The sequence below is a fragment of the Flavobacterium sp. N2038 genome, assembly GCF_025947185.1.
In the GTDB taxonomy this organism is placed as follows: Bacteria; Bacteroidota; Bacteroidia; order Flavobacteriales; family Flavobacteriaceae; genus Flavobacterium.
Window position 1 is genome coordinate 2,710,554 of record NZ_CP110001.1, and the last position, 115,343, is coordinate 2,825,896.

The following is a 115,343-nucleotide window of genomic DNA, read 5'->3' on the forward strand; positions in this document are numbered from 1 at the left end:
TTCTGATTTTTGGGTCTTTAGATTTCGTTTGTAAATATCAATTGCTGTAGTTGATGCCAATGCATTTAGCCCTGAAGCAGTTGATGACATTGCTGCAGAAATAATAACGGCAAGTAATAAACCTATTAAACCTTTTGGCAAATAATGCAGAATAAAATGAAAGAATACATAATCTTTATCATTGGTTTCGCTATTGCTGTCGGCTTTAGAAATAATTTCTTTTGCTTTGTCACGCAGATCTTTTTCTTTGTTTGATAGAGCCACCAATTCTTTGCGTAGAATTGGATTATCAAAATCCTGATTCAGCTGATCGATGTACAATAAATTGATTACTTTTTTATCTTCTGAAAGCTTTTCTAATTTATGTTCCAAAACATGATATTCTTCTTTAAAGACCGATTTTTCAACAATCGTTTTATTATTCGGATTAAAATTTAACGGAACTGGATTGAACTGAAAAAAAACAAAAACCATAACTCCTGTCAATAAAATAAAGAATTGCATCGGAACTTTTAAAAGTCCATTCATGATCAGTCCCATTTGGCTTTCTTTTACTGATTTCCCCGATAAATATCGTCCAACCTGAGATTGATCAGTACCAAAGTACGCTAGTGCAAGGAAAAAACCTCCTGTTATTCCACTCCAGATCGTATACTTTTCTTCAGGATTAAAGGAGAAATCTACAATATTCATTTTATCGTTTGCTCCTGCAATATGCATAGCGCTTGTAAAAGTCATATCATTAGGCAGATAATGCAGAATCAGGAAAAAGGTGATAAACATCCCCGACATAATCACAAACATTTGTTGTTTTTGTGTTACGTTTACTGCTTTTGTTCCTCCCGAGAAAGTATAGATAATTACCAAAACACCAATAATGATGTTCATTAATGTTAGATTCCAGCCTAGAAGCGCAGATAAAATAATGGCCGGAGCATAAATGGTAAGCCCGGTTCCCAAACCTCTTTGAACCAAAAAAAGAATTGCTGCAAGAGAACGGGTTCTTACATCAAAACGTTTTTCAAGAAATTCGTAAGCAGTGTAAACCTTGTTTTTATGATATAAAGGAATAAAAGTCATACAGATGACAATCATTGCAATTGGCAATCCAAAATAGAATTGTATAAAGCCCATTCCGTCATGATAGGCTTGTCCGGGAGTCGACAAAAAAGTAATGGCACTTGCCTGAGTTGCCATTACAGAAAGTCCAACGGTATACCAAGGGGTTTCGTTGTTTCCTAAAATAAAATCTTCAACATTTTTACTTCCTTTTGTTTTCCAGGAACCATATCCAACAATGAATAAAAGTGTAACAATCAGTACGATCCAGTCAAATAGTTGCATAGGTTATGAGTATAGTTGCATGATTAAGAAGAAAATAAGGATATAAATAGCATTTGCCACCAAAACATAGGTGTAGCTTTTTTTCCATTTTTTTGTTTTTTTAGCTTCCATTTTATGAATATTTATTGCTTTAATTCTTGTTTAGGAGCTTCTATAGGCTGTTTTAGCGAAATGATATTCGACAGTAACCGATAAGCACCTGCAACACCTTCCGGGAGTTCTCTGAAAAAGCTTAAACCGGTGTAAATATAGTATCCTTTTCCGTATGGTGCCACTAGTAAAGCACCATCTTTTGCAGATTCGCCTTTATCATGTGATGAGATAATAGGAGTGAAGGCAGGATCATATTGATCAGGATAGTACAATCCTTGTTCCTGAGTCCAGCCCTGAAAATCTTTTTCACTGATTTTATTCGGAGTATTTAAAACCGGATGATTTGGTGCTAAAAAAGTAACTTTTGCATTTTCTTCAGTTACACGATCATAAGAAATTTTTAAAGGATATGGCGCAATCTGATCGGTTACCAGTTTTCCAAAAGTATTGTATTGCACGATCATATTTTTACCGCTTTTTACAAAATCAAAGAGTATTTTTTGTTTGTTGGCCAAAGCATTTACTGTGTTATACGCACGGATTCCGGTAATAACAGTACTAAAAGAATCTAGTTTTTGGGGTGTAATTTCTTCGGGTTTAATAATCGTAACTTTATATCCCATTTGGGTTAAACTTTCCGGAACTTCGTCACCAGCGCCCATAATATAACCAATTGCATCGCCAGATGTTTTCAGGTCAATTCGGATACATTTTGATTCCGCAGGTTTTAAAACCATTTGCTTGGTAATATGTGAGTAATCTATAATGGTTTCATCTTTGTCAAAACGTTTGTTATCGGTGATTGCGACCGCTTTTATAACTGCTTCTTCTGGATTTACAGGAGGAGTAACCTCAAAATAAAAGGTTTGTTCAGTTCCTTTTTTATCTAAAGTAAATGGAATTTGTTTCGGTGAAGCTACCCAGCTTTGAGGTAATTCTAATTGTAAATTTCCTTTTACAGCATCTTTACCGGCACGTACTTTTACCGGAATCATTTTGCTTTTGGTATCTTTAAATATCAATACTCTCTCTAAAATTGATGTTGTTACTTCAGGAACGATATCAAGAAAATTGTACATTTCGCCTTTTACACCATCATTGTACTTGTAAACTACAGTACGTTCAAACGGAATTTCAACTCCGTTTATTTTTATATTGAAAACAACCTTAACTTCTCTAATGATATCAGGAATCCCAATATTTTCCTGATTAGAAACGGTATACATTCCAACAGTTGCCTTTTCTTTTAACCAATATGGCTGTGTATATTCAATAGTGTTTGGAAGTTGGATTGAAATACTAATACTTTGGTCGTTATTGTTGCTTAAAATCCTGTTTTGAACTAAAGTTGTGTTTTGAGGTAGTGTTACCACACTTGCCAGTTGCATTTCAACTGCACATCTGTTAATGGCTTCAAGACTAACTTTAATAGTACTTCCGGGCGTTGCTTCCTGTTCGCTTGCCACTGCTTCAAGATATAAACCGGAACAAGACGCGATAATATTTCTAATAGCAGCTGCTTTTAATGGTTTCCAATGATCGTCGTCTAAAACTTGAATCATAGTATAGGCTTTTACTAAATCCGGAATACTTGCAGATGGATTGCTGAAATCGTATTTTGAAACGATTTTGGAGATTAATTCTCCAATTGGTTTTCCGTTTTTAATGCGATTCCAGGACGTGTCGATTCCATCAAAGAGATTGTCTCTTTCTATGGCACGTTCTCCATTAATAAGTTCAAGATATTCGGTTTCTGTGCCACGTGTTCCTGTACTTCCAAAACCTTGTGACTGGTGACGACTGCGGCTTAAAGCGGCTATTTCCTGATTTGATTTTCCAATTCCGGTATAATAAACTCCGGTTTCTAATCTTGCAAATTTGGATTTATCTGCAGCGTCAAATTTTTCCTGACTTCCATAAAACCACCATGATGGATTAAAAAACTGACGTTTTACCTGCCATGGTGTTACATATTTTAACTGTTCAGGATATATTTTTGAATCATTTGTAAGTTTAAAACTTTCTACACTCAACATGGCTGATGATGTATGATGTCCATGTGTAGTACCCGGAGAACGATGGTCAAATCGATTTATAATTACATCTGGCTGAAATTTTCTTATCGTCCATACTACATCAGCAAGTACTTTATCTTTGTCCCAGATTTTTAAAGTTTCATCTGGGTTTTTAGAAAAACCAAAATCATTTGCACGCGAGAAAAACTGTTCACCTCCATCGATTTTTCTTGCCTCAATTAATTCCTGTGTTCTAATAACACCTAGTAATTCGCGCAATTGCGGACCAATTAAGTTTTGTCCTCCATCACCTCGGGTTAATGACAAATAACCTGTTCTGGCATTCATTTCGTTTGCCATATAAGAAATCAAACGTGTATTTTCATCATCGGGGTGTGCCGCAATATAAAGAACCGAACCCAAAAAGTTTAATTTTTTGATTTGGTTATAAATTTCGACAGAGTTTAGTTTTTGTGGTTGTTGTGCAAAAGAATCTGAAATCCCTGTTAAAAAAAATAAAAGTATTAGTAACTGAATTTTTCGCATGATTATAGTTAAATGTTTTGAAAGTGCTTCAAAAATACTAATTATATTGTGGAACATTATTTAAATGAAATGTTAATGTTTGGTTATTGATTTCCTACTTTCACAAATTTCGATCTAAAAAAAAAAGCTGTTAGATTTTTCTAACAGCTTTTTTTTAAAGAATTGATTTAATAATTTAAATCAGGTGGTATTTCTTAGGATTACAGAAAGTTATTTCAATTTGTTTTCTGTTTGGTTGTAAAGTTCCTGTAATAGGCACAATACTATCTTTTTATAATATATTTTATTTGAATCAGAGCGCAAATATAAGGTATAATTATAATACAATAAGGTAAAATATTGAAAATAGTTGTATCTGTGTATTTTTAGTATATACTATTTAATTTAAGATATTTATAATACGCCAAACGCAAAAAAAAGAGTATCGTGATCTGATACTCTTTTCTAATAATTATTTAAACTATTATTATCTTCTGTGGTGGTGATCATCGTGATCATCATCATGTCTGTCATGCTTATCATGTTTGCCATTATGTTTTTTATCATAATGTTTGTAATCTCTGTGATCATGACGGTCATTGTAGCCGTAAACAGGTCTTGCTCTGTAAGGTCTTTGTGGCTCACCATGATATCCTTTATAATATCTTACTCTATGACGATCAAAGTAAGTGTAAGGAGTTCTACCATGATAATCGGTTAAAACTACTTTGTAACCACCGTATAAGTCATAGTTTCTGTATTGTCTTGGTAAGTAAGTTGTTCTAACCCATCTTCCTCCTCCAAAATAAATAAATTGTGAAGCACGAACATCATAATACGCTTCGATATCCGGAAGATAGTAATATTCCATTTCTGAATATCCTGCTGGTCCCCAAGCTGGTGGATTTCCAATATTAACATTAATCGATACCTGAGCTTGTGTGGCATTTGCAATCAAAAGAAATAATCCGGCGATTGCTATTTTTATTGTTTTCATTTTTTTAGTTTTTTTTAATGTTACTCTTGCTAAGTAATATTCATATACTGTGCCAAAAATAAAAACAGGATGCATTTCGTCGGATAAAATATGCATTTCAACGAGTTGTTTTTGTGTAGTGTAATTGTAAAATGTTGGTTATGAGTTTGTTTTGTTGGTTTTAGCGAATAGAAAAAATATTCATTTTTTTTTTACACTATTTATAATCTACAATTCTTGGTTTTGCCAATTCAAAACTTTGAAGCCCATAGTCAGTTGTTTCAAATGTATTAGTTTTGAATACGTTATCGCCCTGATAAGGAATAGTTGGATAATATGACAATGACAGCTGAAATGAACTGAAAACCAAATAGTCATTGCTAATTAATAATCCTAAAGTAAATTTTGAATATGGCTTGCTTCTTAACATGGCATTATCAGGACTTCCTAAAACGGCTATCGAATAATTAAAGAACGGATTTAAACGAAAACCTAAAACAGAATGTGGCGAATAGGTTTGGGTTTGCAGTGATAAAACCATTTTGCTGGTCCCGTAAAGTGCACTATTAAATCCGGCAAGACCGTTTTCTTCATTTATATTAAGCTTGTCACCAATAATATCAACACGATTGGAACCAATAACCAATCTTGGATTAACAAATTGTCTTAATCTCCAGTTTCCAATACTAAATAGTTTGGTAAAATAATTAGGTTCCATTAAAAAAGCGGACTCAAACGTTTTTGACTTATCAAAGAAAGTTCCTATTTCAAGATTTATACTGAAGAAACCCAGTTTGAAATAATTTCCAAACGAAAATTGCGCACCCGCATAGGGGCGCCATAGTGTATTTTTGTACTGATATCCCAAGGTGATACCGTAAATTCGCCCAATAGGTACATCTTCGGTCTGGCCGTTTCTAAAAATATAACTGTCTTTTATAAACTTTCTTCGGTTTAGTCCAATTCCGGTTAAGATTAACTTTTCATCAGAATAAAAATGTGCAGGGTCATATATTTCGGTTGGAGTTTCGGTATAATCCTTATTCAGGAAACGTGCAGTGGTAACTAAATTGGTAATACCATTTTCATCCTCAAATACTTTTGTTGCTTTTCCGGCCCAAAAATCCTGAAAGTTATACTTAAATGGCTGATAGGCATAAGTCATATCTGGTGCCTGCAAAGTATCTTTTCTAAAGGTCTGGCCCACATACATTCCGCCTGCCCATTGCGTTAAGGGAGAATAAAACAAACGTTCAACATTAATACTTTTCGAGTAATTATTGTCCAGATCCATTTTATAATATAATGTCGTCCCTATATAAGTATTTTTGATGTTTGGAACCGTATAGGTTACTTCATTACCATTTCGGCCATCGTCAAATCGGTTTGTAAAACGGTATTCCAATTGCTGTCCGCTTCCAAAGAAATCTTTCTCTTTAAAACCAACAGAAACCTGATTACTTGAAATTGAAAATTTAGGTATTGTACTCCAGGAATCCAATACGCGAATGGTAACATCTACAGAATCTGATGCGGGCCCCACCAATTGGTTTGTTATTCGTACTGCGGTAACATATTTCTGAGAACGAATTAAACGCTCAGATTCCTGTACTTTATAGCTGTCATAAGTTGAGTTTCTTTTAAAAAGAAGTAAATTCTTTATGGCAATTTTCTTTGTTTTTAAGTGAAGCCTGTTACCAGTTCGTTCTCCCCAATTTCGAGGCATTTGTGTGGTATCTGATACAGAATGTCCAAAAGGATCTAAAGTTACAATATTGATTTTACGAATGATTTTCCCATTGTAATTCATCGTATCAGTTTGTACAAGTAGTTCTTCTTTCTTTTTTTGTTTTTTTGCCTTAAACAGAAGTTTGTGTAAAGTTTGGGTGAACTTATTTTTTTTAGAATAATTTCGAAGACGGTTATAAACTTCGGTACTGTCTTTCTTAGGAGAATTATTAGTTTTTGATGGAACTATTTGAGCCTGAATGCATTGAAAACAAAAGCATAACAAAATAAAAAATAGTATTTTTTTGTTTACAAACATTCAGATATTTTTTGACTTATTTTTTATTGATTATAATATGAATATAGGGTAAAAAACGCGAATATGTGCTAAAATGACGGATTATTTTAATTCTCAACTTTAGCTTTTCGAATTCTCCAGATAAATCTTTTAGGCATGTGATTGCCCATAACATAGCCCCAGGCTTCCAGTGATTCTATTCGTTCAAAAATGATTTTTAGAATGGCGAGAAGCGGAATAGCCAGGAACATACCGGAAATTCCTGCTGCAGAACCACCAATAATAATTCCTATAATGGAAACAAAAGCATTGATTTCGACTTTTGAATTGATGATTAAAGGAACAAGTAGATTATTATCAATTAGCTGCACTATGACATTTACAATCAAAATTCCTAAAATAATAGAGGTTTCGGCAGATCCGGTTAATGAGGCTAAAACCGTAATAATTCCGGCAATCAATATTCCTATGTACGGTATAAGATTTAAAATCCCTGTAATCAATCCTAGTAATATAAAATACTTTACGCCAATTATCCAAAGACCTAAACTTGTTAAAACAGAAACTACAATCATTTCGAGAATAAGACTTATGATATAATTGTTTATAGAAACTTTTATTCGTGACAGGATATCTTTTAAGGTGGCGTGATTCTCTTTACTAATCAATTTTGCCAGAAAAAGAATAAAATGATCTTTATAAAGCAAGAACAAAAAGGTATAAATAGGAATGATAGTACAATCTAAAAGAAGATCGGTGATTGATATTATGGCAGAGCCCAGAGTAGCATTTCCATTCTTTACAGAATCTTTAGTAACCGTGTCAAGATATTTTTTCTGTTCACCAATACTTACATGAAAATTTTCTCTGATAAATTTATGAATTTCTATCAGGAATGAGTTAGCATTCTTTTTAATGGTTTCAAAATCATTTGCCATATTGGTCACCTGATAAGAAATAAAAACTAAGATTCCGATAATGAATATTAGGAAAAGGAAAACACAGATGGCTGCAGCCAGATGTCTGGGAAACTTAAGTTTTACATTAAAAAAAGTAAAGACAGGTACTAATAAAACAGAAAATAAAAATGCCATAAGGACTGGCGTAATAATATCTTTTGCGATACAAAAAATATAGGCAAACGAAATTAAACTTATTAATATGCAAGCAAGTTTTGCATAAAACGGCAATTTTATTGTTTGAATCATTTTGGTGAAGTTTTATAGAAAGAATCAAATTGGTCCAACAAATATTATAATTTATTTCAATTATAACGTTGCAGGTTTTTCTATAGACTTTACAAAATTTCCATTCAGCTTTTAGTCAAAAAACTCTTTGTCTTCGTATTGTACAGGCATAATTGAGATGCCTTTTTGCAGTAACAAATTATTAGGAAAAATGATTTTTTCTCCCTCTTTTGTTTTTAGATTCACATGAAAAGCACTAATGTCTTCGATTTCGGCTTCAATTGGAAAATCTTTATCGTGAATTTTTATAGTATCGCCAATTCTAAATGGGAATGAGAAAAACAAAATCATTCCCGAAGTAACATTGCTTAAAATAGACCATTGTGCAAACATAGCTACACCAATTACTGTTGCAATTGAAGAAACGGTGATGAAAATATCCTGGGTCTCAACTCCCCAAATTACAATCAGGCTGATGGTTACCAATATATTCATCAATATGTGAATATACTTGATTACCAGATTGGTTCTATGTTCTAATAACTGACTGCTGCTTGCATAACGCCTGATTAATTTGGCGATTATTATTCTTAGCGCAACCAATGCTAAAAGTAGCACTATGGTCGTAATTATTTCCTGACTATACTCTTTAAAAGAAAACATAAGATAATTTTTATACTAATGTACTCAAATATTCGTAAACTTTGGCAGTCGGAAGCCCCATAACATTGGTATAAGAACCCTCGACTTTTGCTACAGCCATAAAACCGAACCATTCCTGAATGCCGTAAGCGCCGGCTTTATCATAAGGTTTGTAGTTTTCGATGTAATATAAGATAGCTTCGTCTGAAAGATTGTTAAAAGTCACTTTTGTGATATCATGCAATAGGGTAGAAGTGCTATTGGTTTTAAAACAAACCGAAGTGATCACTTCATGCGTAGTGTCTGACATTGATTTGATCATCTCAAATGCTTCTTCAGCAGTTTTAGGCTTTCCAAGAGCTTTATTCTGATGCCAGACAATGGTGTCGCTGGTAACTAGTATTTCATTTTCTTTTAATTCTCCTTCAAAAGCACTTGCCTTTAATTCGGCTAAAAAATCGGTTATTTCGACCGCTTTCAGTTCAGGAGGATAAATCTCTTCGATATCTTTTAGTCTGATTTCAAAATCAAGATCTAAATCTTTAAAAAACTGTTGTCTTCTTGGAGATCCCGAAGCCAGAATTATGCTGTATTTTTTAAGTTTTTCTTTAAGCATTGTACTTAATATTAAGAGTAATTACCAGGATGGATAAAATTCCGAAAAGTAAAATCAGTTTTAAAACGGTACTTAAATGGTGAAATTCTTTTGGAGATTTTGCTGTAAATACTTTTACGATGAAATATAATAATGGAGCCAAAACAAAAGCAAACGAATATAAAGTCGCCACATAAAGTTTATTTTCCATGAAATAAGCATTAATATAAAGCAAAGACAATATAAAAGGAATAATCGCAAAACCTGAAGCTATTTTTGCCGCTCTGCTAATTCCAATTGCAATTGGTAAAGTATTCATTCCCTGATTGTAATCGCCATTTACATCTTCTATGTCTTTAACTATTTCCCTGATGAAATTAATCATAAAAGCAAACAAGGCATAATCGATCAGAATAGAAAAAAAGCTTGCCATTTGCGCCTGATTTTCGGCAACTGTAGCTGGAAACAAATCAAAAACACCAATTATAATTACGCTAAAAGCCAGTAATAATGCAATAATAAAATTACCCAGAATCATGATTTGCTTTAGGCTTGTAGAATAAAAATAAAGCAAAGAAGCAATCAAAATAAAAATGGAAGCAAAACTTGGTTTTAGAATTACATTCGATAAATAAAAACCAATTGCAACGCCAGTAATATTAAGTCCAAAATAAATATTGTAAGCTCTCGTTTCTGAGATTCCTTTGCCAATAATCACCTTGTTTGGTCTATTAATAGAATCTGTTGCCACATCAAAAATATCATTTACGACATATCCGGCAGCAGCTAATAAAACGGTACTCAAAACTAATAATCCGTATTGCCAGTCTGCTAAAGCTAAAGGAATATTTTGCTGTTTTAAAAAGGCATAACGAAATAGAAGCTGCATAAAAGCAAGCATAAGGAGGTTTTGGTAGCGAACGAGTTTTAGATATTTCATTTGTTTTGAGGTTCTGAGTGGCTAAGTTTTATAATTAATCGTGTTTTCCGTTAAAATATTCCATCCATCTTCCTTGTACTTTCATTACCTGTTCGATTACATCACGTGCAGCGCCTCGTCCGCCTTTTACGTGCGAAATATAACGACAGATGTTTTTGATTTCCGGACTTGCATCTTGTGGGCTGGTAGGTAATCCAACTAATTTCATAACATGAAAATCCGGAATATCATCACCCATATATAACACTTGTTCGGGTTTTATATTGTAAGTATCAGTATACTCTTTAAACGTTTTTACTTTGTCAGGAGTCCCTAAATGAATGTCTTTAATTCCTAGATTTTGTAGTCGGATACGAACACCTTCATTGCTTCCTCCAGAAATAATGCAGACATTATAGCCACTTTCAATAGCCGCTTTCATTGCATAACCGTCACGAATATTCATGGTACGAAGCATTTCTCCTTCATTGGTTACGAATACTGAGCTATCTGTAAGTACGCCATCAACATCAAAAACAAATGTTGTGATGTCATTCATTATTTCTTTATAACTTTTTGCCATTATTTTGTATAGATTGTGTTAGAATTTTATAAATGTTTTTTTGATTTTCATTGGTTAAGTAATCCAGATGTGCTTCAATAGTATTTGAATCATTGCGTTTTGCCGGACCAGTTTGTGCATCAACCGGATCTAAGGTTTTGATTTTTTCTGCAGTTTCCTGAATTAAAGGTTTTAATACTTCAAAAGGAACCCGATGTTCATCACAAATTTCCTGTCCAATCTGATATAAGTGATTGGTGAAATTATTCACAAAAACAGCTGCCACATGTAGTGCTTTTCGCTGTTCTGAATTAATTGAAAAAACGGCATTTGAAATATTTTTTGCGACTTTTTCAAGAAAATCAAAATCAACGGGATTTTCTGCTTCTAAACACATTGGAATCACCGAAAAATCGATTGCTTTGTTTTTAGAAAAAGTCTGAAGCGGATAAAAAACGCTTCGTCTGTTTTTTGCATCTAAAGTATCTATGGAAGCTGTACCGGAAGTATGTGCTACAAGACAGTTTTGAAAGGGTATCTTACTGGAAACTTCTGAAATAGCATTGTCTGAAACGGCAATGATAAACAGATCAGCCTCCTTTAAACCCTTAAAATCAGTGACAATTTTATCAGAATCAATAAGTGGGAGTAGCGCTTCTTTTTTTCTGGAAAATACCTGAACAATTTCGATAGCTTCACTTTTTATGAAAACTTTTATCAAATGCTGTGCAACATTTCCGGAACCAATTAGCGTTATTCGAATCATAGCACAAAATTACTATTATTTTTTTTAAAAGCCGACTGCTTTTGTATCGTTTGTATATACTTTAAATACAGTCATTGTATGATCTGTCTACTTTTTGGAATAAAATTAAGAACCCGCTTTTGATAACTAATTTACATAATTATCAAAAGCGGGTTTAGAGTATTGATTTATACAAGTTTAAAATTTCACAGCTCCTTTTGGAACATTTTCTCCAATAGAGGTCTTTTTAGCAAAATCAGAGGTCGGAGTAGAAACAAACTGGATATTCTGACTCACTTCTCCGTTAATGGAAATTGCTTTTTCTGAAGTCGATTCAAATTCAACATCCTTAAAAGACATATTTTTACCATTATAAATCTCAAAAACGGTTGGTTTCTTAATATCTAATTTTATATTACTTATTTTAATTCCGTTAGCATCAATAATAGAAAAACCATTTTCTGCTTTTGCTGTTAAGTTTGAAATTTCAATATTTTCAAGATTCATTTCCGGTAAACCTTGTAAAAATACAGCCTGATAAGCTCCTGCAATTGTAACGTTTCTGATTGAAATATTCTTGAATTGTGGTGTTTCGTCATTAACGGCCATCATTTTATTCTTAACTGGAGTTCCGCCTTCGGCCAATGTTTCGGCAATAGATTTCCCTCCATAGTATAAATCAAAAGAAATTGCCTGAGAAGGAATATCGGTCATAAAAATATCCGAAATAAAGATGTTTTCTACAATACCGCCACGTCCACGTGTACTTTTAAAACGAAGCCCAACGTCAGTTCCCATAAAAGTACAATTAGAAACATGAAGATTTTTTACCCCTCCGGACATTTCGCTTCCTACTGTTACGCCGCCATGTCCGTGGTAGACGATATTGTTTCTTACGATTATATTTTCGCAGGCAATTCCGCGATCTCGACCGTCTTTATCTTTACCTGATTTAATACAAATTGCATCATCACCAACATCAAAACTTGAATTTTCTATTAAAACATTTTTACAAGATTCTACGTCCAGACCATCGCCGTTCTGTGAATACCACGGATTACGAACAGTAACATTTCTAACAATTAGATCTTCAATCATAAGTGGGTGAAGGTTCCATGATGGTGAATTTTGAAAAACAGGACCATCAAAAAGGACTCTTTTGCTATTCTGAATGCTTACCATTGCCGGACGAAGAAAATCATGTATTTCCTCAAATTGCTCTTTTGTTTTTAAATCTAAACGGACGTTTTGATCGGCACCTTTTGAACCTTTTAAGTATTGTTCTGATGGATACCAGCTGTCTTTTTTATCATTTAAAACACCACCGGAAGCCACAAATTTCTTCCATTGGTCATCAGTAAGTTTGCTTTTCTTTACTTGTCGCCAGGCTTCGCCCGAACCATCCCAAACACCGTTTCCTGTAAAAGCGACATTTTCCAGATTTTTACCATAAATAGGAGAGATGCATCTCCAGGTGTTTAAACCTTCAAAACTAGTTTCTATAATTGGGTATAAACTTTTATCAGTCGAAAACTTGATTAATGCTCCCGTTTCTGCATGCAACTCAATATTGCTTTTTAAGATAATTGGACCTGTCAGCCAGATTCCCGGAGGAATAATTACCTTTCCGCCACCTTTCTTTGCAACAGCATCTATTGCATCGGCAAAAGCTTTAGTATTTAGTACATAACCTCCGTTTACGGCTCCAAAATCTTTAATGTTTACGCTGTTTTTTGGAATTACCGGTTCCTGAACTTTTGACATTTTAAATTCAAGATTAGGATAAAAGGATGTTGCTTTTGCTTTTTGAGCTTTTACATTAAACGACCAAAACGATAGTAATAGGGTTAAGGCAATCAGCAGGTTGGTTGATTTGATTTTCATTCTTAATTATTTGTAAAAGAGATAGTTAGTAGATAAAATTCTTATTTTAGAACTATATGGGGTTGCAAAATAGAAATTTCTAGTTGATAAAAATACAAAATCAAAATGTAATCGATTACATTTTATTGAAAAATATTTTGCTTTTTAGTGAATTTCTCCAAACTCATAACAATGTAGTAAAAACCTTATTTTTAAAACAGAAAGCATCTAAAAATTGAACCTTTTTTTGGTTTTAATTAACAAATGACAAATATTGGAACTCAACATTTTTAAGTACTTTTGTGGCACTTTTATACAATGTAATTCCTCAAAAATGGATAAAAAAATATTCTCTTTTTTGTTTTCTACACGATTAATGGCCGTTCTTTTTTTAACATTTGCAATCGCAATGGGTGTTGGAACTTTTATCGAAAGTAAATACAACACAGACACAGCCAGAATTTTAATATACAATACTTGGTGGTTTGAGGCTATAATGGCCGTTTTTATGCTTAATTTCTTTGGTAACATCAAACGTTATCAATTGCTTAAAAAGGAAAAATGGGCGACTTTACTGCTTCATATTGCCTTTGTTTTTATCCTTTTAGGAGCTTTTATAACACGTTATATCAGTTATGAGGGAATGATGCCAATTCGCGAAGGGGCTGCCGAAAACCAGATTTATTCTGATAAAACATTTATTACCGTTTTTGCTGATGGTGAATATAAAGGTGAAATGAAACGAAGAGTTTTTGATAAAAGCCTTTTATTGTCGCCAGTTACCAATAATGATTTTACACTTTCTGGAAAGTTTGACGAAACTCCTTTTGAGGTAAGTTATGTAAACTACATCATGGGAGCAAAAGAAATGATAAAACCGGATCCAAAAGGAACGCTTTATTTAAAGCTGGTTGAAGCAGGAGCGGGCGGACGTGAAGAGCATTTCTTAAAAGAAGGTGAAGTTCAAAATATACATAATGTATTATTTGCTTTAAATAAACAGACTGATGGTGCAATAAACATTAATACTAAAGGAGATAAATATACGATTCAGACACCTTTTGAAGGGGAGTTTATGCGAATGGCTGATAAATTAAAAGGTACAGTAACAAAAGACAACGTACAACCTTTAATGATGCGTTCTCTTTACAGTATTGGAGATATTAGAATTGTATTTCCAGATCCTGCAATCAAAGGAGTGGTAGATTATGAATCAAGTAACGATTTTAAAGCAAAATCTCATACAGATGCTTTATTTATAAAAATAAAAGCAGACGGACAAGAAAAAACCGTTCGTCTTTTAGGTTCTAAAGGAGTTGTAGGTGAGCCTCAGACAGTTAAAATTGGTAAAGTTGAATACAGTTTGTTTTTCGGAAGTAAAGCTTATGTTTTGCCATTTAAAATACAATTAAATGATTTTATTGCTGATAAATATCCCGGAACAGAAAAAAGTTATTCGTCATATAAGAGTAAAGTAACCGTTTTGGACTCGACAGAAACGTTTAATGCGGATATTTTTATGAATAATGTTTTAGATTATAAAGGGTTTCGCTTTTTTCAGTCTTCATTTGATCCAGATGAAAAAGGAACAGTATTATCTGTAAACCATGATTTCTGGGGAACTAATATTACGTATTTTGGATATTTTATGCTTTACATTGGTTTGATGGCTATTATGTTTACCAAGCATTCTCGTTTTGGAGATTTAAAACGTAAACTTGAGAGCGTTAAAAAGAAGAAAGAAAAGTTAATTACTATTTTGGTTTTAATGTTGAGTCTAAATTCTTTTGCTCAGGCTCCGCATGTACATACTCCGGACATACACATGAACACAATCACTCTGCAGATCCAAATGATCATGCCAATCATGTAACAGCCGCGCCAAGTCAGAAACAATTAGATTCATTATTGACTATTTACAAAGCACCGGAAGCACATGCAGCAAAATTTGGACGTTTGATTATTCAGGATGCCGGAGGAAGAATGAAACCTATTAATACGTTTTCTTCTGAATTACTTCGTAAAGTAAGCCACGATGATAAATATAACGGAATGAATTCTGATCAGGTATTCTTGTCTATGACGCAATATGCTCAGGTTTGGATTCAGGTACCGATTATTTATATCAATACAAAAAACGACAGTATTCGTAAGATTATTGGGATTGATTCAAAAGACAAATATGCACCGTTTGTAAAATTCTTTGATGAGCAGGGAAATTATAAACTTTCACCTTATTTAGATGCTGCTTATAAAGCTGCAAATCCTAATAGTTTTGAGAAAGATTTTATCGACACGGATAAAAAAGTAAACTTAATGGAATCTGCTTTAAGTGGTAGTATTTTAAGAATTTTCCCAGTACCAAATGATCCAAACAATAAATGGGTTTCTTATTTGGAGCGTGATCATAAAGGTTTTAAAGGGATGGATTCTACTTATGTAAATCAAATTCTGCCTTTGTATTTTAGTGCTTTGAATACGGGTTCTATTGAGAAAAACTTTAGCACCGCTGATAATTTAGTAGAAAGTATCAATGGTTTCCAAAAGAAATTCGGAGCTAAAGTAAGACCAAGCGAGCAAAAAATTGATGCTGAGATTGCTTACAACAAATACGATGTTTTTCAAAAACTACCGTATTGGTATATGACGGCAGCCATATTTATGTTTATTTTTACGATTGTCAATATTTTTCTTGAGAAAAAATGGCTTCGTATTGTAATAAATGCTTTCCATGTTATTGTAGGATTGTTATTTGCGATTCATACAGTAGGATTAATAGCACGCTGGTATATTTCCGGACATGCACCTTGGAGTAACGCTTATGAGTCAATAATATATGTAGCCTGGTCAACAATGTTTTTTGGATTGGCTTTTGACAGAAAATCAAAATTAACCGTTGCTTCATCAGCTTTTGTTACCGCAATGATTTTAATGGCTGCATACCTAAACTGGATTGATCCGGAAATTGCAAACTTACAGCCAGTTCTTAACTCGTATTGGTTAATGATTCACGTTGCAGTTATTGTGGGTAGTTATGGACCTACTGCACTTGGAATGATTTTAGGTTTTGTCGCGTTAGTCTTGATTTTCTTTACCAATGAGAAAAATAAAGCCAAAATGGAACTTAATTTAAAAGAAATCACTTATATCAACGAAATGGCCTTAACTATTGGTTTGATCATGCTGACTATTGGAAACTTCTTAGGCGGACAATGGGCAAACGAAAGTTGGGGACGTTACTGGGGATGGGATCCGAAAGAAACCTGGGCTTTAATCTCGATTATGATTTATGCTTTCGTAATTCACGCTCGTTTTGTTCCGGCATTAAGAGGAAAATGGTTCTTTAACTTAATGAGTATGTTTGCTTTTGTTTCGATCTTGTTTACTTATTATGGCGTAAACTTCCATTTAGTTGGTTTACATTCGTATGCAAGCGGAGAAGCACATTCTTTAAACTGGATTTATTATTCATTGGTAACTATTGCGATAATTGGAGCTGTAACGTATCCGAAATACCATAAATATTATAAAAGCAAAAAAGTAAAAAAGAAATAATTATTTGAGATAATTATTAATTCATAAAAAAAGGTTCAGTCTAAAATAGACTGAACCTTTTTAATTTATAGTCACAGATAAAATATTTTATAGGATCTTACATTTTTCCTGTTAATTTAAGTACTAAAAAAGTAATTATGAAAAAACAGATGAGAAATATAATATGACTGAGTATACTTAAGAAAAAAGCTTTTGTTTTAGATATTTTATTGAAAAACTGAATATTAGTCCAAAGAATAAGTGCAATTCCAATGAGATAAGTAATTGTCGCAAATTTTTGAATATTAGGTGTGTCATTCAAATATAGTAGTATAGGAAAGGTCAGAATCTGGACAAAAAGTCTTTGAGAAGCCTTAAAAGTATTTAGGACAAATAATTCCACAAAATTATATCCCTGATTTCTAAAAACGATATAAGTTCCAATGGTATAGACGGGAATTGTTGCAACTGTTAGCCATGAAAAATGTGTTGCTGTCCATTCATTGAACTCAATATAATCTAAGTTAGAATCACTAGCATCTGGAAAAAAATTAATATGGAAATAATGGTACAACAGCCCATAAACTGTGGCAAGAACAACCACCAAAGACAACGGTTTGAAATGTTTAACCCGTTTACCTTCAATAAATTCGCGTACAGAATGACCTGGTCTTGTAAATAATTGTTTTAGGGAATACAAAACTCCTTTGTCAAAATGCAGTAGACCATGTTGCAAATCATGCCATAAAAAATGAGCATTAATTTTATGTGTGTCAGCGGGCTGTCCACAATTATTACAATAGTGCCCCTTAAAAACCTGGTGACAATTTTTGCAGATTATTTCCATTTTAATCGTTATTGTTTATTATAATTAGTTATTGGATTGTGTGTTTTGAAACCGTTTGGAAACATGATTGCCAATAGAACGACAATTAATAAGAAATTATATTCAACACCATTTCTTCCGCCGCCTACAACAAACCAGCCTTCTTTAAAATGAACCAGAATTATTCCCATTATTAAAACAAAAATGGTAACAAAACCGGCAAGTTTGATATATTTATTCATCAACAAAAGAATTGCTGCAAAAACGTGAGATAATTTGATTGACCAGGCAAGAAAAACACCAAAAGGAGCAAAGCCAATCTGATTCAGGAATAAATTTCCAAAATCATTGATACCGTTATTAAACATTCCGAAAACAGAATGGGTGAGAAGAATGAGAGCAACTGCAATTCTTAGAAGTAATGTTCCGTTCATGATGTGGTATTTGGTTGTTAGATAAAATAAAAATAATAAAAAAGCGCATATTAAAACTAATATGCGCTTTCTGTTTTTATGAAAGATTCAATTTTAAACTTTTCCTAATGTATAAAGTTGAGTCATAGTTGGAGTTAAACTTCCTCCCGCAGGTTCCAGAGTAATTCCAAAAGCTTCTGCTTCGTTTGTACGATCAACAGCAAATATTTTTTGAGAGTTTCCTTCAAAGTTGCTCAATAAACCAATGCTTGTTGGTGTAAGTACCGGACTAAGTTTTAATGCCCAAACCTGATATACCATTCCTTTTGGAGGTTTTGGCAGACCTGCAGCATCAATATAGGTCGTTTTGGTGTCTTTGTTCCAATAGACTTTTGCAAAAGAAGTTGGAGAAACCGCCTGACCACCAAGCGTTACACCCGTATTTTTGATGTCTCTTACAATGGTTAAACTTTTTTCAATTTCTTTATTCTGTTGTCCTAAATAAGCATAATCTCTTTCAATTTTGCTTTTCTCAGTTCCCACAGTCACAATAGCTTCTTTTGTTTTTGTCAGTTCAAGAGTTTGATATCCTAAACCAAGTAACAAAAGTACGGCAGCTGCCCAGCCTACATATTGAGACCAGTTTGAAGCCGGTTTCATGTCGACTACTTTACCATGTTTAAGCTCCAGTCTTGCTTTAATTTTTTCAAAATTAGCTACTGAATGGAAAGGAGAGAAGCTCGATGATAAAGCCACGATAGCTTTTTCAATAGAAATAATTTCCTTATCTACTTCTGGATATTTTTTAGCTGCTTCGGCTATTTCCAAATTTTCTGTTTCAGTTAATAATCCGTAAACGTAAAGTTCCAGAATTCCTGATTCTATATATTCTTGTGCTTCCATTAGATTTTTAAATAATTACGTAAATCGTTAATACAGTTTCTGTTTTGTGTTTTGATAGTTCCCAGTGGCATTGCCAATTCTTCTGAAGCTTCTTGTTGGGTATATCCTTTGAAAAATAACAAATCAAGAATTTCAATACATTTTGGTTTTAGTTTTTTTACAAATTCCTGAATACCTATTGTATCAATTTTGTTGATCAGTTTATTACTGTCATCTAACAGATTTACGAAATTATCGGATGGAAGGTTTTTTTGATTGTTATTAAAATTTTTTGAGCGTAATGTATCGATCGAAGTATTTCTGGCAATATTAAGAATCCAGGTATAAAATCGGCCTTTGCTTTCGTTGTATGAATCAATGTTTTTCCAGATTTTGACAAAAACTTCCTGTAAAACATCTTCGGCCTCTTCGCGATTTTTGATTAGTACATTAATAACCGAAAACAAACTTTTCGAGTACATGTCGTACAAATGGGTAAAAGCTCGTTCGTCTTTTTTGTAAATTAAAACTAATAATTCTTCTTGACTCATAGATTGGGATTTTAAGTTTAAACAAAAATTTCTTAATCAATATTTCATTACTGTTATAAAGATAAATTATTTTTTTGTGAAAATTATATTTTTTTTAACAGTCTTAAACCTAGGAAAATAGGGGTTTTGAAAAAAAAATGATTTTTTTTTCATTTTTTTAAAACCAAAAGCAATCCAATTACGTAAATGCTATTATAACCGAAAATAAATAGTTTGCTTAAAATAGCAGAATATGAAATTAAGTTTTAAAATGTTGATAATATAGGATTTAGAATAAATGAAAAAGTTTGAGAATCTTAAATAATCAAAATAATAAGTAGTAGATAAAATCTTACTAATTACAATTTAAAGTTATGACAAAAGCAAAAACGTTAAAAATTTTAATAGTTGGTTTGACAAGTGTTTTATCACTTTCGAGTTTTAGCAAAACAGATTTTAAAAAAGATATTTTGGGTGAAATTGCTTTGAACCTAAAACGATAATTTAATAGTTGGTGTCCCCTGGACTTCCAAACGAATTTTCATGGATTAAACAGCAGTTTCCAAATAATAACGAATAAAAATTTCCTTTATAAACGCCATTGAAATGAATAATTGGGAATGCGAATTAGGGTTTACAGGTAAAATTCACCATAACCGGGAGGCATCAACTACTTAAAAATAATAGTAAACGGGTTCAAAAAAAATGAAATCGTTTTTATATAAAAGATTCTTACTTAATAAAGTAAAAGATATTGAAAATTAATTCATGGTTTGATTTGTTTGTATGGGGGGAAGCCTAACGTCTGATTAACGTTAGGCTTCATTTTTTTAACGAAAGTTTATGGGAAAATAGAGGCAGGAATCACTTTGTCAAAAAGATTTTTAGCTAATTTTATAAAAAATTAAAACAATGAAAAAAATAGTATATCTAGCTTGTGGTGCATTTTTATTAATGACAGCACAATTTCAGGCTCAAACTAGTAAAACCAAGTCTAAAACAGATAAAGTCATGGCAAAAGAAAACATTTACCAATTTAAGGTTGAAGATTTATCAGGAAACACTTTTGATTTTGCTTCTCTAAAAGGAAAAAAAGTAATGATTGTAAACACCGCGTCAAAATGCGGTTTAACACCACAATACAAAGATCTTGAAGCAGTTTACAAAGAATATAAAGATAAAGGTTTTGTAATAGTAGGCTTTCCTGCTAATAATTTTGCAGAACAGGAGCCTGGAACAAATAAAGAAATTCAAACTTTCTGTCAGCAAAACTATGGTGTAACTTTCCCTATGATGGATAAAGTTTCTGTAAAAGGAGACGATATGTGTGCCGTTTATAAATTCCTGACTCAAAAATCTAAAAATGGTTTACAGGATTCTGAGGTAGAATGGAATTTTCAAAAATACTTAATCAATGAAAAAGGAGAATTGGTTAAAGTAATTAAACCAAAAACTTTGGTTACAGAACCGGAAGTTATTAATTGGATTAAAGGTTAATTAAACTTTTCTAAAAAATAAAAATCCACAAATTTGAATTTTTCAAGTTTGTGGATTTTTTTATTCCATTTTGCAAAGGATTTTTTTGTATTTATAATATCTATGAAAATAAAACAAACTATAGTTTTTACAAATAAAAAACAACTTTAACAGATTTGATCTAACTGATTTTTAAAAAATAATCATATTATGGAATGTTTTTTGGAAAATAATTCCTTAAATCAGCTTATTTTAGTTTAATTGATCCTTTGTTTAATTTTTCGATCTTTTTAGGATGAAATTTAAAAAACGAAAACGGAAGAATAAAATTTTACTTTTTTACAGCTTCAACCAATTCTAATTCATCTAAACTAACTTTAGAAGTAAAGATTCCGTAATTTACTGTTGCTTTATTCTTTTCTATCGAATCAATACTTCCAACAGATCTTCCGTCAAGCATTCGTACTCTGTCACCAACTTTTAGAATTGGCCTTGGTTTCTCAACAACCGGTTTAAGCTTTTTCTCTTTTTTCTCTTTTCGAATTTCTTCAACATGTACAGTAACTTCTGCAATAACTTCTTTTTTCTTTTCTATTATCGCTTTAGTTTCTTTAGGAGTTGCTTTTTTACGTTTTGAATTTTCAATTTCAACAATTTTTAAAAATTCGCCTATAAGTTCTTTTTTATTTTTGTTGTTGAAGTATTTCTCAGAGATATCTTCTATTTTTTGTCCAATGTAAATTGTTTTCTGGTTACTATCGTATAATTCCTGATAGCTTTCCAGTTTTTGCTTAATTTTTACATTGATGTTTTCCATTTTTTTGCTTTCCTCACGTGCTCTAGTTTCTTCTTCTTTTAAGTTTAAAGAAGTTTTTTCAAGCTTAGACCTTTCTTTTTGGAGTGTTGCAATAGTTTTATCAAAACGAACTTTTCCAACTTCGATTTTCTTTTTTGCACGATTTATTAATCCGAATGGAATACCGTTCTTTTGTGCCACCTCAAATGTAAACGAACTTCCTGCTTGTCCTAAAGCCAGCTTATACATTGGTTCAAGCGATTTTTCATCAAACATCATATTCGCATTTGTAGCATAAGGTAACTCGTTTGCGAGAATCTTTAAATTAGAATAGTGCGTTGTGATGATTCCGAAAGCTTCACGATGATAGAATTCTTCCAGGAAGATTTCTGCCAAAGCTCCCCCCAGTTCCGGATCAGAACCTGTACCAAACTCATCAATTAAAAACATGGTTTTCTTATTGCATTTCTTTAAGAAATAATTCATGTTTTTTAATCGATAACTATAAGTACTCAGATGATTTTCAATAGATTGATTGTCTCCGATATCAGTTAAAATACGGTCAAATAAGAACGTTTCACTTCGTTCATGAACAGGAATCAGCATTCCCGATTGAAGCATTAATTGCAATAAACCAACAGTTTTAAGTGAAATCGTTTTTCCACCTGCATTTGGTCCGGAGATTACAATAATTCTATTATCTTGTTTTAATTCAATAGTTTGCGGATGCGTAACTTCGTTTTTTTGCTTATTGTTTAAGTATAAAATAGGATGATAAGCCTCTCTAAAAAACAATCTTCTTTCTTCTGTAATTGTTGGTAATATTCCGTTGATTCGATTAGCGTATTTTGCTTTTCCGGCAACAACATCAATATCACTTAAGAAGTCCTGATATTCGATTAATAAAGGCAAATACGGACGAATAGAATTTGATAAGTTTTTTAAGATTCTCGTGATTTCCTCTTTTTCTTCATACTCAAGATTAGCTAATTCACGAGAATATTTTAAAGTTGCTTCCGGCTCGATATAAGCAATACTTCCGGTTTTGGAACTTCCTAGAATAGAGCCTTTAACTTTACGTCGGTACATTGCTAAAACAGCGAGAACACGACGGTTTTGTACAAAACTTTCTTTAATATCATCTAGGTATCCAAGTCCGTTATATTGTGTTAAAGCAACTCCAAAACTTTGGTTTACTTTTCCGCGTACTAGATTCATATTCTGACGAATACTTAATAGTGCAGGAGAAGCATTGTCCTTAATTTCTCCGTATTTATCAACGATTGCATCAATATAAGTGATGATATCTTTAGTTAATTCTACACGAGATGCACGGGCATTTAAGTTTGGATAATAGTCATCAAATTTTTTAAGGAAATTCAGCAAGAAATTTGTAGTTGCAGAAAGATTTGCAATTTTTCTAAAGCTTCCAACTTCAAGAAAACTGTCTTCTATGGCTAAAAACTTAATTTCATGTGTTATAGCGTCAAATCCGTGATTCGGAATGGCGTTGTTGTTTTCAAAAGAAGAAACATATTCAGATGTTTGCATTAAAGCCTGCATCAAAGTTTCTTTATCTCTAAATGGTGTTATTTGTAAAGCTTTTTCTTTTCCAATGTCTGTATTACAGCCAGCCGAAATCGTTTCGAGCACTGTTGGAAATTGTAAATCTTGTAATGTTTTTTCTGTAATAGATATCATTATATATCGTAAGTTGTAAAGATTTCAAAGTTACAAAGTTTTAAAACTAAAATGCATTATTAATTGGCAGTTTGAAAAAAACTTTGCGTTATTTGTACTAAAATTTTTAAAATGAAAATTAATTTATCTCCTGAATGGCAAGCGGTCTTAAAAGACGAAATTCAAAAACCTTATTTTTCTACCTTAATGGAAGCTTTGGATATTGAATATAAAACGCATACTTGTTATCCTCCGGCTGAATTGATTTTTTCCGCTTTTAATAACTGCAGTTTTCAGGATTTAAAAGTTGTAATTATTGGACAAGATCCTTACCATGGAGAAGGAGAAGCCAATGGTTTAAGCTTTTCTGTAAATGATAATGTCAAGATTCCGCCTTCGCTTCGTAATATTTTCAGAGAAATAAATACCGATTTAGATTCGATTTTTATGCCGACTTCAGGTAATCTTGAAAAATGGGCTCAACAAGGGATTCTGCTTTTAAATGCTTCGCTGACGGTTCGTAAAGATAGTCCAAATAGCCATAAACACTTAAAATGGAATCTTTTTACAGATGCAGTGATTCAGGCTATTTCTGATCAAAAAGAGAATGTCGTTTTCCTGCTATGGGGAAGCTTTGCGCAAAAAAAAGGATCAAAAATTGATCGTTCAAAACACCATATTTTAGAATCGGGACATCCTTCACCAATGAGTGCTAATCAGGGAAAATGGTTTGGGAATAAGCATTTCAGCCAAACAAATGCTTTTCTAAAATCTAAAGGAATTAATGAAATTGAGTGGTTTTAATATTGAAGTTTAGAAAAAGAACTATTTTTCAGTTTCTTTTTTTATGATTTCCTCTAAAACAGCTTTCTTTTCGTAGTTAACTACTTTTAAAACAATTTCTTGATTTTTAGCAGTTTTTCCCTCAATTACATAAAGTTTTCCTTTTTTGAACGGAACATTACTTTGATCAAAATCAACATCTCCAAAAGTTAAAGTGCTTTTAATATCTGCGGTGTCAATCCATTTTTCGTTTAAAGTCTGAATTGCTTTATCTGAATACTGAAAAGGTTTAGTTCTTAAATCATTTAAAACTCTGGCATTTGGAAAATAGTTACAACGTGTATCTTTTCCACTAAATACAAGGGCTACAAAAAAGCATCCCATAACTAAGCCAATCAAATAATATGCAAAACGGTGTACGAACTTCATGAAATAAAATTTTTGCAAAGGTACATTAAAGTTCCTTTAAAATACAAGTAAATTAATATCGTTGTCCGGTAAATCAAACCAGTCACCAATCGCTTTATTTGTTAAGATTCCGTGATATAAGTAGATTCCGTTTTTAAGACCTTTATCGCATCGAATAGCATTCTCTAAGCCACCGTCTTCAGCTATCTGGTGAAGATAAGGTGTTAGCATATTGCTTATGGATAATGATGCTGTTTTAGAGTAACGAGAAGGTATATTAGGCACACAATAGTGCAAAACATTATTTTTTATAAAAGTTGGTTTTTCATGTGTTGTTACTTCCGAACTTTCAAAACAACCACCAGTATCAATGCTTACATCTACAATTACGGCTCCTTTTTTCATGTGCTCGACCATAGTTTCGGTAACTACAATTGGACAGCGTTCTTTTCCGCGCATAGCACCAATAGCAACATCACAACGTCTTAACGCTTTTAAAAGTGCTTTTTGCTGAATCGTAGAAGTAAATATTCTTTGATTTAAATTGTTTTGTAAACGACGTAATTTTGTAATAGAATTATCAAACACTTTTACGCTTGCGCCAAGTCCGATGGCGGTTTTTGCTGCGAATTCTCCAACCGTTCCGGCTCCTAATATAACAACTTCAGTAGGAGGGACGCCGGTAATATTACCAAATAAAAGCCCTTTTCCAAATTCATCAGTAATCATTAATTCAGCTGCAATAAGAATAGAAGCTGTTCCTGCAATTTCGCTTAATGATTTTACAGCAGGATAGGAGCCGTCTTCATCTTTAATATATTCAAAAGCTAATGCGGTAATTTTTTTTTGCGCCAAAGCCTCAAAGTAAGCTTTTTTCTTTGTTTTTAACTGAATAGCTGAAATGATAGTAGTTTCCGGATTTATCATTTCAATTTCAGCCAAAGTTGGTGGTTCGACCTTTAATAATAAAGGACACCCGAAAACTCTTTTGGTATCTTTTGTGATTTCTGCACCTGCATCAGAATATTCCTTATCTGTGTAACTGGAACTTTCTCCTGCTCCGGATTCAATCATGACGCGATGTCCCTCGTAGGTAAGAGAATTTACTGCATCGGGAGTTAGACAGATACGACGTTCCTGGTAGCTTGTTTCTTTAGGTATTCCTATGAAAAGTTCTCTTTTAAAACGACCAACCTCAAGTTTTTCTTCTTGTGGCAGCAATTGTTGTTTTGTAAATGGAGTTAATGTGATTGACATGGGTTGTGCAAAAAATTAAAGGTACAAATTACGTAAAAAGTTTTAAAATGAATGCAAAAATTCTGCTAATACTACAACGCAAATGTTAAGATATCTTTTTCTCCATTTTTATGTCTGCTCTTTCGTAAACGCCTGCTTCTAAAGGAATTTCGACGAAACCAAATTTTCGATACAGATGAATTGCCGGAAGTAAAATTGTATTTGAATATAAAAACAGTGTTTTGATGCCTTTTTCTTCAGCAATATTCACACAATAGTCAAGAAGTTTATTGCCAACTCCAAGTCCTTGTGCCTTATCTGAAACAGCCATTTTACTTAATTCAAAAGTTGAATCATCAGTTTTTAATAATGAAACGGTTCCGATAATTTCGTTATTATATCTGGCATAGAAAATCAATCCGCCTTTATCAATAATTTCCTCCTGTGGATTCGAAAGTGTAATTTTATCTTTCTCTTCAACTTTAAAATACTTTTCAAGCCAGGCAATATTTAATACTTTAATATGCTCTTTTAGATCTTGAGAAAAGGGGATTATTTCAACGGTATTATTCATTTATTCTTTTTGAAGTTGTTCTGTTTGATACTTTATGTATCTCTATTGGAAAAGTTTTAGCAAAGATTTGTCGTAGTTTTATACTAATTCCAACTCTCTTTTTCCATCAACCAATAAGTTGATATTTATTGTTGAATAATCATCAGGAAGTAAATTGGCAATTTTTTCAGACCATTCAATAAAACACCAGTTTCCTGAATACAAATAATCATCAACTCCCATATCAAGCGCTTCGGTTTCTTTATTTAATCGATAAAAATCAAAATGGTAAACTATTTTATTATCAGAAGTATAGTATTCATTAACTAAAGAAAAGGTTGGACTACTTGTTGCATCCTGAACACCCAGACTTTTGCATAATTGTTTGATTAGAGTAGTCTTTCCAACTCCCATTTCCCCATTAAAAAGAATAATTTTTTTAGGATTTGAAGCTAGAATTTGTTGAGCAACTTCCTGAATTTGATCTAAAGAAAAAACGATATTCATTGTTATAATTATTTTGCCACGAATTTCACAAATTTTCACGAATTAAAGCATACTTTTTTTGTCACAGATTAAAAAGATTTTATTGATTTTTTTAATCTGTGAAAATCTTTGAAATCTGTGGCATAAATATTTTTTACTTCGGGTTAAATACCAAAAACGGAATAATCATTTCTTCTAAAGAAATTCCTCCGTGCTGGTAGGTGTTTTTATAATAACTTACATAATGGTTGTAGTTGTTTACATAAGCCAGAAAAAAATCATTTTTTGCAAAAATAAATGAGCTACTCATATTTATTGCAGGTAAGCCAATTGTTTTTGGTTCTTTTACGACATAAACATCTTTTTGCTCATAAGTTAAACTACGTCCGGTTTTGTAACGCAAATTCAGACTTGTATTTTTATCCCCAACGACTTTAGACGGGTTTTTTACATTAATTGTTCCATGATCAGTAGTCAGGATCAGTTTAAAGCCTAATAATTGTGCTTGTTGAATAATTTCTATTAAAGGTGAGTTTTTAAACCAGCTTAAGGTTAACGATCGATATGCCTTGTCATCAGAAGCTAGTTCTTTTACTACTTCCATTTCAGTTTTGGCATGCGAAAGCATATCAACAAAATTGTAAACGACTGTTACTAAATCATTGCCTTTTAAAGCTTTGAAGTTTTCTGCCAGTTTTTTACCTCCTGCGTAATTGGTTATTTTAAAATAGTCTTCCTTTATATTTAATCCCAAACGTTTTAATTGTGCCGAAAGGAATTCTGCTTCATAAAGATTTTTTCCGCCATCTTCGACATCATTTTTCCAATACTGAGGAAATTGTTTTTCCATTTCTATTGGCAATAATCCTGAAAAAATAGCATTTCGCGCGTACTGTGTAGCAGTTGGAAGAATAGAGAAATAAGGAACTTCTTTTTCTAATTTATAGTAATTTGAAATTACGGTTTCAAAAGATTTCCATTGATCATATCTAAGATTGTCTATTACAACAAACAAAATAGGTTTGTCTTTTTTCTTAATTTCAGGAACGACCAGTTCTTTAAAAAGATTATGAGACTGAATTGGTTTATCTGCTTTTGGAGCAAACCAGTCTTCATAATTTCTTTCGATATATTTTCCGAATTGAGAGTTTGCTTCCACTTTTTGCGATTCCAGGATTTCAATCATTCCCTGATCGTTAATGTTTTCCAGTTTTAATTCCCAGAAAAGCAATTTTTTATACAATTCTACCCAGTCTTCATAAGAATTAACCATGGCCAATTCCATTGAGATTTTACGAAATTCCTTTTGATAATCTAAAGTCGTTTTTTCTGAAATCAATCTCGAATCATCCAGATTTTTCTTCAAACTCAGTAAAATTTGATTTGGGTTTACTGGTTTTATCAGGTAATCGGCAATTTTAGAACCAATTGCTTCTTCCATTATATATTCTTCCTCACTTTTTGTAATCATAATCATCGGAATGGCTGATTTTTTCTCTTTCATTTCAGAAAGCGTTTCCAAACCGCTCATTCCGGGCATATTTTCATCAAGAAAAACAATATCAAAGTTGTCTTCTTCAAACAGCGCAATTGCATCCAGACCGTTGTTGCAAGTCGTTACTTCGTAATTCTTTTTTTCGAGAAATAATATATGAGGCTTTAAAAGGTCAATTTCATCATCAACCCAAAGTATTTTAATCTTATCCATAATAAAAATTATTTTAATGCAATTTAGAAGTATAGAACTTAAAAAGTATTAAAAATAGTATAAATTTCAGAATTTCTATTGGAGATTTAATGATATATTTTTTGATTGTTTTAGGTATTAGTTTGGAAATCAATAGTATTTGGAATTATTATTTAAGAAAAAAACTCAAACTGATTTGTAGTTAATTAGTTATATTTGTTGACCTAAAAAATAACCAGATAGTGACTCATATCAATAAGTTAAAAATATTCAATGATCCCATTTACGGGTTTATTACGATCCCGAACGAACTTATCTACGACTTAATTCAGCACCCTTATTTTCAGCGTTTACGTCGTATATCGCAAATGGGATTGTCGTATTTGGTTTATCCGGGTGCAAATCACACCCGTTTTCATCATGCGCTTGGTTGTATGCATTTAATGCAAAAAGTAGTAGATACACTTCGCTTTAAAGGCGTTGTAATTTCGCCAGAAGAGGAAAATGCTTTATACATAGCTATTTTATTGCATGATATAGGTCATGGTCCGTTTTCTCATGCTATGGAGAAAAGTATTGTCGAAGATGTTAATCATGAAGCTATTTCTCTTTTGTTCATGAATCAGCTGAATGACGAATTTGAAGGAAGGTTAAGTTTGGCTATTCAGGTTTTTAAAGGAGAATACCACAGGAAATTCATGTTGCAATTGATCTCGAGTCAATTAGATATGGATCGAATGGATTATTTGAAACGTGATAGTTTTTATACTGGAGTAGCAGAAGGAAATGTTAATTCTGAGCGTCTCATTCAGATGATGAATGTGGTTGACGGTGTTTTGGTTATTGAGGAGAAAGGGATTTATTCGGTTGAAAAATTCCTTCTTTCGAGACGATTAATGTATTGGCAGGCATATTTGCATAAAACGAGTTTGGTTGCCGAATTAATTTTGATGAAAGTATTAAAAAGAGCAAAAGAACTAACATTAAAAGGAGTGAAGTTGCCTTGCAGTGAGCCCCTTTTATACTTTATGCAAAATAAAATTACGCTTGAAAATTTTGATGCCGAAAAGTTAGATTTATTTTCTCAATTGGATGATTTTGATATTATAAGCGCTTTAAAAGCATGGCAAAGACAGGATGATTTTATACTTTCTACTTTAAGTAAAATGATTATTAACAGAGATTTGCTTAAAATAAAGTTAAGTGCAGAGAAAATTCCGGCAGAAGAATCTCAGGTTATGAAAGAAGAGTTTGCAGAAGAACATCATATATCGCAATCGGAGGCAGGATATTTTATATTTAGTGGCAAAATAAAAAATCAGGCGTATAGTAAAGAAGCAGAACCGATACGAATTTTGAAAAAAGACAAAACAATTGAGGATGTTGTAGAAGCTTCTGATCAGTTGAATTTGAAATCTTTATCTAAATTGGTAACAAAATATTACATCTGTTTTCCAAAACAACTTATCTAAAATTAACATTTAAAATCTATTTTTTATATTTTTGTCGCGATGAAATTTACAGCAGAACAAATAGCAGGAATTTTAGAAGGAGAAGTTGTTGGGAATCCCAATGCAGAAGTTTCTCGACTATCTAAGATCGAAGAAGGCGAGGAAGGATCACTTACTTTTTTGGCTAATCCCAAATATATCAACTACATATATTCGACAAAAGCAACAGTAACTATAGTTAACGACAGCTTTGTGCCAGAACAGGAAATTACTACAACATTGATAAAAGTTGAAGACGCTTATGCGTCTTTTTCAAAACTTTTACATTTTTATAATCAGGTAAAATTGAACAAAACGGGGATAGAGGCTAATTCTTTTATTTCTGAAGGGACCAAATATGGAGAAAATCTTTATTTAGGAAGTTTTAGTTACGTTGGACAAAATGTAGTATTAGGTAACAATGTAAAAATCTATCCAAACAGTTTTATCGGAGATAATGTTGTAATTGGCGATAATGTGTATATTTTTGCAGGCGCTAAAATTTATTCTGAAACTATAATTGGAAACAATTGTACCATTCATTCAGGAACTATTATTGGTGCAGACGGTTTTGGTTTTGTGCCAAATGAAGAAGGTGTTTACAGCAAAGTTCCTCAAATTGGGAATGTTGTGATAGAAGATAATGTTGATATTGGTGCAAATACAACAATAGACAGAGCAACTCTGGGATCTACTATTATTAGAAACGGAGTTAAATTAGACAATCAGATTCAGATTGCTCACAATGTAGAAATAGGCAGAAATACCGTTATTGCAGCCCAATCTGGTGTTGCTGGTTCTACTAAAATTGGAGAAAACTGTATGATTGGCGGGCAAGTTGGTATCGCAGGCCACTTAATTATAGGAAACAATGTAAGGCTTCAGGCACAGTCAGGAGTAGCAAGAAACATTAAGGATGGTGAGATTCTGCAAGGAACTCCATCACTTGGATATAGCGATTTTAATAAATCGTATGTTCATTTTAAAAATCTTCCTAAAATTGTTGCCGAAGTAGAGGAAATAAAGAAACAAATAATAAACCCAAAAAATGGAAATAATGGTTAAACAGAAGACCATCAGAAATGAAATTTCACTAACAGGAGTTGGATTACATACTGGAAAAGAAGTTACAATGACTTTTAAACCTGCTCCAATTAATAATGGTTTCACTTTTGTAAGAGTAGATTTGCAAGGTCAACCAGTCATTGAGGCTGATGCTAACTATGTTGTTAATACCCAAAGAGGTACCAATTTAGAAAAATTAGGTGTAAAAATTCAGACTCCAGAGCACGTTTTGGCTGCATTAGTTGGCTGTGATCTGGATAATGTTATCATAGAATTGAATGCTTCAGAACTTCCAATTATGGATGGTTCATCAAAATATTTTGTTGAAGCGATTGAAAAAGCCGGAATTGAAGAACAAGAGGCAAGCCGTAATGTTTATGTGGTAAAAGAAGTTATTTCGTTTACTGATGAAGCAACCGGAAGCGAGATTCTTGTAATGCCAAGCGACGACTATCAGGTTACTACAATGGTAGATTTTGGAACTAAAGTATTAGGTACTCAAAATGCTACATTAAAAAGTATTTCAGATTTTAAAACTGAAATTGCAAGCTCAAGAACTTTTAGCTTCTTACATGAATTAGAATCTTTATTAGAACATGGTCTAATTAAAGGTGGAGATTTAAATAATGCAATTGTTTATGTAGATAAAGAAATCTCTGACTCTACAATGGCGAATTTAAAGAAAGCTTTTGGTAAAGATGAAATTTCTGTAAAACCAAACGGAGTTCTGGACAATCTTACTTTGCATTATCCTAACGAAGCAGCAAGACACAAATTGCTTGACGTAATTGGAGATTTATCTCTTATTGGAGTTAGAATTCAAGGAAAGATTATTGCTAATAAACCAGGGCATTATGTAAACACTCAGTTTGCTAAAAAACTGGCAAAAATTATCAAAATTGAACAAAGAAATCATGTTCCTGTTTACGATTTGAACCAGGAACCATTGATGGATATTCATAAAATTATGGCTGTTTTGCCACACAGACCTCCATTTTTATTAATCGACAGAATTATAGAAATGTCTGACAGTCATGTTGTGGGAATGAAAAATGTAACAATGAACGAGAATTTCTTCGTTGGACATTTTCCTGAAGCACCAGTTATGCCGGGAGTTTTAATTGTTGAAGCAATGGCACAAACAGGAGGAATTTTAGTTTTAAGTACAGTTCCGGATCCTGAAAACTATTTAACGTATTTCATGAAAATTGATAATGTTAAATTCAAACACAAAGTATTGCCGGGTGATACTTTAATTTTCAAATGCGAATTGATTTCTCCTATCAGAAGAGGAATCTGCCACATGCAGGCAAATGCATACGCAAACGGAAAATTAGTGACTGAGGCAGAATTAATGGCACAAATTGCAAGAAAGCAATAAATAGTCAAATTTATTGTTTAGGTTTGTTGCCCTCAAATTAGATTATTTTAATTTAAAATATAAAACATACAGATGAATCAACCATTAGCATATGTTCATCCTGGCGCTAAAATCGCTAAAAACGTTGTAATTGAGCCCTTTACAACAATTCACAATAATGTTATTATTGGTGATGGTACTTGGATTGGTTCAAATGTGACCATCATGGAAGGCGCGCGTATTGGTAAAAATTGCAATATTTTTCCAGGTGCGGTAATTTCTGCGGTGCCACAAGATTTAAAATTTGGCGGAGAAGATTCTCTTGCTATTATTGGAGATAACTGTACAATTAGAGAATGTGTAACGATTAATAGAGGTACAGTAGCATCTGGACAAACTATTCTTGGAAACAATTGTTTAGTTATGGCGTATGCTCACATTGCACACGATTGCGAAATTGGAAACAATGCAATTATTGTAAATGGTGTTGCTTTAGCAGGACATGTTGTGGTAGGAAATCATGCCGTAATTGGTGGTTTGGCTGCTATTCACCAGTTTATTCATATTGGAGATCATGCCATGATTTCTGGTGGGTCTTTGGTAAGAAAAGATGTACCGCCATATACTAAGGCAGCAAAAGAGCCTTTGTCTTATGTTGGTATTAATTCAGTTGGATTAAGAAGAAGAGGATTTACAACTGAGAAAATCAGAGAAATTCAGGAGATCTATAGAATCTTATATCAAAAAAATTACAATACAACACAAGCTTTAAGTATTATTGAAGCGGAAATGGAAGCTACTCCTGAGAGAGATGAAATTCTGGATTTTATCAGAAATTCATCAAGAGGAATCATGAAAGGTTATTCAGGAAATTATTAAAAATAAAATCTTAACCGTTTATTTGTTTAATCGTTCAATCGAAACAAATAAACGGTTAAATGATTAAACAATATATCAAATAAAACAAAAACAAATGGCATCTACATCAGATATTAGAAACGGATTGTGTATTAAATTTAATCACGATATCTATAAAATTGTCGAATTTCTTCACGTAAAACCTGGAAAAGGTCCAGCTTTCGTAAGAACGAAATTAAGAAGTTTAACTACAGGAAGAATATTAGACAATACATTTTCTGCAGGACATAAAATTGAAGACGTGCGTGTAGAGACGCATAATTACCAGTTTTTATATGCTGAAGGAGATGAATTTCATTTTATGAATACAGAATCTTTTGAGCAAATTTCTTTGAATAAAAATATCCTGGATGCTCCGGGATTATTAAAAGAAGGAACAAGCGTTATGGTTCAGGTTAATACAGAGACAGATTTGCCATTATCAGTAGATATGCCGTCTTCTGTAATTCTTGAAGTTACTTACGCTGAGCCGGGAGTAAAAGGAAATACAGCAACAAACGCAACAAAATCTGCTACAGTTGAGACGGGAGCAACTATAAACGTTCCATTGTTTATCAACGAAGGTGATAAAGTTAAAATCGATACAGCTTCAGGTTCATACATGGAGCGTGTAAAAGAGTAGTTTATCTATTAAGATAAATTTGTTAATGAGTCAATTAGAAAAGTAATTTTATAATATAATTTTAATAATTTTATTTTCTAATTGGCTCATTTTCGAATTGATACATTTTCTAATCAAAAAATATGAAATTTCCGAAGATTTATTCTTTACAAGAAATTGCAAGTTTGCTTAATTGCGAATTTATTGGAGATAAAGACTTTCCGGTTTCGGGCATGAATGAAATTCATGTTGTAGAGCCAGGTGATATAGTTTTTGTTGACCATCCAAAATACTACGATAAAGCTTTACAATCAGCCGCTACTATTGTTTTAATTAATAAAAAAGTAGATTGTCCGGAAGGTAAAGCACTTTTAATTTCTGATGATCCATTTAGAGATTTTAACGTTTTAACCAGACACTTTAAGCCATTTCAATTTGCAAATGTTGCTATTTCAACTTCTGCAGTAATAGGCGAAGGTACTTTAATACAGCCCAATAGTTTTATTGGTAATCATGTCAAAATTGGAAAAAACTGCCTGATACATTCTAATGTTTCTATTTACGATCATACCGTAATTGGTGATAATGTAATCATTCATGCGGGAACTATTTTGGGTGCTGATGCGTTTTATTACAAAAAACGTCCAGAGGGCTTTGATCAGCTAATCTCTGGAGGTAGAGTTGTTATTGAAGATAATGTTGGAATTGGTGCGCTTTGTACTATTGATAAAGGCGTTACCGGTGACACTACAATTGGCGAAGGAACCAAACTAGACAATCAGGTCCATGTTGGACATGATACTATCATTGGAAAAAAATGTTTAATTGCCTCACAAACTGGTATTGCGGGTTGTGTTGTAATTGAAGATGAAGTTACTATCTGGGGACAAGTAGGTACAACCAGCGGAATCACAATAGGAGCAAAGGCTGTTATTATGGGGCAAACTGGTGTGACCAAATCGGTTGAAGGCGGAAAATCTTATTTTGGAACTCCAATCGAAGAATCAAGAGAAAAGTTGAAGCAATTGGCAAATATCAAAAAGATTCCTGAAATTCTAAATAAATTGAAATAATATGTCTATTAAAGAATTTGTTCAAAAATTTTACAAATCAGATGCCCTAATTGATAGCGAAATTCTTAAAACGTATTTGCATCCTGATGTTTTATTAGATTGGAATAGCAGCAAAGGATTAATTCAGATGGATTATGATTCGATGCTTGAAATGGCCAATGAATTAAATAGAGCTTACGTTCGTTCAAAAGTCAGAATTAGCCATATTCTTGCAGAAGACGATTTAGTTTCTATTCGTTATTCGCATTTTGTAAAGACGATTGAAAATCCAAGAGAAGAGATGTTACTTGCTCATTTTTCGACGATTTGGCAAATAAAAGATGATAAACTTTACAGAGGTTATCAGATGAGTCAATTTTCTTAATATTTTTTTGATAATAAAGAGGCAAAAATAGATTACAAAACCTTATTTTTGCATCACAATTTTAAAAACTACATAAAATATATATCATGAGTGTTTTAGTTAATAAAGATTCCAAAATAATTGTTCAGGGATTTACAGGAAGCGAAGGAACTTTCCACGCTTCTCAAATGATTGAGTACGGTACTAATGTTGTTGGTGGTGTTACTCCAGGTAAAGGAGGAACAAGCCATTTAGAGCGTCCGGTTTTTAATACAGTAAAAGATGCTGTAGATCAAGCTGGTGCTGATACTTCTATCATTTTTGTTCCGCCAGCTTTTGCTGCTGATGCAATTATGGAAGCTGCTGATGCCGGAATTAAAGTAATTATTGCTATTACAGAAGGAATTCCTGTAGCAGATATGATTAAAGCAAATAATTATGTTAAAGAAAGAAATTCTAGATTAATTGGTCCAAACTGTCCAGGTGTAATTACTCCGGGTGAAGCTAAAGTTGGTATTATGCCAGGTTTCGTTTTCAAAAAAGGAACTGTTGGAATCGTATCTAAATCTGGAACTTTAACTTATGAAGCTGCTGACCAGGTTGTAAAACAAGGTTTAGGAATCACTACAGCTATTGGTATTGGTGGAGATCCAATTATTGGAACTACAACTAAAGAAGCTGTTGAATTATTAATGAACGATCCAGAAACTGAAGCAATCATTATGATTGGTGAAATTGGAGGTCAACTTGAGGCTGATGCTGCAAGATGGGTAAAAGCTGATGGTAACCGTAAACCAGTTATTGGTTTTATCGCTGGAGAAACTGCTCCTGCTGGTAGAACAATGGGTCACGCAGGTGCTATTGTTGGTGGTTCTGATGATACTGCTGCTGCTAAAAAACAAATCATGAGAGACAACGGAATTCACGTTGTTGATTCACCAGCTGAAATTGGTAAAAAAGTAAAAGAAGTATTGGGTTAATATCCAATGTTTTAAATAACAAATTCCAAAAAAGTCTCAATATTGTGTTGAGACTTTTTTACATTTTAAAGACTGAGGCGTAAAAAGAAAAAACTTAGAATCTTAGTACCTCAGTATCTTAGAAACTTAAAAAAGAAATATGTACAAAGAATTAGAAAAGTTTAAAGCAAGTAACAGTTTTGCTTTTACTATTGAAGACAGTTTAGAAGAAGTTTGCAACGCTCCTGAAGGAAGTGCAGGTGTTTTTGTAGTTTATGCTGTTGAAGGAGAAACTAAAGAGTTAATTATGGTTGGTTCTACAGGAACTGTTCAAAATGACGGAACTCTAAAAAGTAAAAATGGTGGTTTATATGATAAAATTGTAAACGGGCACCAATTTGCAAAAACAGGAAGAAAATATTCTTGGCCGGCTCAAATGAAATTAGAGAACATCTCTGTTCTTGAAGTGGTTTGGTACGAAACTTTTAATGCAGATGTAAAAGCAATTCCAACTGCGGTTGAAGGACAGGTTTTACAAAATTTCTTAGATGCAAATGGTAAATTACCAAGATGGAATGTAGCATTCTAAAAGTTATTTTTGTAAATAATTAAAATCAAGAACCTTGCTAAAATTTAGTAAGGTTTTTTTTGTTATGGAGTAGGTTTTAATTTTGTGGTTTTATATATTTAAAGTCCAAAAAACAAACCAATCTATGATAAAAAACTACCTGCTTTTACTGGCTTTGTGCTATTTTTCTTCAGCTAGTGCGCAAATAATTAATTTCCCTGATGCTGCTTTTAAGGCAAAATTACTTCAGGCGAGTACAGCAAATCAGATTGCATTGAATATCTACGGTGCGAGTATAAAAATTGATGCCAACGATAATAACGAAATTGAGGCTTCTGAGGCATTGAATGTTGGATATTTAAACGTTACTTATTCCCAATTAAGCTCTTTAGAGGGAATTTCTAATTTCAGTAATTTGAAATCTCTGCAATGTGAATCTAATTCCCTGAAAAGTTTAAATCTTACCGCTTTGACAAAATTGCAAACTTTAAGATGTGGCTATAACTCACTTACTTCTTTAGAAATAGATGGATTATCTCAGCTTAGTTTATTGCATTGCAATGGAAATAAGCTTACCAGTTTAAATGTGACAGGATTAAATAACTTAGAAGGTATAAATTGTGAATATAACAATTTGACAGAAATGGATTTAACTTCTTTAAGTAATCTTTACTCTTTGATTTGCAGTTCGAATAAGTTAACTTCATTAAAATTATCCGGATTGTCTAAACTTAATAATCTTGATTGTCAGTTTAATACTTTAAATACATTCGAAATTAAAAATTTGCCGGGATTGCAAAGTTTAAATTGTAAAGTCAGTTTTACAACAGAAACAATAGATCTTAGTGGTTTGCCAAATCTTACCTGGCTGGATTGCAGTTCTAATAAGTTTACATCATTAGACGTAAGTAATTTAACTAAATTAAAATATCTGGATTGCGGTATCAATAAATTAACAACATTAGATGCGAGTAATTTAAAAAGCCTAACGAAGTTATTATGCTGGAGAAACGAACTAACAAGTCTGAATATAAACGGACTTGCAGAGTTGGAATCTCTTAATTTTTCTGAAAATAAATTTACATCGTTTACAGGAACAGGGCTAAGCAAAATTAAGAGCTTAGATCTTAGAGGAAATAAATTAACAACTTTAGATGTTTCTAATTCACCAAGCCTTGAATCCTTATTTTGTTCAGAAAATTTATTAACGACTTTAAATACTTCCGGTTTAAATAATTTAAAAATGCTTTATTGCAACAATAATAAACTAACGGGAATAGATGTTACCGGATTACCTAAATTAGCCTCTTTTTATTGCAAAAACAATATTCTAACGAGTATTAATGTAAAGAACTTACTTTATCTGACTGAATTATATGTGGATACAAATCAATTGACAAGTATTGATTTGACCGGTTTAGATAATTTAAATCTCCTTTCTTGTGCTGCTAATAAACTGACCGATATTAATGTATTGGGCTTGAAAAATCTAACTAAATTTTATTGCACGAGTAATGAATTAACTAAAATTGATTTAGCTGGTTTAAGTAAATTGGAAATTTTAACTTGTAGTAGAAACAAACTAACAAATTTAGATTTGGGAAGCCTAAGCAATCTTGTTTTATTAAATTGCAGTTTTAATCAATTTGCGAGTTTAGATATTTCAAAACTTACTAAGTTACAAGATTTTTATTGTACTAATAATCAAATTGTAGATCTGGATTTTACTGGCCTTAGCAATCTTGGATTATTAAAATGTGATAATAACTTGTTAACAAAACTGAATGTTTCAGGATTAAAAAAATTGCAAATTATTACATTTCAGAATAATAAAGTGGCGAATATTGATTTATCAGGTTTGCAAAATATTATAGACTTTAATTGCTCAAACAACAAATTAAACACTTTAGATTTTTCGACTGTTGCTTATACTCCGCAAGATGGTTTTATGGGGCCTGGCACTTATATTTACGAATTTGCAGAGGGAGGATCTATTTTTACGACTTCTTGTGATTATACTTTAAATGACAACCAATTTGAATTTATTAATTTGAAAAACAGTAATGTATTTTCTGTTGATTTCTCAGGCAATACTGCTTTAAAATATATCTGCGTAAATGATAATAAAATTGCAGAAATCGAAGCATCAATTAGTAAATATGGCTATACAGATTGTCATGTAAACTCGTATTGTTCTTTTAAACCGGGAGGAACAAGTTATGTTATCCAGGGTAATAGCAGAATTGATAGTGATAATAATGGCTGTGATGCTCTAGATATTGCAGCCTCAAATATTAAGTTTGTTATAAATGATACCGTTAAAAACGAAAGTATTATAAACAATGCAACAGGGAGTTATTTTATTCCCGTTTCAGAAGGAAATTTTACTATTGTGCCAACTTTAGAAAACGCGGATTATTTTACGGTGTCACCAAGTTCTGTAAATGTTGTTTTTCCATCAGGAGCGAGCCCTTTTAATCAGGACTTTTGCTTAACGCCAAAAGGGTCGCATAAGGATTTAGAAATTAACATATTACCAATTCAGCCTGCAAGACCAGGATTTGATGCCAAATATAAAATCATTTATAAAAATAAAGGAAATATAGCTCAATCGGGTTCAGTAAATCTTGCTTTTGATGATTCGACCCTGGATTTAGTATCTTCCAATGCAACTATTGCTAATCAAACTGCAGGGAATATCGTTTGGGATTTTACAAGTTTAAAGCCTTTAGAAACAAAAGAAATTGAAATTATTTTTAATGTAAATTCTCCAACAGAAACTCCGGCAGTAAACAATAATGATATTTTAAAATATATTGCAAAAATAAATTCTCCTGATACGGATGAAATTATAGCCGATAATACTTTTGAATTTAATCAGACAGTTGTAGGATCTTATGATCCTAATGATAAAACTTGTTTAGAAGGAAATGTGATAAAACCGGAATTAATTGGGCAATATGTACATTATATGATTCGATTTGAAAATACAGGAAATTATGCAGCAGAAAATATTGTAGTAAAAGACATAATAGATTTATCTAAATTTGATATTTCGACTTTAGTCCCAACAAAATCAAGCCATTCTTATACAACAAAAATTTCTGATGGAAACAAGGTAGAATTTATCTTCGAAAAAATTAATCTTCCTTTTGATGACGCTAATAATGATGGTTATATCGCTTTTAAAATAAAAACATTATCGACTTTAAAAGTTGGAGATTCGTTTACAAATGAAGCTAATATTTATTTTGATTATAATTTTCCGATTGTAACCAATATGGCAACTTCGACTTTTAAAACATTAAGCAGGCAGGATTTTCAGTTTTCTGAGTATTTTGGCATACATCCAAATCCGGTAAAAGATGTTCTGAATATTGATTCTGGTAATACAGTTGAAAAACAGGCGATGTATGTATATGATATGTTGGGGCAATTGGTTATAGCAGTTCCCGATGCAGCGAATACTTCAAAAATTGATGTTTCAAAATTAAGAACAGGTAATTACATCCTAAAAGTAAAAACCAGCAGAGGAATTTCAAGTAGCAAGTTTATTAAAAAATAGACTCAGAATATATCGCGTAAAATCTTGTTAAATTAGTTTACTAAGATTAATGCAATAATTTAGTTTTCCGCCTGAACCCCTTTTAAATCAGTAAAAAGAGACAGTTTTGTATATTACGAAACTGTCTCTTTTGTGTAAAATAATTGTTTTTATATATTTGCTTTTATATATTTAGCACACAAAATGAAAGAATAATGTTAAAAAACTATATTCTTTGTATTGCTAGAAAGCTTTTTTTAAAGAATACAACTCCAAATCTAGATGAAGACTACAACTTTGGCTTTTAATGTTTTTGATGATAACACGCTTTGGAATAATCTGATCAATGGTGATGAAAAATCATTTTCATTATTATTTGAGAGGTATTATGCTGATTTGGTTCGTTATGGAAACTCTCTTTCTCCTTATGAAGAAAAAGTACAGGATTGTATTCAGGATGTTTTTACAGATATATGGGTGTATAGAAACTCACTGCAAAGTTCAGTAGTTGTAAAAGCTTATTTACTATCCAGTGTGCGTAAAAGAATTGCACGTTTATATGAGCGTGACCACATTTTCAGAAAAACTACCACAACAGATTCAATTGCCTTTTTACTGGAGTTTTCTGTAGAGCATGATCTTATAGACGATGATTATGCTGCCAAAGAAAAAGTACTTCACTTAAACAAATTATTAAACGATTTACCTGCAAGACAGAAAGAGGCCATATATCTTCGATATCATCAGGGATTAACTGTTGAACAAATTGCCGAAATGCTCGATGTAAATTATCAATCGGCAAGTAACTTGTTACATCGCGGTTTACTTAGTCTTCGCAAAGAATGGAAGGGGACTTTTTCCTTATTTCTTCTCTTGTCTGCAAGTAGTTTTTAATTTTATTTGAAAAAATTTAAAAAAAATCACAATTTGGTGAGTATATAATAAGAGTGCTGTCCTCTATGTTTTTGTAACCTTATTTTTAGATGCAAAAACGTAATACATATACCCAAATTGAAGATTTTTTATCTGACGAGTCATTCCAAGCCTGGATTTTGTTTAAAACAGATCAGGATGGTTGGGAAGAATGGACTCTGGAAGACCTTCAGCGAGCTAAATTAGTAGAAGATGCAAGATTATTGCTTCTTGCCATGAGAGTGCCGGAAAAAGAATTTACACCCTCTGATATTCATAGAGCGTTGCAAAATACCTGGCATAAAATTCGTGAGAAAGAAAGCAAAAAAACACTTCAGGGTTTAAAAATCAATTTCTTTAGAAAACATTTCCTTTCCGGAGTTGCAGCGACATTATTTGTTTGTCTCGCTTCGGCTTGGTTTTATAATGCCTATTTTAAATCAAGCAACAATATTATCACTTATAACGAATTGGTTAGCGAAGATAGCGAAGGTTTGGTTGAACAAACAAATAATTCAGGTAAACCTCAGATTATTACACTTTCAGACGGAAGTTCTGTTTTACTTCAGCCAGATAGTAAATTAAGTTACCCTAAAATATTTGTTGGAAACGAGCGAAAAGTATATTTATCGGGTGAAGGCTTTTTTGAAATTAGCAAAAACCCGAAGAAACCATTTTTTGTTTATGCCAACGAAATTGTCACAAAGGTTGTAGGAACGAGTTTCAGAGTTAAAGCCTATTCTGATATGCCAGATGTAGAAGTGCTTGTACGAACTGGTAAAGTGAAAGTAAAATCGAATGATTTAGTGGCTAAATCAGATCATAAAGAAATTGTTTTATTGCCGAATCAGGCTCTTAGATTCCAGAGAAGTGATCTAAAGTTTAAAAAGATCACAGATATTACTCAGGATATTGCATTAACCAAGAGTGTAGGGAATATAGAGCAGCTAAGTTTTGAATTTAATGATATTCCGGTTTCTCAGATTTTTGAAACTATTGAGCAAGCCTATCTCGTTGATATAGATTACCCCAAAAACAAATTAATTGATTGCCATTTGACCACCTCTTTAAGTGATCAGCCCTTAACTGAAAAGCTAAAGATTGTCTGTAAAAGCCTCGGAAACAATACCAATTTTGAGATGAATGGGAATCAGATTACGATAACTTCAGACGGATGTAATTAATTTTTTTAGCGCAACTGTAATTGCACTATCAAAGCTTTTATTTCCAATCAGAATTTTTTAAAGGTAAAATCTGTCATTTTTTTATAAAAATGTCAAGGATTTCTTTTTTCAATTTTTCAAAATAATAAACTATAACCAACCAAAGTAAACCAGTATAATGCCTATGTAAAAATAATAACATAAAAAAAAAGTGCCGAAATGCTGTAACATTATCGACACTTATCAGGGTTGAATTTCTCTCTGTAAAGAGCAATTCATGAGTTTCTTCAAATACATGCAATTAGTATTAATCAAAAACAAATCAAAATTATGAAAAAACCAGTTGTTAAACAACGATTACTCCATAGAATCATGAAAATAACACTATTTCAGTTTGTCTTAGCACTTGTATTTTCAAGCTTTGCAGTGGCAAACAATGTAAGTGGACAAAAGAAATTAGATACCAGGGTTACCATTACAGTTGAGAATTTATCTCTTGACAATGCGCTGTCTAAAATCGAAAAGTCCGCTCATGTTAAATTTTCGTATAATTCAAGACTTCCGCAACTAAATAATAAAATTAGTATCGAAGCCAATCAGGAAACGCTTTCGAGTATTCTGAGCCGCATTCTGGTACCCTTTAATATTACTTTTTCAGAAGTAAGCAATCAGATTATTTTGCAAAAAACTTCAGGAGCAAATCCTTTTGCAAATGCAGATAATCATGATTCACTTTTTGAGGCTTTAACAGCCGGACCAATCATTAAAGGAAAAGTAACAGATGCGAGTGGAGTACCGCTTCCCGGAGCAACAGTATTGGCAAAAGGAACAAAAATGGCAGTATTAACAGACTATGATGGTAATTTTACAATCGAAATGCCTGCAAATAGTGATAAACTTCTTATTTCTTACGTAGGTATGGAGACCAAAGAAATAGGAATTGGAAATACTGCGCCAACAATTGCTTTAAATGAATTAGGGCAAAACCTAAAAGAGGTTGTGGTTACAACCGGATATGAAAAAACATCTAAAAGAACATTTACGGGAGCTATCAGTAAAATTTCTGGTACGGAATTAAAAGTTGAGGGAGTTGTTGACGTAAGCCGAATGATCGAAGGTAAAGCTGCCGGAGTAACGGTACAAAATGTTACAGGAACTTTTGGTACAGCTCCAAAAATTACAGTGCGTGGTTCGTCTTCAATTTTTGGAGATACAAAACCATTATGGGTAATTGATGGTGTTGTACAGGAAGATATTATTAATGTTACTTTCGCAGATTTGGCATCGGGGAATTCTGCAACATTATTAAGCTCTTCTGTTGCAGGTTTAAATGCAAATGATATTCAAAGTATTGAAATTCTAAAAGATGCATCGGCTACGTCAATTTATGGATCAAGATCACTAAATGGAGTAGTGGTTGTAACCACCAAACAAGGTCGTAGAGATTCGCCTTTGAAAGTGAGTTATTCTGTAGAAAATACCGTAAGAACAGTTCCAAGCTATACGCAATACGATATCTTAAATTCTCAGGAATCAATGAGTGTGTTTCAGGAAATGAGACAAAAAGGATATTTGGATTTAAGTTCTTCTTATACAGGAAGATTTGGTGGAGCTTACAACATTCTTGCTAAAGAAATAAACCGTTATAACGAATCAAATGGTCAATTTGGAGTTAAAAACGATCAACCATATATCAATCAGTTCTTAAAGAAATACGAATTGGCTAATACAGATTGGTTCAATGTTTTATTCAGACCATCGATTACTCAAAACCACTCTTTAAGCTTTTCGGGAGGAGGAAAAAACAATACTTTTTATGCCTCTCTTGGTTACTACACAGATCCGGGATGGACAGTTGCTGATAATGTAAAACAATTATCTTCAAACCTTAAAGGAACATTTTTTATCAATGATAAATTAAATATTACTTTATCTGCTTTAGGTTCTATTCGTAATCAACAAGCACCAGGTGCTTATGAGAGTAAAAAAGATCTTGTGTTTGGTAAAACAACAAGAGATTTTGATATTAATCCATTCAACTATGTTTTAAGTACCAGCAGAACTTTAAGACCTTATGATGATAATGGCAATTTGGAATATTACCAAAACAACTGGGCTCCAATGAATATTATCAATGAGTTAGAAAACAATACATTAGATATTAAAGTTAATGATATGCGTTTTCAACTTGATTTAGATTATAAGATCAATAAAAACCTGACGTATAACTTAACAGGTTCGGCTCGTTACGCTAATACCTCAAGAGAGCATAAAATTTACGAAGGATCAAATGTTGTTGGAGCATACAACGCAGGTGTAGGAGATAATGTAAATACTCAGATTCAAAAAGATAACGTGTTTTTATATCAAAATCCAAACGATTTAACAGCACCAAAAGTATCTGTATTACCAAGTGGCGGATTTTTAAGAAAGTACACAAACGATATGACTTCTTACAACATTAGAAATAGTGTTACGTATAGAAATACATTTAAAGACAAACATGAAGTTGAAGGCTTCTTTGGAACAGAGCTTAGATCTGTAGACAGAAACAATGACAGTTTTACAGCTGCTGGTATTCAGTATGATAAAGGTTTAACACCATTTATTGATCCTAGAATTATCGAGAAAATTGTAAACGGAGGAGATTCTTATTATGATTTTGGAGAAGAAAGAGAAAGAACAGTAGGTTTCTTTGGAAAAGTAGGATATACTTATGATCGTCGTTATACAGCATCTTTAACAGGTCGTTATGACGGATCTAACAGACAAGGAGATACTGGATCTTCAAGATGGTTGCCTACTTATACCATTAGTGGTAAATGGAATGTTGCTGAAGAGAACTTCTTAAAAAACAATGAGACAATCAATACATTAGCATTGAGAGCTTCTTACGGTTTAACTGCAACAGCAGGTCCGGCAACTAACTCATTAGCGATTTACAAAAGTTTTATAACAGATCGTTTTAATCTTTCAGACAGAGAAAATGCGATTAAAATTGAGGATTTACAGAATAAAGATCTGACTTGGGAGAAACAATTTGAAACTAACATTGGTGTAGATTTAGGAATGTTCAACAACAGAGTGTCTTTAGTTACTGATGTTTACAGACGTAAAGCTTTTGATTTGATTGATTATGTAATTACATCTGGTGTGGGTGGAGAATCTGTAAAGCAAGGAAATAATGCTGATATGGAAACCAAAGGTCTTGAGTTTGGAATTACAACTCAAAATATCATCACAAATAACTTTAGATGGTCTACAACTTTGAATTTTTCTGTTTACGATCAGAAAATTACAAAATTAGCCAACAAGCCATCTGCTTTTGATTTGGTAGATTCTAATGGAGGAAATACAGTAGGACATCCTAGAAACTCTATTTACTCTTATCAATTTACAGGATTAAACAATCAGGGATTACCAACGTTCAATTTACAAGAAGGAGCAGAGAACAATATTACAGGAGCTGACTTTCAGGATACTAAAGATGTTACCAATTATTTGAAATATGAAGGTTCTATTGAGCCTAACAAATCTGTTGGTTTAGCCAATACATTCACATACAAAAACTGGTCACTATATGTATTTGTAGTAGGTTCAGGCGGAAATAAAGTTCGTTTAAACCCTGTTTACAGCAACGAATACAATGATTTAACTGTGTTTACTAAAGAATTCACTAACCGTTGGATCAATCCAGGCGATGAGAATGTAACAAACGTTCCGGTTATTGCAGATAAACTGTTAAACAGAAATTACGGAGACAGAGATTTAGAGATTGCCTACAATACTTATAATTTCTCAGATGTGAGAGTTGCAGATGGTGACTTTGTAAGGTTGAAAAACGTTTCGCTTAGCTGGGAATTCCCAAGTGATTACAAGAAAAAATTAGGACTTAGCACTTTTACTTTAAAAGGATCTGCGGTAAACCCATGGTTGATCTATTCAGATAAAAGATTAAACGGTCAGGATCCTGAGTTTCGTAATACCGGAGGTGTAGCATTTCCTATCACTTCTCAGTACACATTTACTATAAATGTTTCATTCTAATAGCATTAATCATGAAAAATATACAAATAGCACTTTCATTATTATTAGTGATCACTCTAAACAGCTGTGATGAGTTTCTTTCAGAAATTCCAGATAATAGAACTCAAATAGATACGCCGGAAAAAATATCAGAATTATTAGTTACAGCATATCCGGATAAAAGTTATGTTTTAATTGGAGAAACAATGTCTGATAACGTATTCGACAGCGAAACACAATCTTCTGATGTTGATAACAGACAGAGCTATAACTGGGAAATGCAAACACAGTTAGGTGCCGATACAGAAGCAGATTTCTGGAATGCATCTTACGAAGCTATTGCAGCTTCAAATCAGGCTTTGGCTGCGATTGAAGAACTAGGTAGTCCTGAAAGTTTAAATCCTCAAAAAGGAGAAGCTTTAGTGGCAAGAGCATACAATCATTTTATGCTGGTTTCATTTTGGTCAAACCGATATAATCCTACAACTGCTTCAACAGATTTAGGAATTCCGTATATCACAAAACCTGAGACAGAATTATTAGTAACATACAAACGTAATTCTGTAAAAGAAGTTTTTGATTTTATTGAAAAAGATCTTACAGAAGGATTAAAATATATTACTAATAATTATAAAGAACCTAAATATCACTTTAATGTTGATGCTGCAAAAGCATTTGCAAGCCGTTTTTATTTAGTAAAAGGAGATTGGGACAAAGTATTGGAATATTCTAAAGCATTAGGTTCAAAACCTACAACGCTAAGAGACTATGTTGCTTTTAATGCTGCACCTTCGGCACAAAAACCTCTTGAATACTCAAAAGTAGAACAATCAACAAACCTATTGGTAGCTTATCCAAATTCAACAGCCCGCAGAGGATATCAAAACAGATTTTATCTTGCTGATAACAGATCTGATGAAATTTTAGGATCTGAAACAAACATTTGGGGTAAAAGCTGGTTGATTTTTACTTCATCATTTTATGAGAATAATGTACTGATCCCTAAATTCTACGAATACTTTAAATATACTAACGTAACTGCCGGTATTGGTGAAGCTTTTACAGGTGTAGTATTACTAAGTAATGATGAGTTTTTCCTGAATAGAATTGAGGCACATGTAATGAAAAATCAGTTTGATGAAGCAAATGCTGAATTACAATATTTATTAGGATTAAGAACGGCAGGATTTAATGCAAATACAGATAAAATTACAGAAGCTAATATTACCGCTATGTATCCTGTAGTGGCAGACGAATACACTCCTTTTTACAATTTAACACCTGTACAGGCTTCTTATATTAAAGCTATTGCAGAGGCGAGAAGAAGAGAATTTATCCAAGAAGGTTTAAGATGGTTTGATGTAAAACGTTTTAATCTGGTAGTAGAACATGTTACTAAAGAAAACGGACAACCAGTTAAAACCAATGTCTTAATCAAAGATGATAAACGCAGAGCTTTGCAAATTCCGCAAAGAGCATCTGATAGTGGCATCGAGAAAAATCCTAGATAAAAATTTAATTTAATTATTATGAAAATATTACATAGATATAGAGCGATTGCAATGATTACGGGAGCAATGTTATTTGTTGCTTGTGCTCATGAAGATCAGCCAACAGAAACACAATTAGATTATACAGTAAAAAGCAAAACAGAATTAGACAACTGGATTGGCACCACTTTTCTTGATCCATACAACATAAAAGTATACTACGAGTGGAATCAGAATTTAGTAGATGACAACCGTTATTTATTTCCACCAACTATAGACAAAGTACAACCAGCACTTGAAGTTGTCGAAAAAATATGGATCGATAGTTATTCTACCATTGGTGGAGCAGATTTCGTAAAGAAAATTTCACCGAGAGAATTCGTTTTGGTAGGAGGGACAAACTTAAACACTTCCGGTACTATGACTTTAGGTTTGGCAGAAGGCGGACAAAGAGTAACTCTTTTCCAGTTAGATTATTTAAATCGTTCAAGCAGACCTGATGTTACACAGTTCATTCACACTATTCAGCATGAGTATGTACATATCTTAAACCAGACAAAACCATTTGACGAGCAGGCCTGGGCAAAATTAACTCCGGCAGGATATACATCAAGCTGGTACATCTACAGTACGGCAAGTTCAAGAGCTTTAGGTTTTATAACCAGTTATGCAAGACTAAGTATTTATGAAGATTTTGCAGAAACTGCAGCAACAATCTTAACAAGTTCAAAAGCAGAATATGCTGCTATTTTGGCAAGTGTAACAGATGCAACAGCAAAAGCCAATCTAAAGAAAAAAGAGGCCATTGTAGTGCAATATTACAAAGACAACTTTGGTATGGATTTCTACGCACTTAGAGACGAAGCGCAAAAGAATACAGATGCTGTTATCAACGATTAAGACAAGTAATAATTAATATAAAAACAATATTATGAAAGTAAAATATATATATAAGTATCTATTTCTTGCACTTGTGGCGGTTATATTAGGTGCATGTACAAGTAATGAAGCTGAATCGAAGTTTGATCAAACACCACTTGAGAGATCAAATGCCAGAAAAAAAGAATTAAATGACGCTTTGCTTTCTTCTGCAGAAGGATGGAAATTAGTTTATTATACTGACAATACGCAGTTAGGAGGCTGGACACATCTTTTTAAATTTTTACCAAATGGAAAAGTAGACATGGCATCTGATTTTGATAGTGATACAGATGTGCACCAAAGTCAGTATGATTTACAATTAGGTAGTACAGTGAGTTTGGTATTTACCACAGCAAACAGAATACATCTTTTATCACAATCAGATAATTATCCAACAGCAGCACTTCTTGGTAAAGGATACTTAGGTGATTTTCAGTTCTTTTATTATGGAGTAGAAAATGGCGAAATCATTTTTAGAACCAATAGAGACTTTAAAGAAATACGTTTCAAAAAAGCAACAGCGCAAGATTGGACAGATTTGGCGAAGAATACAGTAATGGGAGATAATATTTCAAGCAAATTATTCCGATTATTAGATATCAATGATGGTTCGACTGTATCACATTATGATTTTGATGTAAATTATGATGCGCGTTTTGCAGTAGCGAACTCTTTAGAAAGCAGTACAGCAAAAGGCTACAATATCGCTTATCAGTTAACACCGGCAGGTATAACGGTAAAACCGGAACTTGAAGTAAAAGGTCAGAAATTATCTGATTTTATTTATGACAGTGCCACAGAAAACTTTGTTGCCACAGGAACAAACGGAGTAAGCGCTACAATAAAATTCACCTACACACCACCAGTGTTAACAGATGATTATAAAATTGCACTTGCGGGTCAGCCAGTTACGAGATTTGGTTATTTTGCAGACGATACAACAGCGGATGCTCCAACAAATACGAAGCAATTTAAAGATGCTTTTGCAAACGTAAATGCACAATTGGATGGAGATGCATTAATGAGTGTTGAAATCTATTTTAATCACCCAACGCAAGGAAACCTAATCGTTTACGGGTTTGCTAGCGGAGCAAGTTTTATTCACCGAATTAACGTGGTAGAAGATGCAGCTGGTAAAAAAATTATTTTAAAACACAGATCAGGAAATGTTCCACCATTCCTAGTAGATTTTGAAAAATTCTTATTAGATCCAAAAGGTATATATGTAAAGAAAGAAGCTTTTAAACTGACTTATACTAATACAATTTACACGTTTACCGGTGCCAGCAGTAGTTTTAGAATGACAGCTTATAAATTATAATTTTTTAAACAGAAGAAAGTGTCTCCGGATTGAGACACTTTCTTCTTAACATACAGATTATGAAAAAATATTTTACAGCAACAAATATTATCTTTTTTATATGGGGATTAGTATTAATCGCAATATCCCAATTTTACAGAGAATATAACAGATACTTTTTATATCTGTCTCTTGCAGTAATTATTCCGGCAATGATTTTTAACCTCATAAAACAGAAAAGAGAAGACAAACTTAATGATACAAAAAAGTTTCAATCTTCAATTTTTAGAATGTTGATTATGGCATTATTATTAGTAATCGTCTTTTTGGCAACAAGACAAAATGATATTTACTAGTTTTAGTTTTGTTTTTAATTTTGGAGGAAAAGGCAGCTCATTAGAGCTGCTTTTTTTTATCTAAAATTTGAAAATAAAATCTTGTTATTTATTCCATAAAAAAGAAATATTTTCTTATTTTTATAATTGATAATTAACGATTTAAGTTAAAATTCTGTCTGAAAACTCAACAGGCAAAAAAAGTATTGAGTATACAAACATCAAACAATTTAATCATTATGCTAAAAACAATTTTAAATTTTAAAGGCACAGAAATTCTTTCAAAAGAAGGGCAAAAGTACATTTTTGGAAGAGGGACTGGAGTTCATCCCGTTTGCAGTGACGGAAATTGGGCTCCAGTAGGTGCAAATCCGGCAAATTACCCAAATTACCCTTGTGCGGATATTTACGAGCCAGTAGTACCAGTGCCATGTAAACCTATGCTTTTGCCTGACGGAACTGTTTCACAATGCTAATCTAAATCACCAAATACCGCTTTATTTCGTAAAGCGGTATTTTTTTGTTTACTAAATTTTAAAATACATTCTAGTATTATTTCTTGTGTGATAACCCGTAAGAAAAGTGACGTAACAAACCATTTTTTATATTACAAATTTTATTAAACGCCCAAATAATCTATATTTGTATTTCAAAAAATAAAAACGAATACCTTAATATGAAATTACTAGAAGGAAAAGTAGCAATCATTACGGGCGCTAGCCGCGGAATCGGAAAAGGAATTGCAGAAGTTTTTGCTAAACACGGTGCAAACGTAGCATTTACATATAGTTCATCTGCTGCTTCTGCAGAAGCACTTGAAGCAGAGTTAAATAGTTTAGGAGTTAAAGCAAAAGGATACCAGTCTAATGCAGCTGATTTTAATGAAGCTCAAACTTTTGTTGATGCTGTTTTAGCTGATTTTGGAACTGTTGATATTTTGATAAACAATGCCGGAATTACAAAAGACAACTTATTGATGCGTATGTCTGAAGCCGATTTTGATCAGGTAATTGATGTTAACCTGAAATCTGTTTTCAATATGACAAAAGCGATTCAGAAAACATTTTTGAAACAACGCGCTGGTTCTATTATCAATATTAGTTCAGTAGTTGGAGTATCAGGAAACGCAGGACAAACTAATTATGCAGCTTCAAAAGCCGGTGCAATTGGTTTTACTAAATCTGTAGCGCTTGAATTAGGATCTCGTAATATTCGTTGCAATGCAATCGCTCCTGGTTTTATTGAAACTGAAATGACTGCAAAATTACCTGAAGATGTAGTAAAAGGATGGAGAGACGGAATTCCGTTGAAACGTGGCGGAACTACTGAAGATGTTGCAAATGCATGTCTTTTCTTAGCTTCAGATATGAGTGCTTACGTTACAGGACAAGTTCTTAATGTTTGTGGAGGAATGCTTACCTAGTAAGGTACTGAGGGACTAAGTTACAAAGGTTCAAAGGTTTTGTTTTGGAATCTTTGAATTATTAAATCTTACAATCATTAAATATATATGACTACAAACACGATTTTATTATTATTACTTTCTTTAGTAATAGCGGGTGGGTTGTCGTATTTTCAATATTTTTTTAAAGCCAAAAACAAATCAAATCTGATTTGGTTTTTGGCTTTTTTACGTTTTTTGGCCATATTCGGTTTATTGGTTTTGCTTATAAATCCAATTATATCCAAAAGTTCTCTCGAAATCACAAAAACACCTTTGGCAATTGCTGTAGACAATTCAAGTTCTATAGAGGCTTTAAAATCAGATAAAAAAGTTGCCGAATTGTATCAAAAACTAATTTCAAATCCGGCCCTAAAAGAGAAATTTGAAATACAGTCCTATCAATTTGATACCGATTTTAAACCCTATGACAAATTCGATTTTAAAGGAAAACAAACCAATCTTGATGAAGTAGCCAAGAATCTAAAAAGCATCAATAAAAACCTGGTTTTTCCAACTGTGATTATAACAGACGGAAATCAGACTACAGGAAACGACTATGTATATCGATTTGATCCTGTCAATAAAGTTTATCCTTTGGTTGTGGGAGATACAACCACATTTTTTGATTTAAAAATCAATCAGCTCAACGTTAATAAGTACGCTTTTCATAAAAATAAATTTCCGGTCGAAGTTTTTCTTCAATACGCAGGGGACAAAACAACAGCTGCCGATTTTACTATTTCACAGGGGAATTCAATTGTAGCAAAAGAGAAAGTTTCTTTTTCTCCGTCAAAAAAAACGGCCACAGTAAATTTACTTTTGCCGGCTGATAAAGTTGGATTGCAGATTTTCAGAGCAAACATTTCTTCAAATGCAAAAGAGAAGAATAGCTATAACAATATTAAAAATTTTGCTGTTGAAATTATCGATCAAAAATCTACAATCGCGATAGTTTCAGCAATAAATCATCCTGATATTGCCGCTTTAAAACGAGCAATAGAAGTTAATGCACAGCGTAAAGTAATCTTGGTTAAACCAAATGATATTAATCAGTTACAAGAAGCTTCTGTTTTGGTTTTATATCAACCAACAAGCGCTTTTAAAGCAGTATTTGATAATAATAAAAATGCAGGAAGAAATACGTTTATTATCACCGGAAACAGCACCGATTTTAATTATTTAAATCAACAGCAAAACAATCTGGTTTTTAAAATGAGCGGACAAATTGAAGATTATTTATCTGAATTTCAATCTCAGTTTAATTCCTTTGCAATAGATAATATAGGTTTCGAGAATTTTCCACCGCTTCAAAATTTGTTCGGAAATGTTTCAACTAACGGAAATGTATCTGTTTTGCTGTCGTCTAAAATCAGAAACGTTTCTACCAATGCGCCTTTATTGGCTTTCGCCGAAAATCAGGGAAGAAGAACCGCTTTTCTTTTAGGAGAAAACAGCTGGAAATGGCGTTTACAAAGCCATATCGATAATCAGAGCTTTGAAAAATACGATGTATTTATAGATAAAATAATTCAGTATTTAGCCACTTCGGCCTCCAAAAAATCATTAGTAGTTACACATGAGAGTTTCTATAATTCAGGGGACGAAATCATTATAAATGCGCAGTATTTCAACAAAAATTATGAGTTTGACGAAAAAGCAAGACTTACAATTACCGTGACAAATGCCGAAACAAAACAAAGTAAAAACTACGATTTATTAAAAGGAAATAATTCTTTTTCGGCCAATCTGAACGGATTAGCAGCAGGAAAGTATAATTTTACGGTAAAAGAACTAAATTCTAATACTTCGTATTCCAGTCATTTTGAAATTCTGGATTTTGATATTGAGAAACAATTTGTAAATCCGGATGTTTTAAAACTAAAACAATTGGCATTACAAACCAATGGAAAAGCTTTCTTCGAAAATCAGGAAGAAGATCTGATCAATACACTTTTAGAAAATAAAGAATACAAATCAATAGAAAAGAATGTAACCACCAAAACTCCAATAATTGACTGGGTTTGGTTGCTAATTTTAATTGCTGCTTTATTGACGACAGAATGGTTTGTTAGAAAATATAACGGATTATTGTGATAAAATATAATCGAATTCCTTCCAGCTTTTTGTAATCTAGTGGTTATCAATTAAAAGTCTAAATTATGAAAGTTAAATTCTTGTTTATTGTAGCAATTTCGATGGTAATTTTTTGTCTTTTTTCATTTTCAAAGACAAATAATGCCAACAAAAGCAATCTTTTGGAAAACACGATTAATCAACGTTTTCAAGTGCCTCAGGGATTTGTAAGACAAGAGGAATCTAAAACTTCATTTGGATATTTTTTGAGAAATCTTCCGTTAAAACCTTCGGGTTCAAATGTTTTGTATTTTGACGGTACTATAAAATTAAACAGAAACGTTTATGAAGGAGTTGTGGATTTACCCATTGGAAAACAGGATTTACATCAATGTGCTGATGCCGTGATGCGTTTACGCGCGGATTATTTTTATAGCCAAAAACAGTACGATAACATACATTTTAATTTCACGAATGGTTTTCGGGCTGATTTTAGTAAATGGGCCGCAGGTTACAGAATTGCAATTAAAGGCAACAAAACCAGTTGGGTTAAAACTGCAAAACCATCTGACAGTTATGAAACCTATTGGAAATACTTAGAGAAGGTCTTTATGTATGCAGGAACGGCTTCATTAGAAAAAGAACTCAAACCAATTAATGTTTTAGACATAAAAATAGGAGATGTTTTTATAAAAGGAGGCTTTCCAGGTCACGCTGTTATTGTGGTTGATATAGCTGTGAATCCAAAAAATAACCAAAAAATTATGCTTTTGGCACAAAGCTATATGCCAGCACAGGAAATTCAAATATTGAAAAACCCAAATAATAGCTCATTGGGTCCTTGGTATACTATCGATTTTGGAACCTCTCTGAAAACACCCGAATGGACTTTTAGTTCCTCACAATTAAAACGTTTTTAAATGAAACGATTCTTTTTTTTAGTCCTTATTTTTCAAAATGCTTTTTCTCAAGAAATACCGTTGAATGTTCAAAAATTAATTAAAGCATACCCAGATCAAATTGTTGGTTATAAAGACAATAAAATTATTTTTAGTGATAAATCAATTTTGATTTATGATGATTTTAAAAATAAAACGAATCAAGAATTGTTAGATAATCCTGATATTGAGGATCAATTTAAGTATGTTTATAATAAAGCAAATAAGAATTTAATTCCAAAGGATGATGCAGGAAGAATTCGAAATGAAGCTTTTTTTAAGAAAATTTACGGAAATTCAAAATCAGAAGTTGAATCAAAAATGACTGAAATTATTTGGTGTCCAAAATTAGTTAATCAAAAAATAAAAGTAACAAGCGTAAATGGAATTGATAAAATAGTAAAAAAACTCTCGGCAGAATTAGATAATAATCCGGAATTTAAAAAATATATTAATGCTATTGGAGGTACATTTAGTTGGAGAAAAATTTCAGGAACAAACCGATTAAGTATGCATAGTTATGGAATGACAATAGATATTAATGTCAAAATTTCCAATTATTGGCAATGGGATTGTAAATGTAAAAATGAAGAAGCTACTCTTTCGTATAGAAATCAAATTCCTCTCAAGCTAGTTTCAATTTTTGAAAAATATGGCTTTATTTGGGGAGGAAATTGGAAACATTATGACACCATGCATTTTGAGTATCGACCTGAACTTTTGTTATAAGTTTTTAAATTATTTTATTGTAAAAAATATTACAGAAGAAAGTGGATTACGAATTAAAAATTTATGATTATGGATTTTAGGCTAAAAGTATTTTATACCGTTGCACTTCGCCTTAATTTCACTAAAGCGGCCACAGAGTTGTATATTTCGCAGCCTGCCGTTTCAAAACACATTCAGGAGCTGGAAGAAAAGTATAAAACTAAACTTTTTGAACGTAACGGCTCTAAAATTGCTTTGACATCAGCCGGAGAAATTCTTTTAAAGCATACCAAAAATATACTTGAAATATATCGCGAGATCGATTTTGAAATGAGTTCATTTATTAGCGAGCGTCAGGGTTCATTGCGATTGGGAGCAAGTACTACTATTTCTCAGTATATTATTTCTCCAGTTTTGGCACGTTTCCATCAAAAACAAAAAGATATAAAAGTCAATTTATTAAACGGAAACACAGAACAAATTGAAACCGCTCTAATCAATAAAGAAATCGAAATTGGAATTGTAGAAGGACAATCAAAAAATCAATCCATTAAATATACTCAGTTCTTAAAAGACGAATTGGTTTTAGTATGCAGCAGTAAAAATCCCATTGCAAAACAGAATGAAGTTTCTGTAAACGATTTAAAATCAATGAAATTTATAACCCGTGAGCGAGGGTCAGGTACACTTGAAGTTATAGAATATGCTTTGAAAAATATAAATCTGAACTTAGCAGATTTACAAATCGAAATGCAATTGGGTAGTACAGAAAGTATAAAATCGTATTTATTAAATTCAGATTGTTTTGCTTTTATGTCCATTCATGCAGTGGGTAAAGAGCTAAAAAATAACGAATTAATGGTTTTGGATATTGCAAATCTATCCATTGAGCGATATTTTTACGTTATTACATTAATGGGAAAATCCGATGCATTATCAGAGATGTTTATTCAAAACATGTCATCTTATTATAACATGAAGTTATAGCCGATCGTATTTTACGATTGGCGGTTTCAATTTAAAGGGGCGAACTTTGCAGAACAAATATCAAATATCTTTATTTTGAAAACTAAAAATCACACATCGTCACAACTATTAGAAGTTAATTATTATTTACAACTGGCCATTTTTGCCGGTATCATTGTACTGTGTCTTTTTTCTGTAATCTCTCCGCCAATTGCTTTATTATTTGGTGTTATTCTGGTGAATGTTTTTGGAAATCCATTTGTTGAATTCAACGGTAAAGCGATTTCCTTTTTACTGCAGTTTTCTGTTGTTGGTCTGGGATTTGGTATGAATGTCGCAAGCGCAGTCTCAGTAGGAAAAGAAGGTTTTCTGTTAACGGTATTCTCCATCTTTAGTACGCTTATTTTTGGTTTATTATTAGGAAAATGGCTGAAAACCGAAAGAAAAACATCGCACTTAATCTCTTGCGGAACTGCAATTTGCGGAGGAAGTGCCATTGCAGCAATCGCTCCCGTAATTAAATCCAATGAAAATGAGACTTCAATTGCTTTAGGTGTCATCTTTATATTAAATTCAATAGCCTTATTTGCATTTCCGTTTATTGGTCATCAGTTTGATTTGTCTCAAAAAGAATTCGGATTATGGTGTGCCATTGCGATTCATGATACAAGTTCTGTTGTAGGAGCAGCAAATAAATATGGTGTAGAAGCATTACAGGTTGCTACAACGGTAAAATTAGCCAGAGCATTGTGGATTATTCCGATATCACTTTTAGCGGCATTCACCTTCAAAAATAAAAGCGGAGGTGCTACAGCAAAAATCAAAATTCCATATTTTATCGGATTGTTCGTCGTTGCAATGCTTATTAATTCTTATGTGCCATCAGTATCAATGTTTTCAGGGAGTATTGTACATCTTGCTAAAATTGGCTTAACAATTACCTTATTTTTAATTGGTGCAACTTTAAACATTAATACTTTAAAATCAGTAGGAGTGAAGCCTTTACTACAAGGAGTTCTGCTGTGGATATTTATCGCTGTAACTTCGCTGTTTATAATCTGCTTTTAACCGTAAATAGAAAGCCAAAGATTTCAGTTGTATCACTTGAAATCTTTGGCTTCTAAATTTTGGAAAATTTTAAAAATCTACTTTATATTCGAAAATTTCACAACTGGTTTACCTACAGTTTTATACCATTTACCACTAAAAGAAAAATGTCTTTCAATCACAAAGTTAAATTGCTTTTTAGTTTTTGCCAGTGTTGCCAGTTCTTCAGGCAAATCAACTTCAAAATCATCCTCTGTACCTTTGGCTTTTTTGTACGAACCGGTCGTTGTAATAACAAAGTCTCTGAAAAACTTTTTGTTATTATCAGTAACTACAGTGTATGAACCTGACCAATTTGAACTTACACTATTTGATAAAGCATAATAACCCACTTCCATCAAAGACTGGTATTTGCCATCAAACCCTGCGATAAGATATAAATAAGCACTATATGGGGCTCCTGGGCCGCCATTAGCATGTACAAGTGATAACGCATACTGATCTTCTCCAATCTGAACAAGTTTTGGAGTTGGACACTGCGCAAAAGATCCAAATGCTGCAACAGCAGGCTGAAAAGATCTCATTTCCCATGAGTTTCCGTTTTTAGCAAATTTAGCAATGCCTAATAATCCACCGGAAAAACGACCTGTCTGCAAGCCATCTTCGTCATATTGAGAATGATTAAATGTGAGAATTCTAAATTGATTTCCTTTAGAATCAGCATAATCAATACTGGAAAGAAGTCTTGTAGCAACACCTCGTTCGTATGGAAATAACTGATCTCCTTCAACTTCATTAACATCAGGAAAAGGCGCCGGTTTACAGCTTTTACAATTCCAGCTTACAAAAGTGTTTTTGTCGGCAAGATTATACAATTTTCCCGGAAACAACTTTTGCATCACTTTAATATCATTAAGAGGATCAGCCATTTTAAGCGTTCTTTTGGTGTTAAGAATGGTATCACTTACATTTTTCAACAGAACATCCGGTTCTTCCTGAGCATGGCTAAAAGTGGTAAAAAGAATAAAGAGCAGGTAAAAAGAATTAAGGCGCATGAATAAAAATTTTATATAAAAAGTAGTACAAAAATAGGTAATTGCCCTGACGTTCAATTTAAAAAGATGGCACTTTTTTACTTCAAAAATTTAAAATAGAAAAATTTTAACAATCTTAAATGGTTCTCTTTTGAATTATCTATAAAATAAGGTAAATTTGACCCCTCAAATAAAAAATCAAATGAAAAACTTTAAAATGAAACCAAAATTAATTGCCTTTTTTGCTATAATTGTTGGTTTTTTTACTTTGTCATGGGGAATTGTAGGCCATGAAAGAATTAATAAAGCTGCTGTGATGGCTTTACCAAAATCGGTTCAGGTTTTCTTTTACAATCACATCGACTTTATTACACAGGAAGCTTCTGTTCCGGACATTCGTAAATATGCTTTAAACTATAAGGACGAAAATCCAAGACACTATTTTGATATGGAAAACTTTGGTCCAGTAGACAGTATTCCACAAACTATGGAAGCGGCAAAGAAAAAGTATGAAGCTAAGTTTTTGAACGATAACGGAATTTTACCTTGGTATATCGAAGATATGATGGTAAAGTTAACTAAAGCTTTTAAAGAGAAAAACAGAGCCGAAATTTTGTTTCTTGCTGCAGATTTAGGACATTATATTGGTGATGCACACATGCCATTGCATACCTCTGCAAATCATGATGGACAATTGAGTGATCAAAAAGGAATTCACTCACTTTGGGAAAGCAGATTACCGGAATTATTTGCTAAAAACTACAAATTAAATGTTCCGCAGGCAACTTATTATCCAGATGTTCATAAAGCAACATGGGATATGATCAATGATACACATAGTTTGGTTCAGCCTTTGCTTGATATCGATAAGAAATTAAGAACTTCAACTCCTGAAAACAAAGTTTTTGAGATGGATGCTGATGGAAAAGTGATTAAAACTAAATACAATACTCCAAAATTCTCTGACGAATATTCTGCAAAACTTCACAAAGATTTAAACGGAATGGTTGAAAATCAAATGAGAAAAGCCATTACTGCAACTGCAAGTTTTTGGTACACAGCATGGGTAAATGCCGGAAAACCAGATTTGAGTGATTTAGATGCACCTGCTGTTACACAAAGAAACTTTACTTCTTTGCAGGAAGATTTAAAACTATACCAAAAAGGAGATCTATTCGGAATGAGAAATCAAAACGACTAAACTCAATTTTATTTCAAGTTTAAAATTTCTGAAATAAATATTAAATATAAAAAAGCCTCAAATTATTGAAATTTGAGGCTTTTTTATATCGTTATTTTAGCAAAGCTAAAATTTACTTTTGATACTTTTTTTCTTTAAGCATATAAGATGCCGACTGATAATAAGAAACGGCATCATTTATCAAATCAGTTCTCACTGTTTTTAAAGGTGTTTCATCATAATTAAGCTGAAATTCCGGAGCAACTCCTGGTTTTGGTTTAAGCTTCAAAGCAAACTGTCTTACTTGTTGTTTAGGTGATAAAATGGTTAATACATTATCTTTTATCAATCCTAAATCCTGATAAGTAGCAATAAGAGCTCTAGGCTTATAATCAGGTTTTAGAACATCCTGACCAAAAAATTTACTGTCGTAATTAAAATGCAATAGACCAAAAAGAGTAGGCATTACATCAATTTGCGACATCAATTGCGTGTATTTTGCAGGTTTACCATTTGGCGTGTAAATAAAAGCAGGAATCCTGTATTTGTCTAACGGAAGTTCTGTTTTTCCGGCACTTGACGCACAATGATCTGCAACAATTACAAAGACAGTATTCTTAAACCAAGACTGTTTACTCGCCATTGCAAAGAATCTTTTCAAAGCATAATCCGTATATTTTACCCCACCATCACGGGATTTAATGTCTCCCGGAATATCAATTTTATTATTTGGGTAAGTAAAAGGCCTGTGGTTACTCACCGTCATAATATGATTAAAGAAAGGTTTATTATCTTTAGATTCAGCGTTGATTACCTTTATTGCTTTGTTGTACATATCTTCATCGCAAACTCCCCATACATTAGAGAATGTAATTTCCTCCGGAGAAAAACTAGATTTATCTACAATTTTATATCCGTTTCCAGAATAAAAGTCCTGCATATTATCAAAAAAAGCATCTCCGCCGTACATGAAGTTTACATTGTATCCTTTCTCTTTAAATACATTTCCTGTAGAGAATTTATTCTTATTATCTTCTCTTTTTACCACACTTTCTCCGGCTGTTGGAGGTAAACACAATGTTACAGCTTCAAGTCCGCGAACGGTTCTGTTTCCTGCAGCATACAAATTGGTAAACTGCAAGCTTTTTTGAGCCAAACTATCCAAAAAGGGTGTAATACTTTGCTCATTTCCGTAAGCCTTCATAAAATCGGCACTATAACTTTCAATCGTGATCAGAACTACATTTTTTCTATTTTCAGTAGAATCCCCGGTAATTTTACGATTGGTGTTTTCTCCTGTAATTCCAGGGAATTGTTGCTTTAGAATGGCAAAAGCCTCTTGATTTGGCAATGTTTTATAAAACTTGAAATAATCTAATTTGTTATTCTGAAAAGCCAGATAGAATTTATAAATTCCATTTGCCTGCAACTCATTTACAAATACATTCTTAGAATTCTCCGTTTTTGCCAAAGTTGGAATTGCAAATAAAGAAACCAAAAACAAAACGATATAAACACCTGAAATTTTGATTTTTTCTTTAAAATCAGGGATATCATTGAGATAGTTTTTAGATTTTTGGAGAATAAAATAAGTCACAATTGAAGTAATGATAAAAAGAGCAGAAAATATTGGTATAACAGGATATGACTGCATAATATTACCAATAACTTCATTAGTATAAATTAAATAGTTTACAGCAATAAAGTTGTATTTTACTCCAAATTCATTCCAGAAAAAGTATTCGCTTAAACCATTCTGAAGTATCAATAAGACATAAAGAAAAATAACAAAAGCAAATAACCAGAATCTAATCTTGTCTCTTAGTTTAGGAAGAAAAAGTAAAAGAGAAAAAAGAAGTGTTTTAAGACCTATAAAAATGAGAACAATTCGGGGCAATGCACCGCCATATTCGTCAAAAATACTTTTTCCTGATGCTACATAAAGAAATAAAGCAGCAAAAACACCTAATATGATATATCCGTAAGGCTTATAATATTTTGAATTTGAAATAAAAATTAGATATAGCCATAAAAAGCTACTGGCAACAACAAAAACAAAGAAATCTGAAAGAAGACCTAAACTAAAGATTTTCAAACTCTCAAGAATACTAAACGATGTTTGTGTTATGGGATGAAAGAACAAAACCATTCGTAGCAAAAAACTAACTGCAAAGTAAAACAGAGCTAGATTGTAAAAAGGGGACATTTTTTTGTAAAAAGCCATGGTATTTAATTTTTTACAAAATTAATTTGCATTAATTAGCAAAAGATGAAGTTATGCTTTTACCTTGCTTAGTGTTAACTTAATGTTTACTTAAGATGATTAAATTGGTTAATTCTAAAGGTTTATAGTAATTTCTAAGCCTGAAAATTTTTATCTTTGACAAACAAAAGCTTTAAAAACAATTATAAATCAAAAGAAAAATAGATGCATATTTTAATAGTTGAAGATGAACTGGGTATTGTACAATTTTTGCAGCAGGGATTGCAGGAAGAAGGATACCAGATTACAACGGCAAATGATGGTTCTAAAGGTTTTGAATTAATTCAGAATCATAAATTTGATTTAATCTTGTTAGACTGGATGCTGCCTAAAATTAATGGTTTAGACCTTTGTAAAGCAATCAGAATCAAAGATCACACAACCCCAATTATTTTTCTAACGGCAAAAGATACGGTTCAGGAAACTATAGAAGGGCTGAAAGCAGGTGCAAATGACTATATAAAAAAACCTTTTAGCTTTGAAGAATTGGTTGAAAGAATCAAAATTCATTTTAGAAATAAAAAAGGAACTGAAAAACTAACCCTGGGAACAATTACTATCGATTTAACAAAGCATATTGTTCTTAAAAATGACGAAGAAGTCGCTCTTACTCAAAGAGAATTTGAATTACTTACCTATTTAATTCAAAATAAAGGAAAAGTTTGTACACGAAATCAGATACTGAAAGATGTCTGGGAAATCAATTTTGAATATGATACCGGTGTCATTGACGTTTTTATGAATGCCATCAGAAAAAAACTCAATTTAAAAATTGAAGAAGACTACATCAAAACAATCCGCGGTATCGGTTATATCGCAAACGACTTATAAATGATACAACTTTCCTTTAAAAATAAAATTGCATTAAACTATATTATTACCACAGGATTATTAATATTAGTCGTCTTTTCAGCCATCTATTCTATTGTAAAACATACTGTTTACAGCCATATAGATGAAAATATTAATATTGAAATTCAGAATCATCTTAAAGAAATCAAAGTTGAGAAAGGCAAAGTGATTTTGATTGATGAAGAAGAATGGAGTGAACGTGAGCACAATACCGTTGATGTAAACCCAGTTTTTGTCGAATTTTTAGATTTGAACAAGCGAATTATCGAAAAAGCACCCAATTTAAAAACAGAGACACTGGAATTTAAAGATTCAGTAGAAGATTATAAGTTGTTTGATACCAAAATGGGGGAGAACGCCATTAGACAAATTCAGGTTCCGCTACATATTCAAAATAAAAAAATTGGCTATATAATTGTTGCAATGTCACTGGCAGATTCCAAAATGGTACTCAACAATTTGTTTGATATCATGAGTTTTTCATTTCTTGCCATTTTATTCTTGCTGTTTTTTATTGCCAGATTCTTTGCCGGGCGTAGTATAAAACCAATAAATGCAATAATAAATACTTCAAAAATTATTACCAAAGATAATCTGAAGACGCGGATTCCTTTGCCCAAAAGCCGCGACGAATTATATACACTTTCAAAAACCATAAATAGTCTTTTAAATCGAATTGAGGATGCCATTGAACGCGAAAAACAATTCACTTCTGATGCATCACACGAATTAAGAACGCCGTTAACCGTTATTAAAGGAACACTTGAGGTGTTAATACGTAAACCCAGAGATACAAGTGAGTATAAAGAAAAAATAAACTATTGTATTAATGAAGTAGATCATCTTAATACATTGGTAGATCAGCTTCTTTTAATGGCTCGTTTTGAAAACCAAAAGCAAAGCATAAATATAGAATCTGTTTATTTGAATTCAATATTATTAGATGTTTTAACTTTAAATTCTGAGAAAATAAATAAGCAGGGAATTAACGTTAAATTTGATGCTCAACAGGATTATTATATTCAATCAGATAATTTTTTAATCATAACGGTTTTAAGAAATTTAATTTCGAATGCTATTAAATATTCTAATGAGAGTGGCCAGGTTTCGATCTCACTTACAAAACAAAATGATAAAACAATCTGCAAAATTGAAGATAACGGAATTGGAATTGCAAAGGCAGATTTAGAATCGATTTTTAATCCGTTTTTCAGATCTAACTCAACAGATCATCCACAAATAAAAGGAACAGGATTAGGTTTGTCAATTGTAAAACGAATAACAGGATTACTAAACATTAAATTTAAAATCGAAAGCGAGCTGGAAGTAGGTACAACGGTGATTTTAAGTTTTCCGGATAATATTAAAACGTTATCGTAAATTAAAAATTACCAGTAAAAACAGGCTCTTTGCTATTTTTTAACAATAAACTATCGTTAAGTTATATTAAAATTTGTTGTTTTATGAAATTAACTAGTATATTTGCAACCGAATCAAAGAATTATAAAACAACCCAAAACATGATTTCAAATCAATTACATCATCATCATTTTCATTATTGCTCTCAGGCGATGTGTTAATGGTATGCGTGTAAATCATCATATTTTAAAACCCGTTTGAGTACATCAAACGGGTTTTTTTATTCCAATTCTTTGTACTCAGACTATTAATTCAACAAACAACTAAAAAAATGAGTACTTTAAAAATTGCAATTCAAAAATCAGGTCGTTTAAACGAAGACAGCATTCAGATTCTAAAAGATTGTGGTATTTCAATCAACAACGGAATCGATCAGCTGAAAGCCGAAGCTTCAAATTTCCCCCTTGAAGTTTTATATTTAAGAAATTCAGATATTCCGCAATACTTAATAGACGGAGTCGTAGATTTAGCCATTGTTGGTGACAACCTTTTAGTAGAAAAAGGAAAAGGAATTGAAGTAGTCCAAAAATTAGGATTTTCGAAATGCAAAGTTTCTGTAGCCGTTCCTAAAGCTTTTGAATACAACTCAGTTCAGGATTTAGCCGGTTTGCGTGTAGCAACTTCATACCCAAATACCGTAAATGAGTATTTTAACTCTTTTGGACTTACAGTAGACATTCACCAAATTTCAGGTTCTGTAGAAATCGCTCCAAACATTGGTCTTGCCGATGCCATTGTAGATATTGTTTCAAGCGGAAGCACCTTATTCAAAAACAATCTAAAAGAAGTTGAAGTTATTCTGAAAAGCGAAGCAGTTTTGGCAGTTTCACCAAAAGTTTCTCCGGAAATTCAAAAACACATCGACACTTTAAAATTCAGAATTCAGGCCGTTTTAAGAGCCAGAAATTCGAAATATATCTTAATGAACGTTCCAAACGATAAAATTGATGCAGTTGGAAAAATCCTTCCGGTTTTAAGAAGTTTAACTGTATTACCACTCGCACAAGAGGGCTGGAGCAGTGTTCACTCAGTAATTGACAAAGACACTTTTTGGGATGTAATCGATCAGTTAAAAGAAGTAGGTGCAGAAGGAATTCTGGTTTGCCCAATTGAGAAAATGGTACTATAAAAAGAAAATTCAATTTTTAAATTCCAAATTCCAAGCTTAGCGTTGATTTTTAAAATAAAGAATTGGAATTTGGGATTTTAGAAATTTGGAATTTAATATTGAAAATATTATGAATAAAATAGACAATCCAAAACCAGAAATCTGGTCAGAAATATTAAAAAGACCAACACAAACAATTGATGACATTGAAGTTACAGTAAAAGAAATTTTTAAAGAAGTTCAGAAAAAAGGAGATGAAGCGGTAGCAAAATACACTTCAATCTTTGACGGAATAAGTTTAGACAATTACGAAGTTTCTGAAAACGAAATAGAAGAAGCAATTAAATTGATTCCAAATGAGCTAAAAGAAGCAATTGAACTTGCAAAATCAAATATTTACAAATTTCACAGTGCTCAAAAAACAGACAGAATTTCAATAGAAACAGTTGAAGGCGTAAATTGCTGGCAGGAAAAAAGACCAATTCAGAAGATTGGTTTATATATTCCGGGCGGAACAGCACCTTTGTTCTCTACCGTTTTAATGTTGGCTGTACCAGCTGAAATTGCAGGCTGCAAAGAAATCGTTTTATGTTCACCACCTGATAAGAACGGAAAAATAAATCCGGCTATTTTATATGCGGCTAATTTATGCGGTGTAACCAAAATTTTGAAAGTAGGAGGAATTCAGGCTATTGCGGGAATGACATTTGGTACACAATCTATACCAAAAGTATATAAAATTTTCGGACCAGGAAATCAATTTGTTACCGTAGCAAAACAATTGGCGACTCAGTTTGGCGTGGCGATTGATATGCCGGCAGGTCCATCAGAATTACTAATTGTTGCAGATGAAACTGCTGTTCCTGCGTTTGTAGCATCAGATTTATTATCACAGGCAGAACACGGTACAGACAGTCAGGTAATCTTAGTTTCGACTTCCAGAAAATTGATTAATGAGGTAGAAGAAGAAATTCAGTCACAGTTGGAGATACTTCCAAGAAAAGCAATCGCGAAAAAAGCAATTGAAAATTCTAAATTAATTTATGTTGAAAATGATCAGGTTGCATTGGATTTAATCAATGAATACGGACCGGAACACTTTATTATCTGTTCCGAATATGATGATTTTTACTGCAACGGAATCGTAAATGCAGGCTCCGTTTTTATTGGGAATTATACACCGGAAAGCGCAGGAGATTATGCTTCAGGAACCAATCATACTTTACCAACAAACGGATATGCTAAGAATTACAGCGGTGTAAATCTGGATAGTTTCATGAAATCAATGACATTTCAGAAAATTTCAAAAACAGGAATTCAAAAGATTGGAAAGGCAATTGAAATTATGGCAGAAGCTGAAGGTTTACAGGCGCATAAGAATGCTGTAACGTTGAGATTAAAGAGTTTAGAATAGAGAAGATAGAGCAAAGAATAAAGAGTAAAGAGTACAGAGTAAAGAATATAGAAAAATACTAAAGATGAGAAGTCTATTTTCTTTACTCTATTTTCTATATTCCAAAAAACAAAAGAAATGAAATTCGATATAAACACAATTACACGTGAAAACGTAAAATCATTAAAACCATATTCGTCGGCTAGGGATGAATTTGAGGATTTTGATACAGCCGAAATGATTTTTTTGGATGCCAATGAAAATCCGTTTCAAAATGGAGTAAACCGTTATCCGGATCCGCAACAGAATTCGGTTAAAGCAATTTTGGCTAAAAACAATAACACAAAACAAAGTCAGATTTTATTAGGAAATGGAAGTGATGAAGTTTTAGATTTACTTTTTAGAGCTTTTTGCGAACCAAAAAAAGATAATATTATTTCGTTACCGCCAACATACGGGATGTATGGAGTGCTGGCAAACATAAATGCAGTAGAAAACAGAGAAATTCTTTTAACAACTGATTTTCAGCCTCAGATTGAAAAGATTCTGAAAGCAGTAGATCACAATACAAAAATAATCTTTTTATGTTCCCCAAATAACCCAACAGGAAATTCATTTTCTGATGAAAGCGTGATTAAATTACTTCAAAATTTTAGTGGCTTGGTTGTGATTGATGAGGCATATATAGACTTTTCTGAGAAAGAAAGCTGGCTGGCAGAAATTGATACTTACCCAAATTTAGTAATTACACAAACGCTTTCAAAAGCCTATGGTTTGGCCGGAATTCGCTTAGGAATTTGTTACGCTTCAGAAGCTGTAATTTCGGTATTAAATAAAATAAAACCGCCTTACAACGTAAACGAATTAACACAGCAAAGAGCCATTGAACGTTTAAGAGATTCAGAAAAAATAAAACAGGAAATAACCTCTATAATTAAGCAAAGAGAAGAATTACTTAAAGTTTTACTTGAAGTTAGTTTTGTTGAAAAAGTGTATCCAACTGAAGCCAATTTTGTTTTAGTAAAAGTAGATGACGCAAACAAAAGATACGATCAGTTAATCGAGAAAGGAATCGTAATTCGTAACAGAACAACACAGCCATTATGCGAGAACTGTCTTCGTTTTACAATTGGAACAGAAGAAGAAAACGCCGTTTTGATTAAAGAATTGAAGTTGTTAAAATAAGAAAGAGATAGTCCACAGATAACACAGATTGAACGGATTATTTTTTTATTTTGTTTGTCTTATTTTTCGCCACGAATTACACAAATTAACACAAGTTAAATTAGTGAAAATTTGTGGAATTCGTGGCTAAAGAAATCATTTTAATCTTTTTAATCTGTGGCAGAAAAAAAATATAAAGCATGAAAAAAGTACTTTTTATCGATCGTGACGGAACGATCGTTTTAGAACCTGAAAATTTACAATTGGATAGTTTGGATAAATTGGAATTTTATCCAAAAGCGTTTCAATATCTGGCTAAAATTGCCAATGAATTAGATTACGAATTAGCAATGGTAACCAATCAGGACGGACTTGGAACAGATAGTTTTCCTGAAGATACGTTTTGGCCAACGCAAAATTTTATTCTAAGAGCTTTTGAAAATGAAGGAGTAATATTTGATGAAATTTTTGTAGACCGAACTTTTCCGGAAGAAAATGCGCCAACACGCAAACCAAGAACGGGAATGTTGACAAAATATTTAAATAATCCGGAGTATGATCTGGCAAACTCATTTGTTTTAGGTGATCGTTTAACCGATGTTGAGCTTGCTAAAAATCTTGGTGCAAAAGCCATTTTCATGAATAATACTGATGGATTTGGAAGTAATGAAATTTCGTTAAAACGGGAAGAATTAAACGAAACGATAGCTTTGCAAACCATGGACTGGAAAACGATTTACGAGTTTTTGAAATTAGAAGCGCGTTCGGCATCCATTACACGCAAAACAAACGAAACGGATATTTACATCAATTTGAATCTTGATGGAACCGGAAAAAGTAAAATTGAAACCGGAATTGCGTTTTTCGATCACATGTTAGATCAAATTGCACGTCACGGTCAAATGGATCTTGAAATTCTTGTAAAAGGTGACTTAGAAGTCGATGAACACCACACCATCGAAGATACAGCAATTGCTTTAGGTGAAGTTTTTGCAAAAGCATTAGGAAATAAATTAGGAATCGAGCGTTACGGATTCTGTCTGCCTATGGATGATTGTTTGGCACAGGCAGCAATTGACTTTGGAGGAAGAAACTGGCTGGTTTGGGAAACTGAATTTAAACGTGAAATGGTGGGTAAAATGCCAACAGAAATGTTCTATCACTTCTTTAAATCGTTTACAGACGGAGCAAAAGCCAATTTAAACATAAAAGCAGAAGGAACTAACGAGCATCACAAAATAGAGGCAATCTTTAAAGCTTTCGCAAAAGCGATAAAAGTAGCAGTAAAAAGAGATACAGAAAAAATGATTTTGCCTTCGACAAAGGGAATGCTTTAATTAAGTCAAAAGTTGAAAGTCATAAAGTCAAAAGATTTCCAAACTATGGATGTCAAAAGTGACTTTAAGACTTTAGACTTTGGACTTTAAGACTAAATAAAATGAAAATAATAATCATAAATTACGGAGCAGGAAATATTCAGAGCATTATGTTTGCTATTGAAAGATTGGGTTTTAAGGCTGTTTTGAGTAATAATCCTGAAGAAATTCAGTCGGCAGATAAAGTTATTTTTCCTGGCGTGGGCGAGGCGAGTTCAGCAATGATTAAACTTCGTGAAAGTGGCCTGGATAACCTGATTCCGCAATTAAAACAACCCGTTTTAGGAATTTGTCTCGGAATGCAGTTAATGTGTAATAAAACCGAAGAAGGAAATACAGTAGGTCTGGGTATTTTTGATGTTGATGTTTTGAAATTTTCAAACAACGTAAAAGTACCACAAATGGGATGGAATCAGATTTATGATTTAAAAACGGATTTGTTTAAAGGAATTTCAGAAAATGAATTCATGTATTTGGTTCACAGTTTTTATGCTCCAAAATGCGCGGAAGCTATTGCAACAACCAATTACGATGTTGAATATGCATCGGCTTTGCAAAAAGATAATTTCTACGGAACTCAGTTTCACCCAGAGAAAAGCGGTGATGTTGGGGAGAAAATACTAGGGAACTTTCTTAAATTAAATTCCAATATTTAAATTCCAAAATCCAATTTGAAATATCAAAAATCAATTTCAATTAAAATAACAGTTTTTGAGAATCAAAAAGACTTTAAGACTTTCAACTTTCAAACTTTAAGACTAAACAAAAATGAGAATAATACCAGCCATAGATATCATTGACGGAAAATGCGTTCGTTTGTCCAAAGGGGATTATGATACCAAAATAATTTACAACGAAAACCCGCTTGAAGTAGCAAAATCATTTGAAGCGCACGGAATTGAATATCTGCATTTAGTAGATCTTGACGGCGCAAAATCAAGCAAAATTGTCAATTATAAAATATTAGAACAAATTGCGTCACAAACCAGTTTAAAAATAGACTTTGGGGGTGGATTAAAATCGGATGATGATTTGAGAATTGCTTTCGAAAGTGGTGCAAACCAAATTACCGGCGGAAGTATTGCAGTAAAAAACAGAGCAATTTTTGAAAAATGGATTTCTGAATATGGTTCTGAAAAGATCATTTTGGGAGCTGATGCAAAAGACGAAAAAATTGCTGTTTCAGGCTGGTTAGAAGATTCAGATGAAGAATTAATCCCATTTATTCAGGATTATCAAAGTAAAGGGATTCAGTATGTAATTTGTACTGATATAGCAAAAGACGGAATGCTTCAAGGCCCAAGTTTTGATTTATACAGCAAAATTTTAGCCGAAGCAAGCGGCGTAAAGTTAATTGCTTCAGGCGGAATTTCAACTTTCGATGAATTACCAAAATTAGCCGAAGCAGGCTGCGAAGGAACAATCATTGGGAAAGCAATTTACGAAGGAAGAATTACCTTAAAACAACTGGAAAACTACATAATTAGAAAATGAGATAATTTGATAATTAGATAATTTATGCTTTGTGCGAAATAATTATCTAATTGACTAATTATCTAATTAACACATTAGATAAATGTTAGCAAAAAGAATTATACCTTGTTTGGATATAAAAAACGGAAGAACGGTAAAAGGCGTTAATTTCGTTGACTTACGTGATGCTGGAGATCCAGTAGAATTAGCTGAAATTTATTCGAGAGAGGGTGCTGACGAATTGGTCTTTCTGGATATATCTGCAACAGAAGAAAGACGTAAAACACTCGTAAATATGGTACGAAGTGTAGCGGAAAAAATCAATATTCCGTTTACAGTTGGCGGCGGAATTTCGTCTGTAGAAGATGTAGAAATTCTGTTAAATAATGGCGCAGATAAAGTTTCGATTAATTCATCGGCAGTCAAAAATCCACAATTGATTAATGATTTGGCTCAAAAATTCGGCAGCCAGTGTGTTGTTGTTGCAATTGATGCGAAACAAATTGATGGACAATGGATTGTGCATTTGGTTGGAGGAAAAGTACCAACAGAATTAAATCTGTTTGACTGGGCGGTTGAAGTTGCAAAACGAGGCGCAGGTGAAATTTTATTTACTTCTATGGATAATGACGGAACTAAAAATGGTTTTGCAAACGAAGCCTTGGCAAAGCTTTCTGAATTAGTAAATATTCCAATTATTGCTTCGGGAGGTGCCGGAAACATTCAGCATTTTGTAGATTCCTTCAAAGAAGGAAAAGCAGACGCAGCTTTAGCAGCAAGTGTTTTTCACTTTAAAGAAATCGAGATAAAAGCGTTAAAACAAGAATTAAAAAATAACAATATAGAAGTCAGACTTTAGTTTTAACTTTAAGACTTTCGACTTTACAACTTTAGACTAAAATTATGGACATAGATATCAAAAGCGCAAACGGATTAATTCCGGCTATAATTCAGGATTCAGAAACTAAAAATGTTTTAATGCTGGGGTATATGAACGAAGAATCGCTTCAAAAAACAATTGAAACTCAAAAAGTAACTTTCTTTAGTCGTTCTAAACAAAGACTTTGGACAAAAGGGGAGGAGAGCGGTAACTTTTTAAATCTGGTAAGCATCAAAAATGACTGTGACGGTGATACACTTTTGATTCAGGCAAAACCTGTAGGCCCAACATGTCACACAGGTGCAGATACTTGCTGGCAGGAACCAAATACGGCTAATTATGGATTTATTTCTCAATTAGAAGAGACTATCAAAACCAGAAGAGAAAATGCTGATTCTGAGAAAAGTTATGTGGCTTCTTTATTTGAAAAAGGGATCAATAAAATTGCGCAAAAAGTAGGAGAGGAAGCTGTAGAAGTTGTTATCGAAGCCAAAGATGATAATGACGATCTATTCCTTAGCGAAAGCGCCGATTTATTATTTCATTATCTGATTTTATTACAGGCAAAAGGTTTTCAGTTAAATGACGTTATTGAAGTGCTAAAAAAACGTCAGAAGTAATTATTTAGCTTAGTTCTAAGCCTTTTGTTATTTCGACTGAAGGGAGAAATCGCACTAGTAAATCAACAAAGATTGGCGTACTTCTAGTGCGATTTCTCGTTTCTCGAAATGACAAAAAAACATAATTTTCCAGATATATTTCTACAAAAACTTAGCCTTTAATTCCGGAGTTGGAATCATACAACTTTCTTTTTTTCCGTACCACTTGTAGCGATTTTTAGCAATATAATTATAAATGATATTGCGAAGTTTTTCCGGAAAAATTTTACATATAGAGAGAACACTATAAATACCACCAAGATCTTCAGCAATTTCAATAACTGCCGACGATTTGTAATAATAAGCAACACCGGGATGATACAAAATAATACTGTCTATTTTGCTTTGATCTACCCCAATATAATTGCATATTTCTTTTCCTAAATCAGATTGTAGTGCTACAAATCTAAACAGGTCTTTTTTATCATTTTTTATAATAAATTGGACAGCACTGTCGCATAAATTGCAAATGCCATCAAAGAGGATTATTTTTTTGTTTAAAGGAAGATTTTGCATACTACTTCAAAATCAATTGCATAAAAACTAAATCAAGCCAATGATCAAATTTGTAACCCACTTCGCGAATTGTACCTGTGGCAACAAAACCAAAACGTTCATGAAAAGCAATACTTCCGGCATTATCGGCATCGATAGCGCCAATCATAACATGATATCCCTGTTCTTTAGCCAGGCGAATCAATTCGGTTAATAATTGAGAACCAATTCCTTTACCAATTACATGATCAACTACATATACAGAGTGTTCCACAGTATATTGATAACCAATTTTTTCACGAAACTGACCGTAACTTCCAAAACCAACCACTTCACTATCTAAGTCTGCTATCACTATGGGAAGATTTTTAGCTTTTTTATCTTCAAACCATTTCGTTTGCACATCAAGAGTCTGAACCTCATAACTATAATTTGCAGTGGTATGCAAAATAGAATGATTTACTATTTCAAGAATTTTTTCTAAATCATTAGTAGTTGCCGGTCTTAGCTTTACTTCCATATTATATTGTAAAAGTTATTTAGTATTTAATTCGGCCAACAAAGTATCAACTTCTTTTGTACTCCAGGTCATTTCGGTGCAAATCTCTTTGGCGTCTTTTGCATACTGCAAGGCCAGTTTCTTGTCCTTTATTTTATTATAAAGCCGGGCCAGTAATAAATTTCCATCATAAGAATCATTTAACTCTATGGAATGTTTCACCCAAAAAATGGACTTTTTCAGGCTTTCTGTGTCTTTTATGTGTTTAAGATAGGTATTTCCAATGTCTTTCAGAAAACTCGCATCATTCCAAACTAACTTTTGAGTATCCTCAAGAGTTACTGATTTATAAAATTGCCATTTTTCAGTTCTTTCAGCAAGAGTTAAATCAAATTTAAAAACCAGTGAATCTGTTTTTTGCAAACGAATAGATTTTGCAACCTCTCTTTGTTTGTAATAGTTTACAGTGTCCAGATTATCAACCAAAGGACGAAGTAATTCTGTCACAATACTTTCTATTTTACGATCAACACGGTTTTGCGAAGCTACAGCAGCAAATTCCTTTTGATGATTTAAAACATATTGAAATTCACGTGATTTAATATCTGTTACGCCATTTGCTATAACACGCCAATTGGTTTCGCTAACCAATTGTGCATCTGATTGTGTGTTTAAATATGTATGTGTTGGTATAGATAAATCTGTTCTGTCTTTTCCTTTTTTTAGCGTATTCAAATAGGTAAAAAACTTGTCTGAATTGGATGGATCATCCAGAAATATTTTTTCTAAATATGGAAGCTGCAATTTGGGATTTAAGGCATTATTAGCTTCAGTCAAAAATTCAGGTGTTTTCATTTCTCCTTTTAAAGCATACAAAAGTGTTTCATTAGCAGGATCAATAAATAAAAACGTAGGCAATGATTTGGTATTGAATTTATTCTTAAGCGTAATTCCTTCTTCTTTTTCAATATTCTTCCAGGTGCAAACATAGTTTTTCTTTAAAAACTCTATAACTTTCGGATCACTAAAAACCTCTTTCTTCATTAAATTGCAATGCGGACACCAATCGGCATAAAGCATCACAAAAAGAGGCTTTCCTTGTAATTTGGCAGTTTCCAAAACTTTCTGATAAGGAATATCTTCAGGCACAAATTGATTCTGTGACTTTATAGATTGAAAAGATATTATAAAAAAGAATATATATAAGAAACGCATATTACTTTGAGTTTTGTCAATAATTCACTTTTACAAATATATTCCCTTTTTTGATAATGGTTCTTAATATATTCCCATTTATAAGTTAAATCAAACCCGAAGTTTGTAACTTTGTGTTCTTGAAAAGAAATCCTAAATTGTGGTTTTCTTTATAAAATAATACACCGTAAGAATGATTTACCCCAAAATAGCGCTTGCACAAAGCATTATCGAAATTTGTTTAGCAAAAGGAATCACCAATATTATAATTTCTCCAGGTTCAAGAAACGCACCTTTAACCATTGGTTTTGCACAACACCCAAACTTCACATGCTATAGTATTGCTGACGAACGGTGTGCAGCATTTTTTGCTTTGGGAATCGCACAACAAACTCAAAAACCAACAGCAGTTGTTTGTACTTCAGGATCTGCTTTACTAAATTATTATCCGGCTGTAGCAGAAGCATTTTACAGTCAGATTCCGTTAATTGTGATATCAGCAGATCGTCCTCAAAGTAAAATTGATATTGGAGACGGGCAAACCATTCGTCAGGAAAATGTTTTTAAAAATCATTCTGTTTATAATGCTAATTTAACGGAAGAAGCTTCCGACGAAAATGATCTAAAAATCAATAAAGCAATTGAGACTTCTATTCTTCAGAAAGGTCCGGTTCATATTAATGCACCATTTGAAGAACCTCTATATGAAACAACCGACACTCTTTTGGTTCAGCCAAGAATTACAGAAATAAAAGAAACAATCGGGACCAAAACTATTGAAAACGAGGCCGAATTTATTTCGATTTGGAATAATGCCAAACGAAAACTAATTCTGGTTGGTGTAAATGAAGTGAATAATGTAGACGAGAAAGTTATAGAGAAGCTTGCTGCGCATCAATCTGTTGTTGTATTAACAGAAACAACATCAAATTTGCATCATCCGAGCTTTATTAACAGTATTGATACTCTGATAACTCCTTTTGACGATCATGATTTCAATGCCTTTCAGCCTGAAGTTTTAGTAACATTTGGCGGAATGATTGTTTCAAAAAGAATCAAAGCTTTTTTACGTAAATATAAACCATTACACCATTGGCATATTGATACTTTGCGTGCCTATGACACTTTTAGTGCATTAACGAAGCATTTTGTAATGCATCCAAATGATTTCTTTACCGAATTGTTGTCTAAAACAAAAAGTATTGAAAGTGATTATTTTGCTAAAATCAGTAAAATCTATCATCTTAGAACTACAAAGAGAGCAGAATATTTAGAAAAAACTGCTTTTTCAGATTTTAAAGTCTTTGAGAAAGTTATAGAAACTCTTCCAAAAAACAGTCAATTGCAAATAAGTAATAGTTCTGCTATTCGATATGCACAATTAATAGATATTGATCCGTCGATCGAAGTATTTTGCAATAGAGGAACCAGTGGTATCGACGGTAGCACTTCTACGGCAATTGGGGCTGCAGTTGGAAACTCAAAACCAACTGTATTTATTACAGGAGATATTGGCTTTTTGTATGATAGTAATGCTTTATGGAACTCTTATATTCCAAAAAACTTCAAAATTATTTTAGTTAATAATGGAGGTGGTGGTATTTTCAGGATTTTGCCAGGACACCAGGAAAAACCTGTTTTTAATACCTATTTTGAAACTTCTCATGATTTAACTGCAGAGCATTTGGCCAATATGTATAAACTAAAGTATTTCACGGCTAAAGATTTAGAATCTTTAGAGGTTAGTTTAAATGGTTTTTATGCTGAGCATGATTCTCCTTGTATACTGGAAGTTTTTACACCAACCCACAAAAACGATGTTATTTTGAAGGAATACTTTAAAGAGTTAAATGAAATTGTAAGTTAAATTGTGTTAAATATTTATTTTGTATTATGATATTTTTTAATATTGGTGTCTAATTATAACCCAATACTAAATATTATGAGCAAAAGAGAAGAGTTAATCGACAAATATGCTAAAGATCTAAAAGAAAAATGCGGTGTAATCGCAGATATGGATTTACTAACTAAAGTAACAATTGGCTGTGGACCTGCAATTTATAATGATGACGCATCTACAATCGCTGCCACTCAGCAATCAGAACTGGATACGGTAAAGAATAATTTTCTGATTAAGAAACTTGGCTTAAAGAATAGTCCTGAATTAGATCAGGCATTAAATGCAGTTTTAGAAAAGTATGGTAAATCTAATAAACACAAATACAGAGCAGTTGTCTATTATTTACTTACAGTACATTTTAAAAAAGAGAGTATTTACAAATAGATTTTAAAACAATCAGGAATTAGAAAAGCGTTATGATCATAACGCTTTTTGTTTTTTATATAAAACATTATTCGCGTTACACTTTCAAACTTCGTACATTTGTGCCATAGAAACTCAGTTGCTTATCAACTTAGAATAATATGAATATGATCGAAATTGGAAAATACAATACACTAACTATATTACGTGATACAAAAGTGGGCTTATTTTTAGGAAATCCTGAAAAAGACCCTGATGGAATACACGACATTTTATTACCAAACAAATACGTTCCGAATAAATTTGAAATAGGCGACGAACTTGTCGTTTTTGTTTATTTGGATCACGAACAACGTCCCGTTGCTACAACACTTGAACCTTATATTTTACTGAATGAATTTGCTCTTTTAAGAGTTAATTACATCAATAATGTTGGTGCTTTTATGGACTGGGGAATGGAGAAAGACATTCTTGTTCCGTTTAAAGAGCAGGCACGTCCAATGGAAAAAGGAAAGCGATACCTTGTTTATCTTTATAAAGACGAAAAAACAAATCGTCTGGTTGCTTCAAGTAAAACAAATCAGTTTTTAAACAATGATCACTTAACTGTTGAGAAAGGGGAAGAAGTAGATTTAATTGTTTCTCATATTACTGAAATTGGTATTAATGTAATTATTAATGAGCAGCATAAAGGTCTTTTGTACAAAGATGAAGTTTATGATGATGCTATAAGAACCGGGGACAGAATGCGCGGTTACATAAAAAATATTCGTCCTGATAATAAAATAGATGTTGCATTACAAGTACAAGGATACCAAAGTATTGAGCCAAATGCAGAAAAGATTTTAGATGAATTAAGAGCCAATCGTGGCTTTTTACGCCTAAATGACAATTCGCATCCGGAAGATATTAAAACGGTATTAAAAATGAGTAAAAAAACCTTTAAAAAAGCCATAGGAGCTTTGTATAAAGACAAACTCATCGAAATTAAAGAAGATGGAATTTATCTTGTAAAAGAATAATTTCTTTAAAATTTTAAAATAAAAAAAATCCAAATTCCAATACACGACAAAGTGTTGGAATTTGGATTTTTTAATGGAGTTTAAAATTTTGGAATTTATTCGCAAGAATTATTATAACAGGAAAGGCTGCTCATTACAAGCAGCCTTTCCCTTTTTTTATTCTAGTTTTAAAAAAAATTGTAATTAAAAAAAAACAGAAATAAAATAATTTCGAATCCATTAAAAAAGCAACGACCTTATTACTTTTAGAAATTACTTTCTTATATGGGTATGTCTTTAAACAATTGATACATTCGTATTCATTACAAAACCTCAATTTCGCGGCTAATCCATTTGGTTTGATAAAATAACTTTTAGAAAGTTTCGGTTAGTATTTTTCCTCTTTTCGTAATCAATCTTGATACTAATTACTAAACAATTCTAGTGTTTAACCTTAGGTGCTACTATCTCCTTTTTGAAGTTTCAACAAATGAATAAATCATTTGCTCATTATTTATGGCTTTTTTACTAATCTGAACCATCAAAAAATGAGCGACAAATTTTTTAAATTTTCTCAAAAAAATCATTTTTTAGGTTAATAAATCAGTGAAAGAAAATCAATCTTATATCAACAAAATAATTTGTATCTCGTTGATTTCTAGGATATAAAATTACTTATATTTTTCTAAACCTAGTGTTAAAATGTGTTATTTTTTGTAAGTAAATACCAATTGTTAACATTGCATGTAATTTTAGCATAGACTAAAAGCAAATTGAGTAGGTCAAAATGTAAAAATGCCTTATTTTTACACTATAATTATTTAAAACTAAACAAATAGAAATGGATTGGATTACTGCCAGAGAATTTGAAGACATAACATATAAAAAATGTAACGGAGTTGCCAGAATTGCTTTTAACAGACCAAATGTTAGAAATGCTTTTCGTCCTAAAACAACCTCAGAATTATATCAGGCTTTTTACGACGCACAGGAAGATACTTCAATTGGAGTTGTTTTGCTTTCTGCAGAAGGTCCTTCTACTAAAGATGGAGTTTATTCTTTTTGTAGTGGAGGAGATCAAAACGCGCGTGGGCACCAGGGTTATGTAGGTGAAGATGGACAACACCGTTTGAATATTCTTGAAGTACAACGATTAATTCGTTTTATGCCAAAAGTAGTTATTGCTGTAGTTCCTGGTTGGGCAGTTGGAGGAGGACACAGTTTACATGTAGTTTGCGATATGACTTTAGCAAGTAAAGAACATGCTATTTTTAAACAAACAGATGCCGATGTCACAAGTTTTGACGGAGGTTATGGTTCTGCTTATCTTGCCAAAATGGTTGGGCAGAAAAAAGCCAGAGAGATTTTCTTTTTAGGAAGAAATTATTCAGCACAGGAAGCAATGGATATGGGAATGGTAAATGCTGTAATTCCTCACGATGAGCTTGAAGCTACAGCTTATGAGTGGGCACAGGAAATTCTTCAGAAATCGCCAACTTCTATAAAAATGCTGAAATTTGCCATGAACTTAACAGACGACGGTATGGTTGGGCAGCAGGTTTTTGCAGGAGAAGCAACTCGTTTAGCGTATATGACAGAAGAAGCTAAAGAAGGAAGAAATGCATTTCTTGAAAAAAGAAAACCAAACTTTGGTGAAAATAAATGGTTACCATAAATTAATAAAATTCTTTTAGGTTTCAAGTTTCATGTTACACGTTCTGCGAATAACCTGAGACCTGAAACTTAAAACCAAATAAACTAAAAAATAGAATGAAACACTGGATTGAAGCCGCAAGATTACGTACATTACCTTTATCTGTTTCCGGAATTATAGTTGGAAGTATTTATGCACTTTCAAACCCTACAGCAACCATCAACACTCCAACTGAAGTATTTAGCTGGAAGATTTTTGGTTTTGCTCTTTTAACAACACTTGGTTTACAGGTCTTATCTAATTTTGCCAATGATTATGGTGATGGAGTAAAAGGTACTGATAATGCTGACAGAGTTGGTCCACAAAGAGCAATTCAAAGTGGTGTAATAACACCGCAGGCAATGAAAAAAGCAATAATAATAACATCCTTTTTAACTTTATTATCTGCTATAATCCTGATTTATTTCGCTTTTGGAAAAGATAATTTCGGATACTCAATCTTTTTCTTATTATTAGGAATTGCAGCTATTATTTCAGCAATTCGCTATACAGTTGGGAATTCTGCCTACGGTTATAAAGGATTCGGTGATGTATTTGTTTTCATTTTCTTCGGATTGGTAAGTACTTTGGGAGTTAACTTTTTATATTCCAAAGAAGTTGATCCACTTTTAATACTTCCTGCAATTTCAATTGGTTTACTAAGCGTTGGAGTTTTAAATTTAAACAACATGCGCGATGAGGAATCTGACAGAAAATCTGGAAAAAACACAATTGTAGTTCAAATTGGCGGAGCAAAAGCTAAAATTTATCATTTTACGTTGATTATTACTGCAATGCTTTTGGTGGTAATTTTTGCTATTTTAAGTGATTATCGTTTTGATCAGTATTTGTTTTTACTAGCGTATATTCCTTTAACGAAACATTTAATCACCGTTTCTAAAAATCAGAATCCTAAACTTTTAGATCCGGAGTTAAAAAAACTGGCATTAAGTACTTTCCTGCTTTCAATATTACTAACAGTATGTATGATTTCACTGATTTCTGATATAATTGTAAATCTGTTCTTAGGCGGAAGATAAAATAAAGTTCAACACTAAAATTTTATAAAAATGAAAATTACATTTTACGGACACGCTTCTTTAGGCATCGAAGTAGGAGGAAAACATATTATTGTTGACCCTTTTATCACAGGAAACCCACAAGCTTCGGCAATTGATATCAATACGCTAAAAGCTGATTATATATTATTGACACATGCACATGGTGATCACGTTCTGGACGTTGAAGCTATTGCTAAAAACACCAATGCAACGATTGTTTCAAATGCTGAGATCACAAGTTACTACGCAAAATTGGGATTAAACGCACACCCAATGAATCACGGAGGAAGCTGGAACTTTGATTTTGGAAAAGTAAAGTATGTAAATGCGATTCATTCAAGCTCTTTTCCTGACGGAACTTACGGAGGAAACCCGGGTGGTTTTGTAATCGAAGGCGAGCATAAAAACATTTATATCGCCGGTGATACAGCACTTACAATGGATATGAAACTGATTCCGTTGCGTACCAAATTAGATTTAGCCATTCTTCCAATTGGAAATAACTTTACTATGGATGTTGAAGACGCTATAATTGCTTCTGATTTTATAGAATGTGATAAAATTTTAGGATATCATTTTGATACATTTGGTTATATCGAAATCAATCATGAAGAATCTATCCGCAAGTTTTTTGATCAGGGAAAAGATTTAATGCTGCTTGAAATAGGTGAATCAATAGAATTATAATAAGAAACTAAACCCACTATATCTTTTTGTGGCTCCGATAAGTATCGTAACCACAAAAAAATATCACTTCCCGGGGCAGTAAATTGCCATTTTACAACAAAATCATTAATGGAAGATTCAAAATATATTTGTGAATGCTGTGGTCAGGAGCACTCAGAATGGCCAGCTTTAGGCTATATTTCTCCAGATGTTTATGCTCGTCTCTCAGAACAAGATAAAGAAGAAATCGCTGTAATCGATGAGGATTTTTGTGTTATCAAGCACCCTGATCAGGTTGATCGATTTATTCGTTGTGTTTTGATTCAGAAAGTAAACGATCACTGCGAAGATCTTGAATATGGTCTTTGGGTTTCTTTAAGCGAAAAAAGCTTCGAAGATTATCTTGAAAATTATGACAATGAAAATCATGAAACACAATACTTTGGCTGGCTAAACAATAAAATTCGGGAGTATGAGTTTTCCAAAAGTATCCCTACAACAGTAGTCACTCAAAAAGGAAACAGCAGACCGGTAATTTTTCCACATCAGGATTTTGATCATCCATTTGTAAAAGATTTTTATGAAGGAATTACCAAAGCAGAGGCTGAAAATAGGATTCAGGCTATGATTAATGGCATTAAATAAATTTTTAAATATGACTTTCAAAAAAACAATTCTATCTCTTTTAGTCGTTCTTTCATTTAATGCTTTTGCTCAAAAAGATGGTTATTGGGATAAAGAACGTGCAACAACAAAAGAAATTGTAGTTTCAGCTCGTGACCGGATTGTTCTTAAAACAGAAGATTTGCCTGTTGGGACAACCGAAATTGTGTACCGAATCACACTTCTGGATGAAAATCAGCAAATGGCAAATAGTCTGGTTTCTCTGTTAAAATCAATTCCAGACCCAACCGGAATCAGTCAGGGATCTGCCGGAGCAGTATTCTTAATGTCTAAAATTTCTGGTGATGATACCTGTACTTATGCATTGTTTACCTCTGCAGAAAGTTCAAAAAAATATATTGATGACGGAAAAACAGAAAAAGCCTGCTATGCACAAGAAGAAGCTTTAAGCAAAGATGCTAAAAGGCTGTCATTGGACAAATCTTCTTGTTTAGGTCAGAATGTAAGCAATATCTGGTTTGGTTTTCATAGCAAGAACTGGCTTTTAAACCAAAAAATTGTTTTAGAAGTTGTGCCCTGGGTAGATACTAAACTTAACAGAGGATGGAATCAGGACAATAAAAACGAAATTATCAGTTTATGCAAAACATCAACAATGGCACAGAAAATGGTCAATTCAGATGATTTTTGCGTTTGTATTTTGGATAAAATCATCAAACAATACCGTTATACAGAATTCCAGAAGTTATTAGCCATCGAGAAGACAAAAGTTTACAAAGACTTCGGAAATACCTGTTATAAAGATGCTGATATTTCTAAAAATGTGTTTAATGATTTAAGAACTCAGGCATCGGCTTTAATTAAACAGCAAAAGTATAATGAAGCAATTCCTAAGTTAAATACTATAATAAACGAAGGAAAAGGAACTGCAGTAGATTATAGTTCGATTGGTTACTGTTATATTTTAACAAAACAATACGCTAAGGCACTTAAATTTTTGCAGGAAGGTGAAAAAGTTGATGATACTGAATTATTAGTTAAATTAAACTTAGCGCATCTTTATCTGGTAAGTAACAATTATAGTGATGCAAAAGCAATTTACAAGAAATATCAGAATCAAAATGTAACCGACAGTTTGAGCTGGAAAGATAAAACTAAACTTGATTTTACTGTTTTTCAAAAGGCGGGTTTACCGTCAAAAGATTTCGAGAGAGTTCTAAATCTTTACAATTAAAAAAAAAATCACCATATAAGTGATATAAGTAAATATAATTCAAGTTCTGGTATTGTATTTTTTTAATAAACTTATATCACTTATATGGACATAAAAAAAACTACAATTTTGAAAGCATTTTACCATAAATACATGCTCGAGTTTAAAGTTCCTTCCGGAACGTCTCGGGGTATCATGACCGAAAAAGAAACCTGGTTTATTGTCCTTGAAGAAAATGATAAAAAAGGAATCGGGGAGTGTGGTATTTTGCGTGGTTTAAGTGCTGACGATCGCGAAGATTACGAAGAGAAACTTAAATGGGCCTGCGAGAATATTCATTTAGGAGAAACAGTACTTTGGGAATCTCTTTTAGAATTTCCATCTATTCAGTTTGGAGTTGAAATGGCTTTTTTGTCTTTAAAAAGTGAAAATCCATATCTGTTATTTCCATCTGATTTTACCCGTAATTCCAAATCAATTGTTATAAACGGTTTGGTCTGGATGGGAGAAGCCTCATTTATGAAGCAACAAATTGAAGATAAATTGGCAAACGGTTTTGACTGTATAAAACTAAAAATTGGCGCCATTGATTTTGATAAAGAATTAGAATTACTGCAATATATCAGAAGTCATTTTTCTGCAAAACAAATCGAAATCAGGGTAGATGCAAATGGGGCTTTTGCATTAAATGAAGCTTTAGATAAACTAAAACAACTCAATCAATTTGAACTACATAGCATCGAACAGCCTATTAAAAAAGGGAATGTTCAGGCGATGAAAGATTTATGTTTAGAAACGCCTTTTCCAATAGCATTAGATGAGGAATTAATAGGTGTTTTTTCATTTGAAGAAAAAGAAAATCTATTGCAAAAAATAAAACCTCAGTATATTATTCTTAAACCAAGTTTTATTGGAGGATTCAGAGGAACACAGGAATGGATTACTTTGGCAGAAAAATACCATATTGGCTGGTGGATTACTTCTGCATTAGAAAGCAATATTGGTTTAAATGCGATTGCGCAATGGACATTTCTGCAAAATTCTCAAATGCCTCAGGGATTAGGAACCGGAGCACTTTACACTAATAATTTTGATTGTCCGCTAGAAGTAAAAGAAGGGCAGTTGTGGTACAATAATAGCAAAAACTGGGATTCTCCCAGTTTTTAGGTTCAAAGGCTCAGAGTTGCAAAGGTTCAAAGTTTTTTTGTTTTTGTTGCTTTGCAAGTCATTGACATACAAACATAGTAAAAGAACAAAGGTGTAGAGTAAAACCTTTGCTACTCTGCACCTTTGCACCTATTAAGACAAAAAAAGATACAGAGTAAAGTTTTTAAACCTTTGTTCCTCTGTACCTTTAAACCTATTTTTATCTACTCTTTTCCGCCTAATAAGCTATCCTGCCAGTCTTTTAACTCCTGCCATTTGCCTTCATAAGCCAGTAAAGCTTGTCTTGCCCATGTACTTGGGTTGTGTATTGCATAGTTCTCACCACCACCATCTAAAATAGATTGAGATTTTTCTGTTGGAGTTTGAGACAATTGATGCCAGGTTGTAATTCCTGCATCATGATACAATGCTTCGATTTTTGGGCCAATTCCTTCCACAATTTTCAAATCATTCTCTTTAATTTTCTTTCCAAATACAGTTGCGGCCAGTGCGCCATCAAATACAATTGCTGCTGCTGTTGCGGCAAACGATTGTGGAGCAGCTGTAATTTTAGCTTTTGCAGCCAAATCAGCTTCTAGTGAAGCGATTTTAGCATTTAGATTTTTTGTATTGGCTTTGCAGGCATCCAAATCTTCCTGTAAAGAAAGTGAAAGTGAATCATCTCCTTTTGAATTCATTTTTCCTAGTAAGTAACCCAAAATTCCACAGATTAATCCCACTAGTGCCGGTATTAAGATACAAGGTATATTCATGATCGTATATTTTGATTAGTTATTTAATTGTAATTACAGTTCTTCTGTTGTTTGCTTTGCCCTCGGCAGTCGTATTCTCACCTACAGGCTCATCGGGTCCTTTAGATTCAGTAGTAATTCTGGCAGCATCAATTCCGTTTTTAACTAAATAGTTTTTGGAGAATTCAGCTCTTTTTTGTCCAAGAATAATATTTGCATCACGATTTCCAACATTATCTGTATGTCCAACGGCTAAAATTGTAGCATCTTTTACATGTTCCATATATTTTACAATATCAGCAACTTTCTGTTTTTTAGCATCGTTTAGTTTATCGCTGGATTTATTTGTATTAAAGTTCAGAATCAACGGATCCTCGTTAATTTTTGACTTTAATAAACTCCATTCATCTGTAGCAACAGCTGTAGTGTCAATGGTTTCAAATCTATACTCGGCCGGGCCTAAAAGTGTGTCGAGATTCATTTTCCAGGAATCCTTAATTTCACCTTTTGTATCAAACTGTGCAGCAGGTAAACCTTGGGAAACAAAATAATTTTTGACATCATTAGCTCTTGCAAGTCCAAGATTCTCAAATTTTGTTGTATTTGTTTCATCAGAAGTAGCATACCCCGTAATAGTCACCTTTTGTTTGGTGTTTGCGATCAGAAATGTTTTTAGATTATTAATTCCAATCGTCACAGAATCACTGACTGGCTGGATTAATGTAGGGCTGTTTTTCAAAAACTTGAGATTATCATTGGTATGATAATCAATTCCGGAACCATTAAGAACAAAAGGAACAGAAATACTTTCCTTTTCAACAACTACTGGTACTTTTTCAGTATCAGTGGCAGGTTTTTCCATATTGCAATTACAACAAAACTTTATGTACAAAAATGTACCCAGAATAATTGTTAAAACAATACCTAAGAGGTAAAGTGCTTTTTTAGACATAAGTAATAGAATTTAAGATTCAATCAAATTTAACGAAAATAAACATACGTAACGAACTAGTAATCAATCAAATTGGTTGCATTTTAAAACGAATCAAAAAAATGAAACAAGATAAAAGAGATCTCATAAATTTAAAATTCAGATTTCAGGACTGAATTTAAATGAGTAACTTGCAGAGTAATTAATCTAGAAAAAAATGCTGGAAATAGAAAGAAAGTTTCTTGTAAAATCGGATGATTTTAAAGAACAGGCTTTTGCTCAAAATAAGATTGCTCAAGGGTATTTAAGTTCAATTCCTGAAAGAACAGTACGTGTCAGAATTAAAGGTGATAAGGCTTTTATCACTATAAAAGGTCTGGGGCACCAGGGCGGTATGTCACGTTTTGAATGGGAAAACCAAATTCCGCTTGAAGAAGCCGTTGAATTAATGAAACTCTGCGAGAAAGGTAAAATCGAAAAGACCCGCTATGAAATACAAGCTGGTAAATATGTTTTTGAAGTAGATGAATTTTACGGAGAAAATGAAGGCCTGGTAATGGCAGAAATTGAATTGGAATCTGAAGAAGACGATTTTGAAAAACCGGACTGGCTGGGAGAAGAAGTAACAGATGATAAAAGATATTACAACGCTTATTTAAGTCAAAATCCTTTTAAAAACTGGGGAAACAAATAATTATGACAGACCAATACGATTTAATTATTGTTGGAGGTGGTCCAATTGGACTAGCGTGTGCAATTGAAGCTCAAAAGAAAAATTTACGTTATATAATTATTGAAAAAGGCGCTCTGGTTAACAGCATATTTAATTACCCATTGTATATGACCTTTTTCTCAACAGCCGAAAGACTTGAAATTGGCGATATTCCGTTTAATTGTTTAGCACCAAAACCAGGACGCCAGGAAGCTTTGGAATATTATAGAAATATTCACCGCTACTTTAATTTTTCCATAAAATTGTTTGAAAAAGTAATGGAGATTAAAAAAAATGCAAATTCTCTTTTTGAAGTTTTAACGGATAAAGATCTTTATAAGACTAAGAATATTGTTCTTGCTACCGGGTTTTATGATATTCCGATAAAAATGAATGTAAAAGGCGAGGAGTTCTCAAAAGTTCGTCATTACTATAAAGAAGCCCACGAATATGCTTTTAGAAATGTATTGGTAGTTGGAGCCAATAATTCTTCTGTTGATGCCGCTTTAGAATGTTGGAGAAAAGGCGCTAACGTAACGATGGTGATTCGCAAAAACGAAATAAACAGCAGGGTGAAGTATTGGGTTAAACCTGATATCGAAAACCGAATTGCTGAAGGGAGCATTAAAGCCTATTTTGAGTCCAATATCACTGAAATTAAGGAAAACGAAGTTGTAATCGAAACGCCAAATGGAAAAGTTACCATTGAAAATGACTTTGTTCTTGCTTTAACCGGATATAAACCAGACTTGAATTTTCTTGAAAATACCGGAATTCAGCTTTCTAATGATGAATTGAAAATTCCAGTCTACAACCCAGAAACTATGGAAACTAATATTGAAGGATTATTTCTTGCAGGAGTGGTTTGTGGCGGAATGCAAACGCATAAGTGGTTTATCGAAAACTCAAGAATTCACGCCAATCTGATTGTAGATTATATTACCTCAAAATAAAAAAAGTTGCCACGAATTCATAAAATTTTAATGTTTAAGAATTATTAAACCAATTCGGGAATTCGTGGCAAAAAAATTAAGAACTACAAGACAACATCGAGCATCCTACTTTAGATCTTGCCCAATCTGGTCTTTTTGCAAACCATTTTTCATATTCTGGTTGTTCTTCGTACGGTTTTTGCAGCAGCGTGTAAAATTCATTTATTAATGAATAATCCTCTTTGTCAGCGGCGTCTATTGCAAGTTGTGACATATAATTTCGTAAAACATATTTCGGATTTACTAAATTCATTTTTGCTGAACGTTCTTCATCAGATAATGATTCAGATTTTAATCTTTCAAGATAGATTGTAAACCATTTTTTCCAGGCTTCCAAAATTTCTCCTGAAATTTCTTCTGTTTTATAGAAAGAAAACTCAATTTTCTCCATTACTTTTTCAACAGAATCTAATGAATTAATGGTACTTAGATTTCTAAAGAATATGGTCATATCTGTTTCTGAAAGCTGCAGAACTGCTTCAAGCCCTGAAATCAGTTTATCATCAGCATCAATTGAAGTAGATAAGCCTAATTTACTTAGAAACATCTCCTTATAATCGGAATTAAAATCAATCATAAAGGATTCTAATATCTTTTCTAAAGGTTCTGCCTCATTAATTAAAGGATAAAGTGCATTTGCTAATTGATACAAATTCCACTGTGCAATTTGCGGCTGATTGCCAAAACGATATCTTCTGTTCTGACTGTCTGTTGTATTTGGTGTCCAGGTTGGATCGTAATTTTCCAGCCAGCCATAAGGTCCGTAATCAATAGTGATACCGTGAATGGACATATTATCGGTATTCATTACACCATGTACGAAACCAACTCGCTGCCAATGCAGAATCATTTCCCGGTTCTGTCGGCAACTTTTTGAAACAATTGTAAATATTGCTCTTTTGGTTCTCCTTTTATTTCCGGATAATAGTATTTGATAGTATATTCTACAAACTGTTTTAAATTTTTAAGTTCGTTTCTTGCCGTTAGCATTTCAAAACTTCCAAATCGGATGAATGATGGTGCAACACGACAAACAATCGCACCTTTTTCGTAAGCAGGATTTCCGTTGTACAAAATATCACGCAGCACCTGATCTCCGGAAAGCATTAAAGAAAGCGATCGGGTAGTGGGAACTCCCAAATGAAACATTGCCTCTGCGCACAAATATTCTCTAATAGAGGAACGCAAGACAGCCAAACCATCTGCAGTTCTGGAATATGGAGTTTTCCCTGCGCCTTTAAGCTGAAGCATAAAAAACTGATTATTATGCTCTACTTCGGTTAAGTTAATTGCACGTCCGTCACCTAGTTGCCCTGCCCAGTTTCCAAACTGATGTCCAGCATAAGACATGGCATATGGTCGGGATTCCGGAAGGATCTCTTTTCCTGAAAACACATTTAAAAAGGCCTCAGATTTAATTTCTTTCTTTGAGATTCCAACCATTTCTGCCACTTCTTCAGAGGCGTGAATTAGTTTAGGATTGCCCGGTTTCGTCGGATCTACAAAAGAAAACACCGTGTTTTTAACCTGACGAATTTCATTTTTTACCTCAGGATCTGCGGGTAATTCGGCAGTAAACCTATTTTTTATTTTAAGATTTTTCATTTCTATTTTTTCCTTTTTCTACCAAAAATTATAATGATTTCATTTCAGAAACCAAACGGATAAAATCTAATCCGTACAATTTATGGCAAAACCAATTTAATCTATTAATCTGTCGGCGTACATTTTTTTAAGCTTTTGAACCTTCGGATCGATCACAATCTGACAGTATCTCGCATCCTGATTATCATTGTAATAATTTTGATGATCTTCTTCAGCTTCATAAAAAACTTCAAAGGGAACTAATTGAGTCACAATAGGGTCTTCATAAAAAGGTTTTACTTCTTCAAAAACCTGCTCTGCTATTACTCTTTGTTCTGCATCATGATATAAAACAACAGATCGATACTGGGTTCCAACATCGGCACCCTGGCGATTAAGTGTTGTAGGATCATGACTTGTCATGAATATAAAGATCAGATCATGATATGAAATTATGTCAGGATTAAATGTAACCTGTATTACTTCGGCATGTCCGGTTCTGCCGGTACAAACCTCGCGATAAGGCGGGTTTTTTATAAAACCTCCTGAATATCCTGATTTTAAAGATTCTACACCTTTTAAACGCTGAATTACAGCTTCAATACACCAAAAACATCCACCACCAAAGGTGGCAACTGATAAATTTTTCATATAAAAAGTATTGTTTGTTTTTATTGCCTATTAATCCGATAGAATATTGTGATAATTTACTTAAAAAAAGACCTTTTAACTAAAGATACCAAAAGTTTATTCAATGTTTGAAGTTTATATTTGATAAATTCTCAATTCTATAAAAAAACAATATATTTGCAGTCAAACCATAGGCACACTAATGAATAGCAAAAATAGTACCATCAGTCTTGAAACTTATTTTCAGGATTTCAGAAAGCATATTGTTGGCATAGATCAGGAATTTAATTCACCATTTGGCAAAAAACAAATTATTTATACCGACTGGACTGCCAGCGGAAGGCTCTACAGACCAATTGAAGAGAAACTTTTAAATCAATTTGGACCCTTTGTGGCTAATACTCATACTGAGACCACTGTGTCAGGTACTGCCATGACAAAAGCGTATCATCATGCCAGAAACATTATTAAACGTCATACTAATGCTAACAATGATGATGTTTTAATTACAGATGGTACCGGAATGACGGGTGTTGTAAATAAATTTCAGCGTATTCTTGGTTTGAAAATTCCAGAGAATCTAAAATCCTGCACTATAGTTCCTGCTGAAAAAAAACCAATTGTATTTATTTCGCATATGGAGCATCATTCTAATCAGACTTCCTGGTTGGAAACTATTGCCGATGTTGAAATTATTCCGTCTTGCGAGAAAGGTCTTTTTTGTCTGGATAATCTGGAGATACTATTAGAGAAATATAAAGACAGAACAATAAAAATTGCTTCTATAACATCTTGTTCGAATGTTACAGGAATAAAAACTCCTTTTCACGAAGCAGCAAAATTAATGCATCAGTACAATGGGGTTTGTTTTGTAGATTTTGCATGCTCTGGCCCTTATGTAGAAATTGATATGCATCCTGCAGATCCAGAGGCATATCTGGATGCAATTTTCTTTTCGCCTCATAAATTTCTTGGTGGGCCTGGAACATCAGGAGTTTTGATTTTTAACAAAAGGCTATACAACAACATGATTCCGGATTGTCCCGGAGGAGGAACGGTTAGCTGGACAAATCCATGGGGAGAACATAAATATATTGACAATATAGAGGATCGTGAAGATGGAGGGACTCCAGGATTTCTTCAGGTGATTAAAACCGCTTTGGCTGTTGAGTTAAAAGAAGAAATGGGAATCGAAAACATCTTACAGCGTGAACATGAGATCGTTGATTTTGTTTTTAACGAACTAGAGCCTGTTGAAAATATTAAAATTTTAGCCGGGCAACATAAAAACAGATTGGGTGTAGTTTCCTTTTTTATCGAGAACTTGCATTTCAACTTAGGGGTAAAATTACTGAACGACCGTTTTGGAATTCAGACTCGTGGTGGCTGCAGCTGTGCAGGAACTTATGGGCATTTTTTACTGCATGTTGATCAGGAAACTTCTAATAAACTGGTTAACGAAATCACGATTGGTGATTTGATTAAAAAACCAGGATGGATTAGAATGTCTATTCACCCTACAACGACAGATGAAGAAATTGCTTATGTATGTAAAAGCATCAAAGATTTGGCTAAAAATCACGAATCATGGGCTTTAGATTATTCTTATAATAAAAATACAAATGAGTTTATTCATAAAAATGCAACTTCATTTGAGGATGAATTGGTAGAAAGCTGGTTTAAATCTTAAGATTCTAAAATAAATAGTAAGCCCGACAGGTTTTTAAAACCTGTCGGGTTTGTTATATAAAATCGTTTGTTGTTTCTTATGAAAAAATATACTTATAGTTTAGCCCCGATAGGAGTGTAAATCCTTTTGTACTGGTTTTCAGTGCAAAAGATTGTAACGGATAGCGGGACGTCTTGTCTTGAAAAAACAGAAATTTCTGCTTCAAAAAAATCACATAATCAATCGTACGCCACCAAGATCTGAAACGCGATACGAAAACTTATTTCCGGGAGAACCAATAAACATAAAGTTCTTAGGGATATTCCATTTTTGTGAAAGTTCATCAATGATTTCCGGACCAAAAACTCCTTCTATTTCAAGATATTCGATTGAAAGATCATCGTAAGCACGATCTAAAACTTCTAAATCCCGTCGTATTGCCTCACTATTTATAAAGTCATTGGTAACATGAACAATTTTTAGTTTTTTGGTTGTTTCATTGCCCTCTACATATTGTAAGACCTTATTAAGAATAGCAATATCATCACCTTTGGTAAAAAATACGAATTCTTGTGAATTGATTTTTACGCTTAAATTCTGGAGATATCTGTTGCTTACAATAACCATTCGGCGGAGTGGTTGGTAGAAATATTCTAAAGCATCGATTAGAAGTTTTATGAGCATAACACGATTAAGCATGATTCCGACAAAAATAAGAGAAGGAACCATGTATTGCAGAAAAGTGTAAAATGAAGCGATATTTAGTTTCATGTTTCCGATGAAAGCTGCAATTATAAAAAGAACCGCAATTACAACACTAATTCCTCTGGCGCGCTCGGGTCTTGGTAATTTTCGGCGTTTGAATTTAAGCAGCAAATTACCAAGACCAAATAGTGCCATTACAGCCAGAAATGAAAAAGTATAAACTCCGGCTAAGGATTCTAAATGTCCGTTTGTTGCAAAAAGTACCGAAATACACAGAATTAAAAAACTGATTACAATTCTGTAATGCGAACCTCTTTTGTTTTGTTTTAAAAAGTAATTAGGAAGAATACGATCTAATGTCATTCGGTTTAATAATCCGGAAACACCAACAAATGAGGTCAAAACAGCTCCACAAAGCACCAATACTGCATCGATCGAAATGAGCCATGCGAGCCAAGAACCTCCGGTAGTTTCTCCTAAAAAGGCCAAAAGTGATTCTTTATTCTCACCAACTTGTGTGAGCGGAATGATACTTATTAGCAAAATAGCTATTACGGGATTGAAAAAACTAACAAGCGCCCACATGTTTCGCAAAGTTTTTGGAAAAACACCCGGTTCTTGTTCCTCAACAAAATTGGCCGAGCTTTCAAATCCTGAAATTCCAAGCATTGCAGCAGAAAATCCTAAAAACAAAGCAGTTTTTATATTTCCATGCACAATAGGGGTTTCCCAATTGAGATGAAAAGTATCTAAACCATTATTTAGAATAAACCATAAGGATGCTAAAACCAAAAGGCTTAAAGTCGCAATATGAGTCACAAATATTATTACTGCCACAAAAGCAGATTCTCCAATTCCTAAAATTGCCAGAAATGTAAACAGAATCAAAACTAAAACGGTTGCAATAGTAACATTTAGTCCTTCGAAAATTCCGTGCAGATAATGCATTCCTTCTGATGCTGAAATAACAGCTGTTGCCATATAAGACAAAACGGTTAATGTTGCTGCCAATGATGCCAAACGCTTGGTAGAAGTATTTAGTAACACATTGTAAGCACCTCCATTTAAAGGGATTGCACCAACGACTTCACCATAAATTTTTCTGAATAAAAATAAAACAACTGCAACTATTAGAAGAGAAATCCAGGCGTATTGCCCGGCATACAAAATAGTAAGTGCTGATACATATAAACAGGACGAACTAATATCGTTTCCACAGATTGCTGTTGCTTGTAATTGATTTAATTTTTTGTGTACAAGTTCTTTCATTGTTATTCAGATTTATAACACTAGTATTAGATAATTAGCAAGGGCAAAACAATTAATCTGCCGCACGCAAATGACAGAATAGATCTAACTTATCTATTTGGCTTCTGCAAATTTATGGAGTGACAACAATGCCTGCTGCTGAATTTTTTTCTGAAAAAAACCTGTCCAGCCCAATAAATAACCGGTTGCTCCAAAGGCTTGTTTGGACCATTTCCAAACATCAAAGTTGTCTGTATGCTTAATGATCAATCCATCCTGAAAAATAAACTCAGCTCTGATTTTATTAATTACTTTTCTATTGGTTTTAGAAAAATTGTAAGTTGCGATCCATTGTGCAGATCCTGAAAACTCATCTGCTTTAACATCTGAAAATTCAATTTTTAGATTTCCTTTACTTTTTAAAAGAAGCATTTCCCACATCTTAGATACCTGATCTTCTTTTAATAAACCAAAAGCCGGGTCAATAAAATGGACTTTTGGATGGTAGCATTCGCTCATTGTTTTGGCATCAGCATTTGCAAAAGCGGTATAAAATTTGGCGATTAAAGTTTCGTTTGCGTTCATTAAAAATATATTTAACCATAAATATAAGACTTATTAAGTTAAAATATTTCTTTATAGTACACTAATTTCTTTCGCTGTATCAAAACTTTTCTTCGATTTATCGTATGCTGTTGAAAAATAAGACATTTTGTTTACTGCAGTAAAATATCCCGTTTGATTACCAAATGCACTGGAATTCCCTGCAATAATAAACCTAATGGCATATATATCGGTCTTTTTCAGTTTATTCATCTCTGCCGGAGTAAAGTAATAGTAAGCAGTAGTTTTGCCGTCTGCAGATTCTTTTACATTTTTATCGACACAAGGAATTACGTCGCCGTTTGCTAAGTCTACATATACACCACCTGCAATTTTGGCTTTGTCATCTGATGTTGCAATAGTTAATTTTAAAACACCACCCTTATCTGTTTTGGCAATCTGAATATTTGCTTCTCCTGTCAAAACATATTTTTCGCAAATAAAAGTATAATTCTGCGTTGCGTGTAAAGGCTGAGAGCCTTTGATAATCATAGTTTCCTGCGCATTTGCAAACGTAGAAATTAAAAGTAAGATAAGCAGCGGTAATTTTAAATTCATAGAGCAGACTTTATTATTCGTTTATTTTTGAATCAAATTTTTCATCCCAATCCATTGATTTTATGGCTGAAATCAAGTTGTTTTCGTCTACAAAAATGCGCAATTCTTTATTCGCGACCTTTTTACTATATAAAGCATGGTAACGATAAATTACTTCTTGTTTGGTTTTGTAAACTCCATCTAATTTCAGATCAATAAAACTTCCGTAATACTGTCTAAAACGCTGACAGGTTTTAGTTAATCTTTCTTCTGTTGTATTTTCCATCACTGACTTTGTTACTTCTGTTTCATTAAATGGTTTAAACTTAGAAGTATTGCAGGTTTCCAATACACGTTTACCTAATTCATAAGCTTTTTTTTGCTGATTTGAATTAACATCAGCAGCATTTACTTTCTTAATTTTTAAATCATCAGTATCTCTGCTTACCGTTTTAGATTTACATCCAATTAAGAGTAACAAACATATAATCAATCCTGCTTTCTTCATAACTATTTATGTTATTTTTAATAATAAGTTTGGGTCAGGGCAGTTTTCAATGTAAAAATTAAGATCATTGGTGTTACATACTCCTGGATAATCCCCAATATAATCCTCAATATTTTGTATAATCTGAAAATGTACGTGTGGTGCATAATCGCCATTTACAGCTGCGTGACCCATAGTAGCGATTTGCTCTCCTTTTTTAAAGAATTTACCAACTACTAAATCTTCAATACTTTCTAACGATAAATGTCCGTATAAAGTATAAAATCGTTCATTTTCAATTTCATGTTCCAGAATAATTGTAGGCCCGTAATCGCCTAATCCAATATTGTTTTTAAAACTATGTACTTTCCCGTCAAGTGGCGCCAGAATAGCTGTACCAGCTTTTGTCCATAAATCGAGACCAATATGAATATTGCGTTCCGGAACTGAGTTGTTTCTAAAAATGGTACTCCTTTTGTATAAAGTACGTCCTTCAATATATCCGCCAAAAGCGACTTCGGCATTGTTCTTTTTTAGATAATCTGTAATAAATTGTTCAAATTCTGTTGCATTTTCAGGATTTCTTTTAACCAATTCCTGATTGGTGATTGACAAATCTAATGGAATGTATTTAGAAAAATCAATACTTGAATCGATAACTTTAGTAGGTGGTAAGGCGTTTAAAATAGAGGCAAGGGTTTTCATAAAAGGTTAAATTTAGACTACTTTTTCAATTATTATTAATTCGTTATGAACCTCAATGCGGGGCAGCATTTTTGAGGCAAACAATTTAGGGTTTATTTCTGAAACGTACTTACGATTTCTTATATTGTGTGCTTCGTCTAAAATCATAGTATTAAAAAGAACAAAACCTTTATTGTTTAAAAGCGAGCAAATATGCCCACTGAAGAAACTTTCAAACAAAAAATTCGGCATTTTAATATCCTCAAAAATATCAATTATAATTAAATCGTATTTGTGTTTGGTTTTCAAAACAAATTCAAATGCATCATCTATAACAACTTCCAATTGCTGAATTTTATTTAGATCAAAATACTTATTGGCAATTTCAATCATATCAGGATCAATTTCGACTCCGGTAATTTTGCCTTTATAAGCAATTTCATCAACAAGCGTTTTTATAACACTTCCGCCTGCCACGCCCAAAAGTAATATATGATCCATATCGATGATTTTATTATAACCGATGTTTCGAAGTCCGTACCTTAATATACGTTGGAGACTTCCGTAAGAGTAATTTGTATTTTCAGAATCCAAAACCAGTTCTCCATTTGCCCAGGTAACTTCAATAACTTTACTTCTTGCTGATTTTTTTTTGAATATTTTTACCGGAATAAAATAACTGAAGAGTTTTTGGATCATTTTGTAGTGGTTTTACTCAAAAATACCATTTTAAATCTTTTATTTTGCATCAAATATCAAATTTTAATGAAGAAACAAGTATACAAATTCATCTTTTTTAAGCTAATGGGCTGGAAGATAGTGGGATTGGAAAATGCTGAAGTAAAGAAGTGTGTATTGATGGTAATGCCGCATACGAGTAATCATGATTTTTATCTTGGTATTTTTACCCGTGGCATTTCTGGTCTGGAAATGAATTGGGTTGGTAAGAAAGAATTATTCAGGTTTCCTCTTAATTATTACTTTAAAAATGTAGGAGGTGAACCTCTGGATCGCTCAGGCGGATTGAATAAAGTAGATTCAATTGCAGCTATTTTTGACCGAAAAGAAGTTTTCCGTTTAGCAGTTGCTGCAGAAGGAACACGCAAAGGAGTTAAAGAATTAAAAACCGGGTTTTATTATATTGCACTAAAAGCAAATGTGCCTATTGTTCCTGTAGCTTTTGATTGGGGAAAGAAAGAAGTAAATTTAGGAAAGCCATTTTTTCCAACAGGAAATTATGAAGCAGATTTAGAAGTGATAAAACAACATTATAAAGGTGTATTAGGGAAAATCCCCGAAAATGGTTTGCAGTTCTAAAATTTCAATCCTTTTTCGCATTTCGTGAGAATCGCTTAAACGAAAAATATTTTTAAAATTTTTCAAATACGCCAAAATTTAAAATCATGGTGTATACACTTTAAAAGTTCCATCTTTATAGAAAAAAATGATTTTTTCTATTTCTCCTTCTTCGGGGTTTAAGTTGGAACTTTTATTCTGTTCTATTTTTTTTATCGGAAGTTTTTCAGGTTCTTCATTTATTTGAGAGAACAAATCAGGTCCTGCAAAATTCTCATTAAAAGAAGTAGAGGAGGATAAATTTTTAGTATCAGAAGAAGAAGCTTCTGGATTAAAAATTAAACTTTCATTTTCCGGTTTCGGAAAACTTCCTTTTCCATTTAAGATCCAGTACAAATCTACTTCTGGAAAAACGTCCAGAATTTTCATTACAAAGTCCAGACTTGGTTTGTTTCTACCAGAGAGCAGGTGAGACATGCTAGATCTTTGCACGCCTATTTTATCGGCAAAAGACGAGGCATTTAGACCGTAGTAATCCAGAATATTTTCAAGACGTTTTACAAAATCATCGATGTTTACCATTGTAAATTGCAATTCAAATTTATTATGTTTACAAATGTAACTAAAATGAATTTAATTAGCAATTTTGCATCGTTAAAACATTTAATTAGTAGTAATTAACAGAAAGTTATAGTTTAGATATCGATAACTAATATATTGAAATAATGAGTCTTATGAATTACTAATTAAATAATTAACTTTTGTTAACTGACATTGTATCAAACACGATGTAATAGTTGATTTTTGTGTTTACATTTCTGAATTTACTGTTATTTTCATTGTTTACAATTGTAAAAATAAAGATGTTTACTTTTGTAAACTAATCGAAACATAATGAATTTAGAAGAATTATTTACCCAATACAAAGAAGATTCCATCGCTGGTCGTTATCTGACTCTAGATCATATTCGACCTATATTAGACAGATTAAACACCAACAATCAGGTTCAGATTATTGGTAAGTCAGTTTTAGGAGAACCAATATATAGTTACGAAATTGGTACAGGAAAGACACGTATTTATTTATGGTCACAAATGCACGGTAACGAAAGTACAACCACAAAAGCGCTTTTTGATTTTATAAATGTCTTAAATGGCAAATCTGAAATTGCAGCAAAAATGCTTTCTACATTTACCTTTTTATGCATTCCAATATTAAATCCTGACGGAGCAAGACTCTATACACGTGAGAATGCAAATAAAGTTGATTTAAACAGAGATTCCCAAAATCTGACACAACCGGAAAGTAATGTATTAAGAACCGTTTTTGAGAAATTCAAACCAGATTATTGTTTCAATCTACATGACCAACGAACTATTTTTGGTGCAGGTGAGACCGGAAAACCAGCAACTTTATCATTTTTAGCTCCTTCTTATAATGAAGAACGTGAGATAAACGAAAACAGATTAAAAGCCATAAATCTTATTGCTGGTATTAATGATGAATTACAAAAACACATTCCGGGTCAGATTGGACGTTTTGATGATTCATTCAATATCAATTGCATAGGTGATACTTTTCAGTTTTTAGGAGTTCCGACTATATTATTTGAAGCAGGGCATTATGAAGGCGATTACGAGCGCGAAATCACCCGAAAGTTCTTATTTTTCTCACTTTTCACAAGCTTCAAACTTCTTTCCGCAAACGATTTAGTTGATAATAGAATTCAAGATTATTTGAATATTTCACAAAATAAAGTCGTTTTTTATGATTTTATGTATAAAAATGTCAAAATAAATTATGATGGTATCGAAATTATTACGAATTTTGTCGCACAATACAAAGAAGAATTGATTGAAAATAAGATTCATTTTAACGCTTACATAGTTGAAGTGGGCGAGTTAGAAAATTATTTTGGACATTATGAATATGACGCTAAAGATGCTCTATATTCTGATGATTACGATAATTTGCCAAAAGTGAATCAAAAAGCAGATTTTTATTTAAATAAAAATGTTAAATTTGTTAACGGATTGATAAAAAGTTAATTTTTATGTGAATTTGTTGTTTTTTATATATATTTTTATACTTTGTAATAGCAATTAGTAATATTAATTAAAGAATTATGAGTAAATTTCGTTTAGATGAAGTAGATCACCAGATTTTAGATATGTTAATAGACAATACGAGAGTTCCGTTTACTGACATTGCAAAAAAACTATTGATATCTGCTGGAACAGTACATGTTAGAGTAAAAAAAATGGAGGATGCCGGAATTATCATGGGATCTTCACTAGCCTTAGATTATGATAAATTAGGGTATTCATTTATTGCTTATGTAGGTGTATTCCTTAACAATACGTCGCAAACAAAATTTGTTTTAGAGAGAATCAATCAAATTCCTTTCGTTACAGTTGCTTCTGTAACAACAGGAAAGTTCAATATTTTTTGTAAAATCAGAGCAAAAGATACTAAACATGCAAAAGAAGTTATCTTTATGATCGATGACATCGAAGGTGTTTACAGAACAGAAACTATGATTTCATTAGAAGAAAGTATAAACGATAAGAAGCGTTTGATGCATACTATTTTTAAAAATATGTAATATTTTCTTGAATGCTATATTATAAAATATAACCTCAAGTTTATTCTTGGGGTTTTTTTATGACCAATTAACCAACCAACTACAACACAATTATGTACACGTTACCAAAAATTGAACGTTTCAATCAGGACGTTCTCTCTAAATACCACATTTACAATAGTGTATTTATAACATTACCATTTGATTCTATTGATAATACCGGAGTTTTACTTCCGCTATTTACAGAAACTTGCGAAACAGGTTTTAAAAAGCAAGAAACACCAAAGGAAATATTTGACTTTTTCTCCAATAAATTCCTGAATAATGCCTCTGAAAAAGAAAAAATCGATTTAATGTTTCGATTTATTCAATATATAGAGCGTCAGATCGTTTTGTTTGATGCAATCGAAGATGCTGCCTTTCCTGAAGTCAACAATATGGAAGGACGAGGGTCTTTGCGTGATATTAAAGAAAAATCAGATGCAAAGGAAAAAGATGATGAATTGAGTGAGTTTTTAGAAAACTTCAATGTTAGAACTGTTTTAACTGCGCATCCAACACAGTTTTATCCAGGTCCGGTTTTAGGAATTATAAATGATTTGACCGAAGCTATTCGTCAGAATAATTTATTACAGATTAAGCAATTGCTGGCACAATTAGGAAAAACACCTTTCATTCAAAATGAAAAGCCAAATCCTTATGACGAAGCAGTAAGTTTGATCTGGTATCTTGAAAATGTATTTTATGCAACATCCGGAGAAATAGTACATTATCTTCAAAAAAATATTGGTAACGGAAGCGCCATCCAAAATCAATTAATCAAACTTGGTTTCTGGCCAGGAGGAGATCGTGATGGAAATCCATTTGTTACTACCGAAATAACACTTAAAGTAGCAGAACGTTTGCGTACTTCAATTTTAAAATGTTATTATGTCGAAATGAGAAGTTTAAAACGTAAGCTAACTTTCGCAGGTGTTGATACTTTGGTAGCTGAACTTGAACATAAACTTTATCGTTCTGTTTTTTATTCTAAAGGTGAAATCTATATTACTTTAGAAGAATTATTATCTCAGTTAAACAAGATAAGAACCATAATTATAGAAAAGCACCAATCATTATATTTGGATGAATTGGAAGCTCTTTTAGTAAAAATCAACTTATTTGGATTTCATTTTGCAACTTTAGATATTCGCCAGAATAGTAAAATTCATAATGCTGTATTCAAAGATGTAGTAGATTATTATTTGAATTCCGGTTCAACCGTTTTTCCTCAGAATTACTACGATTTAAGTCAAAATGAAAAAATTGATGTTTTATCAAAAGTAAAAGGAAAATTAAATCCTGATAATTTCGAAAACGAAATTACAAGATCTACTTTAGAATCTGTTCAGGCCATTAAAACTATCCAGGAAAACAATGGTGAAGAAGGAGCTAATCGTTATATTATCAGTAATAACGAAAGTGCCCTAAATGTAATGGAAACTTTTGCTATGATTCGTCTGAATGATTGGGAAGATCCATCTGTAGATATTATTCCGCTTTTTGAATCGGTTGACGATTTGCAAAATGCTCACGAAATTATGGAACAATTGTATACAAATCCAGAATATTCTAGGCATTTACAGGCTAGAGGAAATAAACAAACTATTATGTTAGGTTTTTCTGATGGTACAAAAGATGGTGGATATTTAATGGCCAACTGGAGTATTTATCAGGCAAAAATTTGTCTGACTGAAATCTCAAGAAAGTACGGAATAAAAGCAATTTTCTTTGACGGACGTGGAGGACCACCAGCACGTGGAGGAGGAAAAACGCATAAATTTTATGCTTCTTTAGGTCCTAAAATAGAAAATAATGAAATTCAGATTACTGTTCAGGGGCAAACAATTAGTTCAAATTTTGGAACTTTAGATTCTTGCCGATACAATATCGAGAACTTATTAAGTGCAGGTATTACTAATCAGGTTTTTGGAAAAGAGAAAAACGAACTTTCTGCAGATGAAACTCAAATTCTAAACCAATTAGCTGATCTGGGTTATGAAAAATATTTAAGTTTTAAAAATCACCCAAAGTTTATTCCATACCTGGAAAAAATGAGTACGCTTAAATATTACTCTAAAACAAATATCGGAAGCCGTCCTTCTAAAAGAAGTAAATCAGAATCTCTTGATTTTGCCGACTTAAGAGCGATTCCGTTTGTAGGATCATGGAGCCAGTTGAAACAAAATGTACCAGGATTTTTTGGAGTGGGTTCAGCTTTAAAATATTTTGAAGAAAGCGGACAATGGGATAAAGTAAGTGATTTATACCACAATTCATTATTCTTTAAAACGTTGCTGGAAAACAGTATGATGTCATTGGCAAAATCATTTTTACCATTAACGGCATACATGAAAAATGATCCTGAATTTGGTGAATTCTGGCAAATTATTTACGATGAGTTTTCAGAAACAAAACGTCTTTTACTTAAAATTGCGGATCATAAAACCCTAATGGAAAATTATCCTGATGGTATAGCATCTATACAGATAAGAGAGCGTATCGTATTGCCATTGTTGACCATACAGCAATATGCTTTGTTAAGAATTAACGAATTAAACAAAGACAATTCCGGAAATGAAGACTTGATTAAAGTTTACGAAAAAATCGTAACCCGATCTCTTTTTGGAAACACAAACGCCAGTAGAAACTCAGCTTAAAAAATAAAATAAAATGAATTCAGATCAATTATCAGAAAATGAATATTCAGGTGGATTTGCTAATTATATTAAAGAAGCCGGAAATGTAAATTTAATCGAAGAATTAGAAATTTCTCTTCATGCCTTTATAAGATTTGTTCAGGATATCCCGATGGATAAATTTGATTATCGTTATGCCGAAGGTAAATGGACTATTAAAGATATTATTCAGCATATCATGGATTGCGAACGAATTTTTGCTTATCGTGCTTTGCGTTTTTCCAGAAATGATCAAACACCTTTGCCAAGTTTTGAAGAAGATGATTATGCAAACAGTACAAATTCAAACGGAAGAAGCATTCAGGATTTACTAACTGAGCTTTCTGCGTTAAGACATTCAAATTTACTGTTTTACAAAAGTTTATCTGAAGAACAACTTAAGCGAATTGGGACTGCTTCAAACAATCAGATTTCAGTTCGTGCTTTGGGCTTTGTAATAATTGGTCATCAAAAACATCATCAGAAAGTTTTTGAAGAAAGATATTTATAGTTTTCTATTCAGTATAAAATAAAAAATCCTGTGAAGTAATTTTACAGGATTTTTGCTTTTATATAAAATGACAAAAACTTAAACTATTTGTTTCGCTCAACAATAGCAAGACCTATGCGAATTTTATCATATGAAATTTTTTCTTCAAAATAATCAAAGTAAGGTTTTAGTGCTGTAGGATATTCAAGCTCGATTTGAGCATTATGCAATTGCTTAACTTCTTCATCACTTACAAACTGGCTTAAATCAATATCCTCACCATCTATATATAATTTGGCTAAATGCGAAATTATGGTTGTTTGCCCCAAATTTCGTTTTCCGGCAATTTCTTCAATACTATAACCATTTTTAAAAAGTTCGAGAGTTGTTTTATATGTGTTGCTTTCTTTTTTAACTTTGGTTTTATTTGCTTTTTTTACTTTCTCATAATAAGCAATGGCATCTATAAATTCAGAACCATATTTTTCAAGTTTAGCTTTACCAACACCATCAATAGCCAGAAATTCTTTATCATTCGTTGGTTTTAAGCTTTCCATTTGTCTTAAAGCAGCATCACTAAAAATTACGTAAGCGGGAACTTCTTCGTCTTTAGAAATCTCATAGCGCAATTTTCGAAGTATTTCAAAAAGAGAATTTTTAGTAGTTTTTGCTTTCTCTTGTTTAATTTCATTTTTATCAATTACTTTTTTAACAACCGTTGTCAATTTTACTTTTTCATTCCCAAAAAGAACTTTTTTAGCAAATGGAGTTAATAAAATTTTATTATGCTGATGAAAGGCAATTTCGCAATATCCAAGATTAATCAACTGAATGAGATATTGATTCCAGTCGTACCAGGAAATGTCAGCACCAATTCCGTACGTTTTTAGCGTTTGATAATTTTTTTCGTAGATATACGCGTTTCTCGAGCCGCGCAAAAAATCTACAATTACAGCCAAAGGCTCTGATTCCTGTAATCTGGTAATTGCCGATAATGCTTTTTGCGCTAAAACTGTTCCGTCAAAAAATGTTGGCGGATTATTGCATATATCACAATTACCGCAATTCTCTGTTACAAGTTCCCCAAAATAAGACAACAATATTTTTCTTCTGCAACTTAACGCATCTGCATATTGTTTCATACGATCTAATTTCGCGAGCTGTACATCAGAGTTTAATCCTTCTGAGGCAAATTTCTGTAATTGAATAACATCGGCATAACTTTCAAACAAAACTGTTTCAGCCGGTAATCCATCCCGACCGGCACGACCAATTTCCTGATAGTAGCCTTCAATATTTTTTGGAAGATTATAATGAATCACCCAACGAACATTGGATTTATCAATTCCCATCCCAAATGCAATTGTTGCGCAAACTACCTGACATTCATCATTAATAAATTCATCTTGTGTTTTCGACCGAACTTTATTATCTAAGCCAGCGTGATATGCTTTTGCCAAAATTCCTTTATTGCTTAATTTCTCAGCAAGTTCCTCAGTAGTTTTTCTGCTCAGGCAATAAATTATCCCGGATTCATTTGGCTTGTTTTCTACAAAATCTATAATTTGTTTTACTCGGTCTAAAGCCGGGCGAACTTCGAGACTTAAATTTTTACGATCAAATGAAGCTACAAATATTTTAGGATTTTTTAAATTCAATTGATTTGCAATGTCTACACGCGTTGCCTTATCTGCAGTTGCAGTTAGCGCAAGAACCGGAGTAGAAGGGAAGCGGTTTTTTAAATATCCTAAATTGGTATAAGCTGGTCTGAAGTCATGACCCCAGGATGAAATACAATGCGCCTCATCAATAGCAATCAGACTGATTGTTAATTGATTAAAGATATTATCTAAATAAGACAAGCTTTCTGGAGCAATATAGACAAGTTTAAAATTATTTGACTTTAAATTATCGATATAAAATTGCTGCTCTTCTGCAGATTGACTACTGTTAATATAACAAGCAGCTATTCCGTTTGTTTTTAAACTATCGACCTGATCTTTCATCAAAGCTATCAAAGGAGAAATAACAATTGTAATTCCTGGCAACAGCAGAGCCGGCAATTGAAAACATATAGATTTTCCGCCTCCGGTTGGCATAATTGCCAAGGTATCCCGGCCAGAAAAAATGGTGGTTATAATAGTTTCCTGATTGGGTCTGAATTTTTCGAAACCAAAATTCTCTTTTAACTTAGCATGTAATAATTCTGATGTCATATAGATAAATGTTTATTGAAAAATAGTATTCAATAAATATAGTAAAATTCTTATAATTTTAAAGTTTCTGTAAATAAAAAAAAGGAACTCGAATTTGAGTTCCTTTTTTTCATATTTAAAAAGAATGATTAATCTTCATCGTCTTCATCATCATCTTCGTCGGCAACATCATCAACATCTTTGTCATCGTCATCATCATCGTCTCCACCATCGTTATCTGGTTTGTCCTGATTATCATCATCGTCATCATCATCTGCGTCGTCATCAAGATCAAGCCCTTTAACTGGTTCGATTGTATCTACATCAAGATCAATATCATCGTCTTCATCGTAGTTTTCGATTCTATCAGCAAGCTTAGTACTAATTTTTACTAAATAAATAGTATCTTCAGTACGAACTTCAACAGCTTCTACTAATTCGTTTTTAGCGTTTCTAAAACGGATAACATCCGAATCGTCATAACCATCAGGAAATTTTTCCACCAAAAGGTTCAAAATTTCGTTGGTCAATTTAGCGTAGTCTACTATAACTCTTTTCATAAAAATATACTATAAATCTAATAAATAGGCAAAAATTAATGGAGCAACAATTGTAGCATCCGATTCTATAATAAATTTAGGGGTCTTAATATCTAATTTACCCCAAGTGATTTTCTCGTTTGGAACAGCTCCTGAATAAGATCCGTAACTAGTAGTTGAATCTGAGATTTGACAGAAATAACTCCAGAAAGGAACATCATGCATTTCCATATCCTGATATAACATTGGTACAACACAGATAGGAAAATCTCCGGCAATACCACCACCAATTTGGAAGAAACCAATTCCGTTTTGACTGTTTTTTGAATACCAGTCTGCAAGGAATGTCATATATTCTATACCAGATTTCATTGTAGAAGCTTTTAATTCTCCTTTAATTACGTATGATGCGAAGATATTTCCCATTGTACTGTCTTCCCATCCAGGAACAATAATTGGAAGATTTTTTTCTGCAGCAGCATACATCCAGCTGTCTTTTAAATCAATCTCGTAGTATTCTTCTAAAACACCTGATAATAACATTTTATACATGAATTCATGCGGAAAATATCTTTCTCCTTTATCATCAGCATCTTTCCAGATTTTATAGATGTGTTTTTGCAAACGTCTAAAAGCTTCATGTTCAGGAATACAAGTATCTGTAACACGATTTAGTCCTCTTTCAAGTAAAGCCCATTCGTCTTCTGGTGTCAAATCACGATAATTTGGAACTCTCTCATAATGAGAGTGAGCTACTAAATTCATGATATCTTCTTCTAGATTGGCTCCAGTACATGAAATAATTTGTACTTTATCTTGTCTAATTATTTCGGCAAAAATTTTACCTATTTCTGCAGTACTCATCGCTCCAGCCATACTTACCAACATTTTTGAGCCATTAGCTAACTGTTGTTCATATTCTTTGGCTGCATCTACTAATGAAGCAGAATTAAAGTGCAAATAATGTTTTTCAATAAACTGACTGATTGGTCCTTTCATTTCCTTTGTTTTTTTATTTTTTTTTTTGAATTAAAAGCTTTTAACCTTTTTTAACTTGTACTGCAAATTAATAATTTTCTAGAAATTAACATTTAATTTGCAGTTTTATTTTTACAATTTTTTCTTGTAACCTAAAATTTTCAATACATCATCAGAAGTTTGTTGTTCTGAGAAAACTTCTGTAGCTAAAATTCCGTTTTCATCACGGTCAATTAGGATATGTTTAGGCTGCGGAATCAAACAGTGGTGTAAACCTCCATAACCTCCAATAGTTTCCTGATACGCACCAGTATTAAAGAAACCAATGTAAAGCGGCTTTTCTTTGTTGTATTTAGGCAAATAGATTGCGTTCATGTTTTGTTCTGAATTGTAATAGTCGTCACTATCACAAGTAAGTCCTCCCAATAAAACCCGCTCGTATGTATCATTCCAACGATTAATTGCCAGCATAATAAAACGTTTATTTATAGCCCAGGTATCTGGCAAAGTGGTAATAAACGATGAATCGATCATATTCCATTTCTCTCTGTCATTTTGTTGTTTTTGATACAAAATCTGATAGATAGCTCCACCGCTTTCTCCAACTGTAAATGAACCAAATTCTGTAAAAATGTTTGGAACATCAACTTCTGCTTCATCACAGGCTATTTTAATCTGATTAATGATTTCATCAATCATATATTGATAATCATACTCAAAAGCAAGTGAGTTTTTAATCGGGAAACCACCTCCAATGTTCAATCCATCAAGAGTAGGGCATTCCTTTTTTAATGCAATGTATACTTTTATACATTTTACAAGCTCATTCCAATAGTACGATGTATCGTTGATTCCGGTATTGATAAAAAAGTGAAGCATTTTAAGCTCTAATTTATCATTTTCCTGAATTTGCTTTTTGTAAAACGAAACTATGTTTTTGTATCCAATCCCTAATCTTGAAGTATAAAACTCAAATTTAGGTTCTTCTTCAGCAGCAATACGAATTCCAATTTTGAATTTCCCTTTAATTTCTGATTGAAGTAGGTCTAACTCTTCATAATTATCAATAATCGGAATAGTATTTTTATGTCCGTTATTAATTAATCTTGCAATATTACTGATGTATTCGTCTCTTTTAAAACCATTACAAATTACATAAGTACTTTTGTTGATTTTACCATTTTCTAATAAATTCTCTACAATATTAACATCAAAAGCTGATGATGTTTCTATGTGAATGTTATTCTTGAAAGCTTCATTCATAATGTATTCAAAATGAGAGCTTTTTGTACAATAGCAATAGTAATATTTTGCTTCGTACTTATTTTTTTCCATTGATTTTCTGAACCAGGCTTTTGCCTTATTAATGTTTTCAGAAATCTGAGGCAAATAAGTAAACTTTAAAGGAGTACCATATTGTTCAACCAATTTCATCAAATCGATGTTATGAAATTGAAGATTGTCTTTATTAAGTTTAAATTCCTCTTGTGGAAAGTAATATGTTTGATTAATTAGATCAGAATATTTTGTATTCATTTATATTTAAATATTTTTATTTGTAATTTTTATTTTTAGTGATTTGGTGCTAAAACTAAAATTCAAACTCTAATATTCGCAAATATAATTTGCAGTTTTTCGTGTTCTGCTTTTGAGCATTGGAAAACATCAAAACAAAACGGACTTTTACTATTATAAAAACGGTTCAACATTCTAAGTAAAGAACTGTTGAGACGGTTTCTATAAGAACTAAATTGTCTTTGTTTATTGTTTGTTTTCATTGTGGCAAATGTAAAAAATAATATATACCTAAAGCAATGCTTTTGATTAAAAAAAGTTTAAGATTTATAATCCTGAAACGCGTCTAGAATCAATTTATTTTCAACAGATTGGTTAATTTTAATTTTTCCGATTCCTTCAATAAGGGCAAATTGAATTAAACCATACTCATTTTTTTTGTCATGAATAAGAAGTTCAAGTATCGGATCAATGTCATTTTCCTCAATATTCACATCGTCATAAATACTTTTAATAGCTGTTTTAATTTCTGCATATTCCTCTGCAGAAATTAAGTTTTTATGCCATGAAATATAACTTTCCAAAATCATTCCTATAGCAATTGCTTCGCCGTGCAGCAATGTTGTTTTGGTTTCGCTTTCTAAAAAGTATCCTTCTATTGCATGTCCTAAAGTATGTCCAAAATTCAGTGCTTTTCTAATATTCTTTTCTGTTGGATCCTGAATTACGATTTCGTTCTTTATTTCAACCGAACGATAAATCAATTCATCCAGAAAAGTGTAATCAATTGCATTAAGATCTAAAAACTGTTTCCAGTATGCAGCGTCATAGATTAATCCGTGTTTTAGCATTTCTGCCAATCCGGATCTCATTTCGCTTTGTGGTAATGTTTCAAGATATTGAGTGTCTATCAAAACCATTTGTGGAACATTAATCACTCCGATTTGATTTTTAAGATTCCCCAAATCAACTCCTGTTTTCCCACCAACAGAAGCATCAACCATAGATAAAAGAGTAGTCGGTATATTAATAAAATCCACTCCTCTTTTGAAAGTTGAGGCTACAAAACCTCCCAAATCTGTTACTACACCACCACCAAGATTAATTACCAATGATTTTCTGTCGGCCCCCAGTTCAGTAAGTACATTCCAGATCTGAATACAGGTTTCTATATTTTTATTGGCTTCACCTGCTTCAAATTCAATAATTTCAATATTCAAATCAGTTTCAAGTAACGGCAAAAACTTAGGCAGGCAATACTCATTTGTATCATTATCTACAATAATAAATAAATTAGAGTATTTTGTGTCTCTTAGATGTTTGTTTAATGCTTCGTAAGCATTTTGGTTAAAATGTACGAAATAATTATTGGCTTGAATAGATTGCATAGTTCCTTTAGTTAATTGAAAGCACAAAAATAAGGCATTTTTAACTAAATAATATTCAAAATTGCTCTATTATTGTTTAAAAAATCAATGTAAAAAGGGATGTGATAAAGAATTTTCTTTCTTATCACATCCCTTAATTATTTATCAAAGTTCTATTTGCAGTTTTGAACTAATTGTGGCTTTGCATCCGGAAAATTTTTAGAGCTCGAAATTTCAAAGTATCTACCTGTATTTACCATTAATGGTGTTAATTTATAATCTGAACTAAAATTATTTAAAAACAAAAGTAAATTCTTTCTTTTTAGTAAAAAAATAATCTTTAGTCCATTATCAAAACGAAAAAATATCATCTAATTTAGTAAACAATATTCAAAACACTCTCTATCTTTGCACAAAAAACATACATAATGGAAAAAATATTCGATAATACTCAGGTTGCATTTTCACTTAAAAGTGACACAGAACTTGACAGAGCCTATTTTCTTTTTAAAATGATCGATAGCGAGCCTTTAGTTCGTATTGGAACAGCTGTGACTAATTTTGCCATAAAAGCACATCTTCCGGTTGAAGGTTTGATTCGTGCAACAGTTTTTGATCATTTTTGTGGTGGTGTAAATGAAGATGATTGTATTACTGTAGTAGACAAAATGTTTACAAAAGGTGTTTCATCTGTTTTAGACTATTCTGTTGAAGGAAAAGAAGAAGAAGCGCAATTTGATGCTGCTTTGGAAATGACTTTGAAAACGATTGAATTTGCCAAAGAGCGTTTAGCAATTCCATTTGCTGTTTTTAAACCTACTGGTTTAGGACGTTTTGAGTTGTATGAGAAATTAGGAGAAAAACAAACTCTAAGCCCAGCAGAACAAGCAGAATGGGATAGAGTAGTAGCTCGTTTTGACCAGGTATGTGGTGAAGCGCACAAAAAAGATGTTGCTCTATTAATTGATGGTGAAGAAAGCTGGATGCAGGATGCTGCTGATGATTTGGTTACCGAAATGATGCGTAAATACAACAAAGAAAAAGCGATCGTATTTAATACTTTACAAATGTACCGTTGGGATCGTTTAGATTATTTGAAAAAATTGCATGAAGTTGCTAAAGCTGAAGGATTCTTTATCGGAATGAAATTAGTTCGTGGAGCTTATATGGAAAAAGAAAACAAAAGAGCAGAAGAAAAAGGTTACGTTTCTCCAATCTGTGTTTCTAAAGAAGCGACAGATATAAACTATGACGCTGCTGTACATTATATGCTAGAGCATTTAGAAATAATGTCCATTTTTGCAGGAACTCACAACGAATTGAGTTCATACAAATTAATGGAAATGATGGCTGAAAAAGGTATCGCAAAAAACGATAATAAAATCTGGTTCGGACAGTTATACGGAATGAGTGATAACATTAGTTATAACTTAGCAGAAAACGGATATAATGTTGCAAAATACCTTCCATTCGGACCTGTTAAAGATGTTATGCCATACTTGATTCGTCGTGCTGAAGAAAATACTTCGGTAGCCGGGCAAACAAGCCGTGAATTGTCTATGATTAAAGCAGAACGTAAACGCAGAAAAGGGAAATAGTTTTTAAAATTAAATTTCAATTTTAGAAATTCCAAATTCCAATAAAAAAAACTCCATTTGTTATACAAATGGAGTTTTTTTTATAAAAAGCAAACCCGACAGGTTTTAAAAACCTGTCGGGTTTAATATAATAAAAGCTTCAATTTAAAAATTGAAGCTTTATTGGAATTTGGAATTTCTAAATTGGAATTTCTTTTCTTTAAGAGTTACTAAACTGAAGATTACTCAAGTTTTTATAAATTCCGTTTTCAAGATTTATTAGTTCCTGATGCGTTCCTTCTTCTGTAATTACTCCATTATCTAAAACAAGTATTTTATCAGCATTTCTAATGGTTGACAATCTGTGAGCAATGATAATGCTGGTTCTTCCTTCCATTAATACTTCCAATGCTTCCTGAACAAGTTTTTCACTTTCACTATCCAAAGATGATGTTGCTTCATCAAGAATTAAAATACTTGGATTTTTAAGCAATGCTCTTGCAATAGCAATACGCTGGCGTTGTCCGCCTGATAGTTTAACGCCACGTTCTCCAACCAAAGTTTCAAACTTTTCAGGAAAACCATCTATAAAGTTAAACGCATTTGCTTGTTTAGAAGCAGCTATAATTTCTTCATCTGAAGCATCCGGTTTACCGTAAGCAATATTTTCTTTGATACTTCCTCCAAACAGAATTACATCTTGAGGAACAATACTCATGTTACCACGAAGATTCTCTAAATCATAGTCATAAATATTTTTTCCATCAACAAGAATCTCCCCCGAAGTTATATTGTAAAATCGCAATAACAATGAAGAAATTGTTGATTTTCCGGCACCACTTGGGCCAACAATTGCTATTTTTTGTCCAAATTCTGCAGAGAAATTTACATCTTTCAAAACCTGAACTTCTTTTCTTGAAGGATAATGAAAAGCAACATTTTTAAAAGCAACATTTCCTTTTATTTTCTCAATAGAAGCACGTGGATTTGCATTGATTTCTTCCGGAGTTTCTTCCAATAATTCAAAAACACGCTCGGTTGCACCAACTGCTTTTTGAATCTGCGCATACATCTCGGCAATACCTCCAAAAGAAGCCCCTATAAAAGTAGTATAAAGAACAAATGAAATTAAATCTCCAACGCCTTCAACTTCTCCTTTTATAGTCAATGTGATTCCGTACCAAACTACGGCCACTACACAACCAAAAAGACACAATATGATAAATGAAGCAAAATAACCTCTGTACTGACCACCTTTGATCGCAATTTTTACAATTTCTTTGATTTTATTTTTATAACGCTGAATCTCGTACCATTCATTGGCAAAAGCTTTTACGTTGCTTATTCCTTGTAGAGTTTCTTCAACAATTACCTGACTTTCGGCTACTTTATCCTGCGTTTTCTTACCATACTTACGAATAAATCTTCCAAAGATAACTGCAGCAACAGCCACAATAGGAACAATAGCAAGCATCATTAAAGTTAGCTTTGGACTGATATTACCTAAGATTACAAAACCTCCAATAATTAAAATAAACTGACGCAAAAATTCTGCAATTGTCGTGGTAAAAGTGTCCTGCAACTGAGAAATGTCAGCACTAATTCTACTGTTTAATTCTCCTACTCGTTTTTGTGAATAGAATGACATTGGCAGTTTTACTAAATTTTCATATAGTGCGAAACGAATATTTGATAATGAATTTTCGGTAAAATTTACAAAAAGCGAAATTCTAAAAAAAGAAAAAATCGCCTGAAGCGTAAGGATAACCATTAAGCCAACAGCAATTTCGTTTGCTCTGTCCAGGTTTTTATTGGTAACACAGTCAACCAGCATTCCCATTAGTTTAGGAAAGGCGAGGGCAGTGGCACTCGTTAATAATAAGAAGATCAAACCAAGGAAAAATTTCCATTTATGACCTTTGCCGTATTTAAAAATTCTGAAAGCTTTTTGAAGTGAGTTAGAGTCTAATTTAGCCTTTGGTAAATCATTTTCTTGAAATCTTGCCATTTAAGTATACAATTAAGATATGCAAATGTATGACTATAGCAAATGATTACAAAAGAATATTATGAATTAGGCTTTCGTATTCTTGTTTTTAACTAAATTTAAATAATTTTTATAATTTTCTTTACTTTTAAGAAGCTGTAAAAGAGTTTACTATAAAATATCTTTAAAAAGTATTTCATTTTTTTCTAAAATATGCTTGCAAATACAAAATCTAGGTGTACATTTGCACTCGCAATCACATAACGATAGCAACCTAGTAAAATAGGGCGATTAGCTCAGCTGGTTCAGAGCACCTCGTTTACACCGAGGGGGTCGGGGGTTCGAACCCCTCATCGCCCACCAAGAAACTCCTTAAGAAATTAAGGAGTTTTTTTTATGCTATAACTTTCAGATCTTTCGATTTAGATTTGTGATTCAAAGCACTCTGATTTTTCGTCGGAAGTGGTCGGGGGTCGAACCTTCCGATGAAAAATCGGAACAAGCTATCATCGCCCACAAAATTTAAAAAACTCCAAAATCATATGACTTTGGAGTTTTTCATTATTACTTAGTAGTTATTAAGACTTTAGTATTCAAATTATCTCGGGTCATGATTACCGAATTTAATTTTCCATCTTTAAAATCAAACTGTAGTAAGTTAGGATAGTCGGTAATTTTAAATAAGCCATTTTTTAGATACACGAGTTCAAAATCATTTTTCCCTTTAAAATGGTCCAACAACATAGATTCAACATAAAGGCGGTTATTTCTCTCTACAATTTTGGTTTCTACTCCTTGCCCGTATAGGAAATCGTCATAAGTCCCAATTAGTTTTTCTTTTAGCGCTAATGGCATTTCCTGAGTACTTATAGTAACTGCTTTATTGTTCCAATCCATCAGCTTCAGAATTGTTTTCTGAGTGTGGCCCATTACAGGAAAACGATTCGGTTTTTCGCCATTAGCCAGAAATACAAAACCATTTCCATCTGTCATGGTAGCGGCAACAGTACCACCAACTCCGGTATTGGAACCGTTGCATAAAAACCAGTCATAGTTATTGTAACCAAATGACTTTTGCCATCCGTAGCTCCAGCCTCCAACAGCATTTTTCAGAGCGGTTACTGCTGTTACTTTTTCTGCCACATTATGAGAAATTACTTTGTTGTTTTTGTTGCGTAAGGCATTTTGCATTTCGATTGCCAATTTAGCTAAATCAGTAGGAGTAGACCACATTCCTGATGGTCCAACTTGTGGCGTAATTGGCAAACCTGTTTTAATCACTTTTCCGTCTTTATCATGAACAAGAGCCACATTTGTTAGAAATCCCTTCTCATTTGGCTGAATCATTGTGGTGTTTTTCAAACCAAGAGGCGAAAAAATGTATGCTGACGCAAGTTCTGCCATAGATTTATTAAACGTGTCTTCTAATGCCATTTGAACAATTGTATAACCGCCGCCACTATATCGCCAATCAGTTCCCGGTGTAAACAAAAATTCTATTTCTTTGTCATATCTTGGTATCTGACCTAAAAGACTTTGTTTTAACGTCGGGATTACTTCTCCCTCATAATGATCTTCAAAACCGTCCTGAGATGTACCAGCGGTATGATTTAAAAATTGTCTCCACGTTGGACTATTATTTTCAGTAAACTTGCTTTTTGGTAAATGCCAGCGTTTTAAGAAAGGATCTATTGGATCATCTAAATTAAGTAATCCTTTCTCTTCAAGCATAAAACATAGAAGCGCCGTAATTGGTTTTGAAATTGAAGCTGTAGAAAAAGCTGTATTCTGATCTATTTTTTCTTTAGAGTCTATTGATTTTACACCAAATTGTTTTGAATATACAATCTCGTAATTTTCAAAAACCACAACACTAAAACC

Annotated in this window: 98 protein-coding genes, 1 tRNA gene and 2 pseudogenes (2 of these 101 cut by a window edge); 57 read left to right on the plus strand and 44 right to left on the minus strand. The window is 32.7% G+C overall.

What is annotated here, in order from left to right; genetic code table 11:
- From OLM51_RS12100 to OLM51_RS12150, 11 genes are all read right to left on the minus strand, one after another.
- Positions 1 to 1,344, minus strand: the 5' portion of a protein-coding gene (locus tag OLM51_RS12100) for a sodium:solute symporter (RefSeq protein WP_264550871.1). Its footprint begins 381 nt before the window's first position; 1,344 of the gene's 1,725 nt are visible here — the first part of the coding sequence; its start codon is at positions 1,342 to 1,344; its stop codon lies off the left edge, out of view.
- 122 nt (positions 1,345 to 1,466) lie between these two features.
- Positions 1,467 to 3,998: a PIG-L family deacetylase gene (locus OLM51_RS12105; protein ID WP_264554288.1), complete on the minus strand. Its 2,532-nt coding sequence runs from the start codon at positions 3,996 to 3,998 to the stop codon at positions 1,467 to 1,469.
- A gap of 466 nt (positions 3,999 to 4,464) precedes the next feature.
- A complete protein-coding gene (locus tag OLM51_RS12110; RefSeq protein ID WP_264550872.1) occupies positions 4,465 to 4,974 on the minus strand; it encodes a hypothetical protein in 510 nt (169 codons plus the stop codon).
- Between the two features lie 196 nt (positions 4,975 to 5,170).
- Positions 5,171 to 7,000 (minus strand): hypothetical protein, encoded by a 1,830-nt coding sequence (locus OLM51_RS12115; protein ID WP_264550873.1) that lies wholly within the window; start codon positions 6,998 to 7,000, stop codon positions 5,171 to 5,173.
- 86 nt (positions 7,001 to 7,086) lie between these two features.
- A complete protein-coding gene (locus OLM51_RS12120; protein WP_264550874.1) occupies positions 7,087 to 8,187 on the minus strand; it encodes an AI-2E family transporter in 1,101 nt (366 codons plus the stop codon).
- 111 nt (positions 8,188 to 8,298) lie between these two features.
- Positions 8,299 to 8,829 (minus strand): mechanosensitive ion channel family protein, encoded by a 531-nt coding sequence (locus OLM51_RS12125; protein ID WP_264550875.1) that lies wholly within the window; start codon positions 8,827 to 8,829, stop codon positions 8,299 to 8,301.
- A 10-nt stretch (positions 8,830 to 8,839) separates the two neighbouring features.
- Entirely contained in the window at positions 8,840 to 9,424 is a 585-nt protein-coding gene (locus tag OLM51_RS12130) for a Maf-like protein (protein ID WP_264550876.1), read from the minus strand.
- Positions 9,417 to 10,343: a geranylgeranylglycerol-phosphate geranylgeranyltransferase gene (locus OLM51_RS12135; RefSeq protein ID WP_264550877.1), complete on the minus strand. Its 927-nt coding sequence runs from the start codon at positions 10,341 to 10,343 to the stop codon at positions 9,417 to 9,419. Before OLM51_RS12135 ends, OLM51_RS12130 begins: the two co-directional genes overlap by 8 nt.
- A gap of 34 nt (positions 10,344 to 10,377) precedes the next feature.
- On the minus strand, positions 10,378 to 10,905 hold the full coding sequence (locus OLM51_RS12140) for a KdsC family phosphatase (RefSeq protein WP_264550878.1): 528 nt from the start codon (positions 10,903 to 10,905) through the stop codon (positions 10,378 to 10,380).
- Positions 10,889 to 11,650, minus strand: coding sequence for a Rossmann-like and DUF2520 domain-containing protein (locus tag OLM51_RS12145; protein ID WP_264550879.1), 762 nt, complete (start codon positions 11,648 to 11,650; stop codon positions 10,889 to 10,891). The genes OLM51_RS12140 and OLM51_RS12145 overlap by 17 nt, the downstream gene beginning before the upstream one ends.
- Positions 11,651 to 11,827: 177 nt before the next feature.
- Positions 11,828 to 13,513 (minus strand): glycoside hydrolase family 28 protein, encoded by a 1,686-nt coding sequence (locus OLM51_RS12150; protein ID WP_264550880.1) that lies wholly within the window; start codon positions 13,511 to 13,513, stop codon positions 11,828 to 11,830.
- 313 nt (positions 13,514 to 13,826) lie between these two features.
- Here OLM51_RS12150 and ccsA point away from each other — a divergent pair.
- A pseudogene (ccsA, locus tag OLM51_RS12155) lies at positions 13,827 to 17,047 on the plus strand (cytochrome c biogenesis protein CcsA).
- 97 nt (positions 17,048 to 17,144) lie between these two features.
- On the opposite strand, the gene OLM51_RS12160 reads toward ccsA, so the two are convergent.
- The 4 genes from OLM51_RS12160 to OLM51_RS12175 form a co-directional block, all read right to left on the minus strand.
- A complete protein-coding gene (locus OLM51_RS12160; protein ID WP_264550881.1) occupies positions 17,145 to 17,873 on the minus strand; it encodes a DUF3667 domain-containing protein in 729 nt (242 codons plus the stop codon).
- An 8-nt stretch (positions 17,874 to 17,881) separates the two neighbouring features.
- Entirely contained in the window at positions 17,882 to 18,286 is a 405-nt protein-coding gene (locus OLM51_RS12165; protein WP_264550882.1) for a DoxX family protein, read from the minus strand.
- Between the two features lie 93 nt (positions 18,287 to 18,379).
- The gene (locus OLM51_RS12170) at positions 18,380 to 19,168 is read right to left on the minus strand and encodes an anti-sigma factor domain-containing protein (RefSeq protein WP_264550883.1); all 789 of its coding nucleotides are present in this window, start codon (positions 19,166 to 19,168) and stop codon (positions 18,380 to 18,382) included.
- Entirely contained in the window at positions 19,168 to 19,698 is a 531-nt protein-coding gene (locus OLM51_RS12175) for an RNA polymerase sigma factor (protein ID WP_264550884.1), read from the minus strand. The genes OLM51_RS12170 and OLM51_RS12175 overlap by 1 nt, the downstream gene beginning before the upstream one ends.
- Positions 19,699 to 20,589: 891 nt before the next feature.
- On the opposite strand from OLM51_RS12175, the gene OLM51_RS12180 reads away from it, so the two are divergent.
- On the plus strand, positions 20,590 to 21,174 hold the full coding sequence (locus tag OLM51_RS12180; protein WP_264550885.1) for a glutathione peroxidase: 585 nt from the start codon (positions 20,590 to 20,592) through the stop codon (positions 21,172 to 21,174).
- A 310-nt stretch (positions 21,175 to 21,484) separates the two neighbouring features.
- Here OLM51_RS12180 and OLM51_RS12185 read toward each other — a convergent pair whose 3' ends face one another.
- A complete protein-coding gene (locus tag OLM51_RS12185; RefSeq protein ID WP_264550886.1) occupies positions 21,485 to 23,650 on the minus strand; it encodes an endonuclease MutS2 in 2,166 nt (721 codons plus the stop codon).
- A gap of 111 nt (positions 23,651 to 23,761) precedes the next feature.
- Between OLM51_RS12185 and OLM51_RS12190 the strand changes: the two genes are divergently transcribed.
- Entirely contained in the window at positions 23,762 to 24,433 is a 672-nt protein-coding gene (locus OLM51_RS12190; protein WP_264550887.1) for a uracil-DNA glycosylase, read from the plus strand.
- Between the two features lie 21 nt (positions 24,434 to 24,454).
- Here the strand turns inward: OLM51_RS12190 and OLM51_RS12195 are convergent, their stop codons facing one another.
- From OLM51_RS12195 to OLM51_RS12215, 5 genes are all read right to left on the minus strand, one after another.
- Positions 24,455 to 24,841, minus strand: a complete 387-nt coding sequence (locus tag OLM51_RS12195; protein ID WP_264550888.1) for a DUF4258 domain-containing protein — start codon at positions 24,839 to 24,841, stop codon at positions 24,455 to 24,457.
- 36 nt (positions 24,842 to 24,877) lie between these two features.
- On the minus strand, positions 24,878 to 26,077 hold the full coding sequence (locus OLM51_RS12200) for an alanine dehydrogenase (protein WP_264550889.1): 1,200 nt from the start codon (positions 26,075 to 26,077) through the stop codon (positions 24,878 to 24,880).
- Positions 26,078 to 26,162: 85 nt separating this feature from the next.
- Complete coding sequence (locus OLM51_RS12205) at positions 26,163 to 26,630, minus strand: GNAT family N-acetyltransferase (RefSeq protein WP_264550890.1); 468 nt, start codon at positions 26,628 to 26,630, stop codon at positions 26,163 to 26,165.
- 78 nt (positions 26,631 to 26,708) lie between these two features.
- Positions 26,709 to 27,116 (minus strand): tRNA (adenosine(37)-N6)-threonylcarbamoyltransferase complex ATPase subunit type 1 TsaE, encoded by a 408-nt coding sequence (tsaE, locus tag OLM51_RS12210; protein ID WP_264550891.1) that lies wholly within the window; start codon positions 27,114 to 27,116, stop codon positions 26,709 to 26,711.
- 133 nt (positions 27,117 to 27,249) lie between these two features.
- The gene (locus tag OLM51_RS12215) at positions 27,250 to 28,803 is read right to left on the minus strand and encodes a bifunctional response regulator/alkaline phosphatase family protein (protein ID WP_264550892.1); all 1,554 of its coding nucleotides are present in this window, start codon (positions 28,801 to 28,803) and stop codon (positions 27,250 to 27,252) included.
- A 221-nt stretch (positions 28,804 to 29,024) separates the two neighbouring features.
- Between OLM51_RS12215 and OLM51_RS12220 the strand changes: the two genes are divergently transcribed.
- The 24 genes from OLM51_RS12220 to OLM51_RS12335 all read left to right on the plus strand — a co-directional run bounded on the left by OLM51_RS12220 (position 29,025) and on the right by OLM51_RS12335 (position 58,047).
- Positions 29,025 to 30,254: an HD domain-containing protein gene (locus OLM51_RS12220; RefSeq protein ID WP_264550893.1), complete on the plus strand. Its 1,230-nt coding sequence runs from the start codon at positions 29,025 to 29,027 to the stop codon at positions 30,252 to 30,254.
- 39 nt (positions 30,255 to 30,293) lie between these two features.
- On the plus strand, positions 30,294 to 31,337 hold the full coding sequence (gene lpxD / locus OLM51_RS12225; protein ID WP_264550894.1) for a UDP-3-O-(3-hydroxymyristoyl)glucosamine N-acyltransferase: 1,044 nt from the start codon (positions 30,294 to 30,296) through the stop codon (positions 31,335 to 31,337).
- Positions 31,330 to 32,718, plus strand: coding sequence for a bifunctional UDP-3-O-[3-hydroxymyristoyl] N-acetylglucosamine deacetylase/3-hydroxyacyl-ACP dehydratase (locus OLM51_RS12230; protein WP_264550895.1), 1,389 nt, complete (start codon positions 31,330 to 31,332; stop codon positions 32,716 to 32,718). The genes lpxD and OLM51_RS12230 overlap by 8 nt, the downstream gene beginning before the upstream one ends.
- Positions 32,719 to 32,790: 72 nt before the next feature.
- Positions 32,791 to 33,576, plus strand: a complete 786-nt coding sequence (gene lpxA / locus OLM51_RS12235) for an acyl-ACP--UDP-N-acetylglucosamine O-acyltransferase (RefSeq protein WP_065450097.1) — start codon at positions 32,791 to 32,793, stop codon at positions 33,574 to 33,576.
- A 94-nt stretch (positions 33,577 to 33,670) separates the two neighbouring features.
- Positions 33,671 to 34,237 carry an elongation factor P gene (gene efp, locus OLM51_RS12240; protein ID WP_264550896.1) on the plus strand — a complete coding sequence of 189 codons (567 nt, stop codon included), beginning with the start codon at positions 33,671 to 33,673 and terminating at the stop codon, positions 34,235 to 34,237.
- 122 nt (positions 34,238 to 34,359) lie between these two features.
- A complete protein-coding gene (locus tag OLM51_RS12245; protein ID WP_264550897.1) occupies positions 34,360 to 35,289 on the plus strand; it encodes a UDP-3-O-(3-hydroxymyristoyl)glucosamine N-acyltransferase in 930 nt (309 codons plus the stop codon).
- 1 nt (position 35,290) lies between these two features.
- Complete coding sequence (locus OLM51_RS12250; protein ID WP_264550898.1) at positions 35,291 to 35,653, plus strand: nuclear transport factor 2 family protein; 363 nt, start codon at positions 35,291 to 35,293, stop codon at positions 35,651 to 35,653.
- Positions 35,654 to 35,739: 86 nt separating this feature from the next.
- Complete coding sequence (gene sucD / locus OLM51_RS12255; protein WP_113678745.1) at positions 35,740 to 36,612, plus strand: succinate--CoA ligase subunit alpha; 873 nt, start codon at positions 35,740 to 35,742, stop codon at positions 36,610 to 36,612.
- Positions 36,613 to 36,751: 139 nt separating this feature from the next.
- Entirely contained in the window at positions 36,752 to 37,180 is a 429-nt protein-coding gene (locus tag OLM51_RS12260; protein ID WP_264550899.1) for a hypothetical protein, read from the plus strand.
- 124 nt (positions 37,181 to 37,304) lie between these two features.
- On the plus strand, positions 37,305 to 40,724 hold the full coding sequence (locus tag OLM51_RS12265; RefSeq protein ID WP_264550900.1) for a leucine-rich repeat domain-containing protein: 3,420 nt from the start codon (positions 37,305 to 37,307) through the stop codon (positions 40,722 to 40,724).
- 261 nt (positions 40,725 to 40,985) lie between these two features.
- Positions 40,986 to 41,597, plus strand: a complete 612-nt coding sequence (locus OLM51_RS12270) for an RNA polymerase sigma factor (RefSeq protein ID WP_264550901.1) — start codon at positions 40,986 to 40,988, stop codon at positions 41,595 to 41,597.
- A gap of 89 nt (positions 41,598 to 41,686) precedes the next feature.
- Positions 41,687 to 42,799, plus strand: coding sequence for a FecR family protein (locus OLM51_RS12275; protein ID WP_264550902.1), 1,113 nt, complete (start codon positions 41,687 to 41,689; stop codon positions 42,797 to 42,799).
- 309 nt (positions 42,800 to 43,108) lie between these two features.
- The gene (locus tag OLM51_RS12280; RefSeq protein ID WP_264550903.1) at positions 43,109 to 46,825 is read left to right on the plus strand and encodes a SusC/RagA family TonB-linked outer membrane protein; all 3,717 of its coding nucleotides are present in this window, start codon (positions 43,109 to 43,111) and stop codon (positions 46,823 to 46,825) included.
- Positions 46,826 to 46,836: 11 nt separating this feature from the next.
- Positions 46,837 to 48,315: a RagB/SusD family nutrient uptake outer membrane protein gene (locus OLM51_RS12285; RefSeq protein ID WP_264550904.1), complete on the plus strand. Its 1,479-nt coding sequence runs from the start codon at positions 46,837 to 46,839 to the stop codon at positions 48,313 to 48,315.
- Between the two features lie 18 nt (positions 48,316 to 48,333).
- Positions 48,334 to 49,194 carry a putative zinc-binding metallopeptidase gene (locus OLM51_RS12290; protein ID WP_264550905.1) on the plus strand — a complete coding sequence of 287 codons (861 nt, stop codon included), beginning with the start codon at positions 48,334 to 48,336 and terminating at the stop codon, positions 49,192 to 49,194.
- Between the two features lie 31 nt (positions 49,195 to 49,225).
- Complete coding sequence (locus OLM51_RS12295; protein ID WP_264550906.1) at positions 49,226 to 50,536, plus strand: DUF4302 domain-containing protein; 1,311 nt, start codon at positions 49,226 to 49,228, stop codon at positions 50,534 to 50,536.
- 59 nt (positions 50,537 to 50,595) lie between these two features.
- A complete protein-coding gene (locus OLM51_RS12300; RefSeq protein WP_264550907.1) occupies positions 50,596 to 50,871 on the plus strand; it encodes a hypothetical protein in 276 nt (91 codons plus the stop codon).
- A 218-nt stretch (positions 50,872 to 51,089) separates the two neighbouring features.
- Positions 51,090 to 51,326, plus strand: a complete 237-nt coding sequence (locus OLM51_RS12305; protein WP_264550908.1) for a hypothetical protein — start codon at positions 51,090 to 51,092, stop codon at positions 51,324 to 51,326.
- A gap of 200 nt (positions 51,327 to 51,526) precedes the next feature.
- A complete protein-coding gene (gene fabG / locus OLM51_RS12310; RefSeq protein ID WP_073481292.1) occupies positions 51,527 to 52,273 on the plus strand; it encodes a 3-oxoacyl-[acyl-carrier-protein] reductase in 747 nt (248 codons plus the stop codon).
- Positions 52,274 to 52,360: 87 nt separating this feature from the next.
- Positions 52,361 to 54,388: a hypothetical protein gene (locus OLM51_RS12315; protein WP_264550909.1), complete on the plus strand. Its 2,028-nt coding sequence runs from the start codon at positions 52,361 to 52,363 to the stop codon at positions 54,386 to 54,388.
- A gap of 65 nt (positions 54,389 to 54,453) precedes the next feature.
- Complete coding sequence (locus OLM51_RS12320; protein WP_264550910.1) at positions 54,454 to 55,287, plus strand: DUF4846 domain-containing protein; 834 nt, start codon at positions 54,454 to 54,456, stop codon at positions 55,285 to 55,287.
- Entirely contained in the window at positions 55,288 to 56,034 is a 747-nt protein-coding gene (locus OLM51_RS12325) for a M15 family metallopeptidase (protein WP_264550911.1), read from the plus strand.
- Between the two features lie 69 nt (positions 56,035 to 56,103).
- Positions 56,104 to 57,000 carry a LysR substrate-binding domain-containing protein gene (locus OLM51_RS12330; protein WP_264550912.1) on the plus strand — a complete coding sequence of 299 codons (897 nt, stop codon included), beginning with the start codon at positions 56,104 to 56,106 and terminating at the stop codon, positions 56,998 to 57,000.
- Between the two features lie 75 nt (positions 57,001 to 57,075).
- Positions 57,076 to 58,047, plus strand: a complete 972-nt coding sequence (locus OLM51_RS12335; protein ID WP_264550913.1) for a YeiH family protein — start codon at positions 57,076 to 57,078, stop codon at positions 58,045 to 58,047.
- Positions 58,048 to 58,124: 77 nt separating this feature from the next.
- Here the strand turns inward: OLM51_RS12335 and OLM51_RS12340 are convergent, their stop codons facing one another.
- On the minus strand, positions 58,125 to 59,081 hold the full coding sequence (locus OLM51_RS12340; protein ID WP_264550914.1) for a hypothetical protein: 957 nt from the start codon (positions 59,079 to 59,081) through the stop codon (positions 58,125 to 58,127).
- Positions 59,082 to 59,262: 181 nt separating this feature from the next.
- On the opposite strand from OLM51_RS12340, the gene OLM51_RS12345 reads away from it, so the two are divergent.
- Positions 59,263 to 60,261, plus strand: coding sequence for a zinc dependent phospholipase C family protein (locus tag OLM51_RS12345; RefSeq protein WP_264550915.1), 999 nt, complete (start codon positions 59,263 to 59,265; stop codon positions 60,259 to 60,261).
- A gap of 112 nt (positions 60,262 to 60,373) precedes the next feature.
- Here the strand turns inward: OLM51_RS12345 and OLM51_RS12350 are convergent, their stop codons facing one another.
- A complete protein-coding gene (locus tag OLM51_RS12350) occupies positions 60,374 to 62,464 on the minus strand; it encodes an LTA synthase family protein (RefSeq protein WP_264550916.1) in 2,091 nt (696 codons plus the stop codon).
- A gap of 204 nt (positions 62,465 to 62,668) precedes the next feature.
- Here OLM51_RS12350 and OLM51_RS12355 point away from each other — a divergent pair, with 204 nt between their 5' ends.
- The 10 genes from OLM51_RS12355 (at position 62,669) to hisIE (ending at position 72,788) form a co-directional block, all read left to right on the plus strand.
- Positions 62,669 to 63,334, plus strand: a complete 666-nt coding sequence (locus OLM51_RS12355) for a response regulator transcription factor (protein WP_264550917.1) — start codon at positions 62,669 to 62,671, stop codon at positions 63,332 to 63,334.
- Complete coding sequence (locus tag OLM51_RS12360; protein ID WP_264550918.1) at positions 63,335 to 64,735, plus strand: sensor histidine kinase; 1,401 nt, start codon at positions 63,335 to 63,337, stop codon at positions 64,733 to 64,735.
- 310 nt (positions 64,736 to 65,045) lie between these two features.
- Positions 65,046 to 65,903: an ATP phosphoribosyltransferase gene (gene hisG, locus OLM51_RS12365; protein ID WP_264550919.1), complete on the plus strand. Its 858-nt coding sequence runs from the start codon at positions 65,046 to 65,048 to the stop codon at positions 65,901 to 65,903.
- Positions 65,904 to 66,012: 109 nt separating this feature from the next.
- Positions 66,013 to 67,296 (plus strand): histidinol dehydrogenase, encoded by a 1,284-nt coding sequence (hisD, locus tag OLM51_RS12370; RefSeq protein WP_264550920.1) that lies wholly within the window; start codon positions 66,013 to 66,015, stop codon positions 67,294 to 67,296.
- A 117-nt stretch (positions 67,297 to 67,413) separates the two neighbouring features.
- The gene (gene hisC, locus OLM51_RS12375; protein WP_264550921.1) at positions 67,414 to 68,460 is read left to right on the plus strand and encodes a histidinol-phosphate transaminase; all 1,047 of its coding nucleotides are present in this window, start codon (positions 67,414 to 67,416) and stop codon (positions 68,458 to 68,460) included.
- A gap of 179 nt (positions 68,461 to 68,639) precedes the next feature.
- Positions 68,640 to 69,776, plus strand: a complete 1,137-nt coding sequence (gene hisB / locus OLM51_RS12380) for a bifunctional histidinol-phosphatase/imidazoleglycerol-phosphate dehydratase HisB (RefSeq protein WP_264550922.1) — start codon at positions 68,640 to 68,642, stop codon at positions 69,774 to 69,776.
- Between the two features lie 101 nt (positions 69,777 to 69,877).
- A complete protein-coding gene (gene hisH, locus OLM51_RS12385) occupies positions 69,878 to 70,471 on the plus strand; it encodes an imidazole glycerol phosphate synthase subunit HisH (protein ID WP_264550923.1) in 594 nt (197 codons plus the stop codon).
- Between the two features lie 112 nt (positions 70,472 to 70,583).
- Entirely contained in the window at positions 70,584 to 71,309 is a 726-nt protein-coding gene (hisA, locus tag OLM51_RS12390) for a 1-(5-phosphoribosyl)-5-[(5-phosphoribosylamino)methylideneamino]imidazole-4-carboxamide isomerase (protein ID WP_264550924.1), read from the plus strand.
- Positions 71,310 to 71,391: 82 nt separating this feature from the next.
- On the plus strand, positions 71,392 to 72,147 hold the full coding sequence (gene hisF, locus OLM51_RS12395) for an imidazole glycerol phosphate synthase subunit HisF (protein WP_264550925.1): 756 nt from the start codon (positions 71,392 to 71,394) through the stop codon (positions 72,145 to 72,147).
- 44 nt (positions 72,148 to 72,191) lie between these two features.
- Positions 72,192 to 72,788, plus strand: coding sequence for a bifunctional phosphoribosyl-AMP cyclohydrolase/phosphoribosyl-ATP diphosphatase HisIE (gene hisIE / locus OLM51_RS12400; protein ID WP_264550926.1), 597 nt, complete (start codon positions 72,192 to 72,194; stop codon positions 72,786 to 72,788).
- Between the two features lie 141 nt (positions 72,789 to 72,929).
- On the opposite strand, the gene OLM51_RS12405 is transcribed toward hisIE, so the two are convergent.
- Genes OLM51_RS12405 through OLM51_RS12415 form a run of 3 tightly spaced genes read right to left on the minus strand, consistent with a single transcriptional unit; the run spans position 72,930 to position 75,036 of the window.
- Positions 72,930 to 73,343: a thiol-disulfide oxidoreductase DCC family protein gene (locus OLM51_RS12405; protein ID WP_264550927.1), complete on the minus strand. Its 414-nt coding sequence runs from the start codon at positions 73,341 to 73,343 to the stop codon at positions 72,930 to 72,932.
- Position 73,344: 1 nt separating this feature from the next.
- Entirely contained in the window at positions 73,345 to 73,842 is a 498-nt protein-coding gene (locus OLM51_RS12410) for a GNAT family N-acetyltransferase (protein ID WP_264550928.1), read from the minus strand.
- A gap of 15 nt (positions 73,843 to 73,857) precedes the next feature.
- Positions 73,858 to 75,036, minus strand: a complete 1,179-nt coding sequence (locus tag OLM51_RS12415; RefSeq protein ID WP_264550929.1) for a thioredoxin family protein — start codon at positions 75,034 to 75,036, stop codon at positions 73,858 to 73,860.
- Positions 75,037 to 75,208: 172 nt separating this feature from the next.
- On the opposite strand from OLM51_RS12415, the gene menD reads away from it, so the two are divergent.
- The 9 genes from menD (at position 75,209) to OLM51_RS12460 (ending at position 84,703) form a co-directional block, all read left to right on the plus strand.
- Entirely contained in the window at positions 75,209 to 76,882 is a 1,674-nt protein-coding gene (gene menD / locus OLM51_RS12420; RefSeq protein ID WP_264550930.1) for a 2-succinyl-5-enolpyruvyl-6-hydroxy-3-cyclohexene-1-carboxylic-acid synthase, read from the plus strand.
- Between the two features lie 75 nt (positions 76,883 to 76,957).
- On the plus strand, positions 76,958 to 77,299 hold the full coding sequence (locus OLM51_RS12425) for a DUF2853 family protein (RefSeq protein WP_264550931.1): 342 nt from the start codon (positions 76,958 to 76,960) through the stop codon (positions 77,297 to 77,299).
- Positions 77,300 to 77,445: 146 nt separating this feature from the next.
- Positions 77,446 to 78,300, plus strand: a complete 855-nt coding sequence (locus tag OLM51_RS12430) for a S1 RNA-binding domain-containing protein (protein WP_264554289.1) — start codon at positions 77,446 to 77,448, stop codon at positions 78,298 to 78,300.
- 820 nt (positions 78,301 to 79,120) lie between these two features.
- Positions 79,121 to 79,954 carry a 1,4-dihydroxy-2-naphthoyl-CoA synthase gene (locus tag OLM51_RS12435; RefSeq protein WP_017498510.1) on the plus strand — a complete coding sequence of 278 codons (834 nt, stop codon included), beginning with the start codon at positions 79,121 to 79,123 and terminating at the stop codon, positions 79,952 to 79,954.
- Positions 79,955 to 80,049: 95 nt separating this feature from the next.
- Positions 80,050 to 81,012, plus strand: coding sequence for a 1,4-dihydroxy-2-naphthoate octaprenyltransferase (menA, locus tag OLM51_RS12440; RefSeq protein ID WP_264550932.1), 963 nt, complete (start codon positions 80,050 to 80,052; stop codon positions 81,010 to 81,012).
- Between the two features lie 30 nt (positions 81,013 to 81,042).
- The gene (locus OLM51_RS12445) at positions 81,043 to 81,720 is read left to right on the plus strand and encodes a metal-dependent hydrolase (RefSeq protein ID WP_264550933.1); all 678 of its coding nucleotides are present in this window, start codon (positions 81,043 to 81,045) and stop codon (positions 81,718 to 81,720) included.
- Between the two features lie 108 nt (positions 81,721 to 81,828).
- On the plus strand, positions 81,829 to 82,344 hold the full coding sequence (locus OLM51_RS12450) for a DUF2199 domain-containing protein (protein ID WP_264550934.1): 516 nt from the start codon (positions 81,829 to 81,831) through the stop codon (positions 82,342 to 82,344).
- Between the two features lie 10 nt (positions 82,345 to 82,354).
- On the plus strand, positions 82,355 to 83,557 hold the full coding sequence (locus tag OLM51_RS12455; protein ID WP_264550935.1) for a tetratricopeptide repeat protein: 1,203 nt from the start codon (positions 82,355 to 82,357) through the stop codon (positions 83,555 to 83,557).
- 108 nt (positions 83,558 to 83,665) lie between these two features.
- Entirely contained in the window at positions 83,666 to 84,703 is a 1,038-nt protein-coding gene (locus tag OLM51_RS12460) for an o-succinylbenzoate synthase (protein ID WP_264554290.1), read from the plus strand.
- Between the two features lie 203 nt (positions 84,704 to 84,906).
- On the opposite strand, the gene OLM51_RS12465 is transcribed toward OLM51_RS12460, so the two are convergent.
- Together OLM51_RS12465 and OLM51_RS12470 are read right to left on the minus strand one after the other, a co-directional pair.
- Positions 84,907 to 85,455, minus strand: a complete 549-nt coding sequence (locus tag OLM51_RS12465) for a hypothetical protein (RefSeq protein WP_264550936.1) — start codon at positions 85,453 to 85,455, stop codon at positions 84,907 to 84,909.
- Positions 85,456 to 85,474: 19 nt separating this feature from the next.
- A complete protein-coding gene (locus tag OLM51_RS12470; RefSeq protein ID WP_264550937.1) occupies positions 85,475 to 86,386 on the minus strand; it encodes an OmpA family protein in 912 nt (303 codons plus the stop codon).
- A 196-nt stretch (positions 86,387 to 86,582) separates the two neighbouring features.
- Between OLM51_RS12470 and OLM51_RS12475 the strand changes: the two genes are divergently transcribed.
- Positions 86,583 to 87,059 (plus strand): CYTH domain-containing protein, encoded by a 477-nt coding sequence (locus OLM51_RS12475; protein ID WP_264550938.1) that lies wholly within the window; start codon positions 86,583 to 86,585, stop codon positions 87,057 to 87,059.
- A gap of 2 nt (positions 87,060 to 87,061) precedes the next feature.
- On the plus strand, positions 87,062 to 88,030 hold the full coding sequence (locus tag OLM51_RS12480) for a YpdA family putative bacillithiol disulfide reductase (protein WP_264550939.1): 969 nt from the start codon (positions 87,062 to 87,064) through the stop codon (positions 88,028 to 88,030).
- Between the two features lie 76 nt (positions 88,031 to 88,106).
- Here the strand turns inward: OLM51_RS12480 and OLM51_RS12485 are convergent.
- Both OLM51_RS12485 and msrA read right to left on the minus strand, forming a co-directional pair.
- Positions 88,107 to 89,674, minus strand: a pseudogene (locus OLM51_RS12485) (protein adenylyltransferase SelO).
- A 96-nt stretch (positions 89,675 to 89,770) separates the two neighbouring features.
- Positions 89,771 to 90,304: a peptide-methionine (S)-S-oxide reductase MsrA gene (gene msrA / locus OLM51_RS12490; RefSeq protein WP_264550940.1), complete on the minus strand. Its 534-nt coding sequence runs from the start codon at positions 90,302 to 90,304 to the stop codon at positions 89,771 to 89,773.
- A gap of 181 nt (positions 90,305 to 90,485) precedes the next feature.
- On the opposite strand from msrA, the gene OLM51_RS12495 reads away from it, so the two are divergent.
- On the plus strand, positions 90,486 to 91,973 hold the full coding sequence (locus tag OLM51_RS12495) for an aminotransferase class V-fold PLP-dependent enzyme (RefSeq protein ID WP_264550941.1): 1,488 nt from the start codon (positions 90,486 to 90,488) through the stop codon (positions 91,971 to 91,973).
- Positions 91,974 to 92,183: 210 nt separating this feature from the next.
- Here the strand turns inward: OLM51_RS12495 and OLM51_RS12500 are convergent, their stop codons facing one another.
- The 6 genes from OLM51_RS12500 to OLM51_RS12525 all read right to left on the minus strand — a co-directional run bounded on the left by OLM51_RS12500 (position 92,184) and on the right by OLM51_RS12525 (position 96,915).
- Positions 92,184 to 93,926 carry an APC family permease gene (locus OLM51_RS12500; RefSeq protein ID WP_264550942.1) on the minus strand — a complete coding sequence of 581 codons (1,743 nt, stop codon included), beginning with the start codon at positions 93,924 to 93,926 and terminating at the stop codon, positions 92,184 to 92,186.
- 93 nt (positions 93,927 to 94,019) lie between these two features.
- The gene (locus OLM51_RS12505) at positions 94,020 to 94,490 is read right to left on the minus strand and encodes a nuclear transport factor 2 family protein (protein WP_264550943.1); all 471 of its coding nucleotides are present in this window, start codon (positions 94,488 to 94,490) and stop codon (positions 94,020 to 94,022) included.
- A 51-nt stretch (positions 94,491 to 94,541) separates the two neighbouring features.
- Entirely contained in the window at positions 94,542 to 95,066 is a 525-nt protein-coding gene (locus OLM51_RS12510; protein ID WP_264550944.1) for a hypothetical protein, read from the minus strand.
- Between the two features lie 13 nt (positions 95,067 to 95,079).
- The gene (locus OLM51_RS12515; protein WP_264550945.1) at positions 95,080 to 95,553 is read right to left on the minus strand and encodes a hypothetical protein; all 474 of its coding nucleotides are present in this window, start codon (positions 95,551 to 95,553) and stop codon (positions 95,080 to 95,082) included.
- Positions 95,554 to 95,559: 6 nt separating this feature from the next.
- Positions 95,560 to 96,237: a peptidoglycan DD-metalloendopeptidase family protein gene (locus tag OLM51_RS12520; protein ID WP_264550946.1), complete on the minus strand. Its 678-nt coding sequence runs from the start codon at positions 96,235 to 96,237 to the stop codon at positions 95,560 to 95,562.
- A gap of 12 nt (positions 96,238 to 96,249) precedes the next feature.
- Complete coding sequence (locus OLM51_RS12525) at positions 96,250 to 96,915, minus strand: spermidine synthase (protein WP_264550947.1); 666 nt, start codon at positions 96,913 to 96,915, stop codon at positions 96,250 to 96,252.
- A gap of 66 nt (positions 96,916 to 96,981) precedes the next feature.
- Between OLM51_RS12525 and OLM51_RS12530 the strand changes: the two genes are divergently transcribed.
- Positions 96,982 to 97,533: a 1-acyl-sn-glycerol-3-phosphate acyltransferase gene (locus OLM51_RS12530; protein WP_264550948.1), complete on the plus strand. Its 552-nt coding sequence runs from the start codon at positions 96,982 to 96,984 to the stop codon at positions 97,531 to 97,533.
- An 84-nt stretch (positions 97,534 to 97,617) separates the two neighbouring features.
- Here the strand turns inward: OLM51_RS12530 and OLM51_RS12535 are convergent, their stop codons facing one another.
- Positions 97,618 to 98,094: a helix-turn-helix domain-containing protein gene (locus tag OLM51_RS12535; RefSeq protein WP_264550949.1), complete on the minus strand. Its 477-nt coding sequence runs from the start codon at positions 98,092 to 98,094 to the stop codon at positions 97,618 to 97,620.
- A gap of 312 nt (positions 98,095 to 98,406) precedes the next feature.
- On the opposite strand from OLM51_RS12535, the gene OLM51_RS12540 reads away from it, so the two are divergent.
- The 4 genes from OLM51_RS12540 (at position 98,407) to OLM51_RS12555 (ending at position 103,325) form a co-directional block, all read left to right on the plus strand.
- Positions 98,407 to 99,561, plus strand: coding sequence for a M14 metallopeptidase family protein (locus tag OLM51_RS12540; RefSeq protein ID WP_264550950.1), 1,155 nt, complete (start codon positions 98,407 to 98,409; stop codon positions 99,559 to 99,561).
- A gap of 77 nt (positions 99,562 to 99,638) precedes the next feature.
- The gene (locus OLM51_RS12545) at positions 99,639 to 100,118 is read left to right on the plus strand and encodes an Lrp/AsnC family transcriptional regulator (RefSeq protein WP_007805990.1); all 480 of its coding nucleotides are present in this window, start codon (positions 99,639 to 99,641) and stop codon (positions 100,116 to 100,118) included.
- Positions 100,119 to 100,210: 92 nt separating this feature from the next.
- Positions 100,211 to 102,796, plus strand: coding sequence for a phosphoenolpyruvate carboxylase (locus OLM51_RS12550; protein ID WP_264550951.1), 2,586 nt, complete (start codon positions 100,211 to 100,213; stop codon positions 102,794 to 102,796).
- A gap of 13 nt (positions 102,797 to 102,809) precedes the next feature.
- A complete protein-coding gene (locus OLM51_RS12555) occupies positions 102,810 to 103,325 on the plus strand; it encodes a DinB family protein (protein ID WP_264550952.1) in 516 nt (171 codons plus the stop codon).
- An 83-nt stretch (positions 103,326 to 103,408) separates the two neighbouring features.
- Here the strand turns inward: OLM51_RS12555 and recQ are convergent, their stop codons facing one another.
- From recQ to aroB, 5 genes are all read right to left on the minus strand, one after another.
- Positions 103,409 to 105,520 carry a DNA helicase RecQ gene (recQ, locus tag OLM51_RS12560; protein WP_264550953.1) on the minus strand — a complete coding sequence of 704 codons (2,112 nt, stop codon included), beginning with the start codon at positions 105,518 to 105,520 and terminating at the stop codon, positions 103,409 to 103,411.
- A 128-nt stretch (positions 105,521 to 105,648) separates the two neighbouring features.
- The gene (locus OLM51_RS12565) at positions 105,649 to 106,059 is read right to left on the minus strand and encodes a DNA primase (RefSeq protein WP_264550954.1); all 411 of its coding nucleotides are present in this window, start codon (positions 106,057 to 106,059) and stop codon (positions 105,649 to 105,651) included.
- A gap of 9 nt (positions 106,060 to 106,068) precedes the next feature.
- Positions 106,069 to 107,037, minus strand: coding sequence for a deoxyhypusine synthase family protein (locus OLM51_RS12570; RefSeq protein ID WP_056209248.1), 969 nt, complete (start codon positions 107,035 to 107,037; stop codon positions 106,069 to 106,071).
- Positions 107,038 to 107,148: 111 nt separating this feature from the next.
- Positions 107,149 to 108,552 (minus strand): arginine decarboxylase, encoded by a 1,404-nt coding sequence (locus OLM51_RS12575; RefSeq protein WP_264550955.1) that lies wholly within the window; start codon positions 108,550 to 108,552, stop codon positions 107,149 to 107,151.
- A 299-nt stretch (positions 108,553 to 108,851) separates the two neighbouring features.
- Complete coding sequence (gene aroB, locus OLM51_RS12580) at positions 108,852 to 109,919, minus strand: 3-dehydroquinate synthase (RefSeq protein ID WP_264550956.1); 1,068 nt, start codon at positions 109,917 to 109,919, stop codon at positions 108,852 to 108,854.
- A gap of 407 nt (positions 109,920 to 110,326) precedes the next feature.
- On the opposite strand from aroB, the gene OLM51_RS12585 reads away from it, so the two are divergent.
- Positions 110,327 to 111,496, plus strand: a complete 1,170-nt coding sequence (locus OLM51_RS12585; RefSeq protein WP_264550957.1) for a proline dehydrogenase family protein — start codon at positions 110,327 to 110,329, stop codon at positions 111,494 to 111,496.
- 199 nt (positions 111,497 to 111,695) lie between these two features.
- On the opposite strand, the gene OLM51_RS12590 is transcribed toward OLM51_RS12585, so the two are convergent.
- Positions 111,696 to 113,483, minus strand: coding sequence for an ABC transporter ATP-binding protein (locus OLM51_RS12590; protein WP_264550958.1), 1,788 nt, complete (start codon positions 113,481 to 113,483; stop codon positions 111,696 to 111,698).
- A 264-nt stretch (positions 113,484 to 113,747) separates the two neighbouring features.
- On the opposite strand from OLM51_RS12590, the gene OLM51_RS12595 reads away from it, so the two are divergent.
- Positions 113,748 to 113,825, plus strand: a tRNA-Val gene (locus tag OLM51_RS12595).
- A 201-nt stretch (positions 113,826 to 114,026) separates the two neighbouring features.
- Here OLM51_RS12595 and OLM51_RS12600 read toward each other — a convergent pair.
- Positions 114,027 to 115,343, minus strand: partial view of a serine hydrolase domain-containing protein gene (locus tag OLM51_RS12600; protein ID WP_264550959.1) — the 3' portion only. The gene runs 150 nt beyond the window's last position; 1,317 of the gene's 1,467 nt are visible here — the last part of the coding sequence; its start codon lies off the right edge, out of view — the gene reads right to left on this strand; it ends in the stop codon at positions 114,027 to 114,029.

Excerpts from the sequence above, each read along its gene's own strand:
- OLM51_RS12105 (WP_264554288.1), bottom strand. The coding sequence starts at position 3,998 with ATGCGAAAAATTCAGTTACTAATACTTTTATTTTTTTTAACAGGGATT.
- OLM51_RS12110 (WP_264550872.1), bottom strand. The coding sequence starts at position 4,974 with ATGAAAACAATAAAAATAGCAATCGCCGGATTATTTCTTTTGATTGCA.
- OLM51_RS12115 (WP_264550873.1), bottom strand. The coding sequence starts at position 7,000 with ATGTTTGTAAACAAAAAAATACTATTTTTTATTTTGTTATGCTTTTGT.
- OLM51_RS12120 (WP_264550874.1), bottom strand. The coding sequence starts at position 8,187 with ATGATTCAAACAATAAAATTGCCGTTTTATGCAAAACTTGCTTGCATA.
- OLM51_RS12125 (WP_264550875.1), bottom strand. The coding sequence starts at position 8,829 with ATGTTTTCTTTTAAAGAGTATAGTCAGGAAATAATTACGACCATAGTG.
- OLM51_RS12130 (WP_264550876.1), bottom strand. The coding sequence starts at position 9,424 with ATGCTTAAAGAAAAACTTAAAAAATACAGCATAATTCTGGCTTCGGGA.
- OLM51_RS12135 (WP_264550877.1), bottom strand. The coding sequence starts at position 10,343 with ATGAAATATCTAAAACTCGTTCGCTACCAAAACCTCCTTATGCTTGCT.
- OLM51_RS12140 (WP_264550878.1), bottom strand. The coding sequence starts at position 10,905 with ATGGCAAAAAGTTATAAAGAAATAATGAATGACATCACAACATTTGTT.
- OLM51_RS12145 (WP_264550879.1), bottom strand. The coding sequence starts at position 11,650 with ATGATTCGAATAACGCTAATTGGTTCCGGAAATGTTGCACAGCATTTG.
- OLM51_RS12150 (WP_264550880.1), bottom strand. The coding sequence starts at position 13,513 with ATGAAAATCAAATCAACCAACCTGCTGATTGCCTTAACCCTATTACTA.
- OLM51_RS12160 (WP_264550881.1), bottom strand. The coding sequence starts at position 17,873 with ATGGAAATAATCTGCAAAAATTGTCACCAGGTTTTTAAGGGGCACTAT.
- OLM51_RS12165 (WP_264550882.1), bottom strand. The coding sequence starts at position 18,286 with ATGAACGGAACATTACTTCTAAGAATTGCAGTTGCTCTCATTCTTCTC.
- OLM51_RS12170 (WP_264550883.1), bottom strand. The coding sequence starts at position 19,168 with ATGGAAGCACAAGAATATATAGAATCAGGAATTCTGGAACTTTACGTT.
- OLM51_RS12175 (WP_264550884.1), bottom strand. The coding sequence starts at position 19,698 with ATGAGTCAAGAAGAATTATTAGTTTTAATTTACAAAAAAGACGAACGA.
- OLM51_RS12180 (WP_264550885.1), top strand. The coding sequence starts at position 20,590 with ATGAAAAAAATAGTATATCTAGCTTGTGGTGCATTTTTATTAATGACA.
- OLM51_RS12185 (WP_264550886.1), bottom strand. The coding sequence starts at position 23,650 with ATGATATCTATTACAGAAAAAACATTACAAGATTTACAATTTCCAACA.
- OLM51_RS12190 (WP_264550887.1), top strand. The coding sequence starts at position 23,762 with ATGAAAATTAATTTATCTCCTGAATGGCAAGCGGTCTTAAAAGACGAA.
- OLM51_RS12195 (WP_264550888.1), bottom strand. The coding sequence starts at position 24,841 with ATGAAGTTCGTACACCGTTTTGCATATTATTTGATTGGCTTAGTTATG.
- OLM51_RS12200 (WP_264550889.1), bottom strand. The coding sequence starts at position 26,077 with ATGTCAATCACATTAACTCCATTTACAAAACAACAATTGCTGCCACAA.
- OLM51_RS12205 (WP_264550890.1), bottom strand. The coding sequence starts at position 26,630 with ATGAATAATACCGTTGAAATAATCCCCTTTTCTCAAGATCTAAAAGAG.
- tsaE (WP_264550891.1), bottom strand. The coding sequence starts at position 27,116 with ATGAATATCGTTTTTTCTTTAGATCAAATTCAGGAAGTTGCTCAACAA.
- OLM51_RS12215 (WP_264550892.1), bottom strand. The coding sequence starts at position 28,803 with ATGGATAAGATTAAAATACTTTGGGTTGATGATGAAATTGACCTTTTA.
- lpxD (WP_264550894.1), top strand. The coding sequence starts at position 30,294 with ATGAAATTTACAGCAGAACAAATAGCAGGAATTTTAGAAGGAGAAGTT.
- OLM51_RS12230 (WP_264550895.1), top strand. The coding sequence starts at position 31,330 with ATGGTTAAACAGAAGACCATCAGAAATGAAATTTCACTAACAGGAGTT.
- lpxA (WP_065450097.1), top strand. The coding sequence starts at position 32,791 with ATGAATCAACCATTAGCATATGTTCATCCTGGCGCTAAAATCGCTAAA.
- efp (WP_264550896.1), top strand. The coding sequence starts at position 33,671 with ATGGCATCTACATCAGATATTAGAAACGGATTGTGTATTAAATTTAAT.
- OLM51_RS12245 (WP_264550897.1), top strand. The coding sequence starts at position 34,360 with ATGAAATTTCCGAAGATTTATTCTTTACAAGAAATTGCAAGTTTGCTT.
- OLM51_RS12250 (WP_264550898.1), top strand. The coding sequence starts at position 35,291 with ATGTCTATTAAAGAATTTGTTCAAAAATTTTACAAATCAGATGCCCTA.
- sucD (WP_113678745.1), top strand. The coding sequence starts at position 35,740 with ATGAGTGTTTTAGTTAATAAAGATTCCAAAATAATTGTTCAGGGATTT.
- OLM51_RS12260 (WP_264550899.1), top strand. The coding sequence starts at position 36,752 with ATGTACAAAGAATTAGAAAAGTTTAAAGCAAGTAACAGTTTTGCTTTT.
- OLM51_RS12265 (WP_264550900.1), top strand. The coding sequence starts at position 37,305 with ATGATAAAAAACTACCTGCTTTTACTGGCTTTGTGCTATTTTTCTTCA.
- OLM51_RS12270 (WP_264550901.1), top strand. The coding sequence starts at position 40,986 with ATGAAGACTACAACTTTGGCTTTTAATGTTTTTGATGATAACACGCTT.
- OLM51_RS12275 (WP_264550902.1), top strand. The coding sequence starts at position 41,687 with ATGCAAAAACGTAATACATATACCCAAATTGAAGATTTTTTATCTGAC.
- OLM51_RS12280 (WP_264550903.1), top strand. The coding sequence starts at position 43,109 with ATGAAAAAACCAGTTGTTAAACAACGATTACTCCATAGAATCATGAAA.
- OLM51_RS12285 (WP_264550904.1), top strand. The coding sequence starts at position 46,837 with ATGAAAAATATACAAATAGCACTTTCATTATTATTAGTGATCACTCTA.
- OLM51_RS12290 (WP_264550905.1), top strand. The coding sequence starts at position 48,334 with ATGAAAATATTACATAGATATAGAGCGATTGCAATGATTACGGGAGCA.
- OLM51_RS12295 (WP_264550906.1), top strand. The coding sequence starts at position 49,226 with ATGAAAGTAAAATATATATATAAGTATCTATTTCTTGCACTTGTGGCG.
- OLM51_RS12300 (WP_264550907.1), top strand. The coding sequence starts at position 50,596 with ATGAAAAAATATTTTACAGCAACAAATATTATCTTTTTTATATGGGGA.
- OLM51_RS12305 (WP_264550908.1), top strand. The coding sequence starts at position 51,090 with ATGCTAAAAACAATTTTAAATTTTAAAGGCACAGAAATTCTTTCAAAA.
- fabG (WP_073481292.1), top strand. The coding sequence starts at position 51,527 with ATGAAATTACTAGAAGGAAAAGTAGCAATCATTACGGGCGCTAGCCGC.
- OLM51_RS12315 (WP_264550909.1), top strand. The coding sequence starts at position 52,361 with ATGACTACAAACACGATTTTATTATTATTACTTTCTTTAGTAATAGCG.
- OLM51_RS12320 (WP_264550910.1), top strand. The coding sequence starts at position 54,454 with ATGAAAGTTAAATTCTTGTTTATTGTAGCAATTTCGATGGTAATTTTT.
- OLM51_RS12325 (WP_264550911.1), top strand. The coding sequence starts at position 55,288 with ATGAAACGATTCTTTTTTTTAGTCCTTATTTTTCAAAATGCTTTTTCT.
- OLM51_RS12330 (WP_264550912.1), top strand. The coding sequence starts at position 56,104 with ATGGATTTTAGGCTAAAAGTATTTTATACCGTTGCACTTCGCCTTAAT.
- OLM51_RS12340 (WP_264550914.1), bottom strand. The coding sequence starts at position 59,081 with ATGCGCCTTAATTCTTTTTACCTGCTCTTTATTCTTTTTACCACTTTT.
- OLM51_RS12345 (WP_264550915.1), top strand. The coding sequence starts at position 59,263 with ATGAAAAACTTTAAAATGAAACCAAAATTAATTGCCTTTTTTGCTATA.
- OLM51_RS12350 (WP_264550916.1), bottom strand. The coding sequence starts at position 62,464 with ATGGCTTTTTACAAAAAAATGTCCCCTTTTTACAATCTAGCTCTGTTT.
- OLM51_RS12355 (WP_264550917.1), top strand. The coding sequence starts at position 62,669 with ATGCATATTTTAATAGTTGAAGATGAACTGGGTATTGTACAATTTTTG.
- OLM51_RS12360 (WP_264550918.1), top strand. The coding sequence starts at position 63,335 with ATGATACAACTTTCCTTTAAAAATAAAATTGCATTAAACTATATTATT.
- hisG (WP_264550919.1), top strand. The coding sequence starts at position 65,046 with ATGAGTACTTTAAAAATTGCAATTCAAAAATCAGGTCGTTTAAACGAA.
- hisD (WP_264550920.1), top strand. The coding sequence starts at position 66,013 with ATGAATAAAATAGACAATCCAAAACCAGAAATCTGGTCAGAAATATTA.
- hisC (WP_264550921.1), top strand. The coding sequence starts at position 67,414 with ATGAAATTCGATATAAACACAATTACACGTGAAAACGTAAAATCATTA.
- hisB (WP_264550922.1), top strand. The coding sequence starts at position 68,640 with ATGAAAAAAGTACTTTTTATCGATCGTGACGGAACGATCGTTTTAGAA.
- hisH (WP_264550923.1), top strand. The coding sequence starts at position 69,878 with ATGAAAATAATAATCATAAATTACGGAGCAGGAAATATTCAGAGCATT.
- hisA (WP_264550924.1), top strand. The coding sequence starts at position 70,584 with ATGAGAATAATACCAGCCATAGATATCATTGACGGAAAATGCGTTCGT.
- hisF (WP_264550925.1), top strand. The coding sequence starts at position 71,392 with ATGTTAGCAAAAAGAATTATACCTTGTTTGGATATAAAAAACGGAAGA.
- hisIE (WP_264550926.1), top strand. The coding sequence starts at position 72,192 with ATGGACATAGATATCAAAAGCGCAAACGGATTAATTCCGGCTATAATT.
- OLM51_RS12405 (WP_264550927.1), bottom strand. The coding sequence starts at position 73,343 with ATGCAAAATCTTCCTTTAAACAAAAAAATAATCCTCTTTGATGGCATT.
- OLM51_RS12410 (WP_264550928.1), bottom strand. The coding sequence starts at position 73,842 with ATGGAAGTAAAGCTAAGACCGGCAACTACTAATGATTTAGAAAAAATT.
- OLM51_RS12415 (WP_264550929.1), bottom strand. The coding sequence starts at position 75,036 with ATGCGTTTCTTATATATATTCTTTTTTATAATATCTTTTCAATCTATA.
- menD (WP_264550930.1), top strand. The coding sequence starts at position 75,209 with ATGATTTACCCCAAAATAGCGCTTGCACAAAGCATTATCGAAATTTGT.
- OLM51_RS12425 (WP_264550931.1), top strand. The coding sequence starts at position 76,958 with ATGAGCAAAAGAGAAGAGTTAATCGACAAATATGCTAAAGATCTAAAA.
- OLM51_RS12430 (WP_264554289.1), top strand. The coding sequence starts at position 77,446 with ATGATCGAAATTGGAAAATACAATACACTAACTATATTACGTGATACA.
- OLM51_RS12435 (WP_017498510.1), top strand. The coding sequence starts at position 79,121 with ATGGATTGGATTACTGCCAGAGAATTTGAAGACATAACATATAAAAAA.
- menA (WP_264550932.1), top strand. The coding sequence starts at position 80,050 with ATGAAACACTGGATTGAAGCCGCAAGATTACGTACATTACCTTTATCT.
- OLM51_RS12445 (WP_264550933.1), top strand. The coding sequence starts at position 81,043 with ATGAAAATTACATTTTACGGACACGCTTCTTTAGGCATCGAAGTAGGA.
- OLM51_RS12450 (WP_264550934.1), top strand. The coding sequence starts at position 81,829 with ATGGAAGATTCAAAATATATTTGTGAATGCTGTGGTCAGGAGCACTCA.
- OLM51_RS12455 (WP_264550935.1), top strand. The coding sequence starts at position 82,355 with ATGACTTTCAAAAAAACAATTCTATCTCTTTTAGTCGTTCTTTCATTT.
- OLM51_RS12465 (WP_264550936.1), bottom strand. The coding sequence starts at position 85,455 with ATGAATATACCTTGTATCTTAATACCGGCACTAGTGGGATTAATCTGT.
- OLM51_RS12470 (WP_264550937.1), bottom strand. The coding sequence starts at position 86,386 with ATGTCTAAAAAAGCACTTTACCTCTTAGGTATTGTTTTAACAATTATT.
- OLM51_RS12475 (WP_264550938.1), top strand. The coding sequence starts at position 86,583 with ATGCTGGAAATAGAAAGAAAGTTTCTTGTAAAATCGGATGATTTTAAA.
- OLM51_RS12480 (WP_264550939.1), top strand. The coding sequence starts at position 87,062 with ATGACAGACCAATACGATTTAATTATTGTTGGAGGTGGTCCAATTGGA.
- msrA (WP_264550940.1), bottom strand. The coding sequence starts at position 90,304 with ATGAAAAATTTATCAGTTGCCACCTTTGGTGGTGGATGTTTTTGGTGT.
- OLM51_RS12495 (WP_264550941.1), top strand. The coding sequence starts at position 90,486 with ATGAATAGCAAAAATAGTACCATCAGTCTTGAAACTTATTTTCAGGAT.
- OLM51_RS12500 (WP_264550942.1), bottom strand. The coding sequence starts at position 93,926 with ATGAAAGAACTTGTACACAAAAAATTAAATCAATTACAAGCAACAGCA.
- OLM51_RS12505 (WP_264550943.1), bottom strand. The coding sequence starts at position 94,490 with ATGAACGCAAACGAAACTTTAATCGCCAAATTTTATACCGCTTTTGCA.
- OLM51_RS12510 (WP_264550944.1), bottom strand. The coding sequence starts at position 95,066 with ATGAATTTAAAATTACCGCTGCTTATCTTACTTTTAATTTCTACGTTT.
- OLM51_RS12515 (WP_264550945.1), bottom strand. The coding sequence starts at position 95,553 with ATGAAGAAAGCAGGATTGATTATATGTTTGTTACTCTTAATTGGATGT.
- OLM51_RS12520 (WP_264550946.1), bottom strand. The coding sequence starts at position 96,237 with ATGAAAACCCTTGCCTCTATTTTAAACGCCTTACCACCTACTAAAGTT.
- OLM51_RS12525 (WP_264550947.1), bottom strand. The coding sequence starts at position 96,915 with ATGATCCAAAAACTCTTCAGTTATTTTATTCCGGTAAAAATATTCAAA.
- OLM51_RS12530 (WP_264550948.1), top strand. The coding sequence starts at position 96,982 with ATGAAGAAACAAGTATACAAATTCATCTTTTTTAAGCTAATGGGCTGG.
- OLM51_RS12535 (WP_264550949.1), bottom strand. The coding sequence starts at position 98,094 with ATGGTAAACATCGATGATTTTGTAAAACGTCTTGAAAATATTCTGGAT.
- OLM51_RS12540 (WP_264550950.1), top strand. The coding sequence starts at position 98,407 with ATGAATTTAGAAGAATTATTTACCCAATACAAAGAAGATTCCATCGCT.
- OLM51_RS12545 (WP_007805990.1), top strand. The coding sequence starts at position 99,639 with ATGAGTAAATTTCGTTTAGATGAAGTAGATCACCAGATTTTAGATATG.
- OLM51_RS12550 (WP_264550951.1), top strand. The coding sequence starts at position 100,211 with ATGTACACGTTACCAAAAATTGAACGTTTCAATCAGGACGTTCTCTCT.
- OLM51_RS12555 (WP_264550952.1), top strand. The coding sequence starts at position 102,810 with ATGAATTCAGATCAATTATCAGAAAATGAATATTCAGGTGGATTTGCT.
- recQ (WP_264550953.1), bottom strand. The coding sequence starts at position 105,520 with ATGACATCAGAATTATTACATGCTAAGTTAAAAGAGAATTTTGGTTTC.
- OLM51_RS12565 (WP_264550954.1), bottom strand. The coding sequence starts at position 106,059 with ATGAAAAGAGTTATAGTAGACTACGCTAAATTGACCAACGAAATTTTG.
- OLM51_RS12570 (WP_056209248.1), bottom strand. The coding sequence starts at position 107,037 with ATGAAAGGACCAATCAGTCAGTTTATTGAAAAACATTATTTGCACTTT.
- OLM51_RS12575 (WP_264550955.1), bottom strand. The coding sequence starts at position 108,552 with ATGAATACAAAATATTCTGATCTAATTAATCAAACATATTACTTTCCA.
- aroB (WP_264550956.1), bottom strand. The coding sequence starts at position 109,919 with ATGCAATCTATTCAAGCCAATAATTATTTCGTACATTTTAACCAAAAT.
- OLM51_RS12585 (WP_264550957.1), top strand. The coding sequence starts at position 110,327 with ATGGAAAAAATATTCGATAATACTCAGGTTGCATTTTCACTTAAAAGT.
- OLM51_RS12590 (WP_264550958.1), bottom strand. The coding sequence starts at position 113,483 with ATGGCAAGATTTCAAGAAAATGATTTACCAAAGGCTAAATTAGACTCT.